The sequence below is a fragment of the Streptomyces sp. NPDC005070 genome, from assembly GCF_053600395.1.
In genome coordinates, this window is sequence record NZ_JBSFZS010000019.1 from 1 (window position 1) to 87,733 (window position 87,733).

89 protein-coding genes and 4 pseudogenes are annotated in these 87,733 nt (G+C 71.4%); 46 read left to right on the forward strand and 47 right to left on the reverse strand.

Going from position 1 to position 87,733, the window contains the following annotated elements; translation table 11 throughout:
• Positions 1–333: 333 nt before the first annotated feature.
• On the forward strand, positions 334–1,215 hold the full coding sequence (gene pqqB / locus ACWEBX_RS09210) for a pyrroloquinoline quinone biosynthesis protein PqqB (RefSeq protein WP_451884273.1): 882 nt from the start codon (positions 334–336) through the stop codon (positions 1,213–1,215).
• Between the two features lie 27 nt (positions 1,216–1,242).
• Here pqqB and ACWEBX_RS09215 read toward each other — a convergent pair whose 3' ends face one another.
• The 3 genes from ACWEBX_RS09215 to ACWEBX_RS09225 all read right to left on the reverse strand — a co-directional run bounded on the left by ACWEBX_RS09215 (position 1,243) and on the right by ACWEBX_RS09225 (position 3,236).
• Positions 1,243–1,635 carry a MarR family winged helix-turn-helix transcriptional regulator gene (locus ACWEBX_RS09215; protein ID WP_451884274.1) on the reverse strand — a complete coding sequence of 131 codons (393 nt, stop codon included), beginning with the start codon at positions 1,633–1,635 and terminating at the stop codon, positions 1,243–1,245.
• Positions 1,636–1,693: 58 nt separating this feature from the next.
• Positions 1,694–2,044 carry a VOC family protein gene (locus tag ACWEBX_RS09220; protein ID WP_451884275.1) on the reverse strand — a complete coding sequence of 117 codons (351 nt, stop codon included), beginning with the start codon at positions 2,042–2,044 and terminating at the stop codon, positions 1,694–1,696.
• A gap of 166 nt (positions 2,045–2,210) precedes the next feature.
• Positions 2,211–3,236, reverse strand: a complete 1,026-nt coding sequence (locus tag ACWEBX_RS09225; protein ID WP_451884276.1) for a LacI family DNA-binding transcriptional regulator — start codon at positions 3,234–3,236, stop codon at positions 2,211–2,213.
• Positions 3,237–3,390: 154 nt separating this feature from the next.
• Here ACWEBX_RS09225 and ACWEBX_RS09230 point away from each other — a divergent pair, with 154 nt between their 5' ends.
• Entirely contained in the window at positions 3,391–4,671 is a 1,281-nt protein-coding gene (locus ACWEBX_RS09230; protein ID WP_451884277.1) for an RNA-guided endonuclease InsQ/TnpB family protein, read from the forward strand.
• On the opposite strand, the gene ACWEBX_RS09235 is transcribed toward ACWEBX_RS09230, so the two are convergent.
• The 3 genes from ACWEBX_RS09235 to ACWEBX_RS09245 are packed head-to-tail and all read right to left on the reverse strand — an operon-like array spanning position 4,619 to position 7,760.
• Positions 4,619–5,521 carry a carbohydrate ABC transporter permease gene (locus ACWEBX_RS09235; protein ID WP_451884278.1) on the reverse strand — a complete coding sequence of 301 codons (903 nt, stop codon included), beginning with the start codon at positions 5,519–5,521 and terminating at the stop codon, positions 4,619–4,621. The two genes, ACWEBX_RS09230 and ACWEBX_RS09235, sit on opposite strands and share 53 nt — an antisense overlap.
• Positions 5,518–6,441 carry a carbohydrate ABC transporter permease gene (locus ACWEBX_RS09240; RefSeq protein ID WP_451884279.1) on the reverse strand — a complete coding sequence of 308 codons (924 nt, stop codon included), beginning with the start codon at positions 6,439–6,441 and terminating at the stop codon, positions 5,518–5,520. The genes ACWEBX_RS09235 and ACWEBX_RS09240 overlap by 4 nt, the downstream gene beginning before the upstream one ends.
• Positions 6,438–7,760 (reverse strand): ABC transporter substrate-binding protein, encoded by a 1,323-nt coding sequence (locus tag ACWEBX_RS09245; RefSeq protein WP_451884280.1) that lies wholly within the window; start codon positions 7,758–7,760, stop codon positions 6,438–6,440. The genes ACWEBX_RS09240 and ACWEBX_RS09245 overlap by 4 nt, the downstream gene beginning before the upstream one ends.
• A gap of 311 nt (positions 7,761–8,071) precedes the next feature.
• Between ACWEBX_RS09245 and ACWEBX_RS09250 the strand changes: the two genes are divergently transcribed.
• From ACWEBX_RS09250 to ACWEBX_RS09300, 11 genes are all read left to right on the forward strand, one after another.
• Positions 8,072–10,093, forward strand: a complete 2,022-nt coding sequence (locus ACWEBX_RS09250) for a beta-galactosidase (RefSeq protein ID WP_451884281.1) — start codon at positions 8,072–8,074, stop codon at positions 10,091–10,093.
• A gap of 575 nt (positions 10,094–10,668) precedes the next feature.
• Positions 10,669–12,228 (forward strand): glycosyl hydrolase 53 family protein, encoded by a 1,560-nt coding sequence (locus ACWEBX_RS09255; RefSeq protein WP_451884356.1) that lies wholly within the window; start codon positions 10,669–10,671, stop codon positions 12,226–12,228.
• 145 nt (positions 12,229–12,373) lie between these two features.
• A complete protein-coding gene (locus tag ACWEBX_RS09260; protein WP_451884282.1) occupies positions 12,374–12,661 on the forward strand; it encodes an ArsR/SmtB family transcription factor in 288 nt (95 codons plus the stop codon).
• Between the two features lie 4 nt (positions 12,662–12,665).
• Complete coding sequence (locus tag ACWEBX_RS09265) at positions 12,666–13,643, forward strand: SMP-30/gluconolactonase/LRE family protein (RefSeq protein WP_451884283.1); 978 nt, start codon at positions 12,666–12,668, stop codon at positions 13,641–13,643.
• Between the two features lie 222 nt (positions 13,644–13,865).
• Entirely contained in the window at positions 13,866–14,342 is a 477-nt protein-coding gene (gene crcB / locus ACWEBX_RS09270) for a fluoride efflux transporter CrcB (protein WP_451884284.1), read from the forward strand.
• Positions 14,339–14,740: a DUF190 domain-containing protein gene (locus tag ACWEBX_RS09275; RefSeq protein WP_451884285.1), complete on the forward strand. Its 402-nt coding sequence runs from the start codon at positions 14,339–14,341 to the stop codon at positions 14,738–14,740. The genes crcB (ACWEBX_RS09270) and ACWEBX_RS09275 overlap by 4 nt, the downstream gene beginning before the upstream one ends.
• The gene (gene crcB / locus ACWEBX_RS09280) at positions 14,737–15,111 is read left to right on the forward strand and encodes a fluoride efflux transporter CrcB (protein ID WP_451884286.1); all 375 of its coding nucleotides are present in this window, start codon (positions 14,737–14,739) and stop codon (positions 15,109–15,111) included. The genes ACWEBX_RS09275 and crcB (ACWEBX_RS09280) overlap by 4 nt, the downstream gene beginning before the upstream one ends.
• Positions 15,112–15,194: 83 nt before the next feature.
• Positions 15,195–16,031, forward strand: a complete 837-nt coding sequence (locus ACWEBX_RS09285) for an undecaprenyl-diphosphate phosphatase (protein ID WP_451884287.1) — start codon at positions 15,195–15,197, stop codon at positions 16,029–16,031.
• Between the two features lie 221 nt (positions 16,032–16,252).
• Positions 16,253–17,194 carry a glutaminase gene (locus ACWEBX_RS09290; RefSeq protein WP_451884288.1) on the forward strand — a complete coding sequence of 314 codons (942 nt, stop codon included), beginning with the start codon at positions 16,253–16,255 and terminating at the stop codon, positions 17,192–17,194.
• 101 nt (positions 17,195–17,295) lie between these two features.
• Positions 17,296–18,702 (forward strand): polyprenol phosphomannose-dependent alpha 1,6 mannosyltransferase MptB, encoded by a 1,407-nt coding sequence (gene mptB / locus ACWEBX_RS09295; RefSeq protein WP_451884289.1) that lies wholly within the window; start codon positions 17,296–17,298, stop codon positions 18,700–18,702.
• A gap of 80 nt (positions 18,703–18,782) precedes the next feature.
• Entirely contained in the window at positions 18,783–20,084 is a 1,302-nt protein-coding gene (locus ACWEBX_RS09300; protein ID WP_451884290.1) for a glycosyltransferase family 87 protein, read from the forward strand.
• On the opposite strand, the gene ACWEBX_RS09305 is transcribed toward ACWEBX_RS09300, so the two are convergent.
• The 4 genes from ACWEBX_RS09305 to ACWEBX_RS09320 all read right to left on the reverse strand — a co-directional run bounded on the left by ACWEBX_RS09305 (position 19,967) and on the right by ACWEBX_RS09320 (position 24,452).
• Positions 19,967–21,268, reverse strand: coding sequence for a D-alanyl-D-alanine carboxypeptidase family protein (locus tag ACWEBX_RS09305; RefSeq protein ID WP_451884291.1), 1,302 nt, complete (start codon positions 21,266–21,268; stop codon positions 19,967–19,969). The genes ACWEBX_RS09300 and ACWEBX_RS09305 overlap by 118 nt on opposite strands.
• Positions 21,269–21,440: 172 nt before the next feature.
• Entirely contained in the window at positions 21,441–22,694 is a 1,254-nt protein-coding gene (gene rho, locus ACWEBX_RS09310; RefSeq protein WP_451884292.1) for a transcription termination factor Rho, read from the reverse strand.
• Between the two features lie 351 nt (positions 22,695–23,045).
• Positions 23,046–23,843: a carbon-nitrogen family hydrolase gene (locus ACWEBX_RS09315; RefSeq protein WP_451884293.1), complete on the reverse strand. Its 798-nt coding sequence runs from the start codon at positions 23,841–23,843 to the stop codon at positions 23,046–23,048.
• Between the two features lie 159 nt (positions 23,844–24,002).
• Positions 24,003–24,452: a MarR family winged helix-turn-helix transcriptional regulator gene (locus tag ACWEBX_RS09320; RefSeq protein ID WP_451884294.1), complete on the reverse strand. Its 450-nt coding sequence runs from the start codon at positions 24,450–24,452 to the stop codon at positions 24,003–24,005.
• A 130-nt stretch (positions 24,453–24,582) separates the two neighbouring features.
• Here ACWEBX_RS09320 and ACWEBX_RS09325 point away from each other — a divergent pair, with 130 nt between their 5' ends.
• The 5 genes from ACWEBX_RS09325 (at position 24,583) to ACWEBX_RS09345 (ending at position 29,191) form a co-directional block, all read left to right on the forward strand.
• Positions 24,583–25,416, forward strand: coding sequence for an alpha/beta fold hydrolase (locus tag ACWEBX_RS09325; RefSeq protein WP_451884295.1), 834 nt, complete (start codon positions 24,583–24,585; stop codon positions 25,414–25,416).
• A gap of 78 nt (positions 25,417–25,494) precedes the next feature.
• Complete coding sequence (locus ACWEBX_RS09330; RefSeq protein WP_451884296.1) at positions 25,495–26,748, forward strand: cytochrome P450 family protein; 1,254 nt, start codon at positions 25,495–25,497, stop codon at positions 26,746–26,748.
• 93 nt (positions 26,749–26,841) lie between these two features.
• Complete coding sequence (locus ACWEBX_RS09335; RefSeq protein WP_451884297.1) at positions 26,842–27,588, forward strand: nuclear transport factor 2 family protein; 747 nt, start codon at positions 26,842–26,844, stop codon at positions 27,586–27,588.
• Positions 27,585–27,926 carry a YciI family protein gene (locus tag ACWEBX_RS09340; protein WP_451884357.1) on the forward strand — a complete coding sequence of 114 codons (342 nt, stop codon included), beginning with the start codon at positions 27,585–27,587 and terminating at the stop codon, positions 27,924–27,926. Before ACWEBX_RS09335 ends, ACWEBX_RS09340 begins: the two co-directional genes overlap by 4 nt.
• A complete protein-coding gene (locus ACWEBX_RS09345) occupies positions 27,917–29,191 on the forward strand; it encodes an RNA polymerase sigma factor (protein WP_451884358.1) in 1,275 nt (424 codons plus the stop codon). Before ACWEBX_RS09340 ends, ACWEBX_RS09345 begins: the two co-directional genes overlap by 10 nt.
• Before the next feature lie 80 nt (positions 29,192–29,271).
• On the opposite strand, the gene ACWEBX_RS09350 is transcribed toward ACWEBX_RS09345, so the two are convergent.
• Positions 29,272–30,891: an alpha-amylase family glycosyl hydrolase gene (locus ACWEBX_RS09350; protein WP_451884298.1), complete on the reverse strand. Its 1,620-nt coding sequence runs from the start codon at positions 30,889–30,891 to the stop codon at positions 29,272–29,274.
• A gap of 128 nt (positions 30,892–31,019) precedes the next feature.
• Here ACWEBX_RS09350 and ACWEBX_RS09355 point away from each other — a divergent pair, with 128 nt between their 5' ends.
• Positions 31,020–31,886, forward strand: coding sequence for a class I SAM-dependent methyltransferase (locus tag ACWEBX_RS09355; RefSeq protein ID WP_451884299.1), 867 nt, complete (start codon positions 31,020–31,022; stop codon positions 31,884–31,886).
• 22 nt (positions 31,887–31,908) lie between these two features.
• On the opposite strand, the gene ACWEBX_RS09360 is transcribed toward ACWEBX_RS09355, so the two are convergent.
• A complete protein-coding gene (locus ACWEBX_RS09360; protein ID WP_451884300.1) occupies positions 31,909–32,634 on the reverse strand; it encodes a GntR family transcriptional regulator in 726 nt (241 codons plus the stop codon).
• A gap of 568 nt (positions 32,635–33,202) precedes the next feature.
• On the opposite strand from ACWEBX_RS09360, the gene ACWEBX_RS09365 reads away from it, so the two are divergent.
• Both ACWEBX_RS09365 and ACWEBX_RS09370 read left to right on the forward strand, forming a co-directional pair.
• Positions 33,203–34,105 (forward strand): aldo/keto reductase, encoded by a 903-nt coding sequence (locus tag ACWEBX_RS09365; RefSeq protein ID WP_451884301.1) that lies wholly within the window; start codon positions 33,203–33,205, stop codon positions 34,103–34,105.
• Between the two features lie 120 nt (positions 34,106–34,225).
• A complete protein-coding gene (locus ACWEBX_RS09370; RefSeq protein ID WP_451884302.1) occupies positions 34,226–34,972 on the forward strand; it encodes a hypothetical protein in 747 nt (248 codons plus the stop codon).
• Between the two features lie 80 nt (positions 34,973–35,052).
• On the opposite strand, the gene ACWEBX_RS09375 is transcribed toward ACWEBX_RS09370, so the two are convergent.
• Positions 35,053–35,982, reverse strand: coding sequence for an alpha/beta hydrolase (locus ACWEBX_RS09375; RefSeq protein ID WP_451884303.1), 930 nt, complete (start codon positions 35,980–35,982; stop codon positions 35,053–35,055).
• Positions 35,983–36,088: 106 nt separating this feature from the next.
• Here ACWEBX_RS09375 and ACWEBX_RS09380 point away from each other — a divergent pair, with 106 nt between their 5' ends.
• The gene (locus ACWEBX_RS09380) at positions 36,089–36,544 is read left to right on the forward strand and encodes a MarR family winged helix-turn-helix transcriptional regulator (protein WP_451884304.1); all 456 of its coding nucleotides are present in this window, start codon (positions 36,089–36,091) and stop codon (positions 36,542–36,544) included.
• 135 nt (positions 36,545–36,679) lie between these two features.
• Here ACWEBX_RS09380 and ACWEBX_RS09385 read toward each other — a convergent pair whose 3' ends face one another.
• The 5 genes from ACWEBX_RS09385 to ACWEBX_RS09405 form a co-directional block, all read right to left on the reverse strand.
• Positions 36,680–37,081, reverse strand: coding sequence for a nuclear transport factor 2 family protein (locus tag ACWEBX_RS09385; RefSeq protein WP_451884305.1), 402 nt, complete (start codon positions 37,079–37,081; stop codon positions 36,680–36,682).
• An 8-nt stretch (positions 37,082–37,089) separates the two neighbouring features.
• The gene (locus ACWEBX_RS09390) at positions 37,090–38,055 is read right to left on the reverse strand and encodes an acetylxylan esterase (RefSeq protein WP_451884306.1); all 966 of its coding nucleotides are present in this window, start codon (positions 38,053–38,055) and stop codon (positions 37,090–37,092) included.
• A gap of 145 nt (positions 38,056–38,200) precedes the next feature.
• On the reverse strand, positions 38,201–38,521 hold the full coding sequence (locus tag ACWEBX_RS09395) for a hypothetical protein (RefSeq protein ID WP_451884307.1): 321 nt from the start codon (positions 38,519–38,521) through the stop codon (positions 38,201–38,203).
• Positions 38,522–38,528: 7 nt separating this feature from the next.
• The gene (locus tag ACWEBX_RS09400; protein ID WP_451884308.1) at positions 38,529–39,290 is read right to left on the reverse strand and encodes a ferredoxin reductase; all 762 of its coding nucleotides are present in this window, start codon (positions 39,288–39,290) and stop codon (positions 38,529–38,531) included.
• Complete coding sequence (locus ACWEBX_RS09405) at positions 39,283–39,888, reverse strand: sulfite oxidase-like oxidoreductase (RefSeq protein WP_451884309.1); 606 nt, start codon at positions 39,886–39,888, stop codon at positions 39,283–39,285. Before ACWEBX_RS09405 ends, ACWEBX_RS09400 begins: the two co-directional genes overlap by 8 nt.
• 342 nt (positions 39,889–40,230) lie before the next feature.
• Here ACWEBX_RS09405 and ACWEBX_RS09410 point away from each other — a divergent pair, with 342 nt between their 5' ends.
• A complete protein-coding gene (locus ACWEBX_RS09410) occupies positions 40,231–41,001 on the forward strand; it encodes a GNAT family N-acetyltransferase (RefSeq protein ID WP_451884310.1) in 771 nt (256 codons plus the stop codon).
• Between the two features lie 36 nt (positions 41,002–41,037).
• Here ACWEBX_RS09410 and ACWEBX_RS09415 read toward each other — a convergent pair whose 3' ends face one another.
• Positions 41,038–41,457, reverse strand: coding sequence for a MarR family winged helix-turn-helix transcriptional regulator (locus ACWEBX_RS09415; protein ID WP_451884359.1), 420 nt, complete (start codon positions 41,455–41,457; stop codon positions 41,038–41,040).
• A 408-nt stretch (positions 41,458–41,865) separates the two neighbouring features.
• Between ACWEBX_RS09415 and ACWEBX_RS09420 the strand changes: the two genes are divergently transcribed.
• From ACWEBX_RS09420 to ACWEBX_RS09440, 5 genes are all read left to right on the forward strand, one after another.
• The gene (locus ACWEBX_RS09420) at positions 41,866–42,660 is read left to right on the forward strand and encodes a putative protein N(5)-glutamine methyltransferase (protein WP_451884311.1); all 795 of its coding nucleotides are present in this window, start codon (positions 41,866–41,868) and stop codon (positions 42,658–42,660) included.
• Between the two features lie 111 nt (positions 42,661–42,771).
• The gene (locus ACWEBX_RS09425; protein WP_451884312.1) at positions 42,772–43,575 is read left to right on the forward strand and encodes an alpha/beta fold hydrolase; all 804 of its coding nucleotides are present in this window, start codon (positions 42,772–42,774) and stop codon (positions 43,573–43,575) included.
• A gap of 171 nt (positions 43,576–43,746) precedes the next feature.
• Positions 43,747–45,762, forward strand: coding sequence for an FAD-dependent oxidoreductase (locus ACWEBX_RS09430; RefSeq protein ID WP_451884313.1), 2,016 nt, complete (start codon positions 43,747–43,749; stop codon positions 45,760–45,762).
• Positions 45,763–45,857: 95 nt separating this feature from the next.
• Positions 45,858–46,307 (forward strand): spore-associated protein, encoded by a 450-nt coding sequence (locus tag ACWEBX_RS09435; protein ID WP_355775977.1) that lies wholly within the window; start codon positions 45,858–45,860, stop codon positions 46,305–46,307.
• A 171-nt stretch (positions 46,308–46,478) separates the two neighbouring features.
• Positions 46,479–47,033: a PadR family transcriptional regulator gene (locus tag ACWEBX_RS09440; RefSeq protein WP_451884314.1), complete on the forward strand. Its 555-nt coding sequence runs from the start codon at positions 46,479–46,481 to the stop codon at positions 47,031–47,033.
• Positions 47,034–47,121: 88 nt separating this feature from the next.
• Here the strand turns inward: ACWEBX_RS09440 and ACWEBX_RS09445 are convergent, their stop codons facing one another.
• Together ACWEBX_RS09445 and ACWEBX_RS09450 are read right to left on the reverse strand one after the other, a co-directional pair.
• The gene (locus ACWEBX_RS09445; RefSeq protein ID WP_451884315.1) at positions 47,122–47,682 is read right to left on the reverse strand and encodes a hypothetical protein; all 561 of its coding nucleotides are present in this window, start codon (positions 47,680–47,682) and stop codon (positions 47,122–47,124) included.
• A gap of 186 nt (positions 47,683–47,868) precedes the next feature.
• On the reverse strand, positions 47,869–48,852 hold the full coding sequence (locus ACWEBX_RS09450) for a fibronectin type III domain-containing protein (RefSeq protein ID WP_451884316.1): 984 nt from the start codon (positions 48,850–48,852) through the stop codon (positions 47,869–47,871).
• Positions 48,853–49,217: 365 nt separating this feature from the next.
• Between ACWEBX_RS09450 and ACWEBX_RS09455 the strand changes: the two genes are divergently transcribed.
• Positions 49,218–49,928: a glycoside hydrolase family 75 protein gene (locus tag ACWEBX_RS09455; RefSeq protein ID WP_451884317.1), complete on the forward strand. Its 711-nt coding sequence runs from the start codon at positions 49,218–49,220 to the stop codon at positions 49,926–49,928.
• A gap of 14 nt (positions 49,929–49,942) precedes the next feature.
• On the opposite strand, the gene ACWEBX_RS09460 is transcribed toward ACWEBX_RS09455, so the two are convergent.
• On the reverse strand, positions 49,943–50,707 hold the full coding sequence (locus ACWEBX_RS09460; RefSeq protein WP_451884318.1) for an SDR family NAD(P)-dependent oxidoreductase: 765 nt from the start codon (positions 50,705–50,707) through the stop codon (positions 49,943–49,945).
• 194 nt (positions 50,708–50,901) lie between these two features.
• Between ACWEBX_RS09460 and ACWEBX_RS09465 the strand changes: the two genes are divergently transcribed.
• The gene (locus ACWEBX_RS09465; RefSeq protein WP_451884319.1) at positions 50,902–51,567 is read left to right on the forward strand and encodes a TetR/AcrR family transcriptional regulator; all 666 of its coding nucleotides are present in this window, start codon (positions 50,902–50,904) and stop codon (positions 51,565–51,567) included.
• Between the two features lie 24 nt (positions 51,568–51,591).
• Here ACWEBX_RS09465 and ACWEBX_RS09470 read toward each other — a convergent pair whose 3' ends face one another.
• The 10 genes from ACWEBX_RS09470 to ACWEBX_RS09515 form a co-directional block, all read right to left on the reverse strand.
• The gene (locus ACWEBX_RS09470) at positions 51,592–52,008 is read right to left on the reverse strand and encodes a PTS sugar transporter subunit IIA domain-containing protein (RefSeq protein WP_451884320.1); all 417 of its coding nucleotides are present in this window, start codon (positions 52,006–52,008) and stop codon (positions 51,592–51,594) included.
• On the reverse strand, positions 52,001–52,600 hold the full coding sequence (gene dhaL / locus ACWEBX_RS09475; RefSeq protein ID WP_451884321.1) for a dihydroxyacetone kinase subunit DhaL: 600 nt from the start codon (positions 52,598–52,600) through the stop codon (positions 52,001–52,003). Before dhaL ends, ACWEBX_RS09470 begins: the two co-directional genes overlap by 8 nt.
• Positions 52,601–52,687: 87 nt before the next feature.
• Positions 52,688–53,680: a dihydroxyacetone kinase subunit DhaK gene (gene dhaK, locus ACWEBX_RS09480; protein WP_451884322.1), complete on the reverse strand. Its 993-nt coding sequence runs from the start codon at positions 53,678–53,680 to the stop codon at positions 52,688–52,690.
• 177 nt (positions 53,681–53,857) lie between these two features.
• The gene (locus tag ACWEBX_RS09485; RefSeq protein WP_451884323.1) at positions 53,858–55,039 is read right to left on the reverse strand and encodes an acyl-CoA dehydrogenase family protein; all 1,182 of its coding nucleotides are present in this window, start codon (positions 55,037–55,039) and stop codon (positions 53,858–53,860) included.
• Between the two features lie 284 nt (positions 55,040–55,323).
• The gene (locus tag ACWEBX_RS09490; RefSeq protein ID WP_451884324.1) at positions 55,324–55,896 is read right to left on the reverse strand and encodes a TetR/AcrR family transcriptional regulator; all 573 of its coding nucleotides are present in this window, start codon (positions 55,894–55,896) and stop codon (positions 55,324–55,326) included.
• A gap of 280 nt (positions 55,897–56,176) precedes the next feature.
• Positions 56,177–57,091 (reverse strand): ATP-binding cassette domain-containing protein, encoded by a 915-nt coding sequence (locus tag ACWEBX_RS09495; RefSeq protein WP_451884325.1) that lies wholly within the window; start codon positions 57,089–57,091, stop codon positions 56,177–56,179.
• 8 nt (positions 57,092–57,099) lie between these two features.
• Positions 57,100–58,167 carry an ABC transporter permease gene (locus ACWEBX_RS09500; RefSeq protein WP_451884326.1) on the reverse strand — a complete coding sequence of 356 codons (1,068 nt, stop codon included), beginning with the start codon at positions 58,165–58,167 and terminating at the stop codon, positions 57,100–57,102.
• The gene (locus tag ACWEBX_RS09505; RefSeq protein WP_451884327.1) at positions 58,167–59,186 is read right to left on the reverse strand and encodes a sugar ABC transporter substrate-binding protein; all 1,020 of its coding nucleotides are present in this window, start codon (positions 59,184–59,186) and stop codon (positions 58,167–58,169) included. Before ACWEBX_RS09505 ends, ACWEBX_RS09500 begins: the two co-directional genes overlap by 1 nt.
• 175 nt (positions 59,187–59,361) lie before the next feature.
• Positions 59,362–60,270, reverse strand: coding sequence for an oxygenase MpaB family protein (locus tag ACWEBX_RS09510; protein WP_451884328.1), 909 nt, complete (start codon positions 60,268–60,270; stop codon positions 59,362–59,364).
• 180 nt (positions 60,271–60,450) lie between these two features.
• Positions 60,451–60,585 (reverse strand): hypothetical protein, encoded by a 135-nt coding sequence (locus ACWEBX_RS09515; protein ID WP_451884329.1) that lies wholly within the window; start codon positions 60,583–60,585, stop codon positions 60,451–60,453.
• Between the two features lie 93 nt (positions 60,586–60,678).
• Between ACWEBX_RS09515 and ACWEBX_RS09520 the strand changes: the two are divergent.
• Both ACWEBX_RS09520 and ACWEBX_RS09525 read left to right on the forward strand, forming a co-directional pair.
• Positions 60,679–61,449 (forward strand): annotated as a pseudogene (locus tag ACWEBX_RS09520) (VOC family protein); the annotation flags it as partial.
• 117 nt (positions 61,450–61,566) lie between these two features.
• On the forward strand, positions 61,567–62,409 hold the full coding sequence (locus ACWEBX_RS09525) for an enoyl-CoA hydratase/isomerase family protein (protein WP_451884330.1): 843 nt from the start codon (positions 61,567–61,569) through the stop codon (positions 62,407–62,409).
• Positions 62,410–62,670: 261 nt separating this feature from the next.
• Here ACWEBX_RS09525 and ACWEBX_RS09530 read toward each other — a convergent pair.
• Positions 62,671–63,291 (reverse strand): annotated as a pseudogene (locus ACWEBX_RS09530) (MBL fold metallo-hydrolase); the annotation flags it as partial.
• Here ACWEBX_RS09530 and ACWEBX_RS09535 point away from each other — a divergent pair.
• A complete protein-coding gene (locus ACWEBX_RS09535; RefSeq protein ID WP_451884331.1) occupies positions 63,188–63,796 on the forward strand; it encodes a DJ-1/PfpI family protein in 609 nt (202 codons plus the stop codon). The pseudogene ACWEBX_RS09530 and the gene ACWEBX_RS09535 sit on opposite strands and share 104 nt — an antisense overlap.
• A 112-nt stretch (positions 63,797–63,908) precedes the next feature.
• Here the strand turns inward: ACWEBX_RS09535 and ACWEBX_RS09540 are convergent.
• Positions 63,909–64,250, reverse strand: a pseudogene (locus ACWEBX_RS09540) (substrate-binding domain-containing protein); the annotation flags it as partial.
• A gap of 38 nt (positions 64,251–64,288) precedes the next feature.
• On the opposite strand from ACWEBX_RS09540, the gene ACWEBX_RS09545 reads away from it, so the two are divergent.
• A complete protein-coding gene (locus ACWEBX_RS09545) occupies positions 64,289–64,513 on the forward strand; it encodes a fibronectin type III-like domain-contianing protein (protein WP_451884360.1) in 225 nt (74 codons plus the stop codon).
• 110 nt (positions 64,514–64,623) lie between these two features.
• Here the strand turns inward: ACWEBX_RS09545 and ACWEBX_RS09550 are convergent, their stop codons facing one another.
• Both ACWEBX_RS09550 and ACWEBX_RS09555 read right to left on the reverse strand, forming a co-directional pair.
• Positions 64,624–65,643: an aldo/keto reductase gene (locus ACWEBX_RS09550; protein ID WP_451884332.1), complete on the reverse strand. Its 1,020-nt coding sequence runs from the start codon at positions 65,641–65,643 to the stop codon at positions 64,624–64,626.
• Positions 65,644–65,666: 23 nt separating this feature from the next.
• Positions 65,667–66,563, reverse strand: coding sequence for a helix-turn-helix transcriptional regulator (locus ACWEBX_RS09555; protein ID WP_451884333.1), 897 nt, complete (start codon positions 66,561–66,563; stop codon positions 65,667–65,669).
• Positions 66,564–67,096: 533 nt separating this feature from the next.
• Here ACWEBX_RS09555 and ACWEBX_RS09560 point away from each other — a divergent pair.
• From ACWEBX_RS09560 to ACWEBX_RS09575, 4 genes and pseudogenes are all read left to right on the forward strand, one after another.
• A pseudogene (locus ACWEBX_RS09560) lies at positions 67,097–67,739 on the forward strand (aldo/keto reductase).
• 64 nt (positions 67,740–67,803) lie between these two features.
• Positions 67,804–68,175, forward strand: a complete 372-nt coding sequence (locus ACWEBX_RS09565; protein WP_451884334.1) for a DUF2255 family protein — start codon at positions 67,804–67,806, stop codon at positions 68,173–68,175.
• A gap of 64 nt (positions 68,176–68,239) precedes the next feature.
• Complete coding sequence (locus ACWEBX_RS09570; RefSeq protein WP_451884335.1) at positions 68,240–69,274, forward strand: zinc-binding dehydrogenase; 1,035 nt, start codon at positions 68,240–68,242, stop codon at positions 69,272–69,274.
• Between the two features lie 133 nt (positions 69,275–69,407).
• A complete protein-coding gene (locus ACWEBX_RS09575) occupies positions 69,408–70,526 on the forward strand; it encodes a substrate-binding domain-containing protein (RefSeq protein WP_451884336.1) in 1,119 nt (372 codons plus the stop codon).
• Here ACWEBX_RS09575 and ACWEBX_RS09580 read toward each other — a convergent pair.
• Positions 70,483–70,965: a MarR family winged helix-turn-helix transcriptional regulator gene (locus ACWEBX_RS09580; protein ID WP_451884337.1), complete on the reverse strand. Its 483-nt coding sequence runs from the start codon at positions 70,963–70,965 to the stop codon at positions 70,483–70,485. The two genes, ACWEBX_RS09575 and ACWEBX_RS09580, sit on opposite strands and share 44 nt — an antisense overlap.
• A gap of 395 nt (positions 70,966–71,360) precedes the next feature.
• On the opposite strand from ACWEBX_RS09580, the gene urtA reads away from it, so the two are divergent.
• The 5 genes from urtA (at position 71,361) to urtE (ending at position 76,206) form a co-directional block, all read left to right on the forward strand.
• Positions 71,361–72,614 carry an urea ABC transporter substrate-binding protein gene (urtA, locus tag ACWEBX_RS09585; protein ID WP_451884338.1) on the forward strand — a complete coding sequence of 418 codons (1,254 nt, stop codon included), beginning with the start codon at positions 71,361–71,363 and terminating at the stop codon, positions 72,612–72,614.
• Positions 72,615–72,716: 102 nt separating this feature from the next.
• A complete protein-coding gene (gene urtB, locus ACWEBX_RS09590; protein ID WP_451884339.1) occupies positions 72,717–73,604 on the forward strand; it encodes an urea ABC transporter permease subunit UrtB in 888 nt (295 codons plus the stop codon).
• A complete protein-coding gene (urtC, locus tag ACWEBX_RS09595) occupies positions 73,601–74,728 on the forward strand; it encodes an urea ABC transporter permease subunit UrtC (protein ID WP_451884340.1) in 1,128 nt (375 codons plus the stop codon). Before urtB ends, urtC begins: the two co-directional genes overlap by 4 nt.
• Positions 74,725–75,507, forward strand: coding sequence for an urea ABC transporter ATP-binding protein UrtD (gene urtD / locus ACWEBX_RS09600; RefSeq protein ID WP_451884341.1), 783 nt, complete (start codon positions 74,725–74,727; stop codon positions 75,505–75,507). The genes urtC and urtD overlap by 4 nt, the downstream gene beginning before the upstream one ends.
• A gap of 6 nt (positions 75,508–75,513) precedes the next feature.
• On the forward strand, positions 75,514–76,206 hold the full coding sequence (gene urtE / locus ACWEBX_RS09605; protein WP_451884342.1) for an urea ABC transporter ATP-binding subunit UrtE: 693 nt from the start codon (positions 75,514–75,516) through the stop codon (positions 76,204–76,206).
• Positions 76,207–76,351: 145 nt separating this feature from the next.
• Here the strand turns inward: urtE and ACWEBX_RS09610 are convergent, their stop codons facing one another.
• On the reverse strand, positions 76,352–77,137 hold the full coding sequence (locus tag ACWEBX_RS09610; protein ID WP_451884343.1) for a hypothetical protein: 786 nt from the start codon (positions 77,135–77,137) through the stop codon (positions 76,352–76,354).
• A gap of 111 nt (positions 77,138–77,248) precedes the next feature.
• Here ACWEBX_RS09610 and ACWEBX_RS09615 point away from each other — a divergent pair, with 111 nt between their 5' ends.
• The 3 genes from ACWEBX_RS09615 (at position 77,249) to ACWEBX_RS09625 (ending at position 78,432) form a co-directional block, all read left to right on the forward strand.
• On the forward strand, positions 77,249–77,740 hold the full coding sequence (locus ACWEBX_RS09615) for a DUF2975 domain-containing protein (protein WP_451884344.1): 492 nt from the start codon (positions 77,249–77,251) through the stop codon (positions 77,738–77,740).
• Positions 77,740–77,961 (forward strand): helix-turn-helix domain-containing protein, encoded by a 222-nt coding sequence (locus ACWEBX_RS09620; protein ID WP_451884345.1) that lies wholly within the window; start codon positions 77,740–77,742, stop codon positions 77,959–77,961. Before ACWEBX_RS09615 ends, ACWEBX_RS09620 begins: the two co-directional genes overlap by 1 nt.
• Positions 77,962–78,159: 198 nt before the next feature.
• Positions 78,160–78,432: a hypothetical protein gene (locus ACWEBX_RS09625; protein WP_451884346.1), complete on the forward strand. Its 273-nt coding sequence runs from the start codon at positions 78,160–78,162 to the stop codon at positions 78,430–78,432.
• A 182-nt stretch (positions 78,433–78,614) separates the two neighbouring features.
• Here the strand turns inward: ACWEBX_RS09625 and ACWEBX_RS09630 are convergent, their stop codons facing one another.
• From ACWEBX_RS09630 to ACWEBX_RS09670, 9 genes are read right to left on the reverse strand one after another with little or no spacing between them, the layout of a single operon-like run.
• Entirely contained in the window at positions 78,615–79,544 is a 930-nt protein-coding gene (locus ACWEBX_RS09630) for a S66 peptidase family protein (RefSeq protein WP_451884347.1), read from the reverse strand.
• Between the two features lie 45 nt (positions 79,545–79,589).
• On the reverse strand, positions 79,590–80,750 hold the full coding sequence (locus tag ACWEBX_RS09635; RefSeq protein WP_451884348.1) for a M20/M25/M40 family metallo-hydrolase: 1,161 nt from the start codon (positions 80,748–80,750) through the stop codon (positions 79,590–79,592).
• The gene (locus tag ACWEBX_RS09640) at positions 80,743–81,582 is read right to left on the reverse strand and encodes a M55 family metallopeptidase (protein ID WP_451884349.1); all 840 of its coding nucleotides are present in this window, start codon (positions 81,580–81,582) and stop codon (positions 80,743–80,745) included. The genes ACWEBX_RS09635 and ACWEBX_RS09640 overlap by 8 nt, the downstream gene beginning before the upstream one ends.
• Positions 81,579–82,733, reverse strand: coding sequence for an o-succinylbenzoate synthase (gene menC / locus ACWEBX_RS09645; protein ID WP_451884350.1), 1,155 nt, complete (start codon positions 82,731–82,733; stop codon positions 81,579–81,581). Before menC ends, ACWEBX_RS09640 begins: the two co-directional genes overlap by 4 nt.
• Before the next feature lie 29 nt (positions 82,734–82,762).
• Positions 82,763–83,617 carry a hypothetical protein gene (locus tag ACWEBX_RS09650; RefSeq protein ID WP_451884351.1) on the reverse strand — a complete coding sequence of 285 codons (855 nt, stop codon included), beginning with the start codon at positions 83,615–83,617 and terminating at the stop codon, positions 82,763–82,765.
• On the reverse strand, positions 83,614–84,642 hold the full coding sequence (locus ACWEBX_RS09655; RefSeq protein WP_451884352.1) for an ABC transporter ATP-binding protein: 1,029 nt from the start codon (positions 84,640–84,642) through the stop codon (positions 83,614–83,616). The genes ACWEBX_RS09650 and ACWEBX_RS09655 overlap by 4 nt, the downstream gene beginning before the upstream one ends.
• The gene (locus ACWEBX_RS09660) at positions 84,639–85,679 is read right to left on the reverse strand and encodes an ABC transporter ATP-binding protein (protein WP_451884353.1); all 1,041 of its coding nucleotides are present in this window, start codon (positions 85,677–85,679) and stop codon (positions 84,639–84,641) included. Before ACWEBX_RS09660 ends, ACWEBX_RS09655 begins: the two co-directional genes overlap by 4 nt.
• A gap of 5 nt (positions 85,680–85,684) precedes the next feature.
• Positions 85,685–86,638, reverse strand: a complete 954-nt coding sequence (locus tag ACWEBX_RS09665; RefSeq protein ID WP_451884354.1) for an ABC transporter permease — start codon at positions 86,636–86,638, stop codon at positions 85,685–85,687.
• Positions 86,635–87,693 carry an ABC transporter permease gene (locus ACWEBX_RS09670; RefSeq protein WP_451884355.1) on the reverse strand — a complete coding sequence of 353 codons (1,059 nt, stop codon included), beginning with the start codon at positions 87,691–87,693 and terminating at the stop codon, positions 86,635–86,637. The genes ACWEBX_RS09665 and ACWEBX_RS09670 overlap by 4 nt, the downstream gene beginning before the upstream one ends.
• Between the last annotated feature and the right edge of the window lie 40 nt (positions 87,694–87,733).

An 87,733-nucleotide genomic window follows, 5' to 3' on the forward strand; every position in this document is an offset into this window, starting at 1 on the left:
CTCCCGGCACGCTCCCCCAAGCTCTTCGAGCAGGGGGGACCCCCACTCGCCGCACCGGCCGAAAGCCCAAGTACATCCAGTACGAGGACTTCCGGTCGGCACACCGAGAGCACGCACCGGGCGCCGCTCCTTGACGGGCAAACGTTGCCTGCCGCGGCACTAGCGAGGCCCTCGGCCGCGCCACGCGGGCCCCGCCCACGCCACCGCCCCGGGATCCCGTGGGGGTGGGCCCGCGGGATAAGGATGTCCGGATCCGCTCCTCGGCGAGGAGTGGCCCGGACCGTCCGAAAGGGGAAGATCCATGGAAAGCCGCCGCGGAGGAGTGGGGTTCCCTTGAGAGTCGTCCTGCTGGGTACGGCCGCCGCCGGCGGCTTCCCTCGGTGGAACTGCGCCTGCGCGCAATGCTCGGCCGCCCGCGACGGAAAACTGCCGGCACGCACCCAGGAAGGCGTCGCCGTCAGCGGCAACTCCCGCGACTGGTGGCTGCTCAACGCCTCACCCGACATCCGTACGCAGCTCAACGCCACCCCCGCGCTCGCACCCGGCGCCGGGGGCACGCCCGTGCGCGGCGTCCTGCTGACGGACGCCGAGGCCGCTCACGCGACCGGGCTGACCGGGCTGCACGGCGCCCCGGGACTGAAGGTCTACGCCTCGCCTCCCGTCCTCGCCGCGCTCTCCCCGCTGCGCCCCCTCCTCGACCGCCCCGCCGCGTGGGCCTGGGCGGACAGCTTCACCGAGGGCGGATTCGTCCTGGCCGGAGGCCTGGTCGTCAGCGCCCACGCGCTCGGTTCCCGGCCCCCCGGCCACATCCCCGGGGCCGCCGACGACGACCGCTGGGTGACGGCGTACCGGATCGAGGACCTGGCCAGCGGGGGCGTGCTCGTCTACGCACCGTGCCTCGGCCGGTGGACGCCCGCCCTCGACGACGTGCTCGACGGGGCGACCTGCGTTCTGCTCGACGGCACCCTCTACACGGGCGGCGGGACGGACACCGCGGTACGGGCACCCCGCGGGCGGACGGCCGCCGCGTGGCACCTTCCGGTCTCCGGCGCGGACGGCAGCCTGGCGGCGCTGGCCCGGCACCCCGGTCCGCGCGTCGTCTACACCCACTTCGACAGCGCGAACCCGCTGCTCGACCCGGCCACGGACGCCTGCGCGTCGGTGACCGGGGCCGGCGCGGAGATCCTGCCGGACGGAGCGGAACTCGTGCTCTAGCTGTGCCCTCCCATGAGGGCGGACCGCTCAGCCCTGCAGCATGCGGGCGAGCGCGGACCGCTGCAGGGGGAGCACCTCGGCGTGCAGCTCGCGGCCCTTCCGGGTGAGCGCGACCCACACTCCGCGGCGGTCCTCCTGGCAGACGGTGCGTTCCACCAGGCCGTCCTTCTCCAGCCGGCCGATGAGCCGGGACAGCGCGCTCTGGCTCAGATGGACCCGGTCCGCGATGTTCTGCACCCGGCAATGCTCACCGGGCTCCGCGACCGTCTCCGTGACGAGGATGTCCAGGACCTCGAAGTCACTGGCTCCCAGGCCGTGCGGATGCAGCACGCGGTCGATCTCGCACATCGTGCGCGCGTGCACCGACAGGATGTCCCGCCACTGGTCCTCCAGGCGGGAACCGGACGTCTGCGTTGCCATAATTGAACGGTAACAGAGATCCGGCCACTAGTTGAGAATGCAATTAGTGTGCCTGCATTCAGTTGGTCGGGTCCTCGATGAGCCCGTACATGTTGCCCTCCGCGTCCTTCACCGACGCGACCTGCCTGCCGTTGCCGACGTCCTGGAGCTCCTGGAGCGTCTCGGCGCCCGCCTCGAGCAGGGCCGCCAGGGTCGCCTTGATGTCGTCGACGTGCCAGAAGGGGACCGGGCCGGTCAGGCCCTTGGCGTGACCGTTCGGGTCGAGTCCGACATCCTGGCCCGCGTCCTTGAACCCGACGTAGTAAGGCTCGTCCACATAGGGCTCCACCCCGAGCAGTCGGGTGAACAGGGCCTTGGCCTTCGCGATGTCCTTGACGGGGTAGATGATGGTCTTGACTCCGGCGGTCATCTCGACTCCTGTGCGGTGCGTGCGGCCGTGTCGGCCGGCTGTCGTGCCGTCGGCGTTCCGACGGCACTTTCACGCTAAGCCGGGGGAGCCGGGTACGGCTTCTCGAATCCTGACCGGTGCGCGGGGGACCCGCCGCCCCTTGCACCGGCGTTGCACGGCACGCCGCTCAGGTGGACTCGCGGCGCACCAGCTCCGTCGGCAGGATGACCGCCGCCGGATCCTCGCCGCCGATCTGGGCGAGCAGGACCCGGACCATCTCGGAGCTGATGCGGTCCCACGGCTGGCGGATGGTGGTCAGGGCCGGGGTGGCCGCCGTGGCGGCGGGGGAGTCGTCGAAGCCGCCGACCGCGACGTCCTCCGGAACCCGGCGGCCCGCCTTGCGCAGCGCGGCCAGCACGCCCTGGGCCATCAGGTCCGAGGCGACGAACACGGCGTCCATGTCCGGGGCGCGGTCGAGGAGCAGTTCGGCACCCGCCTCACCGCTGGCGCGGCTGTAGTCCCCGGAGGCGATGAGACGGTCGTCGGCCTCGACGCCCGCCTCGGCGAGCACTTCCCGGTATCCCGCGAGTCGCTCGACACCGCCAGGGGTGTCGAGCGGTCCCGTGACCATGCCGATCCGGCGGCGCCCGAGGGAGAGCAGGTGCGTGACCATGTCCCGGGCGCCGTCACGGTCGTCGGCGGCCACGTAACTCACCTTGGAGCCGAGCCCGATGGGCTTGCCGCACGCGACGAGCGGCACGCCCGCCTCGCGCAGTTCCTCGGCGACCGGATCGCCGGAGTGGCTGGAGACCAGCAGTACTCCGTCGACATGGCCGGCCGTGATGTAGCGCGTGATGCGCCGCCGCTCGTCCTGGGTGCCGGCGAGCATCAGCAGGAGGGGGACGTCGTGTGCGGCGAGTGCCTGGGTGCAGCCGCGCAGCAGGACGTTGAAGTTCGGGTCCTCGAAGAACCGCTCCTGGGGCTCGGTCAGCAGGAAGCCGACCGAGTCGGACCGCCCGGTGATCAGCGAACGGGCGTGCCGGTTCACGACGTAGCCCGTTCTGCGGATGGCGGCGTTGACCGCCTCCGCCGCCGTGGGGCTGACGTAGTGCCCGCCGTTGAGCACGCGCGAGACGGTGCCCCGCGAGACACCCGCCTCACGCGCGACGTCGTGGATAGTCGGCGGCTTGCGTCGGCCGCCCGTGTTGCTCATCGGATGCCTCCGGGAAAACCCCGGTTCAAGCCGGGGAGGAATCGGATTGCCTGCGGAGTGGGGCAGAGGGAGACGATTCGCCGCCGTTGGCGGACCGTCATCCATTACCTAAAGTCCGCAGGAGATCACAATCTGTTGTAGTAGTTTGTGAGGCGTGGTCAAAGAGGTGAAGCGGGCATTCAAATACCGCTTCTATCCGACGAATGCGCAGGCGGCGGAGCTGTCGCGCACTTTCGGATGCGTGCGCACGGTCTACAACCTGGCACTCGAAGAACGTACCGCTGCGTGGTACCGGCGCCGGGAGAGGGTCAACTACAACGCGACCTCGGCGATGCTCACCGCCTGGAAGAAGACCGAGGAGCTCGCCTATCTGTCCGAGGTGTCCTCGGTGCCGTTGCAGCAGTGTCTGCGGCATCTGCAGGCGGCATTCACGAGTTTCTTCGAGGGCCGGGCGAAGTACCCGCGGTTCAAGTCGCGGAAGAAATCCCGCCGCTCCGCCGAGTACACCAGCTCGGCGTTCCGCTACCGCGACGGCAGGCTCACGCTCGCCAAGATGAGCGAGCCGCTGGCCATCGTGTGGTCGAGGCCGATTCCTGAAGGCGCGCTGCCGTCGACGGTGACGGTGTCCCAGGATGCGGCCGGACGCTGGTTCGTGTCGCTGCTCTGCGACGACACGGTCACCCTCACTCCGGCCATCACGGCTGCTGTCGGGATCGACGCGGGGATCACATCGCTGGTGACGCTGTCCACCGGGGAGAAGGTCACCAATCCCCGGCACGAACGCCGTGACCGCGCCCGTCTCGCGAAGGCGCAGCGGGAACTGTCCCGCAAGACCAGGGGTGCCGCCAACCGGGAGAAGGCGCGCCGCAAGGTGGCCAAGGTCCACGCCCGGATCGCCGACCGGCGCCGCGATCACCTGCACAAGCTGACCACTCGTCTCGTCCGTGAGAACCAAACGGTGGTGATCGAGGACCTGAGCGTCCGCAACATGGTCAAGAACCACGGGCTCGCCCGAGCGATCTCGGACGCTGCCTGGCGTGAGCTGCGGGAGATGCTGGAGTACAAGTGCGCCTGGTACGGGCGCGCACTCGTCGTGATCGACCGCTGGTTCCCCTCCAGCAAGCTGTGCGGGAACTGCGGCGCGATCAGGGCGAGGCTGCCGCTGAACGTCCGGGAGTGGACGTGCGAGTGCGGCACGGTGCACGACCGCGACGTGAACGCGGCGAAGAACGTTCTGGCGGCCGGGCTGGCCGTGTCTGCCTGTGGAGACGGTGTAGGACCTCAACGGGAGTCCTCCCGGACGGGGCGGTCGTCGGCGAAGCAGGAACCCCAGCGGGTGACCGCTGGAATCCCCCGCCTTTGGACGGGGGAGGAAGCCAAGGTCATGACTTTACGGCTCCGGACAGCAGGTCGAGGCTCCAGAAGCGCTGGATGACCAGGAACAGCGCGACCAGCGGGACGATCGCGAGCAGGGCGCCGGTGATGACCAGGGTGTACAGGGCCGGCGTGTTGGAGCCCTGTTCCAGGAGCGTGAACAGACCGAGGGTGATCGGGAACTTCTCGTCGTCGCTGAGCATGATGTAGGGGAGCAGGAAGTTGTTCCACACGGCGACGAACTGGAACAGGAACACCGTCACCAGACCGGGCACCATCATCGGCAGCGCGACCCGGGTGAAGATCCGCCACTCGCCGGCGCCGTCCATCCGGCCGGCCTCGACCACGTCGTCGGGGACGGCCGCGGCGGCGTAGATGCGGGCGAGGTAGACGCCGTACGGGGACAGGACGAGCGGCAGCAGCACCGAGGCGTACGAATCCGTCAGGTCCGCCTTGGCGAGGAGCAGGTACTGCGGGATCGCGAGGATCACCGGAGGCATCAGCACGCCCGCCATGAGCACGCTGAAGATGGTCTCGCGGCCCCGGAAGCGGTAGACCGCCAGGGCGTAGCCGCTGACTGCCGAGACGCCCGTCGACAGCAGGGCGCCGAGACCCGCGTAGAGCGCGGAGTTGCCCATCCACTTCCAGTAGATGCCGTCGCGGTAGGCGCTGAGGTCCTTGATGTTCTGGGTGAACCCGGTGCCGGGCAGGAAGGTGAAGGTCGAGAACAGTTCGCGGCCCGACTTGGTGGCCGCGATCACCACCCAGGCGACGGGCAGCAGACAGTAGAGCGCGCCGAGCAGCAGTGTGAGCGTCGGCACCAGGGCGATCCGGCCGGGTGGGGGACCCTGGGCGGTGCCGGGGGTCGTGCCCGCGGCCGGCGCGGCCTTGCGGAGGGCGAGAGAACTCATCGTGCCTCCTCCTGCTTGGTACGGGAGTTCGCGGCGCGCAGGAAGCCGAAGGACAGGACCAGCGTGACCGCGGCGATGATCACTGCCTCGGCCGCGGCGGCGTATATGTCACCGGTGTTGAACGCGTCCCGGTAGACCTTCATGAGCGGACTCCAGGTCGTGGAGACGGAGTTGGTGAGGGGTTTGAGGGTGGTCGGCTCGCTGAAGACCTGGAGGGTGGCGATGATCGAGAAGAAGAAGGTGAGCACCAGGGAGGGCGCCACCATCGGGATCTTGATCCGCAGTGCGGTCTGCAACGGGGTGACGCCGTCCAGCCTCGCCGCCTCGAGCACCTCGGCCGGGATGGCCTGGAGCGAGGTGTAGATGACGATCATGTTGAAGCCGGTGCCGCCCCAGACCGCGACGTTCGACAGCGCGATGTACAGCGGGCCGCCGTCCAGCAGGTCGGGCTGGGGCAGGCCCAGCCTGTCGAGGACGAAGTAGAAGGGGCTGACGTCCGGGAGGTACAGGAAGCCCCACAGCAGTGCGGCCACGACGCCGGGGATGGCGTACGGCAGGAAGATCGCGAGCCGGGTGAAGGGGGCCAGGCGCACCTTCTCCGCGTCGAGCATGAGCGCGAAGAGCAGCGCGAGGCCGAGCATCACCGGCACCACGATGGCGCCGTAACCGGCCACGCGCAGCGCGCCGTCGACGAGTTCGCTGTCGGTCAGCGCGTCGGTGTAGTTCCTGATGCCCGCCCAGACTTCCTTGCGGGCTCCGGCGCCCAGGCCGAGGCCCTTGACCTGGACCTTGTGCAGGCTGAGCCAGATCGCGTAGCCGATGGGCAGCGCGAAGAAGAGGACGAAGAGGATCGTCGCGGGGAGGAGGAAGGCGTACGGGGCCCCCTTGACCCCGTACGGCTTCCGGCGTGCGATGGTCACTGAGCGACCCCGAAGCCCTGCTTCTTCAGGTCGGCGACGGTCGCGTCCTGCATGGTCTTCAGCGCGGCACCGAAGTCCGACTTGTTCTTGGCGGCGGCGCCGAAGGCGTCGTTGAAGGACGTGTAGGCGACGTTCACGTTCGGGCCCCAGGCGGACGGCGCGGTGGTCTTCGCGATCTCCGAGGCCTTGGTGTAGAAGTCCGGCTGGTTGGAGAAGAAGGCCGGCGGCTGGGCGAACGCGTCACTGGTCTGCGCGCTCGTGGACGCCGGGTAGATGCCACTCTCCTTGGCCAGCGCGGCCACCGCCTGCGGGTCCGTGTTCAGCCAGGCGGCGAACTTCGCGGCGGCCGCCTTGTGCGGGGAGTCGGTGGTGACGGCCGTCGAGGAGCCGCCCCAACTGCCGGTGACGTTCTCGCCCGCCGACCACTGCGGCAGCGGGGCCATCGCCCACTTGCCCTTGGTCTGCGGGGCCGCCGTGGTCAGGGTGCCGGGCGCCCACACCGCGCTGACCCAGGCGATCTCCTTGCCGGTGTTCAGCGCCTTGTTCCAGGCCGGCTGGTACATCGGCTGGTTGTCGATCGCGCCCTCCTTGACGAGACCGCCCCAGAAGTCGGCGACCTTCCGGGTGGCCGCGTCGTCGATCCCGACCTGCCACTTGTCGCCGGAGGCGGTCCACCACTTGGCGCCCGCCTGCTGCGCCAGACCCGCGAAGAGGCCGGAGTCGTTGGCGGAGAAGGTGGTCAGGGCCTTGTCCGGCGCCTTCTTCTTCAGCGCGCGGGCGGTCTCGGCGAACTGCTCCCAGGTGGTGGGGACCGTCAGGCCGTACTTCTTGAACAGGTCGGCGCGGTAGTAGAACATCATCGGGCCGATGTCCTGGGGGATCGCGTAGACGGCGTCCGTCCCCAGCGTCGTCTGCTGCCAGACGCCGTCGGCGAACTTGCTCTTCGCCTCCTTCGACTCGGCGGCTATGTCGGCGAGCGCGTCATTGCTGACCAGCGTCGGAAGGGCCTGGTACTCGGCCTGGACCAGGTCCGGTGCCTTCTTCGCCTTGTGCGCGGTGAGGATCTTGGTGATGAGCGAGTCGCCCGAGGCCTGCTTCTTCACCTCGACGGTGATCTGCTGCTTCTTGCCCGGCCCCTTGTTCCAGAGGTCGACGACCTTGTCCATGCCCGGCGCCCAGGTCCAGAACGTCAGTGTCGCGGGTCCGGACTGGGATGCGCTCTTGTCGTCGTCGGACGAGCCGCAGGCGACGAGCGAGGTGGCGCCGAGGACGACGGCGATGGTGCTGGCCACGAGGCGGCTGTGCTTCGTGTTGGGCATGGAACGTTCTCCCCTGACCTGGGCCTCCGCCTGTTGCGGAAGGCCTGCCCTGTTCTTGTGCGGTTCGCTTTCCGGGGTGCGCCGGCCGGCACCGGGACCACGAGCGTGCGCGGGGCTCTTCGAGCCTTCGCGCGCTCGTCCGCCGACACCTGAGCACCCCTTGGGCTCACTTGCCGTGCTTCTGTGAGCGTTCACAGTAGAGAAACATCCCGGACACTTGTCAATGGTTGTTGCTGTGCGGTTATGTTGGGCTCACGCCGCTGGCGTTGTGTGTGCACGTTCCCAAATGATCGATTACATGGGAGAGATCCATGCCGGAGACCAACCCCAAGGGCCTCACCGGGCTCGCCTTCGGTGGGGACTACAACCCCGAGCAGTGGCCGGAAAGCGTCTGGCCCGAGGACGTCCGGCTGATGCGGGAGGCGGGCGTCACGATGGTGAGCGTCGGGATCTTCTCCTGGGCCCTTCTCGAACCGGCCCGGGGCACCTACGAGTTCGGGTGGCTCGACCGCGTGCTCGACCTTCTCCACGAGAACGGCATACGCGCGGACCTGGGCACCCCGACCGTCGCACCGCCCGCCTGGTTCTACCGCGAACACCCGGAAGCGCTGCCCGTGGCCGCCGACGGCACCCGCTACGCCTTCGGTTCACGCGGCGCCATCTGCCACAGCAACACCCACTACCGCGCCGCCGCCGCCGCCATCACCACCCGGCTCGCGACCCGGTACGCCGACCACCCCGCCCTCGCCCTGTGGCACGTCCACAACGAGTACGGCGTCCCCGTGTCCGCCTGCTACTGCGACTCCTGCGCGGCACACTTCCGCCGGTGGCTGACCGGCACCTACGGGACGGTCGAGGAACTCGACGAGGCCTGGGGGACCAGCTTCTGGGGCCAGCGGTACACCGCGTTCGACCAGGTCGACCCGCCGCGCGTGACCCCGACCGTCGGCAATCCGGCACAGGCGCTGGACTACAAGCGGTTCGCCGACGCGACCATGCGGGAGAACTTCGTGGCCGAACGGGACATCCTCCACCGGCTCGCGCCCGGCATCCCTGTCACCACCAACTTCATGACGGCCCTCAGCCAGTGCGACTCGGTGGACTACTGGGCATGGGGCCGCGAGGTCGACCTGGTCACCAACGACCACTATCTGATGACCGACGGGCGCCGCACCCACGTGAACCTCGCGATGGCCGCCGACCTCACCCGCTCCGTCGCGGGCGGCGCCCCCTGGCTGCTCCTCGAACACTCCACCTCGGGCGTCAACTGGCAGCCCCGCAACCCCGCCAAGGCACCCGGCCAGATGGCCCGCAACTCCCTCTCCCACGTGGCCCGCGGCTCCGAGGGCGCCCTGTTCTTCCAGTGGCGGCAGTCCCGCAGCGGCGCGGAGAAGTTCCACTCCTCGATGCTGCCGCACGCCGGCACCGACTCGCGGGTGTGGCGCGAGGTCGTCGAACTCGGCGCGGCCATCGACTCGTTGGCCGTCGTCAAGGACACCCGCACGGTCGCCGACGTGGCCGTGCTGTGGGACTGGCAGTCCTGGTGGGCGCAGAGCCTGCAGTGGCGTCCGAGCGAGGACCACGACGCCCGTGAGCGCGCCGACGCCTTCTACGAGGCCCTCTACGACCGTCACCTCACCGTCGACTTCGCCCACCCGGAAGCCGACTTGTCGGCCTATCCCCTTGTCGTCGTGCCCGCCCTCTATCTGATGACCGAGGCGGCGGGGAACAACCTCAGGGAGTACGTCGAGCGCGGCGGTACCCTCCTCGTCTCCTACTTCTCCGGCATCGTCGACGAGCACGACGCCGTCCACGAAGGCCCCCACCCCGGCGCGCTGCGGGACGTACTCGGCCTGACCGTCGAGGAGTTCTCCCCGCTGCTCCAGGGGGAACTCGTCCGGATCACCGGGCCCGACGGCTCCGAACTGACCGGCGACGTGTGGACCGAGTTCGTGGTGCCGCGCGGTGCCGAGACCGTGTGGACGTACGCGAGCGGGCTCACCGCCGGACATCCGGCGGTCACCCGGCACCGGAGCGGCGCGGGCTCGGCCTGGTACGTGTCCACGCGCCTCGGGGCCGAGGGGCTCGCCGCCCTGATCGGCTGGGTGGCGGACGACGCGCGCATCGCCCCGCGCGCCGACCTGCCCCGCGATGTCGAAGTGGTGCGCCGCAGCGGCGAGTCGGGCACCTATGTCTTCGCCGTCAACCACACCGCGTCCGACGCCAAGGTGCCGCTGGACGCGCACGGCACCGAGCTCCTGACCGGCGAACGCGCCGCGGGACGGCTGGCGGTCCCGGCGGGCGCGGTGCGGGTCGTACGCCTCGACGCGTGACAGGCCGTGGGCCGTACGGGGGTGAGCGCCGGTGCGGTCCGGCCGGCCGGACGCCGGGTGGAGTGTGGGCTGGGCTTTCCCGGGCTCGGGATCAACCGGACTCCGCTGCATGGGAGGCGCCCGGCCCGGTTCAACTGGGGTCCACCGCACGGGAGGTGCTGAACCGATCCAACCAGTCACTGAGGTACGGGGTTTGGCCGGCCCCGGACCATCCGACCGGCCGCCCGCCCGGGCAGCCCTGAGCATCTGATCGGCCGCCCGTCGGGCGGCACCGGCCCCCGACGGCCGACCCCGATGCGCCGTCCCGTCTCGGATCAGGCCACCTCGCCCGATCCACGCAACGCGCAGCGCACCTTCCGGAGACCCCCACCGGCCGGGCCGCACGGCCCGCCGTCCGCTCCAACCGCCGCCCGGGTCATGGGACTCGGCGGCCATCCGCCCCCCTCCGCCCGTGTGAGCCAGGAAGCCGCGGGCGGAGGGGTTCGCCCCCGGATCCATCCCGGATCACCCCGGATCCACCCCGGATCCACCGGGGGCACCTTCTCCCCACCACGTCGAAGGGACGACGGACGATGATGTTCCATCCCAGACGCACCCTCAGGGCCCTGCTGCTGCCACTCGCGGCCGGGCTCGCCCTCGCCGCACTGCCCGCGCAGACCGCGCACGCGGCGAGCACCCTGACCAATGCCGGGTTCGAGACCGACGGGACCGGCGTCGCCGTGCCCGCCGGCTGGTCGGAGTCCGGCTCCACCGGCGCCTCCTACGTCGAGGCCGGCGGCCACGGCGGAAGCTACCGCCTCAGCCATTACTCCGCCTCGGCCTACAAGGTGGAGACCTACCAGACCCTCACCGGGCTCACCAACGGCAGCTACAAGCTCACCGCGTGGGTGCGCTCCGGCGGCGGACAGAACTCCGCCTACCTCGCTCTGAAGAACTGCGGCGGCACCGAACAGCGCACCGACCTGCCGGTCTCCACCAGCGGGTGGATCCACCTGGTCGTGCCCGTCTCGGTGACGGGCAACCAGTGCACGATCAGCGTCTATTCCGACGCCAACGCCGGGAACTGGATCAACGTCGACGATCTGACGTTCACCTCCGGCACCACCGGACTGTCCGTCAAGGGCTCCGACATCTCCTCCCTCGCCAAGAGCGAAGCCTACGGCGGGGTCTACAAGACCGGTTCCGGCACCACCGGCGACGCGCTCGCCATCCTCAAGTCCGCCGGGATGAACTACGCGCGCCTCAAGGTCTGGGTGAATCCGGCCGACGGCTACAACAACAAGGCGCGTGTCCTGGCGATGGCCAAGCGCATCAAGGCGCAGGGCATGAAACTCCTGGTCGACTTCCACTACTCCGACACCTGGGCCGACCCCGGCACCCAGACCAAGCCGGCCGCCTGGGCCGGACACTCGTACAGTCAGCTCAAGACGGACGTCTACAACCACACGTACGACGTCCTGAACGCCCTGAAGGCGCAGGGCACCACGGCCGACATGGTGCAGATCGGCAACGAGATCAACGGCGGCATGCTCTGGTCCGAGGGCTCCACGGACAACTTCGCGCAGCTCGCCGGACTCCTCAACTCCGGCTACGACGCGGCGAAGGCGGTCAGCTCATCCACCGTCGTTGCCCTGCACCTCGCCAAGGGCGGCGATCTCACCGGCACCCGCTGGTGGTTCGACACCGCGCTCGCCAACGGCGTGAAGTTCGACGCCATCGGCCTGTCCTACTACGGCTACTGGCACGGCTCGCTCTACGACTTCCAGACCACCCTGGACGACGCGGCCGCCCGCTACGGCAAGCCGGTGTTCCTCGCCGAGACGGCCTACCCCTTCCGTCTGGACAGCGACGACGCGCTCGTCAACCAGATCGACACGACGGCCGAACTGGTCTCCGGCTACGCGGCCACGACCACCGGGCAGTCCAACTGGCTTCGTGACGTCATGAACATCGTGGAGGCCGTGCCGAACGGCCGGGGCCTCGGCGTCTTCTACTGGGAGGCCACCTGGACGGCCGTGACCGGCAACGGCTGGGACCCGGCCGATCCCTCCTCCGGCAACGGCTGGGAGAACCAGGCCCTGTTCGGCTTCGACGACAAGGCGCTTCCGGCCATGTCCCTGTTCGGTCACCGCTGAGCTGAAAGGGGTCCGGCCGCCGGTGCGGCCGGGCCCCGTGCGCCGTGTGAGGCGTTCGGCTCCGGCCAGGCTCTCGGGAAGACCGTGCGTGCCGCCGTCGGCTGCGGGACAGTTACGGGAGACCGTCACGACGGAGGGGGACGCGATGCTGAGGGGAGCCGGCAACGGCCAAAGACTGGACATCCTGGAGTGGTTGCGCACCCCCGCGGCGCACTTCCCGCCGCAGCGCGGTGCCGACCTCGTCGAGGACGGTGTCAGCCCCGAGGCTCTCGCCGTCAAACTCGGAGTGAGCCGGGCCGTGGCGCGTACCCACCTCGACCTCCTCACCGGAGTCGGCCTCCTGCGCGCCAAGAAGCGGGGGCGGCGGACCTACTACCGACGCGACGAGTACCGTATCGCCGAGGTGAGCCACTACTTCGAGAAGGGCTGGTAGGCGCGTGGGAGACGGGTCCGGCACGACGGCCACAGCTCTTTCGCCGAGGCGCGCGGTGCCGCTCGGCGGCCGCGGCCCCGAGGACGTGGTGGCCGACTCCCGGGGCGGGGTGCTGACCGGTCTGGAAGACGGCCGCATCGTACGCGTCGAAGGCCTCGGCGACCCCGACCGCACCACGGTCCGGGTCGTCGCCGAGACGGGCGGCAGGCCGCTCGGCCTCGAACTCCTGCCGGACAACGCCCTGTTGGTGTGCGATGCCGAACGCGGACTGCTACGGGTCGGCCTCGGGGACGGAGTGGTCCGCGTCCTCGCCGACCGGGTCGCCGGTGTTCCGCTGCGCTTCTGCAGCAATGTGGTCGCCCTCTCGGACGGCACCGTGTACTTCACCGTCTCCAGCCGGAGTTACCCCCTCAAGCAGTGGATCGGCGATCTCGTCGAACACACCGGATCCGGCTGTCTCCTCCGCCTCGCGCCGGGCGAGACGGAACCCGAAGTGCTGCTGGAGGGACTGCAGTTCGCCAACGGCCTCGCCGCCTCCGCCGACGAGTCGTTCCTCGTCCTGGCGGAGACCGGCAGGTTCCGCCTCGTCCGCTACTGGCTCACCGGACCGCGAGCGGGCCATTCCGAGACCTTCGCCGACGACCTCCCCGGCCAGCCGGACAACCTCTGGCGCGCCCCGGACGGCCCGATCTGGGTGGCTCTGGCGGGCCCCCGCGTCGGCGCCCTGGAACTCCTGCACCGCCGGGGCCCGGCCGTCCGGCGCGCGGCGGCCCGGATCGCGGTGCGGGCGCCCTTCAGACCGCCGGGCACCACCGGAGTCCTCGCGGTCGGCGACGACGGCACCGTCGTGCACCACCTGGAGAGCCGCCGCGCCCGGTTCCGGATGGTGACCAGCGCCTGTGAGTCCGACGGCCGGCTGATCCTCGGCAGCATCTGGGAGCGGGGCCTCGCCGTCTGCGATCTTCCGGGCGCCACCGACTGAGCCGCCGGGTCGTCCGGAGGGGCCGCCGTGCGCGGTGCGCGGGGCGGACCGGGTGTGCGCGGCCCGCGCGCCCGGCGTTACCCTGGTCACCAGCCGCGATCTTGCAGCGCGGCACGGCGGTGGGGCCCGCCGTACCCGAACCGCGGCGCGGATGCCGCCAACGGTCCCTGCTTGCGATGCCGTGTGCCCGCACCGGCCCGGCGAGTAGGAGCACCGGAGAGCATGACCGTCCCGCACCCCGAGCACGTCGGCGAGTCCGGCGCCCCCGTACGCCCGCCCGCGCGTCCGCCGTCCCCCTGGCACGGCCAGGGTCCGGTCGTCGCGGCGGTCTCCCTGGGCGGCAGCATGGGCGCCGCGGCCCGCTACGGCGCGGGCTTGCTGTGGCCCACGCCGGACGGCACCTTCCCCTGGACCACGTTCACGATCAACGTCGTGGGCTGCGCCGTCATCGGCGTGCTCATGGTGCTGGTCACCGACGTACGGTCGGTGCACCGCCTCGCGCGCCCCTTCTTCGGCACCGGAGTCCTGGGCGGCTTCACCACCTTCTCTACTTACGCCGTCGACATCCGCGAGCTGGTCGGCACCGGTCACCCGGGCACCGGGCTCGGCTATCTCGCCGCGACCCTGTGCGCGGCGCTGGCGGCGGTGTGGCTCGGCACCACGGCGACCCGCCGTGCCCTCACATGGAGGCGGCGATGACAAGGCTGACCGGCGACGCCCTGAGACTGACGGTGCTCATCGGCGAGAACGACACCTGGCACCACAAGCCGCTCTACGCGGAGATCGTGCACCGCGCCCACGCGGCGGGCCTCGCGGGCGCCAGCGTCTTCAAGGGCATCGAGGGTTTCGGCGCCTCCTCCCTCATCCACACCTCGCGGCTGCTCTCGCTGAGCGAGGACCTGCCGGTGGCCGTGGTCGTCGTGGACACCGAGGAGCGGGTCCGGGCGTTCCTGCCGCAGCTCGACGAGCTCGTCACCGAGGGTCTGGTGCTCCTCGACCCCTGCGAGGTCATCCGGTACGTGGGCCGCGGCGGCTCACCCGGTGACCCCTCCGGCGCGACCGGCGGCGAGTCCGGGGAAGGCGGGACCCCGCGGTGAACTGGCTGCTGGTGATCATCGGCGCCGCGGCCGGCGCACCTCTGCGGTACCTGACCGACCGGGCGGTACAGCTCAGGCACGATACGGTCTTCCCCTGGGGCACCCTCGTCGTGAACGTGGCGGGGTGCCTGATCCTCGGGCTGCTGACCGGTGCCGCCTCGGCGGGGCAGGTGTCGGAGCACCTGCGACTGCTGATCGGGACCGGGCTGTGCGGGGCGCTGACCACGTACTCGACGTTCTCCTACGAGACCCTGCGGCTGAGCGAGACGGGTGCGGCGTTCTACGCTGCCGCCAACGTGATCGTGAGCGTGACGGCGGGCCTGGGCGCGGCGTTCGCCGGGGTCTCGTTTGCCCAAGCTTTGTGGACGTAGGTGACGGGCGCCCGCTGCTATAGGTAACACTGTCTCCTGCATCGTCTACAGCACTGTCGACCAACTCCTCAGAACTGGATCCCATGAGCGTCATCAACGTCGGTCAGGCCGTCGTCCTCGGAGTCGTCGAGGGGGTGACCGAATTCCTCCCCGTCTCCTCGACCGGTCACCTCAAGATCACCGAGGGACTGATGAACATCCCCGTCGACGACGACGCCGTCGTCGGTTTCTCCGCGGTCATCCAGGTCGGCGCGATCGCCGCCGTGCTCGTGTACTTCTTCAAGGACATTGTGCGGATCGTCTCCGCCTGGGGACGCGGCCTGCGCGACAAGAACGAGCGCCACAGCCACGATTACAAGTTCGCCTGGTGGGTCATCTACGCGACGATCCCGATCGTGGCCGTGGGCCTCGCGGCCAAGCCGCTCATCGAGGGTCCGCTGGCCTCCCTGTGGGTGGTCGCGGGCTCGTTGATCGCGGGCAGTGCCGTGATGTGGGCGGCCGACCAGATGGGCCGTCACAAGCGCGGTGAGGACGACGTGTCGTTCAAGGACGCGATGCTGGTCGGCAGCTCCCAGATCCTCGCCCTGCTCTTCCCCGGCTTCTCGCGCTCGGGCGCCACCATGTCGACGGGCCTCATCCTCGACCTGGACCGCGTCGCCGCCACCCGGCTCTCCTTCTTCCTCGGCATCCCGGCCCTGACGGGTGCGGGCCTGTACGAGCTGAAGGACGCCCTGGGCACCGGCGTGGGCGCCGCTCCGCTGATCGTCGGCACCGTCGTGTCGTTCGTGGTCGCCTACGCCTCGATCGCCTGGCTGCTGAAGTTCGTCGCCAAGCACTCCTTCAACGCCTTCGTGATCTACCGCATCGTCATCGGCGTGCTGCTCTTCGGGCTGCTCGGCACGGGCGTCATCGACAGCTGACACCGCTCCGGGCGACGGTGCGAACCGGCCCCGGGCACGAACGGTCCGCCCACAGGGGGCGCGAAGCCGGATTCCGGCTCCGCGCCCCCTGTGCCGTTCCCGCGCACCCCGCGCACCCCGTTCGATCAGGAGGCAGGGAGACGGGAGACAGGGGAGGGAGACAGGGGGAGGGAAGCAGGGCCGCCGGGCCGCGGGACAGAGCGGGCGGCACAATGGCGATCATGCCCGGGAAATCGCCGAACCCGTCCTCCCACACCTTCCAGCCGATCCTGGAGCGCATCGCCACCGAGATCGCGCAGACACCGGGACGCGGTCGGCCCGCCGACTACATCCCGGCGCTGGCCGCCTGCGATCCGCGCCGCTTCGGCATGGCCGTCGCGGAGCTCGACGGCACGGTGTACGGCGTGGGGGACTGGCAGGAGCCGTTCTCCGCCCAGTCCATCACCAAGGTCTTCACCCTCGCCCTCGACCTGGCCCGCGAGGGCGACGCCCTGTGGGAGCACGTCGGGCGGGAGCCCTCCGGCAACCCGTTCAACTCCCTGGTCCAGCTCGAGTACGAGAACGGCATCCCGCGCAACCCGTTCATCAACGCCGGAGCCCTCGTCGTCACCGACCGGCTCCAGACCCGTACCGGGGACGCGGCCGGCGTCCTGCTGGAGTTCCTGCGCGCCGAGAGCGGCAACGAGCGGCTCGACTTCGACCGGGACATCGCCGCCTCCGAGACCGCGAACGGCGACCGCAACGCGGCACTCGGCCACTTCATGGCGTCGTACGGCAACATCGACAACCCGGTGCCGGTCCTGCTCGACCAGTACTTCCTGCAGTGCTCGATCGCCGCGTCCTGCGCCGATCTCGCCCTCGCCACCGGATTCCTGGCCCGGCACGGCATCCGGGCCGACGGCGGGCGGCTGCTCCCCCGGAGCCAGGCCAAGCAGGTCAACGCGATCATGCTGACCTGCGGGACCTACGACGCCGCGGGCGACTTCGCCTACCGGGTCGGGCTCCCGGGGAAGAGCGGGGTGGGCGGCGGCATCATCGCCGTGGTGCCCGGCCGGTGCACCCTGTGCGTCTGGAGCCCGGGTCTCGACGAACGCGGGAACTCGGTGGCCGGCGTGGCGGCCCTGGACCGGTTCACGACCCTCACCGGCCTGTCGGTGTTCTGAAAACCGTCCCACCACGGGGAGGTCACGCTCCGGACCCCGTCCGGAGAGCGCCGCGTCGCCTTCCGGCCACTCGGCGTTGACACGCTTGCGGAGTGTTGGCCATGGCTTTCCCCGTCGATCTCCGCCGCTGCCAGGCTCTGGGCCTGGCCGGTACCGCCGTTCTCGCGCTGGGCGGCGAGACCGCCGGGGCCCTGCCCGCGCGGGACCTCCTCGCCCCCGGGTCGGGGAGGGCCGTACTCGGCCTCGTCGGGGTGTACTTCGGTGTCGTTCTGCTGATAGCCGCGTGGGCGCTGCTGGGCACCGTCGTACGCGGGCCGGAACCGCCGGCTCCGCGTGCCCTGCTGCTCGTTCTGGCCACCTGGGCGGCGCCGCTGCTGCTCGCGCCACCGCTTTTCAGCCGGGACGTCTACAGCTATCTCGCGCAGGGCGCCATGGTCGACGCCCACATCGACGTCTACGCGTACGGCCCCGCGCGACTCGGCGGGCCGCTCGCCGACGAGGTCGCGCCGGTGTGGCAGAGCACGACGACGCCGTACGGCCCGGTCTTCCTCGCCGTCGCCCGCGGACTCTCCGCGCTGACCCGAGGGGAGATACCGGCCGGGCTCTTCGGTATGCGCGTGGTCGCCCTGCTCGGTGTCGCCCTGATGGCGGCGGCCCTGCCCCGCCTAGCCCGGCACAGCGGCGCCGATCCGGCCGCCGCGCTGTGGCTGGGCGCGCTGAACCCCCTGGTCCTGCTGCACCTGGTGGCGGGCGCCCACAACGACGCCATCATGCTCGGGCTGCTCGGCGTCGGCCTGGTGGCCGCGCGCGGCCGATGGCCTGTCGCGGGCATCGTCCTCGTCACCCTCGCGGCCCTCGTCAAGGCGCCCGCCGCGCTCGGCCTGGTGGCGGTGATCGCGCTGCGCGGGAGCGGGCAGGGGGGCCGGGGCATCGCGCGGGCCACGGCGACCACGGTCGTGGTCGCCGTGGCGACGACCGTCGCCGCGACGACGGTGGCCGGTACGGGCTACGGCTGGATAGCCGCCCTCAAGACCCCCGTCTCGCCGCACAACTGGTCACCCACCAGCGTCCTCGGACGTGCCACCGGCGCCCTGCTCCAGAAGCTCGGCAGTGGTCTCGCGCCGTTCGCGATGCCCGCCTGGCACCTCGTCGGACTCGTGGCGACCGTGGGGCTGCTGCTGTTCATCTGGCTGCGGCTGCGCCCGCACCCGGTCTACGCGCTCGGCCTGAGCCTGGCCGCGGTCGCGGTGTTCGGTCCCGCGATCCGGCCCTGGTACGCGCTGTGGGGCCTGTTCCTCATCGCGGCCGCGGCGCCCACCGGTTCGGTGCGCGGGCGCGTCGCGGCCGCCAGCGCGGTGCTCGCGCTCGCGGTGCTGCCGAGCGGTTCGCCGGCGGACGCCGGACAGGTGATCCTCGCCGTATCCGGCGGGCTGCTCGCGCTCGTCGTGCTCTGGCAGGCCCACCAGGCGGCACAGCCGCAGGCACCCGGACTGGAGCGGACGGCATGACGGACGGCACGGATCACGGAACGGACCCGGGCGGGGCGAGACGCAGGAGGGAGACGAGCGGGGCGATCGGGACGAGGGCCGTGAGCGCGCGGAGCACGACGACGGAGACGACGGGAGCACGGACACCGTTCGGCGGGCGGGGTTCCGCCGGTGCGACGGCGCTGCTGAGCACCGACCGCCGGCGCTTGCTCCTCGTCCTCGGACTGGCCGTCGTCGTCGGCGTGTTCACGGCGACCGTGCCGCTGCTGCGCGACTGGTTCGACCTGCGCGTCTATTACGGCGCGGTCGACACCTGGGTTCACCACGGCGGCAGCATCTACGACTACCGGGTGCCGGGAACGACCTACGGATTCACCTACCCGCCGTTCGCGGCCGTCGGCATGCTGCCGATGGCGCTGGTCGGGCTCGGCACGGCGATCGCCCTTACCCTGCTCCTCAACCTCGCCGCCCTGACCCTGGTCGTGGGCATCCTGGCCGGGCGCGAACTGCGCCGCTACGGCTGGTTCGGCTGCGCTCTGGCGGCGTGTGTGCTGGCGTTGCTCGAACCGGTCCGCGACACCTTCAGCTTCGGCCAGGTCAACCTGGTGCTGCTCGCGCTCGTCCTGAGCGACGCCTGGCTGCTGTCGGGCGGGCGGGGCCGCTGGGCCGGCGTCGGTATCGGTCTCGCCGCGGCGATCAAGCTCACTCCCGCGCTGTTCATCGCGCTGCTGCTGCTCGGCCGCCGCTGGCGGGCCGCCGGTGTCGCCACGGCCGTCGCCGCGGCGGCCACCGCGCTGGCGGCCTGGGCGGCGCCGGACGCCTCGCGGTTCTACTGGACCGACGCGCTGTGGGACACGACCCGCATCGGGCGCCTGGACTATGTCTCCAACCAGTCGCTGCAGGGGGTGCTGGCGCGGCTCGTGGCACCGCAGGAGCCGAGCAGGGCCCTGTGGGCGACGCTGGCCCTGCTGGTCCTGTGCGTGTGGGTGTGGCGGACCTCGCGCGCCCTCCTCGACGAGGACTGGATCACCGCCTTCGCCCTGACCGGGCTGGCCGCGTGTCTCGTCAGCCCGATCACCTGGGTGCACCACCTCGTCTGGTTGCTGCCGTCCTTCGCCGTGCTGCTGCGCAGGCGCCGGCTGCGGGTCGCGGCGGCCCTGTACGCGGTGCTGTGCAGCAGTGTGGTGTGGCTGTGGTTCGACGACGCGTCCGGCCTCGACGGCTTCCTCGGCAGCAACACCTATACGTGGATCACGCTCGGGCTGCTGCTGTGGCTGCCGGTGGGTCAGCCGCGTCCGGACCGGGCCGCCTTGAGCCGCAGGCCCAGTGCGACGCCCGCCGCGCCCAGTACGGCGGCGCCGGCGATCTCGGCCGCGCCGGACCAGTCGAGCCCCTCGTCCTGAGAGGCCGCGGCGGCGGTCGGCCGTGCGCTGGTGACGGGCCGTGCGCTGTGTACCGGCGGAGCGGCGGCCGCGGGTCCGGCGGCGCTGCCGGGTCCGGCGGCGCGACCCGGTCGCGGGGCGGACTGGGCGGGGGCGGAGGGTCCGGCCGGGGGGACGGCGGGCGCTTCGGGCAGCGTCCCCACGGGATCGACCTCGCCGGCCGCCGCGAAGCCCCAGTCGAGCAGCGAGCGCGCCTCCTCGTACACGGTCAGCCCGCCGCCCTGAGGGTTCATCACCGTCACGATCAGGGTGCGCTTACCGTGCTTGGCGGCGGCGACCAGGGTGTTGCCCGCGTTGGTGGTGTAGCCGTTCTTGACACCGATCAGCCCCGGGTACCGCTCCACCCCGTTCGCGCCGGTGAGCAGCCGATTGGTGTTCTGGATCCCGTACGAGGAGCCGGCCTGGCCGGGGAACATCGCCTCAGAGGTGGAGCAGTACCGGGCGAAGTCGGGGTTGCGCAGTCCGTCCCGTCCGAACACGGCGAGGTCGTACGCCGACGAGACCTGCCCGGGTGTGTCATACCCGTCGGGCGAGACGACGCGGGTGTCGTCCGCGCCGAGGGAACGGGCCTTGGCCTGCATCTGGGCCGCGGTGCTCGTCCAGCCGCCGTTCATCGAGGCGAGCACGTGCACGGCGTCGTTGCCGGAGTTGAGGAAGACACCGCGCCACAGGTCCGCGACGCGGTACGTGATTCCCTCGGCCACGCCGACCATGCTGCTGCCCGCGCCGATGCCCTCCAGTTCCCGCTCCTTGACGGTGTGCAGGGTGCTGCCGGGCAGCGTCGGGAGGACGGTGAGGGCGAACAGGGTCTTCAGGGTGCTCGCGGGCGGCAGTCTGCGGTGGGCGTTGTGCGCGGCGAGGATGTCGCCGGTCCGGGCGTCGGCCACCAGCCAGGACAGTGCGGAGACGTCCTCGGGGACATCGGGTGCGCCGGGCCGGGGCCGTACCTGTGTCCCCGGCTGATCGAGCGACGAACGGGGCGGCGTGGCGGGCCGGGGCGCCCCGGGGACCGCGTCGGCGAGTGCGGTGGCCGGGCTCTGCGCAGCGGCCAGCAGACCGGCCGCGCAGACGGCGGAGCAGGCCAGGGCGGCACGCGTGACCGCGGAGCGAGAGGCGACAGTCCGGAATGAGAATCCGATGGTCATACCGCAAACGTAGGAACGGACGCGGGACACGCCGGGGTGGCCGGGCCGAGTGGCGTCATCGAGCACCCGGATGCCGCAGGGGCGGGCGTCGGGGCAGGCGCTACGGCGGCGGGGTTGGGCGGCTGTGGAACGGGGGGGCAGGATGACGGGCGGGCTGAACGCGGGGCGAGGGTCAGGACGGCAGGGTCGGCTGGATGCGGCGCAGGAAGGTGGCGTTGTCGGGGGTGGCGCGCAGTCGCTCCAGGAGCGTCTCCAGACCCGACTGGCCGTCACGCGTCAGCAGGGCCCGGCGCAGCCCCCGTACGGAGGTCGACTCGGCCGCCGACAGCAGGAGTTCCTCGCGGCGGGTGCCGGAGCCGGTGATGTCGGCCGCGGGGAAGACCCGTCGGGCGGCCAGGGTCTTGTCCAGCCGGAGCTCCATGTTGCCGGTGCTCTTGAGCTCCTCGAAGAAGTGGTCGTCGGCGCGGGAGCCGGTCTCCACCAGGGCGGTGGCGAGGATGGTGAGCGAGCCGCCCTCCTCGGCGAGGCGCGCCGCGCCGAAGAGCCGCTTGGGGCCCTGGAGGGCGGCGGCGTCCACTCCGCCGCTGAGGGTGCGCCCGCCGGCGGCGGCCGCGTTGTTGTGCGCCCGGCACAGCCGGGTGAGCGAGTCGAGCAGGATCACGACGTCCTGGCCCGCTTCGACGAGCCGCTTGGCCCGTTCGACGACGAGTTCGGCGAGCGCGATGTGCTGCTTGGGCGTCCGGTCGAAGGTGGAGGCGTAGACCTCGCCGCGTACCGAGCGCCGCATGTCGGTGACTTCCTCGGGACGTTCGTCGAGCAGCACCACCATCAGGTGGCACTCGGGGTGGTTGCCGGCCACGGCGGCGGCGATCTGCTGGAGCAGGACCGTCTTGCCGGTCTTCGGCGGGGCGACGATCAGGCCGCGCTGGCCCTTGCCGACCGGCGAGACCAGGTCCATGACGCGTCCGCTCAGGCCGCTCGCCGGATGCTCCAGCCGGAGCCGGTCACGCGGGTGCAGCGGGGTGAGATCGCCGAAGTGCGGGCGGCGGCGCGGCTCTTCGGGGCCGCGGCCGTTGATCCGCTCGACCTCGGTGAGGGTCCGGGGCCCGCCGCGCACACCCTCCACGGCGTCGCCCTTGCGCAGGCCGTGACGGCGGATCAGCGCGGGGGAGACCTGGAGGTCGTCGGGTGAGGGCAGGAGGTTCGCGGAGCGCAGGTGCCCCTTCCCGTTGCCGTCGATGTCGAGGACACCGGCGGCGGTGCGGGCCTGGGGTCGCTCCTGTACTGGGGGGTGTTCGAGTGTGGTGGTCATGGGATGTCCTCTCGGGGACGGGATCGCACGGGCATGCGTGAGGAAGGGGGGAGGAGGCCGCGATGAGAGGGCGCGGGGCGCGCCTCGGTGCGGCGGGAACATCACCTCGGACACGACGGGAGGAGTCCCCGGCGGTGTGCGGGAGGTGGTGCGGAGAAGCCGGTCCGCCCGTCGGAATCGACGGTGTGGCGGCGGGAGAAAGGAACTGGCACCGGCGCCTGAACGAGGAGGCGTACACGAGTGCTGTCCGCACACTAGCACGGGTTGGGGTGGCGGGGGTGTGATCCGCGTCTCAGTGGATCGAGAGTTCGGCGTACGGAGCCTGGTCGCGCGACCAGGCCGACGGGCGCCCACGCCGCGCCACCCCGGCCCGGCCGGCCGGTTCTCGGTTGCCTCGACCGGCGCGGCCGTGCGCCGGATCCATCGCCTCCGAGGCGCCTCGGTCCGCTGGGCCCGCGGCCGGATTCACCGCCGCCCGGGAGCCTGGATGGCGAGCACGCGGTCGCGCAGGACGGGGAGTTCGGAGCGCATCAGTGCGACCTGGGCCATGTCGAGGTCCACCGTCAGGGTCTCCTCCGCGGTACGGGCCTCGCCCAGGACGGTTCCCCACGGGTCGACGACCACGCTGTGCCCGCCCTGCCGCATACCGCCGTGCGAGCCCGTCGCGCAGCACGCCAGGAGGAAGACCTGCTCCTCCAAGGCCCTTGTCCGCGTGAGGAGTTGCCAGTGCGTGAGCCGGGCCGCGGGCCACGCGGCGGGTATCACGATCAGCTCCGCGCCCGCGTCGAGCAGGCCCCGGAAGAGTTCGGGGAAGCGCAGGTCGTAGCAGATGGCGAGGCCGATCACGCCGAAGTCGGTGGGCACGGTGACGATGGCGTCGCCCCCGCCCATCAGGGTCGCCTCGCCGGTGTCGAACCCGTACCGGTGGATCTTGCGGTAGCGCCCCCGCAGCTCGCCGGTACGGTCGAAGACCAGCGCGGTGTTGTACAGCGTTCCGTCCGTGTCCCGTTCGACGAGGGATCCGGCGTGCAGCCAGACCCCGGCCTCGCGTGCGGCGGCGGACATGGCCTCCGCGGTGGGGCCGTCCACTCCCTCGGCGTCGTGCCCCCAGCGGTCGTACGCCCACGCGCCGGCCGCCCACAGCTCCGGCAGGACCACCAGATCGTCGCCGGCCCGGGCCCGGACCAGCGAGGCCGCCCGGTGACGGCGCTCGTCCGCGGAGTCCGCTTCGTCCACGGAAAGCTGTATCAGCGAGGCGCGCATGCCTGTCACCTCCGGGACCGCGTTCCGCGCGATCCAAGGAAACGTGTCCCTACGAGCGTAAGGAGGCGGGTGCGCTTTCCGCTTCCCGTGGCGGGGTGCCTCCGGGCCGGTGCGTCGGTTCCGGCCGGCACCCTCCGGGCCGGGGAGACCCCGGCCGGGTCAGCGCAGGCGCCCGAGAACGTCGGGCGACAGCCGTTCGGCGAGCCGTTCCAGGAGGGCGACCGTCTCGGCGATCTCCGCGTCGTCCTCGGTGCCGAGGGCGGCGCCCAGCGCGGCGTCGACCGGGGTCGCCGCGACCTCGGCCCGGCGGCCGGTGACCTCGGGGTCGCGCCGGATCAGGGAGCGGCGGCGGTCGGCGGGGTCGGTCACGGTGAGGACCGAGCCCGCCTCCTTGAGGCGTGCCACGCACGCCGACACGGCGCTCTGCGGCAGGCCCGTGCGGACGGCGACCTCGCCGACCGTGGTGTCGGGGTTGGCGTACACGTCCAGCATCACGATCAGCATGGACCGGGTGCTCGTGGACCGTCGGCCGACGCCCTCGGCGGGGATGGCCTCCTCGCCGATCTTCATCAGGGTCCGGCCCAGCAGGAAGAGTTCCGCTCCGTTCATGGCTCCAGATCGTATCAAGCAAGATGCATCGGAAATAATGCATCTCTCTTGATGCATCAAAAATGATGGATTATGTTCGGAGCGACGCGACACCGACCGGTGTCGCGAGCGACCATGTGAGGAGCCCGTCGTGCAGGCCACCCGTACCGGCTCACTGTCCGTACCCGGCGCCGCCCTCCACTACGAAGTGCGCGGTGAGGGGCCCCTGTTGCTCGTGTCGCAGAGCGGTGAGGGCGACGCCAACCGCAGCGACGCGATGGTCGACCACCTCGTCGAGGAGTACACCGTGGTGACGTACGACCGGCGCGGTCTGTCCCGCAGCGTGCTCGACGACCCGGCCCGCGGCGCCACGCTCGACGAGCACGTGGACGACGTGGACCGGCTGCTGGCCCACCTCACCGACGGGCCCGCGCTGATGCTCGGGTGCAGCATGGGCGCCGTCATCGGGCTCCGCCTCGCCCGGCGACGGCCCGAGCGGCTGAGCGTCCTGGTCGCCCACGAGCCCGCCATCCCCGGCATGCTGCCCGAGGCCGAGAAACTGCGCGCACGGCGGGAGCTGGACGAGATGCGTGAGGTCTTCCGCGAGGACGGCTGGATCGCCGGGGTGCGCAGGATCGGCGAGATCCTCGGCATCGACCCGGCCCGCCAGGACGTCGGACCGGGCGCCAGAATGGCCCCGCTGGACGCGTCCCGTGAGCCGAACTTCACCTTCTTCATCGCGCACGACGCCGTGACCATGAGCCGGGCCGAACTCGGACGGGACGAGATCTCGGCGCTCCGCCGCGGACCGGTCCGTATCGTCCCCGCGGCCGGACGCACCACGCCACGCCGGGTGTTCGACTACCGCTGCGCCGAGGAACTGGCCGTCGGACTCGGCGTCGCGCCGGTCCACTTCCCCGGTGGCCACAACGGCAACCTGACCCACCCGAAGGGCTTCGCCGAGGTGCTGCGCACGCTGCTCTGAGCAGGCACAATCGATCGTCGTACGAGACCTGTTGGCGTCGTACGACCGTCAACTCGGCCCAGCAGCAAGGAGAACACGGTGGACACCTCGTCCGTCACACCGCACCGCCTGGACCCCGCGGGCGGCTGCCCGCACGCCGACAACGCGCGGCTGCTCGCCCGGGGCGCCGTCGCGACGGTGGAGCTGCCCGGCGCGGTGGAGGGCGCGGTGGTGCTCGGGCACGAGGCGTTGAAGGAGTTCCTCGCCCACCCCGACGTCGCCAAGGGGGCCCAGCACTTCACGGCCCTGCGCGAGGGGAGGATCGCCGCCGGCTGGCCGCTCATGACCTTCGCCACCGTGCAGGGGATGACGACCGCCGACGGCGACGACCACCGGCGACTGCGGTCCCTCGTCAGCAAGGCGTTCACCGCGCGACGCGTCGAGCAACTGCGCCCTCGCATCGAAGAGTTGACCTCCGGACTGCTCGACGGCCTGCACGCGGCGGCCGAGGCGGGCGGGGGAGCGGCCGACCTGCGCGAGCACTTCGCGCTCCCGCTGCCGATGAGCGTCATCGGTGAACTCCTCGGTGTCGAGGCCGAGTACCGCGACCGGCTCCACCATCTGACGAACCAGGTCGTCGCCACCGACATCGGTCCCGAGCAGGCCGTCGCCGCCAACCGCGAACTGGTGGCCGTGCTGAGCGCCGTCGCGGCCGCCCGCGCCGAGAACCCCGGCGACGACCTCACCAGCGCGCTGATCGCCGCCCGGGACGAAGACGGTGACCGGCTCAGCCAGCAGGAACTCATCGGCACCCTGGTCCTCATGATCATCGCCGGGCACGAGACCACCCTGAACCTCATCACCAACGCCGTACGGGCGCTGTGCGGGCACCGGGACCAGCTCGCCCCGGTCCTCGAGGGCGAGGTGAGCTGGGGGGACGTCGTCGAGGAGACCCTGCGCTGGAACGCGCCCGTCAGCTACTTCCCCTTCCGCTATCCGGTAAGGGACCTGACCGTCGACGGGACCGTCATCCCCCGCGGCACGCCGGTCCTCGCCGGCTACACGGCCGCGGGCCGCGACCGGGCGGCGCACGGGCCGGACGCCGACCGTTTCGATGTCACCCGCCCCGGACGCCCCGACGCGGTCCGCCACCTCTCCCTCGGGCACGGCGCCCACTACTGCCTTGGCGCGCCGCTCGCCCGGATGGAGGCCACCATCGCCCTGGAACGGCTGTTCACCCGCTTCCCCGACCTGGACCTCGCCGTGTCCGAGTCGGAGCTCACCCAGCAGACCAGCTTCGTCGGCAACAGCGTCCAGGTCCTTCCCGTGCGGCCCGGCACCTCCCGCGTCTGACGACGTTCGAGAAAAAGACTTCGCCGCCTGTCGATTCGCCGGAGCGCCGTTCGTCGGTGGGGTGTAGGAAGCTCATGAGTACCAGGAGGAACCATGAAGTACATGCTGCTGGTCTGCGGCGACGACACCGCCGACGCCTCCGGGATGGCGCCCGTCGAACCGTGGGTCGAGGAACTGGGCGCCGAGCGCGGCGTCCGGCTGCACGGCCACCGGCTCCGGCTGCCGGCCGACGCGGTCACCGTCCGCGTACGCGACGGCGAAGTGCTCCGCACCGACGGACCGTTCGCCGAGACGAAGGAGTACGTCGCCGGCTTCGACATCCTCGACTGCGCCGACATGGAGGAGGCGATCGAGGCCGCCGCGAAGCACCCCGTCGCCACCATCGGCGCCATGGAGGTCCGCGCCTTCTGGGACGACGAGGACGCCGAGGGGGAGATCCGCCGCCTCGACGCCGAACTCACCGAGGCCCTGCGCGAACGGGACATCGAGCGGGCCCTGGCCTGCTACGCCCCCGACGTCGAGGTCTTCCACCCCGTGAGCGGTGTGGAACAGAGCGGCGCCGACGCCCTGCGCAAGGCGGAGGAACAGTGGTTCGCGGCGCTCGCAGGACCCGCCGACCGCGAGGTGCTCGACTTCCGGCTGCGCATCGACGAGAGCGTCGCCTTCAGCCACGCGCGGGTGCGCGTACGCGCCCCGCTCGCCGACGGCACGACACTGGACTCCACCACACGCGTCACCACGGGCTACCGCGCGGCCGGTGACCGCTGGCAGATCGTGCACCAGCACATCTCGGTGCCGTCCGACGCGGGCCGCCCGCCGGCCGGCGAGGCACGCTCATGAAATACGCCCTGTTCCTCTGCACTCCGGTCGACGGCGAGGAGTTCGCCCCCGAGGAGCCGGCCGACGACCCCCGGTTCGCCTCGTACCTCCAGGAGGTGCGCGAGCGCGGCGTCGTGAAGGGCGGCGCCCGACTGCGCCCGGCCGCCGACGCCACCACCGTCCGGGTCCAGGGCGACGAAGTCCTGCTCACCGACGGACCGTTCGTCGCATCGAAGGAGTACGTCGCGGGCATCGACATCATCGAGGTCGCCGACCTCGACGAGGCCATCGCGCTCGCGTCCCGGCATCCGTCGGCGCTGGGCGGCGGTGCCGTGGAGGTGCGACCGCTCTGGGAGTGAACGACGGCGTCGAGGAGGCGGTCGCGACCGCGTTCCGTGAGGAGTGGGGCCAGGTCGTCGCCACCCTGATCCGGGTGACCGGCGACTGGGACCTCGCCGAGGAGTGCGCGCAGGACGCCTTCGCCCAGGCGCTCGACCGGTGGCGGCGCGACGGGGTGCCGCGCCGCCCCGGCGCCTGGCTGACCACGACCGCGCGCAACCGCACCCTGGACGTGCTGCGCCGCGAGGCGGTCGGCGCACGGAAGCTGCGGGAGGTGGCGGTGTCGGCGCGCGACGAGGGTCCGTACAACACGTACAACCCGTACGAATCGGAACCCGACGAGGAGAGCGGAGTCCACGACGACCGGCTGCGGCTGATCTTCACCTGCTGCCACCCGGCGCTGGCCGTCGAGGCCCGGGTGGCGCTCACCCTGCGCACTCTGGCCGGGCTCACCACGCCCGAGATCGCGCGCGCCTTCCTCGTTCCCGAGGCGACGATGGCACAGCGACTGGTGCGCACCAAGCGGAAGATCCGCAACGCCGGCATCCCCTACCGCGTACCGCCCGCGCACCTCCTGCCCGAACGCACCACCGGTGTCCTCGGCGTGCTCTATCTGCTCTTCAACGAGGGGTACGCCGCCACGGCGGGCGCCGATCTGGTGCGCGCGAACCTCTCCGCCGAGGCGATCCGCCTGGCCCGCGTTCTGGCCCGCCTGATGCCCGACGAGCCCGAAGTCCTCGGGCTGCTCGCGCTGTTGCTGCTCCACGACGCCCGCAGCGGCACCCGCGTCGACGCCTCCGGCGACCTGGTCACCCTGGAAGATCAGGACCGTACCGCCTGGGACACCTCCGAGGCGGACGAGGGCGCCGCACTCCTGGAGACCGCCCTGCGTCGTGGACGCCCCGGCCCGTACCAGATCCAGGCCGCCGTCGCCGCGTGCCACACCACCGCCGCCACGGCCGAGGAGACCGACTGGGCCGACATCGCCGCCCTCTACGGCGAGCTCCGGCGCTTCGTGCCCTCCGCCGTGGTCCGGCTCAACCGGGCGGTCGCCGTGGGCATGGCCGAGGGCCCCGACGCGGGCCTCGCCCTGGTCGCCGAACTGGAGGCGGAGGGCGAGCTGGACGCCTACCACCTGCTGCCCGCCACCCGCGCGGACCTGCTGCGCCGCGCCGGACGCACGGCGGAGGCCGCCGAGGCGTACGACAGGGCCCTCGGCCAGGTGGAGAACGCGGCCGAGCGGAGATTTCTGGAGAAGCGGCTCGCGGAGTGTCGATCGGTGTAGGGCTCTTCGTCGGCGGAGTGAAGGTGCCCCCGGCCGTTGTCGGGCCGGGGGCGACGACGCCGCTCTCCTGGCTCGCCGGGCTACGTCTGGGCGGCTGACTCGGCCCGTGAGCCGGTGAGTTCGAAGACGCCGTAGCCGAATCCCCGGGCGTTCACCGTACCGGCGCCGATCCCGACGCCGTCCGATTCCAGGGAGCGGACGCCGGAAGCCCACTCGACAGGGCAACTCGCCTTCTCCCGGCGCGGGTTGACCACGACGACATACCGGCCGCCCCGCACGTACACGAACGGGTATCCGGCGTGCACCACCTCGACGGAGCCGGTCGGCCCCAGCTCCGGCGTGCCGGTGCGCAGCGCGACCAGCCGGCGTACGAGATGCAGGAGCGAGGTGTCGTCGGCCCGTTGGGCGGCGACCGTCGGGCGGTCCGGGGACGGATCGAGGGGGAGGTACAGCCGGTCGGAAGGGGCCGCGGAGAAGCCGGCGTTGGGACTGTCGTCCCACTGCATCGGCGTACGGGAGCCCGCGCGGTTGTAGCGGGGTCCCAGCACACTGCCCTCCTTCTCGGGCAGTCCCGGAACGTAGCGCATGCCGATCTCGTCGCCGTAGTAGATCGCCGGAAGGGTCGGCCAGGTGAGCTGGAAGACGAACGCGGCGGGAAGCTGATCGGCCGTGCGGGGGCCGCAGTTGAGACGGGAGAAGTCGTGGTTCGAGGTCGGCAGCGCGATGAACCCGCTTTCGCCGACCGCGCCGGCGGCCTTGCGCCAGGCCGCCAGGAACGGGCCCGGTGAGCCGCGGCCCTCGGCGTCGAAGAAGCAGTCGAGCGGGTCCCAGCCCTCGTTGACCGTGCCCTCGCCGTTGCTCCACAGCGAGCGCAGGGCCTGCCCGTCGGTGGGGCCGCCGAACTGGAGGAAGAAGTCGGCGTGGAACCCGGCCGGGACGGACACCTCGGGTTCGCCCCATTCCGAGAGGAGCACGGCCTCCGGATGCGCGCCGTCCAGCCAGCGCCTCACCTCCGTCCAGATCGCGGCCGTCTCCCGTTTGTCCGGGTCGTCCTTCACGAGCGAGGCGGCCATGTCCACTCGGAAGCCGGCCAGGCCCAGGTCCAGCCAGTGGTCCATCACCGTGCGCAGCGCGGCCCGGTTGGCGCGCGGACCCGGTGCGTCGACCGGCAGGCGCCACGGCTCGTCCGGACGGGCGCGCCCGTAGCCGAAGTTGAGGGCGGGCTGGAACGCGAAGAAGTTCGGCAGGTACGCGCCCGGGCGGGTCCCGGGCGAGGGGACGAAGCCGTCCGGTGTCTGGCCCTCGGGCGCCCAGATGTACCGGTCGTCGGCCGGATCGTCCAGCGAGGCCCGGAACCAGGGGTGTTGGTCGGAGGTGTGACCCGCCACGAGGTCGAGGAGCACGCGGATGCCGCGGCGGCCCGCCGCGTCGACGAGGCGGGCGAGGTCGTCGGACGAGCCGTAGCGGGGTGCGACCCGCAGATAGTCGGCGACGTCGTACCCGGCGTCGCCGAACGGGGACACGAAACACGGGTTGAGCCATGCGGTGTTGACGCCCAGCCACGCGAGGTGGTCGAGGCGCTCGGTGATTCCGGCGAAGTCGCCGATGCCGTCACCGTTCGAGTCGGCGAACGACTGCGGATAGATCTGGTAGAAGACGGCGTCGGCCAGCCAGGCGGGGGCGGGGCGGAACGAGGTCATGCCCCGGACGATAGATCAGCGCACCGGGCGTCCGCTGCCCCACAGGCCGCCGTTCGGCCGCCGTCCGCCTCATGGCACCGTCGGCATCCTCAGCCCTGACCGGCCGGACAGGTCCTAAGCTCGGCGAGATGTTCACCCCGCAAGGTCCCACTCTCCGCGAACTGGCCGTGCAGGCTCTCTCGTCGATCGAGCACGGCTACGACCTGCTCGCGCCCAAGTTCGACCACACACCGTTCCGGACGCCGGACGCGATCCTCGAAGCCGTGGGGAGCGCCCTCGAACCGATGGGGCCGTTCGCCACCGGACTCGACCTCTGCTGCGGCACCGGCGCGGGCATGGCGGTCCTGCGGGAGCTGTGCCGGGACAGCGTCACCGGGGTCGACATCAGCGCGGGCATGCTGGCGGTCGGACGCTCGCGGCTCGAGGCCGGTGATCGGCCGTCCCCGGCGGGCGAGGACGGGCCTCCGGCGGGTGAGGGTCGGTCTTTGGTGGGTGAGGGGCGATCTCCGGTGGACGAAGGCCGGTCCTCGGCGGGTGACGGCCGGGCCCCGGCGGTCGCCTTCGTGCGCGCGGACGCCCGCGACCTCCCCTTCGGGTCGGTGTTCGACCTCGTCGTGAGTTTCGGCGCCTTCGGGCACTTTCTGCCACGTGAGCTGCCCGGCCTGTTCTCCGGCGTCCACGCCGTCCTGCGCCCGGGCGGACGCTTCGCCTTCCCGATCATGGCTCCGCCGGGCCCCGGCTCGCTCTGGTACTGGGCCCTGCTGGGTTTCGACACGGTCATGCGGGTGCGCAACGCCGTCCGGCGTCCGACCTTCGTCATGTACTACCGCACGTTCCGGCTCGGCGACGTCGAGCGGGAGCTGGCGCGGGCCGGATTCCGGACGGAGCTTCACGCGCTGAACGAGTTCGGCCGCCGACGGGACGGAAGCCCGCGGGCCCGCATGGTCGTGGCCACACGAGAGGACACCCCGGGAGTGCCCGGCGGCGGCGCGTGACGCTGTTCCCCGCCCCCGGTGTTCACTTGGCCGCCGGCAGCGTGAACTCGTAGACCAGAGCGTCCTGCTGGGCGTCCACGGTCAGATCGGTGATCTCCAGGGGACGGTCGTACTGGTCGTGCACGCGCCGGGTGACCCGTACCGACTGCGGGAGTCTGGTGATCGCGTCCCGGTGGTGCAGGGTCAGGCCCGCCTTGCGCATCCAGTCGTAGGCGCGGGAGAGTTGCGCCGACGCGTGGCCGTCCGCGCGGTCGCGGTAGCGGGCGAGCTCCTCCACCTCGGTCACGGCGATGGCGGAGAACGATGTCACGGCCGAGCGCAGTCCGCTTCCGTCGGTCGCGGCCGATTCGTAGCGATGGACCAACGTCGCCCGGCGCGGGGCGAGTCCGAGGGCCTTCGCGTGTTCCGGTGGGGGAGTCTCCCAGGTCACGGTGGTCCGGCGGCACCCCTCGGGTTCTCCGGTGTGCGCGCCGACGGGGAAGTCGAGGGACGGGACGTGTCCGGCGCCGGTGCCGGACAGCGTCGCATGGCTGCCGCGTCGGTCGGTGGAGACCTGGCCGTCGCGCCGCAGCATGTGCAGCGCCTGCCGTACGGTCTCCCGGCTGACGCCGAAACGAGTGGCCAACTCGCGTTCCCCCGGCAGTCGTTCGCCGGGCGGAATGATCCCGTCACGCAGCTCGTCGAGCAGTTGTGCGGCGATCCGCGCGTAGAGCGGTTCGTGGTCGGTCGGATGGGTGGTGCGGGCCATGTCCGCGCCTCCTGCATGGTGACATGAAGTAGCCGTGTGAGCTCGGTGCGCCACCACATGTAGCATTGGTCTAAACCACTAGCAAAGAGCGTCCGGGGACTTCGGCCGAATCCCGCCCGCGCTCCCGGCCGCCCCGCACCGCGCTCGGAGCGCGCCGCCCCCGGCATCCTCGGGTGCCGACATCCTTGGGCCGGGGGCGATGCGCGGGCCCGCCCGACCGGTCACGCGTCTCGGCGGGACCCTGTCTCCGGGGCCGCGAGATCGCGAGACCCGCCCAACTCATCGTGTCCGAAAGTCCCCGGCCGGGCGCCGATCGCACGGGCCCCCGGACCGAGAGTCGGCCGGCCGGTCCAGAGGGCATCGGTCCGCAGGTTCGACGGCGTCTATCTGTCCGTCTGTCTGCAGGTTCAACGGCCGGGCAGGGACGCTTCGTTCCCGAATCGAGTGTGACAATCCGCCCGGCCCGCACCCCTGTCGGCGCACCCCGTGTCCGCCGCATACTCCTGGCTCCGGCCGGACGGTGGGACGACCGTCCACCCAGGCCCGGGACGAGAGGAGACGGTGCACAGTGAGCGCGGCGGCCGCGGGGACTTGGAAACTGGGCGACCTGGAGGTCAAGCGGATCGGCTACGGAGCGATGCGACTGACCGGCAACGGCATGGCCGGGAACTCGGACGGCCCGCCGATCGACCGCGACCTCGCGGTCGGCCTGCTGCACCGGGCGATCGACCAGGGTGTCAACCACATCGACACGGCCTCCTTCTACTTCTCCCCGCTGCGTTCGGCCAACGAGCTGATCAACCGCGCGCTCTCGTCCCGCCGGGACGACGTGGTCGTCGTCACCAAGGTCGGGCCGGGCCGCGACCCGTCCGGCGAGTGGTACCCCATGGCCCGCCCCGACCAACTGCGCGGCCAGGTGGAGGAGAACCTGCGGCAGCTCGGCCGGGACCATCTCGACGTGGTGAACCTGCGCCGGAACGGTCGTGACATGCACTCCGTCGCCGAGCACTTCGGGGCGCTCACCGAACTGCGCGAGGCGGGCCTGATCCGTCACCTGGGCCTCTCCAACGTGGGCCCCGAACATGTCACCGAGGCCCGGTCCATGGCTCCGGTCGTCTGCGTGCAGAACTCCTACGGGCTCGACGCGCGCGGGGCCGACGAGAGCGGACTGGTGGATCTCTGCGGCGAGCTCGGTATCGCCTTCGTCCCGTTCTTCGCGGTCTCAGGCCTGCGCCGGGAGGCGGCGGCCGGGCAGGAGCGGGACGACCGGGTCCGCACGGTCGCCCGTGCCCACGGCGTGACGCCGGCTCAGGTGCGGCTCGCCTGGACCCTGCACCGCGGGCCGCACGTGCTGGCCATCCCCGGGACGGCCGATCCGGCCCATCTGGACGAGAACATCGCGGCGGCCGGCCTGCGCCTGACCCCGGAGGAGCAGGAGCTGCTCGGAGCGCCGGTCGCCGACCGCTCGTGATCCCCGATGCGTGGGGCGCGGCCACCGGCGCCGCCCGGATACCTCGGTGGCCGGAGCGCGTTGTCAGTGGGCGGCCCTACGCTCGCGGAGACAGGCTCGGCTTGGGCGGATGGGGGCGACGTGAGTTTTGATCTCGCTGTGTGGTTCGAGGCGGAGCGGGTCTCGGCGTCCGATGCCGCCCGTACGTACGAGCGGCTGAGCGACGGCGACCTCGCGGGGGCGGGCGTCGCCACGAGCGAGGCCGTGACCGCGTTCCATCGGGAGCTGACCGTGCGATTTCCCGAGCTCGCGGTCATCGAGGCCGCGGCCACCGAGGACGTGGCCACTCGGCTCGCGATCACCGAGGACGACGGCCGGCAGCCGACGGGGTCGCCCTGGACGGCATCCCTCGACGTCTCCGCCGCGCACGTGATCATGCCCATGGCCTGGGACCGGGCCGACGCGACGGCGCCCGAGGTGGTGGCCCTCGCCGCCGCGCACGGACTCGTCTGCTTCGACCCGCAGGCGGAGGTGCTGCACTTTCCGCCCACGCTGCGCGGGACGGACGGACCGAGCCTCCAGCCGTGCGTGGGGCTGAAGGTGGAGGACGCCGACCTGGACGTGATCGAACGTGCCGTGCACCGGCTGTCTGAGGAGAACTGGTTCCTGATTCTGGAGAAGCGCAGCGGCCATTTCCTCCAGGTCGGTCACGGACCGAACGCGGGCCTGGCCACGGGCGGTTTCGCCGTCGAACACCGGGACGGCGCCATGGAGCGCCACTACCGCTGTGTGCTGAACGAGAGAGACCAGGTGGCCACGCTCTTCGCCGACTACGCGTCGGGCGCGAGCGCGTGGAGCGTGGACACCCAGTGGGACAGCCTCTTCTGATCCGACGGTCCTGGCGATCCGATCGTTCGGGCGGTCCCGGCTTGATTCCGGCGGCCGGGCCCCGGCCGCCGGAATCGGCGTCAACGGACCGGTTCGAGACGGTCGGCGTCCGGACGGGCGGCGCCCAAGTGGCCGGTGAGGAAGCGGGCGGCGCGGTCGAGTGCGGCGTCCGCCTCGTCGAGGCGGCCGTAGTGATGCTGGAAGACATGGGGGAGGCCGGGCAGGACTTCGAGTGTCACCTCGACGTCGTCGGCGCCCGCGCGGCCGGACAGTCGGACCGCGTCGTCGAGCAGCACCTCGTTCGCCCCGACCTGAATGAGCAGCGGAGGAAGCCCGCCGAGGTCCCCGAACACCGGGCTGGCCAGAGGGTGCGCCCGATCGCCCGCGCCAACGTAGAGATCGGCGCAGGCGCGCACGGCGGCCTCGGTGAAGACGGGGTCGGCGTCCTCCTTGGAGTGGATGCTCGCTCCACCGAGTGTGAGGTCGGCCCAGGGAGAGAACACCACGACGGCGGCTGGTTGCGGCAGTCCGGCCTCTCGGGCCGCGAGCAGGGTGGCGAGGACCAGCCCGCCGCCGGCCGAGTCGCCGGCCATGACGAGGTCCTGTGGGCGGGTGCCCGTCGCCAGCAGCTCGCGATAGGCCGCGAGCCCGTCGTCGACGGCCGCGGGGAAGGGGTGTTCGGGCGCCAGCCGGTAGTCCACCGACGTCGCCCGCAGTCCCGCGCGGCGGACCAGCTCGCCGACCAGCCCGGCATGCGTGTCCGGTGAGCCGACGACGTAGCCGCCGCCGTGCAGGTATAGCAGCCGGCCGCGGCCGGTGGCCTTCTCCGGCTCGAACTCCAGGGCCGGGCGGCCGCCCAGGACGGTCCTGCGGGTGGCCACACCGTCCGGGGCGGGGCGTGTGATGGCCGCGCTGAAACCGCTGCGCTGCTCTTCGAGGGTGGGCCGAGTCGCGCCGCGGGGGGCGGACCGGAGCAGAGCGTCCAGGGCGTCGCGCTGCTGTCGGGACATGTCGGGCCTCCATGGGTCGGGATGTGAAGATGGATTCCTTGGAATCCATCTGCCCGTGCAACTGGATTCCAAGGAAGATGATTCCCCGGAATCTATTGGAGGTTTTGTGAGTCACGTCACCCCGATCTTCACCGACCTCGTCCGCGTCGAGGTCCGGCTCTACAACGCGGTCAGTGCTCGGCTGCGCGCCGAACAAGGGCTGGGGCTGGGGCAGTTCGAGCTTTTGGAAGTCATCGGCAGGGTGCCGGGGTGCCGTGTGCTCGACATCGTCGGCGAGCTGGCGATCACCGTGGGGGCCGTCAGCAAGGCGGTGGACCGGCTGGCGGCGGAGGGCTGGTGCGTGCGGGAAGCGCACCCCCAGGACCGCCGCTCGTCCGTCCTCCGCCTCACACCCGAGGGCGAGGATCTGCTGGCCGCTTCCCGCCCCGTCGTCGAAGGCCAACTCGCCTCGCTGACCGCGCAGGTTCCCCCCGAAGACCTGGCCCGCATCGCCGCGACCCTGGCCACCCTCCGCGCGCATCTCGAGGCGGACCGCCTCGGTCAGCAGGGCGGAGGGGCATGACCTGTCCGTGGGCCGAACAGGTCCCGGTTCGGCGACCGGGACGGCACAGGTGGACGCGGCATGAGCCGGGCCGGAGCCGGTGCCGGAGGCAGTGAGGGCGGGAACGCCGACAGCCGCCGGCAGTGCACGAGAGCGCTAGTCCGCCCTCCAGGGCAGCGTTGGTACGGAGCCGGGAGCGCTGTGCCAGTAGTCCCGGGTCTCCACCGCGAGTCCCGCGGCGTCGAAACGGACGAAGACGCAGCCCGCGAGGGTTGTGGGACTGCCGTCCTCCTCCGCGAGGACGCGGAACTCCGCGACCGCGCGGCCGTCCTGGCTCACCATGGGTTCGGAGAAGCGGACGTCGGTCGTGGTCTCGGACGCGAAGGACCAGCGGAGGTACGCGGCGAGCTCGTCCCGGCCTCGGTGGGGCTCCCGGAACGGCATCGACCGGTGGACGCACGCCTTCGCGTACAGCTCCAGGATCGCCTCGACGTCGTGGGCCGCCCGGGCCCGCTCCCACACCCGCACGAAGCGTCGAGCCGCCGTGGTCGTGTCCATCACGGGCCTCAGACGCGCGCGGGAAGCCAGCGCAACTGCGCAGCCTGCTGGTAAGGGCCGCCGCCCTCATGGTCGTTGAAGTCGTACACCTCGATCTCCTTCTCGTCGTTCGCCCAGGCGTTGAAGGCCGCGAAGACCGTCGACGGCGGGCAGGTCTGGTCCTCGAGGGCCGCCGAGAACAGGGCGGGTGCCCGGCCGCGCGCCGCGAAGTGCACCCCGTCGAAGTAGGAGAGGGTGCGCCGCACCTGTTCCGTGCGGCCGCGGTGGGTCTTGAGGTAGTTGCCGATCTCCCGGTAGGGAGCGCGGTCCGTGAGGACCGTGGCGCGCGGGAAGTCGCACAGGAACGGCACGTCGGGGGCGATCGCCGCGAGGTCGGGCACAAGACCGCCGACCGCGAGGGCGATGCCACCGCCCTGGCTCCCGCCGAGCGCCGCGACGCGCGCGGCGTCCACCAGCGGATGCGAGCGGGCCGCCTCCACCGCGCGCACCGCGTCCGTGAACAGCCGCCGGTAGTAGTAGGTCTCCGGGTCCTCGATCCCCCGCGTCATGAACCCCGGGAAGGCGGGCCCGCTGCCCACCGGGTCCGGGGTCCCACCGCCGGCCCACCCGCTCGCCTGGCCGCGGGTGTCCATCACGAAGTGCGCGAAGCCCGCCGACGCCCACAGCAGATGCGTGTGCGGGAGTCCGCGTCCGCCGCCGTACCCGATGAACTCGACGACCGTGGGCAGCGGGGAGTTCGCCCAGGCCGGCACGGTCAGCCAGCCTTTGATCGGATGCCCGCCGAACCCGGCGAACGTGACGTCGTGGACCGTGACGGTCTTCAGCGGGATCCCGACGGGCTCGAAGCGGGGGGCGAGATCGTGCTCGCGGGCTTCCTGGAGGGTCTTGGCCCAGAAGGAGTCGAAGTCCTCGGGCTCGGCGGACGCGCTGCGGTAGCCGCGGAGTTCGTCGAGCGGGAGGTCGAACAGGGCCATCAGGGACCACCTTTCGGCACACGGGCGCGGATGATCACACCGTACGTCCGCCCCCGGAGGCCCGCTACAGCCGCGCGGGGAACGGGGGAGACTCCGGGCCGTCCTCGCCGGGAACCAGGGAGACTACGGGGCGTCGGCGCGTCCCTCACGCCGTACGTCGGGTCCACTCCGGTTCCGTCCGCGCCCAGTCGTGCTCCCCCTGGGCCGGCCGTCGCCGCCCCAGGGCCCGTCGTACACGGAAATGCGCGAGGACGACGGCCGAGGCGGCGCCCGTCGTGGCGAACACGCCCACGGCCAGGGCTTGTTGGCGGACCGTCGAAGAGGTCGGAGCCGGACGCACGATCCTTCCCCGCCCATCGGCCCACACGTCGACGCGCGCACCGCGCCGCAGCCCCGTGGGCACGCCCACCCGTCCGGTGCGTGCCGCCTCGTCGGACCCGGTCCAGCGGCACTCGCCGGCGCTCACCCACGTCTCAGCCGAACCGTTCGATCCGAATCCGGTCCACCGGCTGCCCTGCCTCGACCAGCAGGCGTGAGGCGTGCTCCGCGAAGCCGTTGGAACCGCAGACATAGGCCTCCCACCCACCGGGCGGCTGTTCGGCCAGGAGTGGCGCCACATGTGCGGCGGTCATCCGTCCGACGGGCACACCGGCCGGGGCCGCGCGAGTGAACACGGCGGTGGTCTCATCGCCGTACTCCCGCGCGTAGATGAGCTCTTCGGGGCCGCGCGCGGACACCAGAAGGCGCAGCGGCACGTCGAGGGACCGCGCTCGGTGGTGCCGCAGCATCGACATCAGCGGTACGACACCGGAACCCGCACCGACGAGCAGCGCGGGACGGTCCCCGGGCCAGGCGAAGAAGCCGCTGTTCGGGCCGCGGACCTCGACGGAGTCGCCGGGCCGGGCCACTGTGTGGAACCAGCCGGAGACCTCACCGCCGTCGACGTGATCCAGGGTCAGTTCGATGTGGCCGGTGTCGTCGGGGGAGGACGCGATGGAGTAGTGGCGCTGCGCCACATATCCATCCCCGGCGGTGAGCCGCAGCATCAGATGCTGGCCGGGCAGATGCCCCGCCCACGCGGGAACGGCGAACCGGAAGGTCGCCGCGTGCGGGGTCTCGGGCCGGATCTCGGTGAGTGTGGCGGTCTGCCAGGTGGTGGCAGTCTGTGTGTCCACCGCGATGCGTCCGGGCACGGCGAACCGTGTCGGCGGTACGAAGGTCGTGGTCTCAGTCACCGGAGTAACGCTGCTCTTCCCAGGGGTTGCCGCGGGCGTGGTAGCCGTTCTGTTCCCAGAATCCCGGCTCGTCGCGGTCGAGGATCCGGATGCCCGCGATCCACTTGGCGCTCTTCCAGAAGTACAGATGGGGCACGATCAGCCGAGCCGGGCCGCCGTGCTCGGCCGGCAGCGGGCGCCCGTCGTACTCCCACACGATCCACGCGCGCCCGCCGGTGAGGTCGGCCAGCGGCAGGTTCGCGGTGTACCCGGTGTGCGCGTACGCGACCGCGTGCGTGGCGGCCGGATCGGGCCGTACGGCCTCCAGGAACGTGTCCAGCGACACGCCCCCGAACCGCACCCCGAACTTCGACCAGCTCGTCACGCAGTGGATGTCGCCCTCGTACGACGAGGCGGGCAGCTCGTGGGCCTGCTCCCAGTCCCAGGTCCGCGGTTCGGCCACCAGGCCGTCGATCCGCAGGGTCCAGTCGGCGGGCGCCAGGTCCGGGGTCACCTCGGCGGACAGGACGGGCCAGTCGTCGCCGGCGTCGTACTGTCCCGGCGGCAGTCCGGCGTTGTGGACGCGCGGGCGGCCGGTGAAGCCTCGCGTGACGTTCATACGGGTGGTGCCTCCAGGACCGCGGGGGCCGACGGCCCGCGGATCGAGCGTGGTCGCCGGCGACCACGGCCGGCGGATCGAGGGTGACGGGCGGTACGGGTGCGGGTCGGTGTCCCGGCGCGCATCGCTGCTTGACCCTTCAACGGTACGCGCACGTGGATCGTGCTCCGAGCCGGTGCCGGCCGCCGATCGTTGCGTGCGTATGAACTCTCCCGCGGCCCGGGAATAGCCGCGCCCGGATCTTCCTTGCCCCTGAAGCGGACTCCGGTGGCCCGTACACGCACAGACGGTGAGCGGTGTCACGGTGACCGGTGACCAACGCGAAGGAGAGTGAGGGAGCAGATGTCCGAGGCGTACGTCTCCACACGGTTCGAGGGCCCGGAGACGCAGGGGACCCCCTCCGGCCGTCACCCTCTCGACAACCCGGCGCTCGGCTCCCTCACCGGGCCCCACGCGCACTTCGCCGAGCGGCGCGGGCGGGTGCTGCGCTACCCCCTGGACGTGTCGCCCTGGCTGGCGCTTCCCGATGATCCCGGCGCGGCCGACTGGGCGGATCTGGTGGCGCTGGTGGGACCCGGGGGCGAGGTTCCGCTGGCCGGGTTCGACGGGAGGATCCCGGACGGCTGGGAGGTGGTCTTCAGCCTCGACGGAGTCCAGCTCGTGGACGACGGACTGGACGCGGCGCCCGACGCCGAGGCCGTACGGCTCGGCCCCGCGGACGTGCCGGACATGCTGGACCTGGTGGAACGGACCCAGCCGGGCCCCTTCGAACAGCGCACGGTCGAGCTCGGCACGTATCTCGGGATCCGCCGGAACGGCGCCCTGGTCGCCATGGCCGGCGAGCGGCTCCACCCGCCGGGCTGGACCGAGATCAGCGCGGTCTGCACGGATCCCGGCCATCGCGGGGAGGGCCTGGCCACGCGGCTGATCCTGGCCGTCGCCCACGGCATCCGGGAGCGCGGTGAGACCCCGTTCCTGCACACCGCCGCGAGCAACACCGGCGCCATCCGCCTCTACGAGTCGCTGGGATTCCGGCTGCGCCGCAACGTACGGTTCATGGCCGCGCGGGTGCCCGGGCACCTCGACGACTACCGGACCGCGGGCATGGGATGACACCGCAGAACGGGTGACACCGCCCAACGTGCCGGGTCAGTCCGTCGTCGCCGGGCTCGCGCCTGTGTCGTGGGCGGTGGCCGTGGCGTTGTAGCGCAGCAGATACGCGGCGAAGCGGGAGAGGTCCTCGTCGGGCCAGCCCGCCAGCCGCTCGCGGAACGCCGACCGGCGGCTGTGGGTCACCTGGGAGAGGATCTCCGTGCCCGCGGCGGTCAGGTACAGCAACTGGACGCGGTGGTCCTCGGGGTCCATGCGCCGCTCGACCAGCCCGGCCCGCTCCAGCGCGGCCACCTGACGGCTGACCGTGGACTTGTCCAGCGCGTAGTGCGCGGCGAGGTCCGTGGCCCGGCAGCCGCCGACCTCCTCCAGATGTCCGAGGAGGGTGTACGAGACCAGCGACAGCTCGGGATGCATGCGTCCCGCCGAGGCGCGGGCCCGCCGCGCGAAGACGGTCATCTCCCGCTGGATGATCTCCACAGCGGCGTCGGCCGGCACGTCGTCGGCCGGTGTCCCCGCGGTGACGGCGTGCTCACCGGACCCTTCGGATGTCATGACGGGACCTCCCTGACCTGCCCTGGTTGCATAGTACAACTTGGGGCAGGAGGTGCGAGAGTCCCGCATGTCGACCCGAGTGAATGCGGTGGCGAGCGGTCGGTGCGCGACGGCCGCCTGCCCGCGCTCGTGCGCTGATCGTTCCTGTAGGGTGGCCGTCCCGGCCGAGGACGACTCGGCCGTCGAGCCGTTGAGGAGGTGAGACCCATTACCGCTGTGTCAGGTCGGGTGCTCTCCTCTCCAGGCAGTCCGGTCGTCGTCTGACGGCGACCGTGGGAGCGCCCTTCGGTTCGTCGAAAGGCCCTCGGCTTCATGCCCCCTCTCTCTCCTGATGCTCCAGACGCGGTGGACCCCATGGTCGCCGCGCTCCGCTCCGCCGGCTGTGTCTTCGCCGAGGACGAGGCGGAACTGATCCGCTCCGCCGCCCGCACCCCGGACGAGGCCGTCGCGATGGTGGACCGGCGCGTCGCGGGACTGCCGCTCGAACACGTCCTCGGCTGGGCCGAGTTCCACGGTCTGCGCATCGGCCTCGACCCCGGTGTCTTCGTACCGCGGCGCCGTACGGAGTTCCTGGTCGAGCAGGCCGTCGCGCTCGCGCGCGGCGCGTCCCTCGTGGTGGACCTGTGCTGCGGCTCGGGCGCTGTCGGCGCCGCGCTGGCCGCCTCGCTCGGCTGTCCCGAACTGCACGCCGCCGACATCGACCCGGCGGCGGTGCGCTGCGCCCGCCGCAACGTCGCGCCGTTCGCGGGCCGGGTCCACGAGGGCGACCTCTTCGCGGCTCTGCCCGCCACGCTGCGCGGCCGGGTCGACGTCCTGGCCGCCAACGTGCCGTACGTCCCGACCGACGAGGTCGGCCTGCTGCCGTCGGAGGCCCGCGACCACGAACCCCTGGTCGCCCTCGACGGCGGCGCGGACGGACTCGACCTCGCGCGCCGGGTCGCCGCCGAGGCACCGCGCTGGCTGGCCCGCGGCGGCTGTCTCCTCGTCGAGACGAGCGAGCGGCAGGCGCCCATGGCCGTCGAGGCATTCGCCCGCGCCGGACTGATCGCGCGCCTGGCCGTCTCGGAGGAGTGGAACGCCAACGTGGTGATCGGCGTGAAGCCCTGACCCGGCGGGCCGGGCGCGGACGACATGCCGCGTTCGGCCCCTGATCAGCCGTTCCTTCCGCTCCGCGCGCCACACTCTGGCTGACCACAGGTGCCAGCGGAAGGCCCGGACATGACCAGCACCCCCGAGACGTTCGACGCGTGGGACATCAAGGAGTCGGGGCCGGCCGACGCGGACGCCCGGGTCCTGCTGCTGCCCGGGGGGATGTGCGGCACCGTGTTCTACGACGACCTGATGGCCGCACCGTCGCTCGCCTCCGCGCCGGTGCGGCTGGTGGCCGCGACCCTCCCGGGCCACGCGGGCACCACGCCGCCGCGCGATCTCTCCATGGAGAACTACGCGGCGCTGGCGGGCGCCCTGGCCGCGGAGCGGGGCTGCGGTGTCGTGGTCGGCCACAGTATCGGCGCCAACGTCGCCCTGGAGATGGCGGCCGGCGGGCACTTCGCCGGACCCGTCGTCCTGCTCTCCCCGACGTTCTCGGCATCCGACGAGGACAAGGCGCTCGCGATCGCCAACGGCCTCGGGCGGGTGCCGGGCATCGGGGCGCTGACCTGGATCGGCGTGGTCAAGGCGACACCGCGGGTCGTGGGGCGGATGGTGCCCCCGGACCGTCGCGAGGTGCTGGGCGCCGACCTGGCCAAGAACGATCCGGAGTTCTGCCGGCTCATGATCCGGCGCTACTTCGACTACCTGGACCGGTACGGGACCCTGGTCGCCCGGCTCCGTGACTCGGGTGTGCCCGCCTGGGTCGTACGCGGCGACCGTGACGAGATCGGCCTGAAGGACGAGGAGAGGGCCGGGCTGGAGGCCAGCCCCAACGTGACGATGGTCCCGGTCCCCGACGCGGGCCATGCGGTGATGGTCGACCAGCCCGAGGCGGTCGCCGCCCTCGTGGCCCGAGTTGCCCTCGGCTGAACCGCGACGTGGCCCTCGGCCGAACCGCGCCGTGCCCCTCGGCCGAATCGCCCCGGGCCGCGCGCCGCCCCGCCCGTGCCGGCCGAGTGATCCTCCTCATTGTGCAACTAGTTGCATAACCCGCGGCCCGTCGTCTACAACAGACGTACGACACCGCGCACGGAGGGCCCGATGAGCCGTTACCCGCATCTGCTGAACCCGCTCGACCTGGGCTTCACCACGCTGCCCAACCGCGTGCTCATGGGCTCCATGCACGTGGGCCTGGAGGAGGCCGAGCGCGGCTTCGAGCGCATGGCGGAGTTCTACGCCACCCGCGCACGAGGCGGCGTGGGCCTGATCGTCACCGGCGGCATCGCGCCCAACGACGCCGGCCGGCCGTACGAGGGCGGCGCCAAGCTGACCACCGAGGCCGAGGCCGCGCAGCACGCCGAGATCACCGCCGCGGTGCACCGCGAGGGCGGGAAGATCGCGATGCAGATCCTGCACTTCGGCCGGTACGCCTATCACCAGGACCTGGTCGCCCCCAGCGCGCTGCAGGCCCCGATCAGCCCCTTCGTGCCGAACGAGCTCAGCGACGCCGAGATCGAGCAGACCATCGACGACTACGCCCGCGCCGCCCGGCTCGCCCGGCAGGCCGGCTACGACGGCGTCGAGATCATGGGCTCCGAGGGCTACCTCATCAACGAGTTCATCGCCCTCCAGGCCAACCGGCGTGACGACCGCTGGGGCGGCTCGTACGAGAACCGGATGCGCTTCCCCGTCGAGATCGTCCGCCGCGTCCGCGAGGCCGTCGGTGACGACTTCATCATCATCTACCGTCTGTCGATGCTCGACCTGGTGCCCGGCGGCTCCTCGCTCGACGAGGTCATCACGCTCGCGCGGGCCGTCGAGGCCGCCGGAGCGACGATCATCAACACCGGCATCGGCTGGCACGAGGCCCGCATCCCCACCATCGCGACCTCGGTGCCCCGCGGCGCCTACGCCTGGGTGACCAAGAAGGTCATGGGCTCCGTCTCGATCCCGCTGGTGACCACCAACCGCATCAACACCCCGGAGATCGCCGAGCAGTTGCTCGCCGACGGTCACGCGGACATGGTCTCCCTCGCCCGGCCGATGCTCGCCGACCCCGACTTCGTCGCCAAGGCCGAGGCCGGACGCCCGGAGGCCATCAACACCTGCATCGGGTGCAACCAGGCCTGCCTCGACCACACCTTCAGTGGCAGGATCACCTCCTGCCTGGTCAACCCGCGCGCCTGCCACGAGACGGAGCTCGTCCTCGCGCCGACCCGGCTGCGCAAGACCGTCGCCGTCGTGGGCGCCGGGCCCGCCGGACTCGCCTGCGCCGTCAGCGCCGCCGAACGAGGCCACGACGTCACGCTGTTCGACGCCGCGGACGACATCGGCGGCCAGCTCAACGTGGCCCGCAAGGTCCCCGGCAAGCAGGAGTTCGACGAGACGATCCGCTACTTCCGCACCCAGCTCGAACTCCACGGCGTGGACGTCCGGTTGAACACACCGGCCACCGTGGAGAACCTGGCGGCGTACGACGAGGTCGTCGTCGCCACGGGTGTCAGCCCGCGCACCCCGGAGATCCCGGGCGTCGACCACCCGAGCGTCGTCGGCTACCTCGACGTCCTGCGCGACGGAGCCCCCGTCGGTGACCGTGTCGCCATCCTCGGCGCCGGCGGCATCGGCTTCGACGTCGCCGAGTTCCTCACCGACAGTGGCGACAAGGCGAGTGAGGACCCGGCGACGTACTTCCGGAGCTGGGGCGTCGACATGGACTACCGGACCCCCGGCGGCCTCGGCGCCCCCGAACGGCCCGCCCCGCCGCGCACGGTGCACCTCCTGCAGCGCAAGGCGTCCAAGGTCGGCGCCGGACTCGGCAAGACCACCGGCTGGATCCACCGCACCGAGCTCAAGCACCGGGGCGTCACCATGGTTCCGGGTGCCCGGTACGACCGGATCGACGACGCCGGACTGCACGTCACCGTCGACGGCCACAGCCAGGTCCTGGAGGTCGACACGATCGTGCTGTGCACCGGACAGGAGCCGCGCCGCGACCTGTACGAGGCGCTGCGCGCCACGGGCCGCGGTGTCCACCTCATCGGCGGCGCCGACGTGGCCGCAGAACTGGACGCCAAGCGCGCCATCAAGCAGGGCACGGAACTGGCGGCGGCGCTCTAGGAAACAACTTCTGCGGCGGGGCACAACCGTTTCGGGGTGTCGTGGGTCACATCAGGCAGGAGCAAACGCCTCCAAAGATCCACAAGGGGGAAATAATGGGATTCAACCGTTCCGCCCTGATGGCCGGCACCTTCGCGGCGGTGCTGGTGGGAGCCACCGCCGCTCTGGCGGCGCCCGCCTCGGCCGCGGCCAACACCACACCGCAGAAGGTCTGCGGCAGCGCCTACAAGACCGTGAACTCGGCGCCCATCGGCTCCCTGGGCACCGTCTACCTCACGTACAACTCCTCGAACGGCAAGAACTGCGTCACGACCATCCGCAACAGCCCGGGCACCGCCGTGGACATGTCCGCGTGGGTCTATGTCTCCGACACCGGCCTGGGCGACGACGACTACGGCCGGTACACGTCGTACGCGGGACCGACGTACGTGTACGGCAAGGGCCACTGCGTGGACTGGGGCGGCCAGATCAAGAACGTGTACACCCAGGTGTCCGGCTCCAACTGCGGCGCCTTCAAGGAGCAGCGGGTGACCTTCACCCGCTGACCCGCCGCCCCGGACGGCCACCGTGCACCACCCGGCGGGCGCCCGGGGACGCGTGACCCGGCTCGCCCCGGCGGACTCACCGAGTTCCGCCGGGGCGAGTGCCTGTCGCGCTGTCCGGGGGAGCACGGCCGGTCACCGGGCGGCACCCGCGGGGCTCCCTAGGATGACCCCATGTCACTCCCGCACGCGATCCTCACCGCCCTGCTCGAGAAGCCCTCGTCCGGCCTCGAACTGACCCGGCGGTTCGACAAGTCGATCGGCTACTTCTGGTCGGCGACGCACCAGCAGATCTATCGCGAGCTGGGAAAACTGGAGGCCGAGGGATTCATCAAGGCCCTGCCTCCCGAGCAGCACAGCCGGGGCCAGAAGAAGAGCTACGAGGTCCTGCCCGCCGGCCGCGCCGAACTCGCCCGCTGGACCGCCGCCTCGCAGGACCCGAAGCCACTGCGCGACACGATGCTGCTGCGTCTGCGTGCCGCGGCCGTCGTCGGCACCGAGGGCGTCGAGGGCGTGGAGGCCGATCTGCGCCGGCATCTCGCCCTGCACCGGAGCCAGTTGGCCGAGTACGAGGAGATCCAGGACCGGGACTTCCCGCCGGGGAAGAGCACACCCGAGGACCGGCTGCGCCACCTCGTCCTGCGCGCCGGCATCGACCTGGAGACCTTCTGGACCCGGTGGCTGACCCACGCCCTGGCCGAGTTCGAGAGCATGCGCGCGAGCGACTGAGCATCGCCCGGCACGGCTGGACCCGGCACGAGGCGGCCGTCCGTGACCGGAGTCGGCGGAACGGCCGCCCGTCGCGACGGACCTCGGATCAGAGCCGGTGCGGCTTGGAACGGCGGCGCAGGAACCAGCCCGCCGCCACCGTGCCGGCCACGACCAGGACCCCGCCGCCGACGACCGTGGCCGTGCCGTAGTCCTTCACGGCTCCGCCCAGCCCGCCCATGACGCCACGCGACGGCGACGGCGACGGCGAGACCGTCGTCGAGATCGTGGGCGTCGCGGGTGCCGCGCTGGCGGCGACGACGATCGCCTGGGTGCCCGCCGTCGTTCCGTCCTGGCAGACGACGATGACCGTGAACGTCCCGGGGCTCACGCCCGTCCAGGCCGCCGACTGGTTGCTGCTCGTCCCGGTAAGCGGCATCTGTCGGCCCTGGGCGAAGTTGCTCTGCCCGCTGGAGAGCAGCGAGGCGTTGCCGAAGCTGCTCCCGTTGCTCGGGCAGGCGCTGGTGGTGACCGAGACCGAGGTGCCACTGGTGCTCACGGAGATCCCGGAACCCCATGCGACGGCCGCCGGGGCGGCCAGGGTGAGCGGAAGCGCAGCGGTGGCGGCCACGGTCAGGCCTGAGCGGAGAAGTCTCTGAGTGGTACGCATAGGATCTGCCCTCCAGCGGCACGGTTGGCGGTACATCCCATGCGCCGCCGAGGATTGGAAAGGCCCGTGCTGCCTCAGTGCGAGCCAATGCGCCCTGGCCGGGGCCCGCATGCGGACGGGGACCGGGCAGGTGACGAATTCCATCGTCCGGCGGACTGCGCGGCGCCGATGCCGGGGTGGTGGCGGTCAGCGTCCCGTCGTCACGGAGCGCTCCGGGGACGGCGCGCCCCATGTGCCGTCGGGCAGCTTCGCCCGCAGCCGTACCCGGTGGGTCACGCCCGCGTCCCGGCCGATGTAGAAGCTGTGGGTGCAGGTGCCGATGGGTGGGCTGCCGCCCCAGACGAGCGAGGTCACGGCACGTCCGTCGAGCTGGATCCGGTACTCCGTGATCACCCCGTCGACCTCGGGAGCGGTCCAGGCCAGGTCGATGTAGTACGCCCCGTCGCGCCGGTGCGTCGTCGCCCGGAAGCCGGCCGGTGCCGTGCTCCGGTCGTCCTCCGGCCCCGGCGCGGTGCTGATCCTGACGGAGCCGCTCGGTGACGAGACGTTGTCCGCGGCGTCGCGGGCCCGCACGGTGAACACGTAGTCCGTGCCCGGCCGCAGCCCGGTGACGACGGCGGCCGTCTGTGTGCCCCCGACACTGTGGATCTTCGACGTGCCCTGGTAGATGTCGTACGAGGCCACACCCCGCGTGTCGGACGACGCCGTCCAGGAGAGCTGGACCGCCCTGCCGCCGACGGCCCTCCCCTTTGGGCTGCCGGGGCGGGTGGGCGTGGTGCGGTCGGCCGCACCCGCCGCGGGGGTGGTGGCCCGCACGGGCCGGCTGAGCGGCCCCGGGACCCCGTCCGCGTTCCGGGCCCGGACCCTGAAGACGTACGCGGTGGACGGTTCGAGCCGCGTGATGTCCACCATGTGCTCCGAACCCGGCACTTCTTTGACCTTGATGGTGCCGCGATACACCTCGTAGCGGGTGATCCTCGGGTCCTCGAGGGTCAGGTTCCACATGACGTGGACGCTGGTCGAACTCCCCGCGGCGGCGGTCACGCCCGTCGCCGCGGCGGGCACCCGCTCGCCCCGGCCGGACGCGGGGGCGCCCCAGCCGCAGGAGGTGAGCGCGAGCAGCGCTCCGCACACCAGGGTGCGCGGGACGGTGGGGGGAACGCGTCGCACGGGTCTGCCCTCCCTCGACGGGATTGGTCTGTACCTATAAGACACGGGTGACGCGGCCACATCAAGAGGGCGGACGTCGTCGACCGGACCGTCACGGGGGTACGTATGCTGATCCTCGACGCGGTGTGAACTCGCCCCACTGTCAGGGGAGTTCCTGCCCACGGCGCGGAACGCTGTCGTCGCTGATCCCGCGCCGGCGTGTGCGGCCGAGCGGCCGGAGCCGGGTTCGGCTCGGGCCCTCGGCCGCCTGGCGCCCGCGGATGTGGCCGTGCACCGTCCGGCCCCCTCCCGGTGGACGCGCTGTCAAAGGCCCACCAGATTTGGCCGAATGAGCGTCCATGTCCCCCAGGAGAGGGTCTCCCATCGTGCGTGTCCAGTCGCTGACGCTGGCCGCGGCCGCCGCAGCCGCCTTGCTCGCCTCGGCCCCCGTGGTGCTGTCCACGACCTCCAACACGGGCCGCCCCGGCAGCCCCGCAACGCCCGCACGGGAGGGCTCCGTCGAGGCCGCCGACCTGCTGGCGAGACTCGGCGGCTGCGTCCCCGTCTCGCACGGGCGATACCGCAGCGACGACGGCACCCGTGCCGACATTCCGGTCTGCGGCATCCCGGGCGCGGTCTTCTGGACGGCCGACATGGACATCGACTGCGACGGCAGGGCGGGCCCCCTGTGCAACAGCCGCACCGACCCGCTCTTCTCCGAGTCCACGGCCTTCACGCAGTCCGACGGCCGATATCTGAGTGCCGAGACCCTGCCCTACATCGTCGTACCGGCGGAGAGCGGCATCTGGAACTTCCGCGACCACGGCATCGGGCCCGGCTCGGTCGCGGCCGTCATCTACCGGGACCGCGTCCAGTACGCCGTCGTCGGTGACACCGGTCCGCAGGACATCATCGGCGAGGCCTCGTACGCGACGGCCGTGGGGCTCGGAATCCGTCCCGATCCCCGCGGCGGCGGGACGCCCTCCGGGGTCACCTACCTCGTGTTCAAGAACGCCCGGGTGTCACCCATCGAGGACCACGCCGCCGCGGTGGCGACGGGGGAGAGGCTGGCCCGGGCACTCCTGGGCGACGGCTGAGGGCCGCTTCGCCGTCAGACAGCCGCCCAGCCGTTGTCGACAGGCAGGATCACGCCGTTGATGTTGCTCGCCGCGTCCGAGGCGAGGAACACGATCGCCGCGGCCTGCTCCTCCGCCTCGGCGAGCCGGCCGACGTTGCCCATGTAGGCGCCGAGGACGGCCGGACCGTGCGCGCCCGGCTCGATGTCCACGGTGATGCCGGTGCTGGTGCCGCCCGGGGCGATGGCGTTCGCGCGGATGCCCTTGTCCCGGTACATCACGGCGAGGGACTTCGTGAGCCCCACGACGCCGTGCTTCGAGGCGGTGTAGGCGGCTCCGGCGGCACTGCCGCGCAGGCCCGCCTCCGAGGCGGTGTTCACCACGACCCCCTTGCCGGCGGCGAGCATGTGCGGCAGCACGGCCCGGGTGAGCAGGAACGGGGCCGTGAGGTTGACGCGGATGACCCGCTCCCACTCCGCGTCGCCGACCTCGGCCGGCGCCGACATGCGGTCCATGATCCCGGCGTTGTTGACCAGCACGTCGACCCCGCCGAACCGCTCCACCGCGGTCGCGGTGACCCGGTCGACGACCGCCTGCTCGCTGAGGTCGCCCGTCACCGCCACGGCGCTCCCGCCGGCCGCCGCTATCTCCGCGACGACCGCCGCGGCGCCCTCGGCATTGAGATCGGCCACGACCACCCGCGCGCCCTGAGCCGCGAAGGCGAGGGCGGTGGCGCGGCCGATGCCCGAGCCGGCGCCGGTGACGATGATGCTGCGGCCGTCCGTTCCCGTGGTGCTCATGACGTTCTCCCAGAGGTTGTCTGCCGGTGCGGTCGACGTCCCGCGCCGCCACAGTACGACTTATTGTCGCTGAATGACAGAAAGTCTTGGGGGAGATCGTCCTGGAAGGGATCGGAGATCGCTAGACTCACCGCAGCCGCGGTCCCGGACGGCGGCGGCTTCCGCGGACGGAACCCAGAACCGAGGAGTCACCAGTGCCGGACGGCGCGATCGGCGAACACCCCGGCCGAGGCCACGGCCGTACCGGGCGACCGCCGCTCACCGACGAACGCAAGGCCGAGATCCGGCTGGAGATCGCCCGCGCCGCGGTGGAACTGTTCGTGGACCAGGGCGTCGCCGCCACCACCGGCGACCAGATCGCCCAGGCCGTCGGCCTGTCCACGCGGACCCTGTGGCGCTACTTCCCCGGCAAGGAAAGCTGCGTGAGCCCCCTGTTCGCGGCCGGGATCGACGCGATCGCGGCGGCGCTGCGGGCCTGGCCCGAGGGCGCCCCCCTGGAGGACGCCCTGGAACGGGCGTCCACGAGCGGCGAGGGCTCGATGCTCAGGCCCGAGCCGCCCAGGGTCCGTACGCTGCTGAGGCTCACCCGAACCGAACCGGGACTGCGTGCCGTCTGGCTCCAGGCCCACGACGAGGCCGAGCCGGTGTTCGCCCGCGCGCTCGCCGACCGCGCCGGTCTCGGCGCAGTCGACCTGCGCTCGGAGATCCAGGCCGCCATGCTCAACGCGGCGCTGCGCGCGGCCGTCGAGCACTACGCGTGGCGCACCGACGAGCCGGATCCCGACCCTGCGAAGGCCCGCTCGGAACTGGCGGCGACCATCCGCTCGGCCCTGATCTTCGCGGCGAACGGAATCACCTGATACGGGCTTTCGCGCTCCCGGTCCTCACACCTTCCGGTAGGTGTACGCCTCCGCCGCCGCGGCCTCCACGGCCGCGAGGTCGGCGCCCGCCGAGGCCGTGACGACCGCGGCCACCGCTCCCTCGACGAAGGGAGCGTCCACCAGCCGTGTGCCGTCCGGCAGTTCGTCGCCCTCGGCGAGCAACGCCTTGACGGTGAGCACGGCACTGCCCAGGTCGGTGAGCACGGCGACCCCGGCTCCGCGGTCCACGGAGGCCGCGGCGGCGGCGATGACGTCCGCGCTGGTGCCGAGCCCCCCGTCCAGGGTGCCGCCCGCCGGCGCGACCGGAGCGACCGCGCCGCCACCGGCCAGGCCCATGGCCAGTTCGGCCACGGAAGCGGCGACGGCGGCGCTGTGCGAGACCAGCACGATTCCTACGCGTCGTTCCTCGGTGTCACTCATCGGCTGCCTCCACGAGTGCGGCGATCAACAGGGCCGAGGAGGTGGCACCGGGGTCCTGGTGCCCGATGCTGCGCTCGCCCAGATAGCTCGCGCGGCCCTTGCGGGCCTGCAGGGGCGTCGTCGCCACGGCCCCCTCCTCGGCGGCGGACCTGGCCGCGTCGAACGACTCGGTGAGCGCGTCGACCGCGGGAACCAGGGCGTCGACCATGGTCTTGTCGCCGGGAACGGCTCCGCCCAGCGCCATCACCGCGTCGACGCCCGTGCGCAGCGCGTCCGCGAACTGTTCGTCGGTGACCTCGGCGGCGCCGCCGAGCGCTTTGCCGGTCCGGCGCAGCAGCGTGCCGTACAGCGGCCCGGACGCGCCGCCGACCGTCGAGATCAACTGCCTCCCGGCGAGCGTGAGAACGGCACCGGGGGTGTCCGGGGCCTCCTTCTCCAGGGTGGCGGTCACGGCGGCGAATCCGCGCTTCAGATTGCTGCCGTGGTCGGCGTCACCGATGGGCGAGTCCAGGTCGGTGAGCCGCTCCGCCTCGCGGTCCACCGAGGCTGCGGTCGCCGTCATCCAACGGCGGAAGAAATCGGCGTCGAGCACGGAATCTCCTTGCGTGGTACGGAAGTTGACCTGGCCACCCTTCAAGGGCCCGTGGGCCGCCTGCCGTTCGGGGCACGCCGACGGCGTTCACACACCCCAGCGCAGCCCCGGCGTCTTCACCGGCGCGTCCCACAGGCGCAGCAGATCCTCGTCCACCTCGCACAGGGTCACCGAGGCGCCCGCCATGTCGAGGGAGGTGACGTAGTTGCCGACGAGGGTGCGCGCCACCGGGATGCCCCGCTCGGTCAGCACCCGCTGGACCTCCGCGTTGAAGCCGTACAGCTCCAGCAGGGGGGTGGCGCCCATGCCGTTGACGAGGAGCAGCACCGGATTGCGCGGCGCGAGGTCGTCCAGAACGGCATGCACGGAGAAGTCGGCGATCTCGCGCGCCGTCATCATCGCGCGCCGCTCCCGGCCCGGTTCGCCGTGGATGCCGACACCGAGTTCGAGCTCCCCGGCCGGCAGATCGAACGTCGGGCTGCCCTTGGCCGGGGTCGTGCAGGCGCTGAGCGCGACGCCGAAGCTGCGGGAGTTGTCGTTGACCCGCCGGGCCAGTGCCTCGACCACCTCCAGGGGCGCACCCTCCTCGGCGGCGGCCCCCGCGATCTTCTCGACGAACAGCGTCGCGCCCGTTCCGCGCCGGCCTGCCGTGTACAGACTGTCGGTGACGGCCACATCGTCGTTGACGAGCACTTTGGCGATCTGGATGCCCTCGTCCTCGGCCAGCTCCGCCGCCATGTCGAAGTTGAGGACGTCGCCGGTGTAGTTCTTCACGATGAACAGCACGCCCGCGCCGCTGTCCACGGCCGCGGCGGCCCGCACCATCTGGTCGGGCACCGGGGACGTGAAGACCTCACCGGGGCACGCCGCCGACAGCATCCCGGGGCCCACGAATCCGCCGTGCAGCGGCTCGTGCCCGGACCCGCCGCCGGAGACGAGGCCGACCCTTCCCGCGACCGGTGCGTCCCTGCGTACGATCACGCGGTTGTCGACGTCCACCGTCAGCTCCGGATGGGCCGCCGCCATGCCCCGCAGCGCGTCCGCCACCACCGTCTCCGCCACGTTGATGAGCATCTTCATGGGAACCTCCTGGTGAGAAGAACCGCTGGGCCGTCCGACGAGCGGGTCGGCGGTGCGTGGAGCTCACACTGGGAAGTATCGGTGTTCGGGCGGCGATAATCACGTGCCCGGACGTTCTTCCGGTGAGTGCGGGGACCGCACTCACCGGTTCCGCCCGGCGGGTCCGTACCGTGCCGGCTACTTCCCGGCGTGGCTCACCCGGAGGCTGCCGCGGTCGCTCTCCTTCAGGCCGCGGCCGATGATCAGGCGCTGGATCTGGTTGGTGCCCTCGAAGATCTGCATGACCTTGGCCTCGCGCATGTAGCGCTCGACCGGGAAGTCGCGGGTGTAGCCCGCGCCGCCCAGTACCTGGACCGCGTCGGTGGTGATCTTCATGGCGTTGTCGGTGGAGATCAGCTTGGCGATCGACGCCTCGGACTGGAACGGCAGCCCCTCGTCCTTGAGCCGGGCGGCGGCGAGCGTGGTGGCCCGGGAGACCTGCACGGCCGCGGCCATGTCGGCGAGGACGAAGGCCAGTCCCTGGTGCTCGATGATGGGCCGGCCGAAGGTCTCCCGTTCCCGCGAGTAGCGCAGCGCGTGGTCCAGCGCCCCCTGGGCGAGGCCCGTGGCCACGGCCGCGATGCCGAGCCGTCCGCAGTTCAGTCCGGCGAACGCGATCCTGAGTCCCGCGCCCTCCTCGCCGATCCGGCGGCTCGCGGGGACGCGCACGTTCTCCAGGCGCACGGTGGCGGTGGCGGACCCGGTCAGGCCCATCTTCTGCTCCGGCGGATCGGCCACCACACCTGGCGTGTCGGCCGGGACGAGGAAGCAGGAGATGGCGTGCGAGCCCTCGTCGGACGTACGGGCCATGACCGTGTAGAAGTCGGCGTGCCCGCCGTGCGTGGTCCAGGCCTTGGCACCGTTCAGTACGTAGTCGTCGCCGTCCCGGACCGCCCGGGTGCGCATCGCGGAGGGGTCGGAACCGGCGTGGGCCTCGGACAGACAGTAGGCGCCGAGCAGCTCGCCGCCGAGCATGTCCGGAAGCCACTCCCGCTTCTGGTCCTCGGTGCCGAACTCGGCGAGGGCGAAGCAGGACAGCGCGTGCACCGAGACGCCCACCGCCACGCTCGCCCACACGGCCGCGATCTCCTCCACGGCCTGGAGGTAGACCTCGTAGGGCTGCTCGCCGCCGCCGAACGCCTCGGGGTAGGGCAGGCTGAGCAGCCCGGCCCGTCCGAGCGTACGGAAGACCTCGCGGGGGAAGCGCCCCTCGGCCTCCGCCTCGGCGACGCGCGGGGCGAGCTCCTTCTCGGCGAGCTCGCGGGTCAGAGCGATCAGGTCGACGGCTTCCGGCGTGGGGAGGGTGCGGGTCGCGGGCATGGCATGTCCTCGGTGGTGGCGGTTCGCCGGACGATATTGATACGCCAGGCGATACAACAGTATCGTTTTTGGTACCACCAGGCCATGCGGACCGTCGACGGATTCGCCTCGGGGCGTGGGTGGCTCTCGCGACGCCGCTCGACGCCGCTCGTCGGGGACGTCGGGGATGTCGGGGATGTCGGGGATGTCGGGGATGTCGGGGACGTCGGGGACGTCGGCGTCAGGGATGACCGATGTCAGGGATCGCCGGCGTCAGGGATCGCCGGCGTCAGGGGTGGACCGCGTCAGGGGGAGACGGCGTGCACGATGAGCGAGGCGAGCTCGGCGTAGGCCTCGGCGTCGTTCAGCCCGGTGCGTGCGGCCACCTCGCCGCGCTGGATCTCCTGCATGGTCGCGGCCACGACCTCGCCCACGAACGCGGCGTGGACGTCACGGAACGCCCCGGCGGCCACGCCGTCGGCGATCAACTGCCGGATCCTTCCCGCCGCGAGGCGCGTGTTGGCCTCGTACACCTCGCGGGCAGGTTCGAACTGGGCCATGTCGTCGAGGAACTGCCGGGAGAGCGGTCGCAGCTGCTCGGCGACCGTGTCCAGGTAGACCACCACGCGCTCGGAGGGCGCGGAGGTGTCGGCCACCCTCTTCTCGACGGCCTGGGCGGCCTCCCGGAAGTAGTGCTTCACCGCCTCCCGGACCAACTCCTGCTTGCTTCCAGCCAGTTGGTACAGCGTCGTCTTCGAGCAGTGCAGCCGCTCGGTCAGCTCGTCGAGCGTGAACGCCGCGAAGCCCTCCGCCACCAGCAACGCGACCAGCCGCTGGAGCAGGTCGGTCTGGCGCGCGGTACGACGTGTGGACGGCATGATCTCAGCGTAACCGTTCCTCCATTACCGTGACCGCCGCCCCTCCGGGGGTGTGATCCGGGCCGTGAGGGGCGCTGTCCTGCGGCGATGCCATCCGGGGAAGTCCGGCGCCGCCCTCCTGGGGCGGCGGGCTCGTCCCCCGGCAGGCCGTCGCGGGCCCGGCAGGCAGTCGCGTCCCCGGCTGCCGGTATGGCTTTCCGGGCCGGGGTGCGACTGGCCGCCGGCCCGTCCTCTGTGCCGGGTCCGTCGGCCGCATCGGGCGTCCGGCCGACGGGGAGCGTCAGGGGGAATCGCCGGGGAGGTCCGGTGCCGGCGCCGCAAGACCGTCCGCCTCCGGGAGCCGCTGTACGTCGACCCCGCGCACCTGCGCCAACTCGTGCTTGAGCGCGGCCAGTTCGGCGCCGCCCGCCATATGGTCGGTGAGCTCCTCCAGGCCGACCTCGCCGCGGTCGGCGCTGAGTTCGAGCGTGCCGAGCCGCAGCACGCTGAAGTGATCGCCGACCATGTAGGCGTGGTGCGGGTTGTGGGTGATGAAGATGACGCCGAGCCCGCGGTCGCGGGCCGCGGCTATGTACTTGAGGACGACACCGGACTGTTTGACGCCGAGCGCGGCGGTCGGCTCGTCCAGGATGAGGACACGGGCGCCGAAGTACACGGCGCGGGCGATGGCCACGGACTGGCGTTGCCCGCCGGAGAGCGTGCCGATCGGCCGGTCGAGGTCGTCGAGGACGATGCCCATGTTGCGCAGTTCCTCGTCGGCGGTCCGCCTCATCCGGGCGATGTCGAGCCGGCGTACGGGCCAGGGGCCCCTGGTCATCTCGGAGCCGAGGAAGAAGTTCCGCCACACAGGCATCAACGGCACTGTCGCGAGGTCCTGGTAGACGGTGGCGATGCCGCGGGCGAGGGCCTCGCGCGGGCTGCCGAAGCGCACCGCCGTACCGTCCACGAGGAACTCGCCCTCGCTGTGCTGATGGAGCCCCGAGATGATTTTGATGAGGGTCGATTTCCCGGCGCCGTTGTCGCCGAGGACGCAGGTCACCCGGCCTGGACGGACGGTGAGGGAGACGTCGTGCAGGGCGCGGATGTTGCCGTACGACTTGCCCGCCCCGCGCAGCTCGACGATCGCGGCGTCGCCGTCACCGGGACGGGTGTCCTGGCGTACGGTGCGCACGGTTCCGGATCCTTTGTCTGCCATGGGTCGGTTCACCTCCGGGTCGCCGCGCGGCGGACCCACAGATTGACGAGCGTGGCGCCGAGCAGCATCACGCCGAGGAAGGCCTTGAACCAGTCGGGATTCCAGCCGGCGTAGACGATGCCCTGGTTCACCATGCCGAACATGAAGGCGCCGAAGACGGGGCCGATCGCGGAGCCGTAGCCGCCGGTGAGCAGACAGCCGCCGATCACCGCCGCGGCGATGTAGATGAGTTCCTGGCCGACACCTTCACCCGACTGCACGGTGTTGAACGAGAACAGTTGGTGCATGCCCACGAACCAGGCGCCGAAGCCGACCGCCATGAACAGCGTGATCTTGGTGAAGGTCACCGGTACGCCGACCGCGCGGGCGCTGTCCTGGTCGCCGCCGACGGCGAAGACCCAGTTGCCGTACTTGGTGCGCAGCAGCACCCAGGTGGCGAGCGCCGCGAAGACGAGCCACCACACGACCGTGATCTTCACCTGGACACCGCCGACGTCGAGCGACGAGGCGAAGACCCTTCTCGCCTGGCCGAAACCGTCCATGTCGCTGATGTCGTCGGTGGCGACGTTGTCGGTGACCAGCTTGGTGACCGCGAGGTTCACGCCTTGCAGGATCAGAAAGGTCCCGAGCGTCACCAGAAAGCTCGGCAGGCCGGTGCGGACCATCATCCAGCCGTTGAACGCGCCGATCGCGAGCGAGAGGACGAGCGCCACCACGACACCCGCCCACACGTTCATGGTGAGTTGGTAGCTCAGCATGCTCGCCGTCAGTGCCGAGGTGATCACCGCGACACCGGCGGACAGGTCGAACTCGCCGCCGATCATCAGCAGGGCGACGGGCAGGGCCATGAGGCCGATCGTCGAGGACTGGTAGAGCACGGTCGCCATCGAACTGCCTGAGCGCACGGACGGCGCCGCGATCAGGAAGAAGACGAACACGGCGGCGGCGCCCAGGAACACCCCGACCTCGGGGCGGGCGAGCAGCCGCAGTGCCAGGGGGCGTCGCGTCGTCCGCCCCGCGGTCGTCCGGGGGCCGGGAGCCGGCGGCGCGGTCGCCGTCGGCCCGGCCGTGCTCATCACCGAGTGCCCTTCGTGGCGAACTCGGCGACGGTGTCGACGTTGCTCTTGTCCACGAACGCCGGACCGGTGAGCACCGGCTGCTCGCCACCACCGCTGTAGTTGCCGTTGTTCTTGTAGAGCCACAGCGAGTCGATCGCCAAGTAGCCCTGAAGGTAGGGCTGCTGGTCGACCGCGAACTGGATGGTGCCCTTGCTGATGGCGCCGGTGAGTTCCTTGTTGAGGTCGAAGGTGGCGATCTTCGCCTTGCTGCCGGCGTCGCCGACCGACTGCACCGAGGTCAGGGCGTACGGGGCACCCAGCGCGACGACGTAGTCGATCGCGGGGTCCTGCTTGAGCTTGGCGGTGATCGTCGACTTCACGGACGGCATGTCGGTGCCGTTGACGTACAGGTTCACCGTGGTGCCGCTGAACGTCTTCTTCACGCCGTCGCACCGCTGGGTGAGGCCGACGTTGCCCTGTTCCTGGATGACACAGACGGCCTTCTTGGCCCCTTCCGCGTTCAGCTTCTTGCCGAGTGCCTCGCCCGCGACGGTCTCGTCCTGGCCGAAGAACTCCATCAGGCCGAGCTTCTTCCAGTCGCTGAGACCGGAGTTGAGACCCACGACGGGTATGCCGGCCGAAGTCGCCTTGCCCACCGCGTCCTTCATGGCGTCGGGCTTGGCCAGGGTGATGGCGATGCCGTCGACCTTCTGGTCGATCGCGTTCTGCACCAGGTTGGCCTGCTCGCCCGCGTTCGGGTCGTGCGAGTAGACGAGCCTGATGTTGTCCTTGGCGGCCGCGGCCTCGGCGCCCTTGCGGACGATGTCCCAGAACGTGTCGCCGGGCGCCTGGTGGGTGACCAGGGCGACCGTCATCCGCGGTGTGTTCGCCCTGCCCGCGGCGCCACCGCCCCCGCTCTCCTCGGCCTTCTTGCCGCCCGAGCTGCTGGTACACCCCGAGGCGAGCAATAAGGCCGCGGCGGTCAGGGTGGCGAGCGGGACGATTCTCCGTGAACGGGGGTGGAATGTGCGATCCATCTCTGCAGCACCTCACTGTGCGCCCGGGGCCTGTGTGTCTCCTCACGTACATCCCCAGCAACAGACGCATCACGCATGGGATCGTCACCGGACCGACCGGCAACTCCGTTGAACGGCAACCGATTTGAGCCGAGACACGGACGCCGCATCGCTCAGGACGCTCCGAAGGTCCTGGTCACCGCCCCGCGTGTGTTCTGGGCGAGGGAAGTCCGGCAGCCGAGCGGCGCGCGGCGTAGGCGAGGGGGAGGTAGCGCAGCCGCTCCGGGAGCAACGGGACGGTTCTGCGGACGACCGCCCCGAAGCGGCGCAGCCGGCGCTCGTCCCGGGCGCTCCACGTGAGGCCGAGCCGCTTCCGTGCCGCGGGCGGCAGCAGGCCGGTCGTGACGAACACGTTCAACCGCGCCAGCGGCGGGCGCAGCAGCGGCCAGAGGCGCCGGAGCAGGGCGGGCGATCCGTCCGGGAGCGCGACGGGCCGGTGCGGGTCGAGGAGTTCCCGGACGACGGCCGTCGCCTCCAGCTCGTCGTGGACCATCGCATCGAAGTACCGCCAGAACGCCTCCGGTGTGGGCGGCATGTCACGGCGGTGGATGCCGAGAATGTCACCGAGCTGGAGGAGTTCGTCGTAGAGGCGGCGCTGCTCGTCCTCGTCCAAGGGGCGGGCGAGACAGTCCGCCGCCCGTATGAAGACCGGGTAGGCGGTGGCGTGGACCCAGGCGTAGTAGGCCGGGGTCAGGGCGTGATAGGCGCGGCCGTGACGGTCCGTGCCCGAGATCGTCCGGTGCAGGCGCCGCAGCCGGCGGCCCTCCTCCAGGGCCTGCTCGCCGCCGTAGACCCACAGTTGGAGCGACTGCAGCGAGCGCCGCGCGCGGCCCCAGGGGTCGGTGCGGAAGACCGAGTGGTCGTCGACGCCGGCACCGACGGCCGGGTGCGCGACCTGGAGCACGAGAGCGGCGGGCAGGGCGAACAGCATCCGTACGTCACCCGCGAGGTCCCACAGGACGCATCCCGGTGCGAACGGGACCGGCTCGGGCGACGGCGTTCGAGCCGCGCCACCGGGTCCGGATGCCTTCGACAGGCCGTGCATGCTGCCCCCGTCCCTCGTTCCGACCGGGGTGTTGACGTCCCCCGACGGAACGAGTGAATAGTCTTTTGTACCTCCGCCTCTCTCGACGATACGTCCGGCTCTTTCGATGGAGGTAGGCCCGCGATCTGTGCGTATCCCGTGCTGAGGGGCATGGCGAGGGCGGTACGAGTGATGCCGGCCTCAGCTGTGGGCGGCCGGTGCGGCCGTCAGGTCGGCGAAGTCGCCCAGCATGTGCGAGGTGTGCGCGGGTCGGCCCGTGACGAGGCGGAACGTGTGTGCCGCCGCGTGGACCAGCAGGCTCCCGCCGCGCAGCACCGGGCACCCCAGGGAGCCCGCCGCCCGCGCGAGCGATCCGGGGCCGGGGCGGTGGCCGAGGTCGCAGATCCACAGGTCGCCGCGCAGCGACTCGGACCCGCCCGCCGCGCCGAAGCTCTCCTCGCCCCGGTGCTGCCCCGCCGCCGCACCCCCGAGGACGTCCCGCTCGACGCGGTGGCCGCACCCGACGGCACCGAACTCTTCTTCTGCGCCAGCGGCCGCCCCGAACTGCCCGACTGGCAGACCGACTTCACCCCCGTCGACGAGCATCCCGCCGCAGCCACCGCGGCCGCTTCCACGGACCCGGCCGCCGTCGGCCGCATCGACCATGTGGCACTCACCCAGCCCCGGCACCACTTCGACGAAGCCACCCTCTTCCACCGCGGCGTCCTCGGCCTGCGCCCCCAGGAGAGCGTCGACGTCGCCGATCCCTACGGACTGCTGCGCAGCCGCGCCGTCAGCACGGCCGACGGCGCCGTGCGCATCGTCCTCACCGTCGGCGCCGCACCCACCGTCGGCGCCGCACCCACCGACGGCGACGCACCGGCCCAGCACATCGCGCTCGCCACCGACGACGTGATCGCCGCCGCCCGCCGCTTCCGCGCCGCCGGCGGCCGCCTGCTGAAGATCCCCGCCAACTACTACGACGACCTCGCCGCCCGCTTCGACCTCACCGACGAGGAGCTGGACACCTACCAGGAACTCGGCATCCTCTACGACCGCGACGCGGGCGGCGTCTTCCGCCACTGCTACACCCGCACCGTCGGCCGCGTCTTCTTCGAACTCCTCCAGCGCGACGCGGGATACCAGGGCTACGGCGCCCAGAACGCCCCCGTGCGCCTCGCCGCCCAGCACACGGCGTAGCCCCGGCAGTGACGTGGACGGTCCGGGGCGCCGAACGCGCGACGATCCGACTTCCTGAGGATCCTTGTTCTGGGACAGAGGCCAGTCCCAGCGTCCACCTCACCTCCGGGAGCCGTCATGAGCGCCGACCATCCGTCGATCCGGACCCGGCTGGAGGACGGCGTCCTGTTCGCCACCCTCGACGCCGGCACTCTGAACCTCCTCGGTGTCGACCTGGTCCGTGACCTGGCCTCCCTGGTCGATACGCTGTACACCGACCCGGGTGACGTGCGCGTCGTCGTCATCGACAGCGCTTCGCCGGACTATTTCTCCGCGCACGTGGACCTCACGGCGGTACCGCAGTACACCGCGGAGGCCGCGAAGGCGGGCGGCCCCGGCGATGCCTCGCTCGGCATGTTCCTCCACAAGCTGGCGAGGGTTCCGGTGATCACCATCGCCAAGGTCCGTGGGCGCGCCCGCGGCGGCGGCAACGAACTCGCCCTGGCGTGCGACATGACGTTCGCCTCGCGCGAGAAGGCGGTCTTCGGGCAGTTCGAGTCCGGCACCGGCGCCCTGCCCGGTGCGGGCGGCGTTCAGCACCTGGCCCGGCGGCTCGGCCGGACCCGCGCCATCGAGGCCATGGTCGGCGCGGACGACTTCGACGCCGACACCGCCGAGCGCTACGGCTGGATCAACCGCGCGCTGCCCGACGCCGAGCTGGACGGCTTCGTCGAGCGCCTGGCGAAACGCATCGCCGGCTTCCCGCCCGAAGGGGTGCGGGCGGCCAAGCGTGCCGTCAACGACCTCACGCTGGCGTCCCCCGCGCACATCCGCTCCGACGCCGCGACCTTCCAGAGCCTGATCGCCCGGCCCGACAGCCGGGAGCGCCTGGACTCCCTTGCCGAGCGGGGCCTCCAGACGGACGGTGAGCTCGAACGCGACCTCGGCAGGGCCGTAGGAGACTTCCCCGCTGAGCACTGAGCACTGAGCACTGAGCACTGAGCACTGAGCACTGAGCGCTGCCCGTGGCCGCCGCCCCGCTGACTCGCGGGCCTGCCAGAAGCCGAACATCAGCCACGCCTGATGACAGACCCAGTCGGGACACAGCTCGGTCATGGCGTCGTAGAGCTCCTGGTCGTTGCCGGTCTCCTGCTGGAGGCGGCCGAAGTCGGTGAGGTACTGCCTGGTCGCCGCGATGATGTCGGGAGTGTCGGGGGCGCCCGGCTTCTTGTGGCCGGCGACCGCGATCCGCGGGTTCAGCGCGGAGAGGCGGTCCAGCGCGGCGATCCAGTTCTCGCGGCTCTCCGGTGTGGTGGCCGCGACGAACATTGGGCACCGGTTGTAGAGGACGTCTCCGCCGATGACGAGGTCCAGGACGGGCACGTGCAGGGAAGTGGAGTCGACGGCGTCGGTCCGGCCCTGCTCGATGATCCGCAGCTCGTGGCCCTCCAGCGAGAAGGTCTCCTCGTTCCAGGCTTCCGGCACGGTGATGGCGGCCGGAAGCCGGCCGGGCCACAGTTTGCGGTAGACCGGCAGCCTCCCGACCTGCTCGCGCGCGTACTCGACCGTCTTCGGAGTGGCGATGGCGCGGGCGTCGGGAAAGTGGCGCAGGAGCACGCCGAGGCCGGCGAAATGATCCAGGTGACCGCGCAGCACCGGTGGATGAGCCACCGATTGCCCATTGGCCCGCGACCTGGGCGCAGGGCGCCTGAGAAGCTGAGCCTCCAGCGCCGTCAGCGCCGTGCCTTGAGGAGATGCCGTGCAGGTAGCCGTGGTCACCTTTGACGGATTCAACGAGCTCGACAGCTTCATCGCCTCCGCACTGATCAACCGGTGCCGAAAGGACGGCCTGGAAGCCTTCATCACGACACCGACGCCGGTGGTCACGTCGATGAACGGCGTCGAGGTGACCGGGCAGCGCCCGATGGAGTTCGTGACCGAAGCCGACGTCGTGCTGATCGGCAGCGGGGTGAAGGCGCGAGACGTGGTCGCCGACGACCAGTTGCTCGCCAGACTGCCGCTCGCCCCCTCGCGACAGTTGATCGGCGCGCAGTGCTCCGGCGCGCTGGTGCTCGCCCGGCTGGGGCTGCTGGACGGGATGCCTGCCTGCACCGACGTGAAGAGCCGGCCCTTCGTCGAGGCCGACGGCATCATCGTGCTGGACACGCCGTTCCACGCCGAGGGCAACATCGCCACCGCGGGCGGCTGTCTGGCGTCCCAGTATCTGGCCACGTGGGTGATCACCCGCATGGTCGGGGAGGACGCCGCGCGCGACGTCATGGGCTACGTGGCCCCGGTCGGCGAGAACCAGGAGACCGTCGAACGTGCCATGCGGGCCGTCCACACCGGTGAGGTCGCACTGCGCTGACGCCCCGCGAAGCCCCGCACGTACCAGGACGACAGTCCGCGGCACGGACCTCCGGACGGCCTTCGACCGGTCGAGCGGGGCTTACGACGGGCGAACGTCACCTGTCGCGGCACTAGGCATGGGGAGCGCCGGTACTGCGCCGTACGACGAGGCGAGGCGTCATGCTGGTCTGCACGGCGTGGTCCCGCCTGCTCTCAACGCGTTCGATGAGGAGCCGGGCGGCGGTGGCGCCCATGTTGTGGCCGGCCTGGTCGACGCTGGTGAGCTGGACGGTCGCGAGGTCGGCGACCGCGGTGTTGTTGTAGCCGACGATCGAGACGTCCTCCGGGACACGCAGGCCCAGTTCGTGCGCCGCTCGCCACACGCCGAGGGCCGCCACGTCGGCACCGGCCATGACGGCGGTGGGCCGGTCCTCACCACTCAGCAGGCTCATGCCGGCCTTGTAGCCGCCCTCGTCGGAGTAGGCGGCACGGCAGACCGTCGTTCGGACACCTGCCGACCAGGACCGACACCCCGGCCAGGACGCTGGCCGGCTTCGCCCGCGTCGAGCTCGCGGCCGGACAGCGCGAGAGCGTCCGCGTCACCGTCAGCAGGCGCGCGCTGTCCTACTGGGACGAGGCCGAGAACCGCTGGGTGACACCCACCGGCAAGGTCTCCGTCTACGTCGGCCGCTCCGCGGCCGAACTCGACCACGTGGGCGCCATCACCGTCACGTGACTGCTGCCGGCCGAGACGACACCGGCCGGCGGCACAACTCCGGTGGGCCCGTGGCCGCCCTTGACACCACAGCCACCCGCACGTGCCCAGGGGGCGACGGTCCTGTCGTGTCAGCGGCGCCGCTGGTCGGCCCGCAGTTCGAAGTCGCCGTAGCTGTTGTCGGCGGGGTTGACCGTGACGCCGGGCGAGACGATCTCGTCGATGCGGTCGAGGACGTCGGCTGCGAGCGTGATGTCGGCGGCGGGCAGGAACGCCTCCAACTGGTCCATGGTGCGCGGTCCGATGATCGCCGAGGTGACGCCGGGATGGTTGATCACGAAGGCGACGGCCAGCTCGATCAGCGACAGGCCCGCCTTCTCGGCGAGGAGCGCGAGCTGTTCGACGGCGTCGAGCTTGCGCTGGTTGGCAGGGCTGCTCATGTCGAAGCGGGCCTGCGGGCGTGCCGCGGAGGCCGGACCGGAGGCGGCGTCCTTGCGGTAGCGGCCCGAGAGCCAGCCGCCGGCGAGCGGGCTGTAGGTCAGGGTGCCCATGCCGTGGCGGCGGACCGTGGGCAGCACGTCTTCCTCGATGCCGCGGACCAGGATCGAGTACGGCGGCTGCTCGGTCACGAACCGCTCCAGACGGCGCTCGCGCGAGACCCCCTGGGCCTCGACGATCTGGGAGCCGGAGTAGGACGAGGAGCCGATGTACCGGATCTTGCCCTGGTGCACGAGGTCGGAGAGGGCGCCGAGAGTTTCGGCGACGTCGGTGTCGGGGCTGGGGCGGTGGACCTGGTAGAGGTCGATGTAGTCGGTGCCCAGGCGGCGCAGGGAGTTCTCCACCTCGCGGATGATCCAGCGTCGCGAGCCTCCCCGGGCGTTGGGGTCGTCCTGGCTCATCGGCATGAAGAACTTGGTCGCGAGGACCACGTCCTCGCGCCGGTTCTTGAGAGCCTTGCCGATGATCTTCTCCGAGATCCCGCCGGAGTACACGTCGGCGGTGTCGACGAAGTTGATGCCGGCGTCGAGGGCACGGTGGATGATCCGTACCGAGTCGGCCTCGTCCTCGTTGCCCCAGGGGCCGAACATCATCGCGCCCAGGCAGAGCGGGCTGACCTGGACACCGGTGCGTCCGAGCGGTCGGTAGTGCATGAAGGTGTTCTCCTCGGTGGGTTTCAGTCGTTGCGTGAGGGGACGACCGTGCCGGTGCCGGCCCAACTGGCGAGCAGGCTCAGGGCCTGCCGCTCCGGCGAGTCCGGTTCGGGGGTGTAGAAGTTGAGGCGCAGGCCGGGATCGGCGGGCAGCTCCATCGCCTCGTAGGGCAGCGCGAGCTCGCCGACCAGGGGATGGCGCAGGCGCTTGAGGCCGGAGCGGTGGAATTTCACGTCGTGGCGGGCCCACCGGCGCGCGAACTCCTCGCTCTTGGTCGTGAGCTCGCCGATCAGGTCGGTCAGTGCCTTGTCGTGGAGTGCGCGGCCCGCCTCCGTGCGCAGGAAGGCCACCGAGTCGTCGGCCCCCTTGTCCCAGTCGACCCAGAAGTTCTGCGCGGCGGGGTCCAGGAACAGGAAACGGGCGGTGTTGACCGGCCCGCGCTGGGCGAACAGCGGCGAGTCGAAGACCGGCGCGTACAGGGCTCGCCCCAGCGCGTTGGCGGCCAGGACGTCGAAGCGCCGGTTGCGCACGTAGGCGGGCACGTCCGTCATCGAGTCGAGAAGCCGCACGATCGTCGGCCGGACCTGGGTCATGGTCGCGGTGGGCCGCCGTCCCGAGACACCGGAGGCACGAGCCAGGTCGTAGAGATGGGTGCGCTCGGCCTCGTCGAGTCGCAGCGCGTGGGCCAGGGCCTCCAGTACCGCGTCGGAGGCTCCGCCGAGGTTGCCGCGCTCGAGGCGGACGTAGTAGTCGACGCTCATGCCCGCGAGCAGGGCGACCTCCTCCCGGCGCAGCCCCGGGACGCGACGCTGTCCGCCGTAGACCGGCAGCCCGGCCTGCTGCGGGGTGATCCGCGCCCGCCGGGTACTCAGGAACTCGCGGACCTCCGCGGCCAGGGTCCTCTTCTCGGAGGCGTCCATGATCACAGCCCCGCCGGTCCCGCGAGCCCGCCGACGGGACAGAGCCCGCGCGGCACGCCTGTGGCCCGGGACGGAATGGGTGTGCGGGGCACGGGCTGCTCCTTCGGATCGGTGCGCGACGAAAGGGACGGGGGCTCTTTCACCGTAGGTCGGCTCCCGGACGACTGCGAGGTACTGCCAGTACCCGGAAGAGCAGTGACTCCCACCCGCGCGCGAGAAGGAGGTTGCATGGAGAAGGCCGAAAGGGCCCCCGGTCCGCGATCGATCCGAAGGAACACCGTGCGCGCAGCCCGCCTGTACGAAGCCGGCGTCCACGCCGGGAACGGTGCCGCCTCCGGGCCCCGGGAACCCTCCGACACGCCGGAGCGACACGTCACCCCTGCCGGCGTCTCCTTCCCCGGCTTCGACCTCACCGGCGCGCTGCGGCGACGCTGGGCTCGAACGTCCTGGTCCCGGGAATGGCCGATGGGGCCGGCTTCGGCCGTCACCCTCAGTGAGCCCTCACGGGCCACCCGCAACGCAAGGAGCCTGTGATGCGGACCCTCACCCTCAACAACGGTGTCAAGATGCCCGCCCTCGGACTGGGTGTCTTCCAGACCCCACCCCCGGAGACCCGGGCCGCGGTCACCGCCGCCCTCGAGCTGGGCTACCGGCACATCGACACCGCCGCCGCCTACGGCAACGAGCGCGAGGTCGGCCAGGCCGTCCGCGACTCCGGGGTGCCCCGCGGCGACCTCTTCATCGAGACGAAGATCTGGATCAGCGACTACGGCTACGACCAGACCCTGCACGCCTTCGACAAGAGCGCCACCAAGCTGGGCGTCGACCCACATCCTGAACCAGGCATGGTCCCCGATCGGGGGCATCACCTTCTACCCCGGCTACGGCGAGCACCGCACCAGCGTCCTCGAGGACCCGGCCGTCACCACCATCGCCAAGGCCCACGGCAGGAGTCCGGCCCAGGTGCTGCTGCGCTGGGGCCTGCAGCAGGGCCGTTCGGTCATCCCCAAGTCGACCCGGCGCGAGCGGATCGCCGAGAACCTCGACGTCTTCGACTTCGACCTCTCCATCGGTGAACTGACCGCCCTCGACGCACTGGAGACCGGCCGCCGCGGCGGCCCCGAGCCCGACGCGGTCACCCTCGCCGCCCACGGCCGTGCCATCCCCGAAGCCTGAGACCCGCCGCGGCAGAACCGGCCCCCATGACACCGGCCGCCGCGAAGAGCGAACGGAGCGAACGATGACCCGATGGAAAGACAGCCGACTGGAGCGGATCGCCGGCGCCGAAGAGCTCGACCTGGAGTCCGAACGAGAGGACGGCACCCTGCGCGACCCGGTGACCATGTGGGTCGTCCGCGCCGGCGACGATCTCTACGTCCCTTCGGTCAAGGGCACGGCAGGCTCCTGGTACCGAGGAACCCGGTCCCGCCACCGCGGCCGGATCGACGCCGGCGGCGTACGTCAGGACGTCGCCTTCCACGAAGCCGGCCCCGACGCACCCGCGGACGTCGATGCGGCCTATCGCGCCAAGTACGGCCGCTACACCGGCATCGTCGAGCACGTCCTGACCGACCGGGCCCGCACCTCCACCCTGCGCCTCGAACCGCGCTGACCGAACGACACCGTCCGCCGCCGCTGGAACGAATACTGCCCACACCCTCTGAGGAGCCGCGCCGATGCGAGCCACCCTGCTGTACGGGGCCGACGACGTCCGTGTCGAGGACGTCGCCGACCCGAAGATCCAGAACCCCACCGACGCGATCGTGCGGATCGTCCTGTCGTGCGTCTGCGGCAGCGACCTGTGGCCCTACAAGTCGCTGCCGTCCACCGACAACCCCCGCCACATGGGCCACGAGTTCCTCGGCGTCGTCGAGGAGACCGGCTCCGCCGTCACCGGCCTGAAGCCCGGCGACGTGGTGGTGGCCCCGTTCGTCTACAGCGACAACACCTGCGCCTACTGCCGTGAGGGCCTGCACACCTCCTGCGTGCACGGCGGCCAGTGGGGCGTGCAGGGGGTCGACGGCGGGCAGGGCCAGGCCGCCCGCGTCCCGCAGGCCGACGGCACACTGGTGAAACTGCCGGTCGGCGAGGACTCCGATCTGCTGCCCGACCTGCTGACCCTGTCCGACATCCTGTGCACCGGCTACCACGCCGCCCGCACCGCCGGCGTCACCCGCGGCGACAGCGTCACCGTGGTCGGCGACGGCGCCGTGGGCCTGGCCGCCGTCATCAGCGCGAAGCTGCTCGGCGCCGAACGCATCGTCCTCATGGGCCGCCACCGCGTACGCACCGACCTGGGCCGCGCGTTCGGCGCCACCGACGTGGTCGCCGAACGCGGCGAGGAGGGCGTCGCCCGGGTACGCGAACTGACCCGCGGCGAGGGCACGCGCAAGGTCCTCGAGTGCGTCGGTCTGAAGGACGCCCTCGCCCAGAGCTTCGGCGTCGTCCGCGACGGCGGCACGATCAGCCGCGTCGGCGCACCCCAGTACCTCGAAGTCCCCTTCGGCTTCGGCGACTTCCTGCGCAACATCACCCTCACCGGCGGAGTCGCACCCGCCCGCGCCTACATCGAGGAGCTCATGCCGCACGTCCTCGACGGCTCCATCCGCCCCGGCCGCGTCTTCGACCGCACCCTCGGCCTGGAAGACATCGCCGACGGCTACCGGTCGATGAACGAACGCGAGGCACTGAAGGTCCTCATCACACCCTGACCTCTGAGCGGGTTCCCGCGCGGGGCGGCTTCGGGCGGTTGATCCCTCGGTCGACGGTGGTGCGTTTCCTACGAATCGGTTTCGATTCCGGCCGGTGACGGGGGGCCGTGCGCCGTCGGGCAATCATGTGACCATGCGCCGGCCGCTCCACCCCCGCACCCCTGAGTGGTTCACGGCCGACGATTCGACCCTGAACGTCGCGCTCGTGTACCCGATGCAAGGGCCTGCCGGCATCTTCGGTCCCGCCTGTGAGACCTGCGCGCGGCTGGCCGCCGAAGAGATCAACGAGGCCGGCGGCGTGCTCGGCAAGGAGCTCCGGCTGCTGGAGGTCGACGGCGGAGCCCCACCGGAGAGGGTCGCCGAGGAGGTCGAGGCCCTGGTGGCGACCGGCGCGGTGCACGGGGTGACCGGCTGGCACATCTCCTCGGTCCGGCAGGCGGTGGCGCCGCGCATCGCGCACCGGGTGCCGTACGTGTACACCGCCCTCTACGAAGGCGGGGAGCGCACGGACGGTGTCTTCATGACGAGTGAGACGCCGGACTGGCAACTGCAGCCCGCCATGCGGCTGCTCGCCGAGACGCGGCGGGTCCGCAGATGGTTCGTCGTCGGCAACAACTACGTCTGGCCCCGGCGCACCGCCCGGGCCGCCCGCCGCTACGCCCGCGCGCTGCGAGGTGGACGGGTCTGCGGTGAGGCGTACCTGCCGCTGGGTACCGAGGACTTCGTCGATGTGCTGCGGCGCATCGAGTGCGCGGACGCGGACGGTGTGCTGATGCTGCTCGTCGGCAGCGACGCGGTCCGTTTCAACCGGGCCTTCGCCGCCTCGGGCCTCGACCAGCGGTGTCTCCGGCTGAGCACGCTGATGGACGAGAACATGCTGATGGCCAGTGGCCCGGAGACGACCGGCGACCTGTTCAGCACGGCCGGTTACTTCGCCTCATTGGCCAATCAGGACACCTTGGACTTCCACGGTCGGTACGCCGGCCGCTTCGGCCTGGAGGCGCCGGCCCCCGGCAGTCTCGGGGAGTCGTGCTACGAGGGGGTGCTGCTGCTCGCCTCGCTCATCGAGCGGGCCCGCACCCTGGACGTCTCCGCGATCTCGGCCGCCGCGGAGAACGTCTCCTACGAGGGTCCGCGCGGCCTGCTCCACCTTCATGACCGGCATGTCCGCCAGCGCATCTACCTGGCGGAGGCGGTCGGGCCCGACTTCAACGTGCTGGCCCAACTGCCTTCCCCGCACGATCTGTTGTGACGTGGTCCGGATCGGCCGTGAGCCGTCCTTCCAGGGCCTCGGCAAGCTGTGCGAGCAGGTCGTCCAGCTCCTCGCCCGCGATCAGATGCTCCAAGTCCCTCCAGTCGGCCCGCACTTCACGCGCCAGCAACTGCCACCGCTGCTTGCCCCGTGGGGTGAGGTGGGCCAGGACGCGGCGCCGGTCGGCCGGGTCGACACGACGGTAGACCAGGTTCTGGTCGACGAGTTGATCCATCAGTTTGGTGAGGCTCGGAGCCGGCAGGAAGGCGTGGCCGGCGATGGCCGTCATGTTGTGGCCCTGCCCGTCGGAGAGCAGGTCGAGCACCCGCCACGCCTCCACGGAGCACTCGAACTCGTCGAGAACGGACTGCACTCGGCGCACGGCGAGACGTTCGGCCCGCGTGAGCAGGTGGAGCAGGTCCTGGGGCCGTCTCGCCATCGTGCTCCTCCACTCGTGCTCGCCGACCGGTGCCTGAGCCTACCGTCGATCACCGGGCCCTTGGAAAGGGGGAATTAGGAAAACCGATTCTTCCCAGGGGAAGCATTGATCGCTGTTGCTGTGATGTCCTCGACCGGATGTATTCAGCAGCGGCTTCTTCGGTTTTAGCCGACCGCATTACTTTCAGTGGAAACTGTTCTTCAATTGCTCCGAAACGCGGTTGAAACAGTTTCCCCGCAGGCTGTGGTCGCACTTCAGCGACCAGCCCGGACACCACCCCGGAACGGCTGGGGAACCCGTGCGTCGACACCGCCGCCTCTGAAGCGCTTTCCCCTCATCCCCTCCCCAGAGTCTTTCCGCTCTTCGTATCGCCCTTCGGGGCAAGGAGGTTGTGCATGTCCGGGTTCAGCATCAGCAGACGCGGTCTCCTGGCCGGAATATCGGCCACCGGCGCATCCGTCGCCCTCGGCGCGTGCGGCGCCAAGACGGGCGACACCACGTCCACCGGCTCCGGCGCCAAGGCCGACACGTCCGGCGACACAGTCAAGGTCGGTCTGCTGAACTCGCTCTCGGGCACCATGGCGATCAGTGAAGTCACCGTCCACAACGCGCTGTTGCTCGCGGTGAAGGAGATCAATGCCGCCGGCGGCGTGCTGGGCAAGAAGCTCGAGGCCGTAAGCCAGGACGGCGCCTCCGACTGGCCCACCTTCGCCGAGAAGGCCGAGACCCTCATCAAGGACGACAAGGTCGTGGCCACCTTCGGCTGCTGGACCTCGGCCAGCCGAAAGGCCGTCAAGCCGGTCTTCGAGCGGTACAAGTCCCTGCTGTTCTACCCCGTGCAGTACGAAGGCCTGGAGCAGTCGCCGTACATCTTCTACATCGGCGCCACCACCAACCAGCAGATCGTGCCCGCGCTGGACTACCTCAGGAAGCGGGGCCTGACCAAGCTCTACCTGGTCGGCAGCGACTACGTCTTCCCGCGTACCGCCAACAAGATCATCAAGGCGTACGCGAAGGCCAACGGCATGGAGGTCGTCGGCGAGGACTACGCCCCCCTCGGTTCCACGGAGTTCGGCACCATCGTCAACAAGGTCAAGGACGCCGGCGCGGACGCCGTGTTCAACACCCTCAACGGCGACTCCAACGTGGCTTTCTTCAAGGAGTACAAGTCCGCGGGCCTGACCGCGAAGAGCCTGCCGGTGCTCTCGGTCTCCATCGCCGAGGAGGAGGTCAAGAGCATCGGCACCCAGTACCTGGACGGCCAGCTCACGGCCTGGAACTACTACGAGACCACCCCGGGCGCGGCCAACACGAAGTTCGTGGCCGCGTACCAGGCGGCGTACGGCAAGGACAAGCCGACCTCCGACCCGATGGAGGCCGCCTACATCTCCGTCCACCTGTGGAAGGAGATGGTCGAGAAGGCCGGGTCATTCGACGTGGCGAAGGTGAAGGCCGCCTCCGACGGCATCGAACTCGACGCTCCCGAGGGCAAGGTCACCGTGGACGGCGCCACCCAGCATGTCTACAAGACCGCCCGGATCGGCAAGGTCGGCTCCGACGGCCTGATCACCGAGGTGTGGAACTCCGGCAAGCCGGTCAAGCCCGACCCGTACCTCAAGGGTTACTCCTGGGCCTCCGGACTCTCCTGAACCACACCCGCCCGGCACCGGACCCGGCCCCCTCCAGGGGCCGGGCCACGCCCATGGCACACGCGTACACCCGCGCCTTTGTCCCCGACCCGGAGCCGACCCATGACGGTCATCCTCAACCAGTCCCTCACCGGCATCAGCATCGGTGCCGTCCTGCTGCTCATCGCCCTCGGTCTGACCCTGACCTTCGGCCAGATGGGTGTGATCAACATGGCGCACGGCGAGTTCATCATGGCCGGCGCCTACACCACGTACGTGCTGCAGAAGTCCATCAGCGGCGCGGGCCTCTCGCTGCTCGTCGCCCTGCCGATCGCCTTCCTGGTCGCCGGAGCCATGGGCGCCCTGCTGGAATGGCTGCTCATCCGCCGCCTCTACACCCGCCCGCTGGACACGCTGCTCGTGACCTGGGGCGTCTCGCTGATGCTCCAGCAGCTCGCCCGCGACATCTTCGGCGCCCCCAACGTGCAGACCGCCGCGCCCGACATCCTCACCGGCAACATCGCGCTGGGCGGCGGCATCACCTTCGCCAGCAACCGCCTGTTCATCCTCGGCCTGGCCCTGCTGAGCGTCCTCGCCCTCACCCTCATCCTGAAACTCACGCCACTCGGCCGCCGTATCCGGGCCGTCGTCCAGAACCGCGACCTGGCCGAGGTCTCCGGGATCGCCACCGGGCAGGTCGACCGCATCACCTTCTTCATCGGCTCGGGCCTCGCGGGCGTGGCCGGCGTCGCCCTCACCCTGGTCGGCCCGATCGGCCCGACCATGGGCACCAACTACATCGTCGACGCCTTCCTGGTCGTCGTCGTGGGCGGCATCGGACAGCTCAAGGGCAGCGTCATCACCGCCTTCGCGCTGGGCATCCTCCAATCGGTCCTCGAATACTCGACGACGGTCAGCGTCGCCAAGGTCGTCGTGCTCGTCGCGATCGTCGCCTTCCTGCAGTGGCGACCCCAGGGCCTGTACACACTGCGCACCCGGAGCCTGGCATGACGACGACCACCCCCACGTCCGCCGTGGCGACGCCGTCGCCGACGTCCGCGCTGCGGCGGTTCCGCGTCCCCGCCGGGTTCGTTCTCGGCGCCGTTCTCCTCCTCGGCGTCGCACCGGTCGTCCTCTCCGACTTCCGCCTCAACCTCCTCGCCAAGTACCTGTGTTACGCGATCGTCGCGGTCGGCGTCAGCCTCGCCTGGGGCCGTGGCGGGCTCATGGTGCTCGGCCAGGGCGTCTTCTTCGGCCTCGGCGGCTACGCCATGGCCATGCACCTCAAGCTCACCGACGCGGCCGCCACCGGAGAGACCCTGCCCGACTTCATGCAGCTCTACGGCACCGGCGACACCCTGCCCTGGTGGTGGAAGCCGTTCGCCGATCCGGCCTTCGCGCTCGCCATGACGGTGCTGCTCCCGATGGCGGTCGCCGCGCTGCTCGGCTTCTTCGTCTTCCGACGCCGGGTGAAGGGCGCCTACTTCGCGATCCTCAGCCAGGCGCTGGCCGCCGCCCTGTCCATCTGGCTGATCGGCCAGCAGGCCACCACCGGCGGCACCAACGGCCTCACCGACATGCACGGCTTCCTCGGCTACTCCCTCGTCGACCCCGTCAACCAGCGGATGGTGTACTTCATCATCGCCGCCGTTCTGCTGCTCCTGATGATCGGTGCCCGCCAGTTGTTCGTCAGCCGGTACGGTGAACTCCTCGTCGCCGCAAGGGACTCCGAGGAGCGGGTCCGCTTCCTCGGCTACGACCCGGCCAACGTCAAGCTCGTCGCCTACGTCCTCGCGGCCGGCATGGCGGGCCTGGCCGGCGCCCTTTTCGTCCCGGCGGTCGGGATCATCTCCCCGGCACTGATCGGGATCGTGCCCTCCATCGGCTTCGTCATCGGAGCGGCGGTCGGCGGCCGGGCCTCGCTGGTGGGCGCGGTGCTCGGCGCGATCGCGGTGGCCTGGGCGCAAAGCACGCTGTCCGACGCCTTCCCCGCCGGGTGGACGTACCTCCAGGGTCTGCTGTTCGTGGTGGCGGTCGGCTTCCTGCCCGGCGGCCTGGCCTCGCTGAGCGTCGTCCTGCGCAGGCGCCGTACCGCTACCGCTACCGCTACTCGTACGACGGGAGAGACGGCATGACCGGCGAGGGACTGACCGTCCGCGACCTGCGGGTCACCTTCGACGGCTTCACGGCCGTCGACGGCGTCGACCTGGACATCCACCCCGGCGACCTGCGCTTCCTCATCGGCCCCAACGGCGCCGGCAAGACCACCCTGATCGACGCCGTCACCGGCCTGGTGAAGGCGACGGGCTCGGTGCGCTTCGGCGACCAGGCCCTGCTGGGCAGACCGGTCCACAAGATCGCCCGCATGGGGATCGGGCGTACGTTCCAGACAGCCACGGTCTTCGAGGAACTGACCGTCCTGCAGAACCTCGACATCGCGTCGGGCGCAGGGCGGGGCCCGTGGACGATGCTCCGGCGGCGCAAGGACATCCCCGAGCCGGTCGCGAAGGCCCTGGAGACCACGGGACTGACCCACCTGCGCGACCGCCCCGCCGGCGTCCTCGCCCACGGGCAGAAGCAGTGGCTGGAGATCGGCATGCTGCTCGTCCAGGACGTGCGGCTGCTGCTGCTCGACGAGCCGGTCGCCGGCATGAGCCACGACGAGCGCGAGGCCACCGGCGCGCTGCTCCGGCGGATCAGCGCGGACCGCACGGTCGTCGTCATCGAGCACGACATGGACTTCATGCGCTCCTTCGCCCGCAGCGTCACCGTGCTGCACGCCGGCAAGGTCCTCAGCGAGGGCACCGTCGCCGAGGTCCAGGCCGACGCCAGGGTCCAGGAGGTCTACCTCGGCCGCACCGCGGAACCCGAGCCCGCTCCCGCCACTCCCGTGGCCGTCGCCGAGGAGGCGTGAGTCAGGATGCTGGAGATCAGCTCCGTCCGGGCCGGCTACGACCGCACCACGGTCCTGCACGGCGTCACGGTCGCGGTCCCCGAGGACGGTGTCGCCACCGTCCTCGGCCACAACGGCGCCGGCAAGAGCACGCTGCTGCGTGCCGCCATGGGCCTCATCAGGCCCAAGGGCGGCACCGTCCGGCTGGACGGTGAGGACATCACCCACCTCGCCCCTCACCAGCGGGTCGCCCGCAGGATGGCGTACGTCCCCCAGGGCCAGCAGTGCTTCCCCCACCTCACCACCGCCGAGAACCTCCGACTCGTCGCCGACGGCCGCCCCGACGGCGGAGCGGCGACCACCGAGGCACTGGACCTCTTCCCGGTCCTGCGCGAGCTGTCCGGCCGCCGCGCCGGCCTGCTCTCCGGCGGCCAGCGCCAGCAACTCGCCATCGCCCGCGCGCTGATCACCCGCCCCAGGATCCTGCTGCTCGACGAGCCGACGGAGGGCATCCAGCCGTCGGTCGTCGCCGAGATCGAGGAGACGATCCTCGCCCTCACCCGGCGCGGCGGCCTCTCCGTCCTCCTTGTCGAACAGCACGTCGGGTTCGCCCTGCGCGCCGCTCAGCGGTACTACGTACTGGAGGCCGGGCGGGTGACGTCCTCGGGCGCGGGCGGAACAGCGGCCGAACAGGCCGTACGAGCGGCGCTCAGCGTGTGAGAGCGGCGGATCGCCTCGCCGGACCGGCCTCAGGGCACGTGGCGGTGCTGCGGGCGTGCGGGTATGGACCCGCACGCCCGGGCGAGCTCGCACTCGTCGACGTCGACCGAGTGCCCGTGTGGCGACCCGAGGATCCGCGTGGCCGCTACTTCAGCGCTACGGCGTCTCCGGTGGACACGATGCGAGCGGTTGTCGTCGTGCCGGGGAAGTACCAGCGCCAAGAGCCCGCCGAAGTGGCGGTGACCTTGGTGCTGAGGTGGCCGGCTTCGCCGGTCCTCACCGTCTTGACCGTGCTGTAGTGAGCGCCGCCGGCCTTCCGGTACTGGAGTTTCACGTCCTGTCCTGTGAAACCGTGGTACTTCAGGTCCTCCCAGTTGGCCCGGGACAGTTTGCCGGTGATGGTGAGTGTGGCTCCCTTGGCCACGGGTTCAGGCGTCGCGTTCGTGGTGAGCCGGGACGCGCGCTTCATCTTGAACTCTGCGATGTCGTCGGCGATCCAGTAGTCACCGTCGTTGGCCTTGACGGTGGCGTTGGCCTCCCAGACGCCCGCGGTGTGGTTCACGTCCTCGGGCAGGCTGCCCGGGAGCCATCCCGGGTCTATCACCATGGTGGCCGTGCACACCGACGTGGTGGAGGTCTTCTTTACGCACCGGGTGTCGACCCAGTCGCTGTATCCCCAGCCGTTCGTCTTGTTGAAGACGTCGACGTGCGACAGGCCCTTCACGCCGGAGTTGTCCCGGATGGTGATGGCGATCGGATAGGTGACACGCTTCGTGGTGCCGATGATGACGTTGTTCCCGCCGTTCACGACCGCCGCGGTGACGCGGATGTCTCCCCGGCCCTCCGCGTGAGCCCCGGTCGCGGCCAACAGTGTCAACGCCGACGTGCCGGTCGCCAGGATCCAGGCCGTCCTGGCCGTTCTGCCTCGCATGATCCCTCCCCTGAATTGTGGGAGGAGCGTACACAGATGATCTATAGCACCGTTGCCTTGCTTATCGTTATTCGATAGATTTCCATCGTAGCTCGATGGAAGGATGGGATCATGGGAAAACTGGCCGTGCGCGCGCTGCGTGCCGTGCTCGTGGTGGTGCTCACCGGCAGCGTGTTCGTGCAGGCGTTGATGATGTGGGCGTTGGTCAGCGGGAATGACCCGGAGGACGGGTCGCTCCCGCTGACCCCGCTGCGCGTGATCACGATCCTGGGCATCGGGACGGCCCAGGTCGCCCTGGTCTGTGTATGGCGACTGGTGACGATGGTGCGACGCGGAACCGTGTTCTCCCACGCCGCCTTCCGGTACGTGGACGTCATCATCGGCGCGATCGTCGCGGCTGCTCTCGTGTGGTTCGCGGTCACGGCGCTGAACGCCCCCGGCCAGCGGGACGATCCGGGGGTCACCCTCATCATGGGCGGGATCGGCGTGGCCATCCTGGGAATCGCGCTCATCGTGCTCGTGCTGCGGATGCTGCTCACCCAGGCCGTCGCCCGGGACGTCGAAGCGGCGCAGATGCAGGCCGACTTGGACGAGGTCATCTGATGCCGATCGCCGTCGACATCGACGTGATGCTGGCCAGGCGGAAGATGTCGGTGGGCGAACTCGCGGACCGCGTGGGGATCACGCCCGCCAATCTGGCGGTGCTCAAGAACGGCCGCGCCAAGGCGGTGCGCTTCACGACGCTTGCCGCGCTCTGCGAGGTGCTCGGGTGTCAGCCGGGCGACTTGCTTCGCTGGGAGGCCGAGGACACCACGGGCGAATGAACGCGCCTGCCGACTTGCTTGGAACCGGCACTTATATGTGACTATTTATGCCGAATGAGAAATTGATGTGCCTTTCCTAAGATGCGGTGTTCTGCAGCGATTTGGTCGTGTCCGAGAGTGAGGATCGGTGCGAGCCCGGCCGAATGGTCCGGGCAGTGCCGGGGCGTCAGCCCCCGGTTCGTACGGAAAGGTCTGAACATGATCAACGGGTTGAAGAGGGCCGCGGCCCTGGGGGCGGCGACGGTGGCCCTGGCCGCGGGCGCGGTCGTCGGTACGGTCGGTACCGCGTCGGCCGCCCCGCAGGACCACCGGCCGTCGGCGTCGTCGCACCACTGCGTGAGGGTGGCGGGCCACTGGGCACGGCAGTGGGAACCGGCCTACCGGGACCGGCACCATCACTGGCACCCCGGCCACTGGGCCCGCGTCTGGCGCCCCGCCCACCAGGAGTGCCACCACTCACCCCGGCGCTGACGCCGGCGTCCGCCCGTAGGGGTGGCCGCGATCAGAACCGCAACCGGCCCCGACGCGCCCTTGGACGGCGCGCCGGGGCCGGTTCGTGCCGAAACCGCGCCCAAGGGTTGTCCCGTAGCCGCAGGTTGCCGCGGACCCTGGGCCGTTCCTGTCCTGAGCGCCGGTCGGCGGGCCTCGCCGGCTCAGGTGAGGACGGGATTCAGGAACGTGAGTACGCCCGCGTCGGCGTCGAGCCTGGCCCGGGTGCCGATGGGGAACGTCTGCTGGGGCACGCCGTGGCCGATGTCCGCGCCCGCAAGGACGGGGATGCCGAGGTCGCCGAGGCGGTCGTGCAGGAGTTCCTCGACGCGCTCGCGTGTGCCGCAGTCGGTGAACGTGCCGCAGACGATGCCGGCCGCGCCGTCGAAGTATCCGGCGCGGCGCAGTTGGGTGAGGAACCGGTCGAGCCGGAAGGTCTCCTCGTCCACATCCTCCAGCAGGACGATGCCGCCGCGCGCGGGCAGCGAGGTGCCGGTGCCCAAGGAGCAGGCGAGCAGGGTGACGGTGCCGCCCAGGGTGACGCCCTCCGCGGTGCCGCCGACCAAGGGGCGGGAGCCGGGGAAGCGCAGCTCCTTGACGGACGCCGGGTCGGTGAGCAGTGCGGCGAGCCCGTCGAAGTCGGCGCGGCCGGGGTGGAAGCCGCGGATGGCGGGCATCGGTCCGAACAGGCCCGTCCAGCCCAGCTTCACCGCCACCGCCTCCAGCAGCGCCGTGACGTCGGAGAAGCCGATGACGGTGCGCGGGGTGGGCGTGCCGATGGCGTCCCAGTCGACCAGTTCCAGGGTGCGCTGGGCGCCGTAGCCGCCGTTCGCGCAGAAGACGGCCGTGAACGCCGGGTCGGTGAGGGCGGCGGTCAGATCGCGGGCGCGCAGCGCGTCGTCTCCGGCGAGGTATTCGCCGGTCGCCCGAGCGGAGGCGAACACCTCGGGCTGGAGGCCGAGCCCGCGCAGTGACTCTAGGCCCGTCTCCAGGTTCTCCTGGTCGGTCGGTCCGCTGGCGGCGATGACGGCGACACGGTCACCGGGCTGGGGTGCGGCGGGGCGGATGAGCCCCTCGGAGGGCAGGGTGGGCATGGGGATCCTTGGGGAGTGAGGGTGGGCGATGGGCCGATGCGGGGGTTATTGGGTTTCCAGGAACGCGGCGATGAGCGCCGCCCGCTCCAGCAGGGAGGACAGCGAGGCGTGTTCGTCCTCGCCGTGGGCGCCGGCGCCCACGGGGCCCAGGCCGTCGACCGTCGGGATGCCGAGCGCGCCGGTGAGGTTGGTGTCGCCCGCGCCGCCGGAGGAACCGAGGGGTAGGTCCAGGCCCAGGGTGGCGGCGAGCGTGGTCAGTTCGGTCGCCAGGGGGTTGGCGGGGTCCATGGCCCAGGCCGGGCGGTAGGAAAGCGTCTCGGCGGACAGGACGGCCCGCTGCCGTACCGGTGTCGGCTCCAACAGGGCCGACAGCAGGGCCCGTTCGGTCTCGGCGGTGGCGTAGCGCAGGCCGATCTCCGCCTCGGCGTGGTCGGCGACCACGTTGGCGCGGGTACCGCCGGTGATCGTACCGACGTTCAGCGCTGCGTCGGGGAGGGCGGCGGCCGTCGCCCGCAACCCCGAGAGCTGGTCGACGAGTTCGTCGATCGCGGAGACGCCGAGCGCGGCGTCGAGGCCGGCGTGGGCACTGACCCCGCGCACGCTCAGCCGCACCCGGGCCACCCCGCGCCGGCCGATCTTCAACGCGCCGCCGGGCAGCGGTGGTTCGAGGCCGAGCACCGCGTGGGCGCCCTCGGCGTGCCGGGCCACGAGGCGGCTGCCGTCGGGGCTGCCGATCTCCTCGTCGTTGACCACCACGAGGCGTACCGGACGCCTGGGCGTGCCGCCCGTACGGGACAGCAGGTCCATGGCCAGTTCCACGGCCACCAGGGAGCCCTTCATGTCGAAGACCCCGGGGCCGGTGACCGTGTCGCCGTCCTCGGCGAGCGTGAAGGGGCGCCGGGCGACCGTCCCGGCCGGGAAGACGGTGTCGCTGTGGGCCACGAGCAGCGTATGTCCGGCGCGGGAGCCGTCGTCCGCCGTGCCGCGCCCGTTCCAGTACGCCACGAGGTGGTCGCCGCCCGGTCCCGGCGGCTGTTCGACGCGGTCGGCGGTGGCGGCGAGGCCCGCGGCCAGTTCTTCGCCGAACACGGCCGCACGGTCCGCGTCGCCGGACGGGGTCTCCAACGTGACCAGGCGTTCCCAGCGTTCCAGCACCGTGCCGCCGAACGTGCGGGCCAGGGCGAGGAGTTCGGCGGGCTCAGCCATAGCAGTTCTCCACGGCCGAGGTGACCACCCGGGTCAGCGCGCGGAAGCAGCGGATCGCCTCGTACATCGTCGGCAGCGTGAACCGCACGGTCAGCGGGTCGATCTGGACGACCCCGGGGATGTAACTGGCGGCGGGCGCCAGGTGGGCGGCGTCGAAGGACACCTCGTAGGTGTAGCCCTCGGCGGGCGGGGCGAGCGGACCGGTGGGGGCGGGCAGGGCCGCGAGGCCTTCGCGGGCGGCCTCGGTGATCCGGGCGGCGCTCACCTCGGGCGGCAGGCAGATCGCGGAGTAGCGGTCCACGCAGGTCTTGACCACGGCGTGGGCGGCGTGCGGCGCCCAGCCGCGGGCGTCCTCGCAGCACAGGTCGTCGCCGGTGACCAGGACCACCGGGACGCCGTACTCGTCGGCGAGCAGCGCGTTCATCCGGCCCTCGGATGCCGGCTCGCCGTTGATCCGCACCGCGGTGACGGTGTTGGGCAGATAGGTGTGGGCGAGCACGCCCGGCTGACCGGCGCCGGTGTGGTAGCCGACGAAGGCGACCGCGTCGGGGGAGCGGTCGACGCCCTCCATCATGCCGAGCGGCTTGTGCGTGCCGATCAGGAGCGTGGCCCGTTTGTCGAGCCGGTCGAGGAGCAGGTTGCGCTGGTCGGCGTGGGCCTCGTTGACGAGGATCTCGGTGGCGCCGGCCGCGGCGAAACCGGCGATCGCGGCGTTGACGTCGGCGGTGAGGAACTGCCGGTTGTACTCCCAACGGGCGTGGCCGGGCTCGCAGTCGTCGGGGAAGGTGACGCCGGTGACGCCCTCCATGTCGGCGGAGATCAGGACCTTCATGCTGCCTTCCCCTCAGGGGTGGTGAGACGGGCACGGGGACGGATGGTCCAGGTGCGCACGGTGTGCCGGCCCAGTTGGCCGAGGTCCACGTCGAGGCCGATGCCGGGCCGGGAGCGGGGCACGGGGACCATGCCGTCCACGGCGCGGATCGGCGGCGTGACGATGTCCCGCCGGTAGTACTTGTCGGAGCCGGAGACGTCCGAGGGCAGGGTGAAGCCGGGCAGCCCGGCGAGCGCCAGGTTGGCGGCCCGGCCGATGCCGAACTCGTGCATCCCGCCGCACCACACCGGCACCCCGGCGTCCAGGCACAGGTCGTGCACCGTCTTCGACGGGCCGAGCCCGCCGAGCCGGGACACCTTGATGTTGACGACGTCGGCCGCGCCCAGGTGCAGCGCGGTGCGCAGCACGTCCGGGGTGGTGACCGACTCGTCCAGGCACACCGGGGTGTCCAGACGGGCGGCGAGCCGGGCGTGGGAGAGCAGGTCCGTGGCGGCGTACGGCTGCTCGATCATCAGCAGGCCGCGGCCGTCCAACTCCGCCAGTACGGCCTCCTGTTCGGGCCGGTAGGCGGTGTTGGCGTCCACCTGGAGGGCGACGCCGGGGAAGGCGTCCTGGACGGCGCGGACCGGTTCGAGGTCCCAGCCGGGGCGGATCTTCAGCTTGATGCGCCGGTAGCCGTCGGCGACGTGCCGGGCGACCTGCGCGAGCAGCGCGTCGATCGTCGGCTCGATGCCGAGGCTGACCCCGGCGGGCACCGCGTCGGCGCCGGCGCCGAGCAGGTCGGCCAGGGGCTCGCCGCGCCGCTGCCCGTACAGGTCCCAGCAGGCCATGTCGAGGCCGGCACGGGCGAAGTGATTGCCGCTCACCTTGGCGGTGAGCCGGGCCGCGTCCTCGGGGTGGTCCCAGGGCCGGCCGAGCAGCATCGGGGCGAGGTACTCGCCCAGCACCTGCCAGCAGCTCCAGGTGGACTCGTCGCAGTAGTACGGGTCGGTCGGCGAGGCGCACTCGCCCCAGCCGACGCTGCCGTCCTCGGCGGTCGCGCGGACGACGATGTGCTCCAGGTACGACTTGCGGTGCGAGCTGGTCTCGAAGGAGTGGACCAGATCGAGCCGGACCAGCGCCAGCTCGATCTCGGCAAGGGTGACGGTCATGTGGGGTCGTCCTACCGTGCGGGGCCCGGTCAGGGGCGAGGGGCCGTGCCGGGTGCGGCGGCACGGGGGATGAAGCGGTACGCGGCGAGCCCGCCCGGCAGCCGTACGCAGGAGACGGCCGTGCGGTCGGCGAGCAGCCGGGCGAAGGTGGGCGTGAGGCGGCCGCGCAGCCGGGCGGCGTGCTCCGGGCCGGCCTCGGCGCGCAGCCGGTGCCAGTCGTCGGGCAGCGCCACGATCCGGTCGTCGCCGTCGTCGTACACCTGGCCGACGCTCCAGCCGCCCGGCGGCGGACCGGGAGCGGGTGCGGCGGGCCGCGCCGGGGCGTCCAGGTGCCAGGAGACGATGAAGCGGTCGGTGGACTCGCCGGTGGCGGTGCCGAAGCCCGAGGCGCCGTACATCGCGGGCTTGAACGCGTCCACCACCGTGCCGAGCACGTCCAGGTTGAAGTGGGCGTTGCGGGTCTGCATCGGGTCGTACGCCCAGCGGATCAGCGTCGTCCCCTCCGCGAGGCAGCGGTCGCGCTGGCCGAGCTTGAGCAGCCGTCCGATGCCGAGGCCCTGGCGTTCGTGCGCCACCACGGCGAGCTGCGAGTACTGGTAGAGGCGCGGGTCCTGCCCGTCGGCGCCCCGCTCGCGGGCGAGGAAGCTGTAGGTGAATCCCACCAGCGCCTCGCCGAGATAGGCGCCGACGACCAGGCCGCTGTTGTCCTGAAGGGCGGTCAGCAGGCGCGGGTTGAGGCTGCCGTCGCCGGGGCGCAGGCCCATGACCCGGTCGTACAGCGCGACGCAGTCGGCCATCTCCAGCGGGCCGTCCACGTCCCGTACGACCAGCGGCGGGGCCGGCCGGGCAGCGGCCGCGCACCTCGGGGTCGCCGTCGCGTTCACGACACGCTCGCGAGGTGACATGCGGCCCGGCCGCCCGCCGGCGCCTGTGCCGGCAGGACCGGCAGCGTCCGCCGGTCGCAGCCCGCCTCCGCGCGGCCCGCCGGGTCGAGACCGGCCCACACCGGGCAGCGCGGATGGAACCGGCAGCCCTCGGGCACGTCCGTCGGGTCCGGCGGCTCGCCCTGGAGCAGCTGGGGCCGCCCACCGCGCCCGCCCTCCGCGGACACCACCGACAGCAGCGCCTTGGTGTACGGGTGCTTCGGCGCGAGCAGGACCTCCTCCACGGTGCCCACCTCGACGATCCGGCCCAGGTACATCACCGCCACCCGGTCGGCGATGTTCCAGGCCAGGCCCAGGTCGTGACTGACCACCAGGGAGGACAGGCCGAGGTCGCGGCGCAGGTCGAGGACGAGCTTGAGGATCTCGCCGCGTACGGAGGCGTCCAGCGAGGCCACCGGTTCGTCGGCCACGATCACCGAGGGCTCCAGCGCCAGCGCGCCCGCGATCACCACGCGCTGCTGCTGCCCGCCGGACATCTCGTGCGGGAAGCGTGACAGGAACTGCTCCGGAGGGCGCAGCCCGGCCTTGGACAGGGCGGAGTGCACGCGCTGTTCGAGGCCCTCCTTCATCCGGTGCAGCCGGGGACCCTCGGCGACCGCGTCGAACACGTTCTGCCGTGGGTTCAGGGCGCCGCCGGGGTCCTGCAGGACGAACTGGACCTTGCGGCGGTGCGCCTTCAGCGCGGCGCTCGTGTAGCGCAGCGGCACGCCGTCGGACAGCACCTCGCCCGATGTGGGCTTGACCAGCCCGGTCAGGGCGCGCGCGAGGGTGGACTTGCCGCAGCCGGACTCGCCGATCAGGGCGAGGATCTCGCCGCGGCCCAGCTCGAGGTCGACGCCGTCCACCGCGCGGGCGGGGCCGCGGCCTGCCCGGGGCGGATAGGTGATGTGCAGGTCGCGGACCTCCAGCGCGGGCGCCGTGGCCGCGTCGGATCCGGTGACCGTGCCCGTGGTGGTGACGGTCATGAGCGGGCTCCTTCCGCGGACGGTTCGGGAACGGGCGGGGCCGTGGAGAGGTTCGGGAAACCGGGCAGCACCCGCAGGCACGCGGACTGCCGTCCGGGACCGGCCGGCCACAGCTCGACGGGGTTGCTGTCGCAGGCCTCGTGCAGGTCGGGGCAGCGGGCCGCGAAGGGGCAGCCCGTGCCCAGTGCGGCCGGGTCGGGCGGGTCGCCGGGCAGGCCGGCCGGCGCCCTGCGGGAGGCGGGGTCGCCGATGGTGGGGAAGGCGCGGGACAGCGCCCGGGTGTAGGGGTGCTTCGGGTCGTCCAAGAGCTGCCGGGAGGGCCCGGACTCCACCAGCTCGCCGGCGTACATCACCGCCAGCCGGTCGCACATCTGGCCGAGGACGGACAGATCGTGGCTGATCATGATGACGCCGATGCCCTCGTCGCGCACCAGGTCCGACAGCAGGTCCAGGATCTGGGCCTGCACCATCACGTCCAGCGCCGTGGTGGGCTCGTCCGCGATGATCAGGTTCGGGCGGCAGGCCAGCGCCATCGCGATCATGATGCGCTGGCGCTGACCGCCGGAGAACTCGTGCGGATAGCTGCGCATCCGCCGCGCGGGGACGCCCACCGACTCCAGCAGCTCGGCCGCGCGGGCACGGGCCTGCTTCTCGGTGATCCGGCCGCCCTCCTCGCCGGCCCGGCGGCCGTGCAGCAGGATCGGCTCGACGATCTGGTCGCCGATGGTGTGCACCGGGTTGAGGGCGGTCATCGCGCCCTGGAAGACCACGGAGGCCTCCGCCCAGCGCACCGCGCGCATCCGGCTCCAGTTCGCGGTGAGCAGGTCCTCGCCCTGGTACAGCACCTGGCCGGTGACCTCGGCGGCGGCCGGCAGCAGCCGCAGCAGGCTCATCGCCAGGGTGGACTTGCCCGAGCCGGACTCGCCGGCCAGGCCGAGCGTCTGCCCGGCGTCCAGGGTGAGGTCCACCCCGCGCACGGCGGGCACCGTGCGCCCGCCACTGCGATACGTGACCTTGAGGTCCTTGACCTCCAGCATCGCGTTCAACGTGTCTTCACCGACCTCGGGTTGAGAATGGTCTCCACGGCACGGCCGGTCAGGGTGAAGCCGAGGACGACGATCAGGATGGCGATGCCCGGCGGGTACAGGTACCACCAGGCGCCGGCGGTGACGGCGCCGCCGCTCAGCGCCGAATTGAGCATCGCGCCCCAGGAGATGCCGGTCGGGTCGCCCAGACCGAGGAAGGTCAGGGTCGCCTCGGACAGGATCGCCGAGGCCACCGTCAGCGTGGAGGAGACCAGGATCAGCGGGGTGACGTTCGGCAGGACGTGCCGCAGCATCACCTGCGGCCCGCCCGCGCCCAGCGCCCTGGCCCGTTCGATGAACGGCTTGGCCTCCACCGCGAGGGTCTGCGCCCGTACCAGCCGGGCCGTGGACGACCAGCTCGTCACCGCGATGGCGATGGTGATGGACGCGGTGCCCTGCCCGATCACCGCCGACAGCGAGATGGCCAGCGGCAGGCTGGGCAGCGCGATGAACCAGTCGGTGAGGTGCATCAGCGCCTTGCCGGTCCAGCCGCCGTAGTGCCCTGCGACCAGGCCGACGGCGCTGCCGAGCACCACCGTCAGCACCGTCGCCATCAGACCGATGGACAGCGAGGAGCGGGCTCCCCAGATGACCAGCAGCAGGATGGAGCGACCCTCCTGGTCGGTGCCGAGCGGATAGCCGTCGGTGGGGGAGTGCAGGGAGGGGCCGTCCACCTTGATGACGTCGAGGTCGTTGCCGGAGATGAACAGCGGCGCGCACAGGGCGAGCAGGCCGAACACGACCAGGATGCCGAGGCCCGCCACGCCGGAGCGGATGCGGACGAAGGAGCGGACGAAGCCGGCGAAGCCGTTGCGGCGCGGCGTCGGTGCGGCCGGCGCGAGCGGCGGCGCGGGGTCGGCCCCCGCCTGCGGCGGGGAGACGGCCTCGGTGAGGGGTTCGTGGTGGGTCACTGGGCACGCACCCGGGGGTCGAGGAAGCGGTAGATCACGTCGGCGAGGAGGTTCATGAGGATCACCGACGCGCTGAAGACGATGAACGTGCCCTGGAGCAGCGGCAGATCGGGCACCTTCAGGGCCTGGTAGCTGAGCTGGCCCAGGCCCGGCCAGGAGTACACGGTCTCCACGGTGATGGCACCGCCGAGCACCGTGCCCAGGTGCATGAAGATCATCGTGACCGAGGGCAGCAGCGCGTTGGGCACCGCGTGCCTCCGCCGTACGACGTCGTCACGCAGTCCCTTGGCCCGCGCGGTGAGCAGGTACGGGCTGCCCAGCTCGTCGATGATCGACGAGCGCATGACGGCGACGTACTGGGCGAAGATCACCAGGACCATGGTCAGACAGGGCAGGACGAGGTGTTCGGCCACGTCGAGGACGTGGTCAAGGCCGCCGGTGATCGCCGGGTCGCTCATTCCGCCCGCGGGCAGGAAGCCGGGGATCGGGCCGATGCCGACGCTGAAGGTGATCAGCAGGATCATGCCCAGCCAGAAGGTCGGCACCGACCACAGCGTCAGGGAGGCGCCGGTGGCGATGCGGTCCAGCCAGCTCCCGTGCCGCCAGCCGGATCTCACGCCGAGCCAGAGGCCGAGCGTCACCGAGATGACCGTGGCCGTGCCCATCAGCAGCAGGGTCGGCCACAGCCGGTCGCCGATGAGGGAGCTGACCGGCTGCTGGAACTCCCAGGAATCGCCCAGGTGACCGGTCAGGGTGTCGGTGACGAAGTGGAAGAAGCGTTCGGGCACCGACTGGTCCAGGCCGAGCTGATGGCGCAGCTGAGCCATCTGCGCGTCGCTGGTCGGCCGGCCACGGGTGATGGACTGCACCGGGTCGGCCGGCATCAGGCTGAACAGGACGAAGCCGATGACGAGGGTGGCCAGGAAGCTGACGGCCGCGGCCACCAGCTTCGTGACCAGGTAGCGCGCGAGTCCGGAGCCGGGCCGGGGGGGGGGGGGCGGGGGGGGGGGGGGGGGCGGGGGCGGCGGGGGCGGGCAGCGCCGCTCCGGAAACAAAAAAAAAAAAACACACGAATTAAATAAAGTAAGTGTTAAT

Excerpts from the sequence above, each read along its gene's own strand:
- ACWEBX_RS09340 (WP_451884357.1), top strand. The coding sequence starts at position 27,585 with ATGAAATACGCCCTGTTCCTCTGCACTCCGGTCGACGGCGAGGAGTTC.
- ACWEBX_RS09635 (WP_451884348.1), bottom strand. The coding sequence starts at position 80,750 with ATGGCTGAGCCCGCCGAACTCCTCGCCCTGGCCCGCACGTTCGGCGGC.
- ACWEBX_RS09290 (WP_451884288.1), top strand. The coding sequence starts at position 16,253 with ATGCCCGGGAAATCGCCGAACCCGTCCTCCCACACCTTCCAGCCGATC.
- ACWEBX_RS09510 (WP_451884328.1), bottom strand. The coding sequence starts at position 60,270 with ATGCACGGCCTGTCGAAGGCATCCGGACCCGGTGGCGCGGCTCGAACG.
- ACWEBX_RS09350 (WP_451884298.1), bottom strand. The coding sequence starts at position 30,891 with ATGACCTCGTTCCGCCCCGCCCCCGCCTGGCTGGCCGACGCCGTCTTC.
- ACWEBX_RS09630 (WP_451884347.1), bottom strand. The coding sequence starts at position 79,544 with ATGCCCACCCTGCCCTCCGAGGGGCTCATCCGCCCCGCCGCACCCCAG.
- ACWEBX_RS09390 (WP_451884306.1), bottom strand. The coding sequence starts at position 38,055 with ATGGCCCTGTTCGACCTCCCGCTCGACGAACTCCGCGGCTACCGCAGC.
- ACWEBX_RS09660 (WP_451884353.1), bottom strand. The coding sequence starts at position 85,679 with ATGCTGGAGGTCAAGGACCTCAAGGTCACGTATCGCAGTGGCGGGCGC.
- crcB (WP_451884284.1), top strand. The coding sequence starts at position 13,866 with ATGACCGTCCCGCACCCCGAGCACGTCGGCGAGTCCGGCGCCCCCGTA.
- ACWEBX_RS09425 (WP_451884312.1), top strand. The coding sequence starts at position 42,772 with ATGACCAGCACCCCCGAGACGTTCGACGCGTGGGACATCAAGGAGTCG.
- ACWEBX_RS09570 (WP_451884335.1), top strand. The coding sequence starts at position 68,240 with ATGCGAGCCACCCTGCTGTACGGGGCCGACGACGTCCGTGTCGAGGAC.
- ACWEBX_RS09640 (WP_451884349.1), bottom strand. The coding sequence starts at position 81,582 with ATGAAGGTCCTGATCTCCGCCGACATGGAGGGCGTCACCGGCGTCACC.
- ACWEBX_RS09355 (WP_451884299.1), top strand. The coding sequence starts at position 31,020 with ATGTTCACCCCGCAAGGTCCCACTCTCCGCGAACTGGCCGTGCAGGCT.
- ACWEBX_RS09440 (WP_451884314.1), top strand. The coding sequence starts at position 46,479 with ATGTCACTCCCGCACGCGATCCTCACCGCCCTGCTCGAGAAGCCCTCG.
- ACWEBX_RS09250 (WP_451884281.1), top strand. The coding sequence starts at position 8,072 with ATGCCGGAGACCAACCCCAAGGGCCTCACCGGGCTCGCCTTCGGTGGG.
- ACWEBX_RS09435 (WP_355775977.1), top strand. The coding sequence starts at position 45,858 with ATGGGATTCAACCGTTCCGCCCTGATGGCCGGCACCTTCGCGGCGGTG.
- urtC (WP_451884340.1), top strand. The coding sequence starts at position 73,601 with ATGACGACGACCACCCCCACGTCCGCCGTGGCGACGCCGTCGCCGACG.
- ACWEBX_RS09655 (WP_451884352.1), bottom strand. The coding sequence starts at position 84,642 with ATGACCGTCACCACCACGGGCACGGTCACCGGATCCGACGCGGCCACG.
- ACWEBX_RS09460 (WP_451884318.1), bottom strand. The coding sequence starts at position 50,707 with ATGAGCACCACGGGAACGGACGGCCGCAGCATCATCGTCACCGGCGCC.
- ACWEBX_RS09625 (WP_451884346.1), top strand. The coding sequence starts at position 78,160 with ATGATCAACGGGTTGAAGAGGGCCGCGGCCCTGGGGGCGGCGACGGTG.
- ACWEBX_RS09415 (WP_451884359.1), bottom strand. The coding sequence starts at position 41,457 with ATGACCGTCTTCGCGCGGCGGGCCCGCGCCTCGGCGGGACGCATGCAT.
- ACWEBX_RS09335 (WP_451884297.1), top strand. The coding sequence starts at position 26,842 with ATGAAGTACATGCTGCTGGTCTGCGGCGACGACACCGCCGACGCCTCC.
- urtA (WP_451884338.1), top strand. The coding sequence starts at position 71,361 with ATGTCCGGGTTCAGCATCAGCAGACGCGGTCTCCTGGCCGGAATATCG.
- ACWEBX_RS09235 (WP_451884278.1), bottom strand. The coding sequence starts at position 5,521 with ATGAGTTCTCTCGCCCTCCGCAAGGCCGCGCCGGCCGCGGGCACGACC.
- ACWEBX_RS09410 (WP_451884310.1), top strand. The coding sequence starts at position 40,231 with ATGTCCGAGGCGTACGTCTCCACACGGTTCGAGGGCCCGGAGACGCAG.
- ACWEBX_RS09470 (WP_451884320.1), bottom strand. The coding sequence starts at position 52,008 with ATGAGTGACACCGAGGAACGACGCGTAGGAATCGTGCTGGTCTCGCAC.
- ACWEBX_RS09565 (WP_451884334.1), top strand. The coding sequence starts at position 67,804 with ATGACCCGATGGAAAGACAGCCGACTGGAGCGGATCGCCGGCGCCGAA.
- ACWEBX_RS09555 (WP_451884333.1), bottom strand. The coding sequence starts at position 66,563 with ATGGACGCCTCCGAGAAGAGGACCCTGGCCGCGGAGGTCCGCGAGTTC.
- mptB (WP_451884289.1), top strand. The coding sequence starts at position 17,296 with ATGGCTTTCCCCGTCGATCTCCGCCGCTGCCAGGCTCTGGGCCTGGCC.
- ACWEBX_RS09490 (WP_451884324.1), bottom strand. The coding sequence starts at position 55,896 with ATGCCGTCCACACGTCGTACCGCGCGCCAGACCGACCTGCTCCAGCGG.
- ACWEBX_RS09225 (WP_451884276.1), bottom strand. The coding sequence starts at position 3,236 with ATGAGCAACACGGGCGGCCGACGCAAGCCGCCGACTATCCACGACGTC.
- ACWEBX_RS09375 (WP_451884303.1), bottom strand. The coding sequence starts at position 35,982 with ATGTCCCGACAGCAGCGCGACGCCCTGGACGCTCTGCTCCGGTCCGCC.
- ACWEBX_RS09320 (WP_451884294.1), bottom strand. The coding sequence starts at position 24,452 with ATGAACGGAGCGGAACTCTTCCTGCTGGGCCGGACCCTGATGAAGATC.
- ACWEBX_RS09445 (WP_451884315.1), bottom strand. The coding sequence starts at position 47,682 with ATGCGTACCACTCAGAGACTTCTCCGCTCAGGCCTGACCGTGGCCGCC.
- ACWEBX_RS09275 (WP_451884285.1), top strand. The coding sequence starts at position 14,339 with ATGACAAGGCTGACCGGCGACGCCCTGAGACTGACGGTGCTCATCGGC.
- ACWEBX_RS09360 (WP_451884300.1), bottom strand. The coding sequence starts at position 32,634 with ATGGCCCGCACCACCCATCCGACCGACCACGAACCGCTCTACGCGCGG.
- ACWEBX_RS09315 (WP_451884293.1), bottom strand. The coding sequence starts at position 23,843 with ATGCGCGCCTCGCTGATACAGCTTTCCGTGGACGAAGCGGACTCCGCG.
- menC (WP_451884350.1), bottom strand. The coding sequence starts at position 82,733 with ATGACCGTCACCCTTGCCGAGATCGAGCTGGCGCTGGTCCGGCTCGAT.
- ACWEBX_RS09260 (WP_451884282.1), top strand. The coding sequence starts at position 12,374 with ATGCTGAGGGGAGCCGGCAACGGCCAAAGACTGGACATCCTGGAGTGG.
- ACWEBX_RS09255 (WP_451884356.1), top strand. The coding sequence starts at position 10,669 with ATGTTCCATCCCAGACGCACCCTCAGGGCCCTGCTGCTGCCACTCGCG.
- ACWEBX_RS09505 (WP_451884327.1), bottom strand. The coding sequence starts at position 59,186 with ATGGATCGCACATTCCACCCCCGTTCACGGAGAATCGTCCCGCTCGCC.
- ACWEBX_RS09220 (WP_451884275.1), bottom strand. The coding sequence starts at position 2,044 with ATGACCGCCGGAGTCAAGACCATCATCTACCCCGTCAAGGACATCGCG.
- ACWEBX_RS09215 (WP_451884274.1), bottom strand. The coding sequence starts at position 1,635 with ATGGCAACGCAGACGTCCGGTTCCCGCCTGGAGGACCAGTGGCGGGAC.
- ACWEBX_RS09620 (WP_451884345.1), top strand. The coding sequence starts at position 77,740 with ATGCCGATCGCCGTCGACATCGACGTGATGCTGGCCAGGCGGAAGATG.
- ACWEBX_RS09500 (WP_451884326.1), bottom strand. The coding sequence starts at position 58,167 with ATGAGCACGGCCGGGCCGACGGCGACCGCGCCGCCGGCTCCCGGCCCC.
- ACWEBX_RS09305 (WP_451884291.1), bottom strand. The coding sequence starts at position 21,268 with ATGACCATCGGATTCTCATTCCGGACTGTCGCCTCTCGCTCCGCGGTC.
- ACWEBX_RS09495 (WP_451884325.1), bottom strand. The coding sequence starts at position 57,091 with ATGGCAGACAAAGGATCCGGAACCGTGCGCACCGTACGCCAGGACACC.
- urtB (WP_451884339.1), top strand. The coding sequence starts at position 72,717 with ATGACGGTCATCCTCAACCAGTCCCTCACCGGCATCAGCATCGGTGCC.
- ACWEBX_RS09420 (WP_451884311.1), top strand. The coding sequence starts at position 41,866 with ATGCCCCCTCTCTCTCCTGATGCTCCAGACGCGGTGGACCCCATGGTC.
- ACWEBX_RS09430 (WP_451884313.1), top strand. The coding sequence starts at position 43,747 with ATGAGCCGTTACCCGCATCTGCTGAACCCGCTCGACCTGGGCTTCACC.
- ACWEBX_RS09405 (WP_451884309.1), bottom strand. The coding sequence starts at position 39,888 with ATGAACGTCACGCGAGGCTTCACCGGCCGCCCGCGCGTCCACAACGCC.
- ACWEBX_RS09525 (WP_451884330.1), top strand. The coding sequence starts at position 61,567 with ATGAGCGCCGACCATCCGTCGATCCGGACCCGGCTGGAGGACGGCGTC.
- urtE (WP_451884342.1), top strand. The coding sequence starts at position 75,514 with ATGCTGGAGATCAGCTCCGTCCGGGCCGGCTACGACCGCACCACGGTC.
- ACWEBX_RS09610 (WP_451884343.1), bottom strand. The coding sequence starts at position 77,137 with ATGCGAGGCAGAACGGCCAGGACGGCCTGGATCCTGGCGACCGGCACG.
- ACWEBX_RS09615 (WP_451884344.1), top strand. The coding sequence starts at position 77,249 with ATGGGAAAACTGGCCGTGCGCGCGCTGCGTGCCGTGCTCGTGGTGGTG.
- ACWEBX_RS09485 (WP_451884323.1), bottom strand. The coding sequence starts at position 55,039 with ATGCCCGCGACCCGCACCCTCCCCACGCCGGAAGCCGTCGACCTGATC.
- ACWEBX_RS09575 (WP_451884336.1), top strand. The coding sequence starts at position 69,408 with ATGCGCCGGCCGCTCCACCCCCGCACCCCTGAGTGGTTCACGGCCGAC.
- ACWEBX_RS09285 (WP_451884287.1), top strand. The coding sequence starts at position 15,195 with ATGAGCGTCATCAACGTCGGTCAGGCCGTCGTCCTCGGAGTCGTCGAG.
- ACWEBX_RS09245 (WP_451884280.1), bottom strand. The coding sequence starts at position 7,760 with ATGCCCAACACGAAGCACAGCCGCCTCGTGGCCAGCACCATCGCCGTC.
- dhaK (WP_451884322.1), bottom strand. The coding sequence starts at position 53,680 with ATGAAGATGCTCATCAACGTGGCGGAGACGGTGGTGGCGGACGCGCTG.
- ACWEBX_RS09550 (WP_451884332.1), bottom strand. The coding sequence starts at position 65,643 with ATGCACTACCGACCGCTCGGACGCACCGGTGTCCAGGTCAGCCCGCTC.
- urtD (WP_451884341.1), top strand. The coding sequence starts at position 74,725 with ATGACCGGCGAGGGACTGACCGTCCGCGACCTGCGGGTCACCTTCGAC.
- ACWEBX_RS09385 (WP_451884305.1), bottom strand. The coding sequence starts at position 37,081 with ATGGACACGACCACGGCGGCTCGACGCTTCGTGCGGGTGTGGGAGCGG.
- ACWEBX_RS09580 (WP_451884337.1), bottom strand. The coding sequence starts at position 70,965 with ATGGCGAGACGGCCCCAGGACCTGCTCCACCTGCTCACGCGGGCCGAA.